The sequence below is a fragment of the Aedoeadaptatus nemausensis genome (genome assembly GCF_903819165.1).
Classification (GTDB): domain Bacteria; phylum Bacillota; class Clostridia; order Tissierellales; family Peptoniphilaceae; genus Aedoeadaptatus; species Aedoeadaptatus nemausensis.
The window spans coordinates 344,559-430,870 of record NZ_CAIJCS010000014.1 but is presented as its reverse complement, the minus strand read 5'-3'; the positions used below and the strand labels follow the sequence as shown (position 1 = coordinate 430,870).

General features: G+C 46.7%; 80 protein-coding genes and 3 tRNA genes (1 of these 83 only partly in view). 49 read left to right on the top strand and 34 right to left on the bottom strand.

Annotated elements, in window-relative coordinates; translation table 11 throughout:
• Nucleotides 1-210: 210 nt before the first annotated feature.
• Together PEPTYR26121_RS03370 and PEPTYR26121_RS03365 are read left to right on the top strand one after the other, a co-directional pair.
• Nucleotides 211-723, top strand: a complete 513-nt coding sequence (locus PEPTYR26121_RS03370; protein WP_180499196.1) for a CarD family transcriptional regulator — start codon at nt 211-213, stop codon at nt 721-723.
• Between the two features lie 9 nt (nt 724-732).
• Nucleotides 733-1,842 (top strand): PIN/TRAM domain-containing protein, encoded by a 1,110-nt coding sequence (locus PEPTYR26121_RS03365; RefSeq protein ID WP_180499194.1) that lies wholly within the window; start codon nt 733-735, stop codon nt 1,840-1,842.
• Nucleotides 1,843-1,905: 63 nt separating this feature from the next.
• On the opposite strand, the gene tyrS is transcribed toward PEPTYR26121_RS03365, so the two are convergent.
• Nucleotides 1,906-3,132: a tyrosine--tRNA ligase gene (tyrS, locus tag PEPTYR26121_RS03360; protein WP_180499193.1), complete on the bottom strand. Its 1,227-nt coding sequence runs from the start codon at nt 3,130-3,132 to the stop codon at nt 1,906-1,908.
• 238 nt (nt 3,133-3,370) lie between these two features.
• Here tyrS and PEPTYR26121_RS03355 point away from each other — a divergent pair, with 238 nt between their 5' ends.
• The 11 genes from PEPTYR26121_RS03355 (at nt 3,371) to PEPTYR26121_RS03305 (ending at nt 13,212) form a co-directional block, all read left to right on the top strand.
• Nucleotides 3,371-4,546: an NAD(P)H-hydrate dehydratase gene (locus PEPTYR26121_RS03355; protein WP_180499191.1), complete on the top strand. Its 1,176-nt coding sequence runs from the start codon at nt 3,371-3,373 to the stop codon at nt 4,544-4,546.
• Nucleotides 4,547-4,591: 45 nt separating this feature from the next.
• Complete coding sequence (locus PEPTYR26121_RS03350) at nt 4,592-4,933, top strand: type II toxin-antitoxin system PemK/MazF family toxin (RefSeq protein WP_180499189.1); 342 nt, start codon at nt 4,592-4,594, stop codon at nt 4,931-4,933.
• A 118-nt stretch (nt 4,934-5,051) separates the two neighbouring features.
• On the top strand, nt 5,052-5,495 hold the full coding sequence (locus PEPTYR26121_RS03345) for a hypothetical protein (RefSeq protein WP_180499187.1): 444 nt from the start codon (nt 5,052-5,054) through the stop codon (nt 5,493-5,495).
• Between the two features lie 11 nt (nt 5,496-5,506).
• On the top strand, nt 5,507-6,622 hold the full coding sequence (locus PEPTYR26121_RS03340; RefSeq protein ID WP_180499185.1) for a glycosyltransferase: 1,116 nt from the start codon (nt 5,507-5,509) through the stop codon (nt 6,620-6,622).
• 1 nt (nt 6,623) lies between these two features.
• The gene (locus PEPTYR26121_RS03335; protein ID WP_180499183.1) at nt 6,624-7,106 is read left to right on the top strand and encodes a DUF4330 domain-containing protein; all 483 of its coding nucleotides are present in this window, start codon (nt 6,624-6,626) and stop codon (nt 7,104-7,106) included.
• Nucleotides 7,107-7,109: 3 nt separating this feature from the next.
• Nucleotides 7,110-7,655: a hypothetical protein gene (locus PEPTYR26121_RS03330; protein WP_180499182.1), complete on the top strand. Its 546-nt coding sequence runs from the start codon at nt 7,110-7,112 to the stop codon at nt 7,653-7,655.
• Entirely contained in the window at nt 7,652-9,025 is a 1,374-nt protein-coding gene (locus PEPTYR26121_RS03325; RefSeq protein ID WP_180499180.1) for an O-antigen ligase family protein, read from the top strand. The genes PEPTYR26121_RS03330 and PEPTYR26121_RS03325 overlap by 4 nt, the downstream gene beginning before the upstream one ends.
• Nucleotides 9,003-10,103 (top strand): polysaccharide pyruvyl transferase CsaB, encoded by a 1,101-nt coding sequence (gene csaB, locus PEPTYR26121_RS03320; protein WP_180499178.1) that lies wholly within the window; start codon nt 9,003-9,005, stop codon nt 10,101-10,103. The genes PEPTYR26121_RS03325 and csaB overlap by 23 nt, the downstream gene beginning before the upstream one ends.
• On the top strand, nt 10,078-10,893 hold the full coding sequence (locus PEPTYR26121_RS03315; protein ID WP_246285882.1) for a WecB/TagA/CpsF family glycosyltransferase: 816 nt from the start codon (nt 10,078-10,080) through the stop codon (nt 10,891-10,893). Before csaB ends, PEPTYR26121_RS03315 begins: the two co-directional genes overlap by 26 nt.
• On the top strand, nt 10,883-12,871 hold the full coding sequence (tkt, locus tag PEPTYR26121_RS03310) for a transketolase (RefSeq protein WP_180499174.1): 1,989 nt from the start codon (nt 10,883-10,885) through the stop codon (nt 12,869-12,871). Before PEPTYR26121_RS03315 ends, tkt begins: the two co-directional genes overlap by 11 nt.
• Nucleotides 12,868-13,212 (top strand): FMN-binding protein, encoded by a 345-nt coding sequence (locus PEPTYR26121_RS03305; protein WP_180499172.1) that lies wholly within the window; start codon nt 12,868-12,870, stop codon nt 13,210-13,212. Before tkt ends, PEPTYR26121_RS03305 begins: the two co-directional genes overlap by 4 nt.
• 55 nt (nt 13,213-13,267) lie before the next feature.
• Here the strand turns inward: PEPTYR26121_RS03305 and PEPTYR26121_RS03300 are convergent, their stop codons facing one another.
• The 14 genes from PEPTYR26121_RS03300 to PEPTYR26121_RS03235 all read right to left on the bottom strand — a co-directional run bounded on the left by PEPTYR26121_RS03300 (nt 13,268) and on the right by PEPTYR26121_RS03235 (nt 26,361).
• Nucleotides 13,268-14,212 (bottom strand): ABC transporter ATP-binding protein, encoded by a 945-nt coding sequence (locus PEPTYR26121_RS03300; protein WP_180499170.1) that lies wholly within the window; start codon nt 14,210-14,212, stop codon nt 13,268-13,270.
• 10 nt (nt 14,213-14,222) lie between these two features.
• Nucleotides 14,223-15,872, bottom strand: a complete 1,650-nt coding sequence (locus PEPTYR26121_RS03295; protein WP_180499168.1) for an ABC transporter permease — start codon at nt 15,870-15,872, stop codon at nt 14,223-14,225.
• A 47-nt stretch (nt 15,873-15,919) separates the two neighbouring features.
• Nucleotides 15,920-16,981, bottom strand: a complete 1,062-nt coding sequence (locus PEPTYR26121_RS03290; protein WP_180499166.1) for an ABC transporter substrate-binding protein — start codon at nt 16,979-16,981, stop codon at nt 15,920-15,922.
• Between the two features lie 8 nt (nt 16,982-16,989).
• A complete protein-coding gene (locus PEPTYR26121_RS03285; RefSeq protein ID WP_180499165.1) occupies nt 16,990-17,610 on the bottom strand; it encodes a PHP-associated domain-containing protein in 621 nt (206 codons plus the stop codon).
• A 78-nt stretch (nt 17,611-17,688) separates the two neighbouring features.
• A complete protein-coding gene (locus PEPTYR26121_RS03280) occupies nt 17,689-18,087 on the bottom strand; it encodes a C-GCAxxG-C-C family protein (protein WP_180499163.1) in 399 nt (132 codons plus the stop codon).
• Nucleotides 18,077-19,021 (bottom strand): heterodisulfide reductase-related iron-sulfur binding cluster, encoded by a 945-nt coding sequence (locus PEPTYR26121_RS03275; RefSeq protein ID WP_180499161.1) that lies wholly within the window; start codon nt 19,019-19,021, stop codon nt 18,077-18,079. Before PEPTYR26121_RS03275 ends, PEPTYR26121_RS03280 begins: the two co-directional genes overlap by 11 nt.
• A gap of 14 nt (nt 19,022-19,035) precedes the next feature.
• Complete coding sequence (locus tag PEPTYR26121_RS03270) at nt 19,036-19,683, bottom strand: TIGR04283 family arsenosugar biosynthesis glycosyltransferase (protein WP_180499159.1); 648 nt, start codon at nt 19,681-19,683, stop codon at nt 19,036-19,038.
• The gene (locus PEPTYR26121_RS03265) at nt 19,676-20,353 is read right to left on the bottom strand and encodes a TVP38/TMEM64 family protein (protein WP_180499158.1); all 678 of its coding nucleotides are present in this window, start codon (nt 20,351-20,353) and stop codon (nt 19,676-19,678) included. The genes PEPTYR26121_RS03270 and PEPTYR26121_RS03265 overlap by 8 nt, the downstream gene beginning before the upstream one ends.
• Nucleotides 20,325-21,014 (bottom strand): TVP38/TMEM64 family protein, encoded by a 690-nt coding sequence (locus tag PEPTYR26121_RS03260; RefSeq protein WP_180499156.1) that lies wholly within the window; start codon nt 21,012-21,014, stop codon nt 20,325-20,327. Before PEPTYR26121_RS03260 ends, PEPTYR26121_RS03265 begins: the two co-directional genes overlap by 29 nt.
• Nucleotides 21,015-21,024: 10 nt before the next feature.
• The gene (locus PEPTYR26121_RS03255) at nt 21,025-21,741 is read right to left on the bottom strand and encodes a TIGR04282 family arsenosugar biosynthesis glycosyltransferase (protein ID WP_180499153.1); all 717 of its coding nucleotides are present in this window, start codon (nt 21,739-21,741) and stop codon (nt 21,025-21,027) included.
• 53 nt (nt 21,742-21,794) lie between these two features.
• Entirely contained in the window at nt 21,795-22,571 is a 777-nt protein-coding gene (locus tag PEPTYR26121_RS03250) for a rhodanese-like domain-containing protein (RefSeq protein WP_180499151.1), read from the bottom strand.
• 140 nt (nt 22,572-22,711) lie between these two features.
• Nucleotides 22,712-24,037, bottom strand: a complete 1,326-nt coding sequence (locus tag PEPTYR26121_RS03245) for an ABC transporter permease (protein ID WP_180499149.1) — start codon at nt 24,035-24,037, stop codon at nt 22,712-22,714.
• On the bottom strand, nt 24,037-25,617 hold the full coding sequence (locus PEPTYR26121_RS03240; protein ID WP_180499148.1) for a COG1361 S-layer family protein: 1,581 nt from the start codon (nt 25,615-25,617) through the stop codon (nt 24,037-24,039). Before PEPTYR26121_RS03240 ends, PEPTYR26121_RS03245 begins: the two co-directional genes overlap by 1 nt.
• 9 nt (nt 25,618-25,626) lie before the next feature.
• On the bottom strand, nt 25,627-26,361 hold the full coding sequence (locus tag PEPTYR26121_RS03235) for an ABC transporter ATP-binding protein (protein WP_218956311.1): 735 nt from the start codon (nt 26,359-26,361) through the stop codon (nt 25,627-25,629).
• Between the two features lie 127 nt (nt 26,362-26,488).
• On the opposite strand from PEPTYR26121_RS03235, the gene larB reads away from it, so the two are divergent.
• Nucleotides 26,489-27,160: a nickel pincer cofactor biosynthesis protein LarB gene (larB, locus tag PEPTYR26121_RS03230; RefSeq protein WP_180499144.1), complete on the top strand. Its 672-nt coding sequence runs from the start codon at nt 26,489-26,491 to the stop codon at nt 27,158-27,160.
• Here larB and PEPTYR26121_RS03225 read toward each other — a convergent pair.
• Nucleotides 27,142-27,699 carry a 5-formyltetrahydrofolate cyclo-ligase gene (locus tag PEPTYR26121_RS03225; protein WP_180499142.1) on the bottom strand — a complete coding sequence of 186 codons (558 nt, stop codon included), beginning with the start codon at nt 27,697-27,699 and terminating at the stop codon, nt 27,142-27,144. The genes larB and PEPTYR26121_RS03225 overlap by 19 nt on opposite strands.
• A gap of 80 nt (nt 27,700-27,779) precedes the next feature.
• Here PEPTYR26121_RS03225 and ftsE point away from each other — a divergent pair, with 80 nt between their 5' ends.
• The 10 genes from ftsE (at nt 27,780) to PEPTYR26121_RS03175 (ending at nt 43,141) form a co-directional block, all read left to right on the top strand.
• Nucleotides 27,780-28,466 (top strand): cell division ATP-binding protein FtsE, encoded by a 687-nt coding sequence (ftsE, locus tag PEPTYR26121_RS03220; protein WP_180499140.1) that lies wholly within the window; start codon nt 27,780-27,782, stop codon nt 28,464-28,466.
• Nucleotides 28,453-29,358, top strand: coding sequence for a permease-like cell division protein FtsX (gene ftsX, locus PEPTYR26121_RS03215; RefSeq protein ID WP_180499138.1), 906 nt, complete (start codon nt 28,453-28,455; stop codon nt 29,356-29,358). The genes ftsE and ftsX overlap by 14 nt, the downstream gene beginning before the upstream one ends.
• Before the next feature lie 27 nt (nt 29,359-29,385).
• Nucleotides 29,386-30,720 carry a murein hydrolase activator EnvC family protein gene (locus PEPTYR26121_RS09135; RefSeq protein WP_246285881.1) on the top strand — a complete coding sequence of 445 codons (1,335 nt, stop codon included), beginning with the start codon at nt 29,386-29,388 and terminating at the stop codon, nt 30,718-30,720.
• A 62-nt stretch (nt 30,721-30,782) separates the two neighbouring features.
• Nucleotides 30,783-31,946 carry a S41 family peptidase gene (locus PEPTYR26121_RS03205; RefSeq protein WP_180499136.1) on the top strand — a complete coding sequence of 388 codons (1,164 nt, stop codon included), beginning with the start codon at nt 30,783-30,785 and terminating at the stop codon, nt 31,944-31,946.
• Nucleotides 31,947-31,973: 27 nt separating this feature from the next.
• Nucleotides 31,974-33,944 carry an excinuclease ABC subunit UvrB gene (gene uvrB, locus PEPTYR26121_RS03200; protein WP_180499134.1) on the top strand — a complete coding sequence of 657 codons (1,971 nt, stop codon included), beginning with the start codon at nt 31,974-31,976 and terminating at the stop codon, nt 33,942-33,944.
• 11 nt (nt 33,945-33,955) lie between these two features.
• Complete coding sequence (uvrA, locus tag PEPTYR26121_RS03195; RefSeq protein WP_180499131.1) at nt 33,956-36,784, top strand: excinuclease ABC subunit UvrA; 2,829 nt, start codon at nt 33,956-33,958, stop codon at nt 36,782-36,784.
• A 233-nt stretch (nt 36,785-37,017) separates the two neighbouring features.
• Nucleotides 37,018-37,929 carry a transporter substrate-binding domain-containing protein gene (locus tag PEPTYR26121_RS03190; protein ID WP_180499130.1) on the top strand — a complete coding sequence of 304 codons (912 nt, stop codon included), beginning with the start codon at nt 37,018-37,020 and terminating at the stop codon, nt 37,927-37,929.
• 63 nt (nt 37,930-37,992) lie between these two features.
• Nucleotides 37,993-38,679 (top strand): amino acid ABC transporter permease, encoded by a 687-nt coding sequence (locus tag PEPTYR26121_RS03185; RefSeq protein WP_180499128.1) that lies wholly within the window; start codon nt 37,993-37,995, stop codon nt 38,677-38,679.
• The gene (locus PEPTYR26121_RS03180) at nt 38,666-39,388 is read left to right on the top strand and encodes an amino acid ABC transporter ATP-binding protein (protein WP_180499126.1); all 723 of its coding nucleotides are present in this window, start codon (nt 38,666-38,668) and stop codon (nt 39,386-39,388) included. The genes PEPTYR26121_RS03185 and PEPTYR26121_RS03180 overlap by 14 nt, the downstream gene beginning before the upstream one ends.
• A 402-nt stretch (nt 39,389-39,790) precedes the next feature.
• Nucleotides 39,791-43,141, top strand: a complete 3,351-nt coding sequence (locus PEPTYR26121_RS03175; protein WP_180499124.1) for an S-layer homology domain-containing protein — start codon at nt 39,791-39,793, stop codon at nt 43,139-43,141.
• A 134-nt stretch (nt 43,142-43,275) separates the two neighbouring features.
• Here PEPTYR26121_RS03175 and PEPTYR26121_RS03170 read toward each other — a convergent pair whose 3' ends face one another.
• From PEPTYR26121_RS03170 to PEPTYR26121_RS03140, 7 genes are all read right to left on the bottom strand, one after another.
• Entirely contained in the window at nt 43,276-45,645 is a 2,370-nt protein-coding gene (locus PEPTYR26121_RS03170; RefSeq protein ID WP_180499122.1) for a homocysteine S-methyltransferase family protein, read from the bottom strand.
• Between the two features lies 1 nt (nt 45,646).
• The gene (locus PEPTYR26121_RS03165; protein WP_180499120.1) at nt 45,647-46,270 is read right to left on the bottom strand and encodes a hypothetical protein; all 624 of its coding nucleotides are present in this window, start codon (nt 46,268-46,270) and stop codon (nt 45,647-45,649) included.
• The gene (locus tag PEPTYR26121_RS03160) at nt 46,267-47,127 is read right to left on the bottom strand and encodes a methylenetetrahydrofolate reductase (protein ID WP_180499118.1); all 861 of its coding nucleotides are present in this window, start codon (nt 47,125-47,127) and stop codon (nt 46,267-46,269) included. The genes PEPTYR26121_RS03165 and PEPTYR26121_RS03160 overlap by 4 nt, the downstream gene beginning before the upstream one ends.
• 36 nt (nt 47,128-47,163) lie before the next feature.
• Nucleotides 47,164-48,261: a bifunctional glycosyltransferase family 2/GtrA family protein gene (locus tag PEPTYR26121_RS03155; protein WP_180499116.1), complete on the bottom strand. Its 1,098-nt coding sequence runs from the start codon at nt 48,259-48,261 to the stop codon at nt 47,164-47,166.
• Complete coding sequence (murI, locus tag PEPTYR26121_RS03150; RefSeq protein WP_180499114.1) at nt 48,254-49,042, bottom strand: glutamate racemase; 789 nt, start codon at nt 49,040-49,042, stop codon at nt 48,254-48,256. The genes PEPTYR26121_RS03155 and murI overlap by 8 nt, the downstream gene beginning before the upstream one ends.
• 101 nt (nt 49,043-49,143) lie before the next feature.
• Nucleotides 49,144-49,219: transfer RNA gene (locus PEPTYR26121_RS03145), tRNA-Ala, on the bottom strand.
• A 48-nt stretch (nt 49,220-49,267) separates the two neighbouring features.
• Nucleotides 49,268-49,993 (bottom strand): purine nucleoside phosphorylase YfiH/LACC1 family protein, encoded by a 726-nt coding sequence (locus PEPTYR26121_RS03140; protein ID WP_180499112.1) that lies wholly within the window; start codon nt 49,991-49,993, stop codon nt 49,268-49,270.
• A 60-nt stretch (nt 49,994-50,053) separates the two neighbouring features.
• Between PEPTYR26121_RS03140 and PEPTYR26121_RS03135 the strand changes: the two genes are divergently transcribed.
• The 9 genes from PEPTYR26121_RS03135 to PEPTYR26121_RS03095 all read left to right on the top strand — a co-directional run bounded on the left by PEPTYR26121_RS03135 (nt 50,054) and on the right by PEPTYR26121_RS03095 (nt 60,610).
• Complete coding sequence (locus PEPTYR26121_RS03135; protein ID WP_180499110.1) at nt 50,054-51,118, top strand: hypothetical protein; 1,065 nt, start codon at nt 50,054-50,056, stop codon at nt 51,116-51,118.
• A gap of 15 nt (nt 51,119-51,133) precedes the next feature.
• A complete protein-coding gene (locus tag PEPTYR26121_RS03130) occupies nt 51,134-52,000 on the top strand; it encodes a mechanosensitive ion channel family protein (protein WP_180499108.1) in 867 nt (288 codons plus the stop codon).
• A complete protein-coding gene (locus PEPTYR26121_RS03125; protein ID WP_180499106.1) occupies nt 51,993-52,244 on the top strand; it encodes a DUF951 domain-containing protein in 252 nt (83 codons plus the stop codon). The genes PEPTYR26121_RS03130 and PEPTYR26121_RS03125 overlap by 8 nt, the downstream gene beginning before the upstream one ends.
• 84 nt (nt 52,245-52,328) lie before the next feature.
• Nucleotides 52,329-55,067: a preprotein translocase subunit SecA gene (gene secA / locus PEPTYR26121_RS03120; RefSeq protein WP_180499104.1), complete on the top strand. Its 2,739-nt coding sequence runs from the start codon at nt 52,329-52,331 to the stop codon at nt 55,065-55,067.
• Between the two features lie 20 nt (nt 55,068-55,087).
• Nucleotides 55,088-56,197: a peptide chain release factor 2 gene (gene prfB, locus PEPTYR26121_RS03115; protein WP_180499102.1), complete on the top strand. Its 1,110-nt coding sequence runs from the start codon at nt 55,088-55,090 to the stop codon at nt 56,195-56,197.
• Between the two features lie 44 nt (nt 56,198-56,241).
• The gene (locus tag PEPTYR26121_RS03110) at nt 56,242-58,314 is read left to right on the top strand and encodes a helix-hairpin-helix domain-containing protein (RefSeq protein WP_180499100.1); all 2,073 of its coding nucleotides are present in this window, start codon (nt 56,242-56,244) and stop codon (nt 58,312-58,314) included.
• 9 nt (nt 58,315-58,323) lie between these two features.
• Nucleotides 58,324-58,572 carry a putative Se/S carrier-like protein gene (locus PEPTYR26121_RS03105; RefSeq protein WP_180499099.1) on the top strand — a complete coding sequence of 83 codons (249 nt, stop codon included), beginning with the start codon at nt 58,324-58,326 and terminating at the stop codon, nt 58,570-58,572.
• The gene (locus tag PEPTYR26121_RS03100; RefSeq protein ID WP_180499097.1) at nt 58,569-59,675 is read left to right on the top strand and encodes an aminotransferase class V-fold PLP-dependent enzyme; all 1,107 of its coding nucleotides are present in this window, start codon (nt 58,569-58,571) and stop codon (nt 59,673-59,675) included. The genes PEPTYR26121_RS03105 and PEPTYR26121_RS03100 overlap by 4 nt, the downstream gene beginning before the upstream one ends.
• Nucleotides 59,676-59,953: 278 nt before the next feature.
• Entirely contained in the window at nt 59,954-60,610 is a 657-nt protein-coding gene (locus tag PEPTYR26121_RS03095; protein ID WP_180499095.1) for a DUF6198 family protein, read from the top strand.
• A gap of 98 nt (nt 60,611-60,708) precedes the next feature.
• Here the strand turns inward: PEPTYR26121_RS03095 and PEPTYR26121_RS03090 are convergent, their stop codons facing one another.
• Entirely contained in the window at nt 60,709-61,317 is a 609-nt protein-coding gene (locus PEPTYR26121_RS03090) for a pentapeptide repeat-containing protein (protein ID WP_180499093.1), read from the bottom strand.
• A gap of 136 nt (nt 61,318-61,453) precedes the next feature.
• Here PEPTYR26121_RS03090 and metG point away from each other — a divergent pair, with 136 nt between their 5' ends.
• The 8 genes from metG to PEPTYR26121_RS03050 all read left to right on the top strand — a co-directional run bounded on the left by metG (nt 61,454) and on the right by PEPTYR26121_RS03050 (nt 69,146).
• Nucleotides 61,454-63,403 carry a methionine--tRNA ligase gene (gene metG / locus PEPTYR26121_RS03085; protein ID WP_180499090.1) on the top strand — a complete coding sequence of 650 codons (1,950 nt, stop codon included), beginning with the start codon at nt 61,454-61,456 and terminating at the stop codon, nt 63,401-63,403.
• An 8-nt stretch (nt 63,404-63,411) separates the two neighbouring features.
• Nucleotides 63,412-64,182 carry a TatD family hydrolase gene (locus tag PEPTYR26121_RS03080; RefSeq protein ID WP_180499089.1) on the top strand — a complete coding sequence of 257 codons (771 nt, stop codon included), beginning with the start codon at nt 63,412-63,414 and terminating at the stop codon, nt 64,180-64,182.
• Entirely contained in the window at nt 64,173-64,718 is a 546-nt protein-coding gene (gene rnmV / locus PEPTYR26121_RS03075) for a ribonuclease M5 (RefSeq protein ID WP_343045211.1), read from the top strand. Before PEPTYR26121_RS03080 ends, rnmV begins: the two co-directional genes overlap by 10 nt.
• Nucleotides 64,711-65,586 (top strand): 16S rRNA (adenine(1518)-N(6)/adenine(1519)-N(6))-dimethyltransferase RsmA, encoded by an 876-nt coding sequence (rsmA, locus tag PEPTYR26121_RS03070; RefSeq protein ID WP_343045210.1) that lies wholly within the window; start codon nt 64,711-64,713, stop codon nt 65,584-65,586. Before rnmV ends, rsmA begins: the two co-directional genes overlap by 8 nt.
• Nucleotides 65,586-65,912, top strand: coding sequence for an ArsR/SmtB family transcription factor (locus PEPTYR26121_RS03065; protein WP_180499085.1), 327 nt, complete (start codon nt 65,586-65,588; stop codon nt 65,910-65,912). Before rsmA ends, PEPTYR26121_RS03065 begins: the two co-directional genes overlap by 1 nt.
• 63 nt (nt 65,913-65,975) lie before the next feature.
• Nucleotides 65,976-66,206, top strand: coding sequence for a glutaredoxin family protein (locus PEPTYR26121_RS03060; RefSeq protein WP_180499083.1), 231 nt, complete (start codon nt 65,976-65,978; stop codon nt 66,204-66,206).
• Between the two features lie 568 nt (nt 66,207-66,774).
• Nucleotides 66,775-67,068 (top strand): DUF6110 family protein, encoded by a 294-nt coding sequence (locus PEPTYR26121_RS03055; protein ID WP_180499081.1) that lies wholly within the window; start codon nt 66,775-66,777, stop codon nt 67,066-67,068.
• A 2-nt stretch (nt 67,069-67,070) separates the two neighbouring features.
• Nucleotides 67,071-69,146, top strand: a complete 2,076-nt coding sequence (locus PEPTYR26121_RS03050) for a heavy metal translocating P-type ATPase (RefSeq protein ID WP_180499079.1) — start codon at nt 67,071-67,073, stop codon at nt 69,144-69,146.
• Nucleotides 69,147-69,397: 251 nt separating this feature from the next.
• On the opposite strand, the gene PEPTYR26121_RS03045 is transcribed toward PEPTYR26121_RS03050, so the two are convergent.
• The 7 genes from PEPTYR26121_RS03045 to PEPTYR26121_RS03015 form a co-directional block, all read right to left on the bottom strand.
• Nucleotides 69,398-70,153 carry an ABC transporter ATP-binding protein gene (locus tag PEPTYR26121_RS03045; protein WP_180499077.1) on the bottom strand — a complete coding sequence of 252 codons (756 nt, stop codon included), beginning with the start codon at nt 70,151-70,153 and terminating at the stop codon, nt 69,398-69,400.
• Entirely contained in the window at nt 70,134-71,123 is a 990-nt protein-coding gene (locus PEPTYR26121_RS03040; RefSeq protein WP_180499076.1) for an ABC transporter substrate-binding protein, read from the bottom strand. Before PEPTYR26121_RS03040 ends, PEPTYR26121_RS03045 begins: the two co-directional genes overlap by 20 nt.
• Before the next feature lie 9 nt (nt 71,124-71,132).
• A complete protein-coding gene (locus tag PEPTYR26121_RS03035) occupies nt 71,133-71,897 on the bottom strand; it encodes an ABC transporter permease (protein ID WP_180499074.1) in 765 nt (254 codons plus the stop codon).
• Nucleotides 71,872-72,168 carry a thiamine-binding protein gene (locus PEPTYR26121_RS03030; protein ID WP_180499072.1) on the bottom strand — a complete coding sequence of 99 codons (297 nt, stop codon included), beginning with the start codon at nt 72,166-72,168 and terminating at the stop codon, nt 71,872-71,874. The genes PEPTYR26121_RS03035 and PEPTYR26121_RS03030 overlap by 26 nt, the downstream gene beginning before the upstream one ends.
• Nucleotides 72,169-72,332: 164 nt before the next feature.
• Entirely contained in the window at nt 72,333-73,646 is a 1,314-nt protein-coding gene (locus tag PEPTYR26121_RS03025) for an aspartate kinase (protein ID WP_180499070.1), read from the bottom strand.
• Nucleotides 73,647-73,738: 92 nt separating this feature from the next.
• Nucleotides 73,739-75,370, bottom strand: coding sequence for a zinc-ribbon domain-containing protein (locus PEPTYR26121_RS03020; protein ID WP_180499068.1), 1,632 nt, complete (start codon nt 75,368-75,370; stop codon nt 73,739-73,741).
• Nucleotides 75,371-75,487: 117 nt separating this feature from the next.
• Complete coding sequence (locus PEPTYR26121_RS03015) at nt 75,488-75,742, bottom strand: hypothetical protein (RefSeq protein ID WP_180499066.1); 255 nt, start codon at nt 75,740-75,742, stop codon at nt 75,488-75,490.
• A 171-nt stretch (nt 75,743-75,913) separates the two neighbouring features.
• Here PEPTYR26121_RS03015 and dnaX point away from each other — a divergent pair, with 171 nt between their 5' ends.
• From dnaX to recR, 3 genes are read left to right on the top strand one after another with little or no spacing between them, the layout of a single operon-like run.
• On the top strand, nt 75,914-77,488 hold the full coding sequence (dnaX, locus tag PEPTYR26121_RS03010; protein WP_180499064.1) for a DNA polymerase III subunit gamma/tau: 1,575 nt from the start codon (nt 75,914-75,916) through the stop codon (nt 77,486-77,488).
• Nucleotides 77,489-77,497: 9 nt separating this feature from the next.
• Complete coding sequence (locus tag PEPTYR26121_RS03005) at nt 77,498-77,836, top strand: YbaB/EbfC family nucleoid-associated protein (RefSeq protein ID WP_180499062.1); 339 nt, start codon at nt 77,498-77,500, stop codon at nt 77,834-77,836.
• A gap of 2 nt (nt 77,837-77,838) precedes the next feature.
• Nucleotides 77,839-78,441 carry a recombination mediator RecR gene (gene recR / locus PEPTYR26121_RS03000; RefSeq protein WP_180499060.1) on the top strand — a complete coding sequence of 201 codons (603 nt, stop codon included), beginning with the start codon at nt 77,839-77,841 and terminating at the stop codon, nt 78,439-78,441.
• A gap of 32 nt (nt 78,442-78,473) precedes the next feature.
• On the opposite strand, the gene PEPTYR26121_RS02995 is transcribed toward recR, so the two are convergent.
• The gene (locus PEPTYR26121_RS02995; RefSeq protein ID WP_180499058.1) at nt 78,474-79,124 is read right to left on the bottom strand and encodes a GerMN domain-containing protein; all 651 of its coding nucleotides are present in this window, start codon (nt 79,122-79,124) and stop codon (nt 78,474-78,476) included.
• Nucleotides 79,125-79,489: 365 nt separating this feature from the next.
• Between PEPTYR26121_RS02995 and ftsH the strand changes: the two genes are divergently transcribed.
• Together ftsH and PEPTYR26121_RS02985 are read left to right on the top strand one after the other, a co-directional pair.
• Nucleotides 79,490-81,457: an ATP-dependent zinc metalloprotease FtsH gene (ftsH, locus tag PEPTYR26121_RS02990; RefSeq protein WP_180499230.1), complete on the top strand. Its 1,968-nt coding sequence runs from the start codon at nt 79,490-79,492 to the stop codon at nt 81,455-81,457.
• 59 nt (nt 81,458-81,516) lie between these two features.
• On the top strand, nt 81,517-81,885 hold the full coding sequence (locus tag PEPTYR26121_RS02985) for a helix-turn-helix domain-containing protein (protein ID WP_180499056.1): 369 nt from the start codon (nt 81,517-81,519) through the stop codon (nt 81,883-81,885).
• 131 nt (nt 81,886-82,016) lie between these two features.
• Here PEPTYR26121_RS02985 and PEPTYR26121_RS02980 read toward each other — a convergent pair.
• Nucleotides 82,017-82,092, bottom strand: a tRNA-Lys gene (locus tag PEPTYR26121_RS02980).
• A gap of 177 nt (nt 82,093-82,269) precedes the next feature.
• On the opposite strand from PEPTYR26121_RS02980, the gene PEPTYR26121_RS02975 reads away from it, so the two are divergent.
• The 3 genes from PEPTYR26121_RS02975 (at nt 82,270) to PEPTYR26121_RS02965 (ending at nt 85,621) form a co-directional block, all read left to right on the top strand.
• Nucleotides 82,270-84,123 carry an acyltransferase family protein gene (locus PEPTYR26121_RS02975; RefSeq protein WP_180499054.1) on the top strand — a complete coding sequence of 618 codons (1,854 nt, stop codon included), beginning with the start codon at nt 82,270-82,272 and terminating at the stop codon, nt 84,121-84,123.
• A 12-nt stretch (nt 84,124-84,135) separates the two neighbouring features.
• The gene (locus PEPTYR26121_RS02970; protein ID WP_180499052.1) at nt 84,136-85,485 is read left to right on the top strand and encodes an aminopeptidase; all 1,350 of its coding nucleotides are present in this window, start codon (nt 84,136-84,138) and stop codon (nt 85,483-85,485) included.
• 49 nt (nt 85,486-85,534) lie between these two features.
• A tRNA-Leu gene (locus tag PEPTYR26121_RS02965) sits at nt 85,535-85,621 on the top strand.
• Between the two features lie 104 nt (nt 85,622-85,725).
• Here PEPTYR26121_RS02965 and PEPTYR26121_RS02960 read toward each other — a convergent pair.
• Nucleotides 85,726-86,312 carry the 3' portion of a membrane lipoprotein lipid attachment site-containing protein gene (locus tag PEPTYR26121_RS02960; protein WP_180499051.1) on the bottom strand. 31 nt of this gene lie beyond the right edge of the window, so the window shows 587 of its 618 coding nt (coding positions 32-618); the start codon falls outside the window, past its right edge; the stop codon is at nt 85,726-85,728.

The window sequence follows — 86,312 nt, the reverse complement described above, 5'->3', positions numbered from 1 at the left end:
TTTGTTGCAAGAGGAAGAAACTCAGAGCACGAGAGTGCTGCCGGTAACAGCCCCTTATAGGGGCATAACAAACCACCGGCTAAGCCGGTGGTTCTGATTACAAATTATAATATTTACTTGAATCTTAGTTTGGATTGTGATACCATGTATAATTTTAAAAAATATGGTATAATTAAAAGGAACGCAATAATCTGTTAAAAGGGGGAGTATATGTTTGAAATAGGAGATAAGATCGTCTACCCGATTCACGGCGCAGGTGTTATCGTCGATATTAAGAATAAAGTGATTTTAGGCGAGAAGAAAGAATATTTCGTCCTAAAAATCCCCGTGAACGAGATGAAAGTATTGGTGCCTATCGGCAGCATGGACAGCGTCGGAATCAGGGAAATCAAGACCCCCGAGGAAATGGACAAGGTCCTTGAAGTGTTAAAGGACACCACGATCGAAAAAATGCCCAATAACTGGAATCGTCGTTACCGTTTCCATCAAGACAAGATTAAAACCGGCGATCTGGAAGAAATCGCGAGAGTGATTAAAAATCTCGAGTGTTTAGATCGGGAGAAGGCACTTTCTACAGGAGAACGCAAGATTTTAAACAACGCTCGCCAAATTATCTTATCGGAAATGGTATTGGTCTATGATAAATCTTACGACGAAGTTGTGGAAATCGTCGACAAGACAATGGAAGACGGTTGCCTGAAAGCGGTTAAAGGGGAAGACTAGGAAAGGAGCATGCGTATCAGATCCGATCGCATAGTCTATGTGATCTTCCGTTTATTATTCACGCTTTTAGGTGTGGCGGTAGGTCGCATGGTTCTCATTTTTTTACCTGATCTCGATGCATTGACTTCCATTCATCGATGGATTCCCGAGCGTTATTTGCCCATTCTCGTACTTATTATATTTGCTATTATTTTCTTTATATTGGGGAAATACGCCTTTGTATCTTTGAAACAGTTGATTTCATTGATCGAGTCAGACATGAAGGATTTACCTGCCGGAGATATTCTCTGGGGATTTGTAGGATTGGTTCTAGGGATTTTTGTGGCGTTTCTCGTGTCCATTCCCGTATACCGCCTGAACATTCCCTATATTAGCAGCTTTATTTCCCTGCTTATTTATGCCGTTCTCGGCATTTTGGGAATTCGCGTCATGCTTACGAAGAGAGAAGAATTTGCCGCGGGTCTTAGAGGATTTTTCGCACAGGGCCGTGGCGAATGGCGAGGCAGACTGGGCGATAAGCGCACCGTACCGGCAAAGATCTTGGATACCTCGGTGATTATCGACGGAAGAATTGTAGATATTATTGAATTAGGTTTTATCGAAGAGCCCATCGTCGTGCCTACTTTCGTCCTCACCGAGCTTCAGGGCATCGCCGATTCGTCCAATGCCATGAGCCGTACCAAGGGACGTAAGGGACTCGACAGTTTGAAATCTTTACAAGATGAAGGAAAGCACAAGATCACCATTGTAGAAAAAGCATACGACGATCTTCATGAAGTGGACGATATGCTTTTGCGCTTTGCGAAAGAAAGCAAGGGTGTGATCGTCACCAACGATTTTAATCTGAACAAGGTGGCGGAAGTACAGGGGATCGAGGTGTTAAATATTAATGCCTTGGCCAATGCCATGAAGCCCGTCTTTGTCAACGGCGAGCGTATCAATGTCTTCGTCGTCAAGCCCGGCAGCCAAGATAAACAGGGCCTGGGGTATTTAGATGACGGCACTATGATCGTCGTGGAAAACGGCATCGACTACTTAGGAGAGGCCATCGACTGTGTCGTAACTTCCATGCTTCAAACCTCAGCGGGAAAAATGATTTTTGCAAAGCCTGTGGAATAAAGTACTGTTATTATTTTGCGCAATGAAAAAGCACCTACTACTTTTGTAGCAGGTGCTTTCTTTCTATTTAAGTTTAAATAAGTGGTGAACTTTCTTTCCTTTTCGAACGTGTACGCCGTTTTCCAATGCTTCTTTCGAAACAATTTGATCGTGTGATGTGGCCTTTTCGTCGTCGATGGAGATGCCTCCTTGTTTAATGAGGCGTCTGCCTTCGCTCGTAGAAGCGATCAGATCCGCTTTTTGCAGGAGATCGACGATGGTAATGCCTTCTGCCACCTCATCGGCTTCCAGTTCCGTCGTGGGCATATTTTCCGTTTCGCCGCTGCCGCCGAAGAGGGCGCGGGAGGCTTCTAATTGTTCGTCGGCAATGTCTTTGCCGTGAACTTCCGCCGTAATTTCCCAAGCCAAGCGTTCTTTGGCCTTATTGAGCTCTTGCCCTTCGAGTTTTGCGTATTCGGCGATTTCTTCGTCGCTTACGTCGGTTAAGAGCTTCATAAACTTAATGACGTCGCGGTCGTCGGTATTGCGCAGGTATTGGAACATTTCGTGTGGCGGGGTCTTATTCGGGTCGAGGAAAATGGCACCCTTCATGGATTTGCCCATTTTTTGACCGTCGGCTGTGGAAAGTAATTTGAAAGTCATGGAGTAGACTTTTCCGTTTTCAAGCTTACGCACTAAATCGTAACCGCCGAGCATATTGCTCCATTGATCGCTTCCGCCTAATTGCAGTTGGCAATCGTATTTCTTGTAGAGCACGAGGAAGTCGTAGGATTGCATGAGCATGTAGCCCATTTCGAAGAAAGTAAGTCCTTGATCCAAACGGTTGGCGTAGGCGTCCAGTTTCAGCATCTGATTGACCGAGAAGTGCACGCCGATATTGCGCATGAAATCCAGGTAACCTAAATCCAAGAGCCAGTCTGCATTATTCGCTGCAATAGCTTTACCGTCGCTGTAATCGATAAAATGAGAAAGTTGTCTTTGGAAACAACCGATATTATGGGCGATGTCTTCTTTCGTCAACATTTTACGCATATCTGTACGGCCCGAGGGGTCGCCGATAAGGGTGGTGCCGCCACCGAAGAGGGTAATGGGTCTGTGGCCCGCTCTTTGGAAATGTTGGAGCACCTTAACCTGTAAGTAATGGCCCAATGTCAGAGAGTCGGCGGTAGCGTCGAATCCGATATAGAACGTAATCGGTCCTTCTGCCAAGCGCTCTTTAAGTTCTTCGGGGAAGGTTACTTGATCGATGTAACCTCTACGTTCCAATAGGTCAAATACGTTTTCAGTCATGATGCCTCCTTTTTAAGCACAAAAAAAGACTTTGCGAAAGGGCGTCGTGGGACGCGGTACCACCTTTCTTCGCATAAAGCCTTGAGAAAATATTATACTCCGGCGTTGTAATTTTGAGGACGCCTTCATCGTATATCTTAAATTTGATCCCCATTCTATACTGCCCGAGAGAACTTGTCAAGAACATTTTCAATGTTCCTAAAAGAGACCTGTGCTATGATAGAAAAAGGAGGAGAATATGATAGGTATCGACATGGTTTACATTCCCCGCATGGCCGATTTATTGGCGAGGCGAGGGGACAGATTTTTAGAAAAAATCTTAAGCGACGAAGAAATAAACACCTTACAAAAAAAGACACCGGAACATATCGCCGGCATTTTTGCCGCAAAAGAGGCCATGGGAAAGGCTCTCGGGGAGGGGATTTTTTCCACGGGACTAAAACAGTTCACGGTTCGAAAAGATGAAAACGGAAGACCCTACGGTTTTTATAAAAATATATATTTTCATCTTTCCATTAGTCACGAAAAGGATTATGCTATAAGTATAGCTCAGAAAGTGGACGTACATAATTTTTGCGGCGATATCACCGTGGATTTCGAAATGGCGCAACTTCTTCCTGAAATTAAAAGCGACGACCACAAGGGGAGTCGAGGAAAGGCCGCGATTATCGGCGGTAGCGAGGGCATGTACGGATCGGTAGATCTGGCAAGTCGCGCTCTTTTAAGAAGTGGAACGGGCCTGGCCTACGCTCTTTTACCGAAAGAATCGGTAGCATCCTTCGCCCTCCGCGCCATGGAAGTGATCGTACGCAATCGAGAAGATCTTTTCCTTTTAGACGATATGGACGCCGCGGCCATCGGTCCGGGTATGGGGCGAGATGAAAAAAGTTCCGCTCTTTTCAAAAAGGTTTATTCTACAGAAAACAAATCTCTCGTCGTCGACGCCGACGGCCTCTTTCATCTATCTCGAGAAAGAAAAAGGAGAGATCGCACGATCTTTACACCTCACGAAGGGGAAATGGCCCGCTTAATCGAACGGGACGTTCAATGGATAAGATCTCATCGCCAGGAAGCGGCAAAAGCCTGTCAGTCTCTTTACAGCGGCGTCGTAGTGCTGAAAGGCAAAAACACCATCGTAACCGACGGGGTGGAAACATATATTAATTCCACGGGGAATGGCGGCATGGCTACGGCGGGAAGCGGAGATGTACTTACGGGCATCATAACGTCTTTTTTAGCCCAAGGGCTGAGTTGTTTTGACGCCGCGTGCCTGGGAGTGTATATTCACGGATTAAGCGGCGATATAGGGGCCTTACATAAGAGTCGCCACGGCCTGATCGCCTCCGATTTAATCGTCTATCTTCCCGAAGCTCTTCTTTTTATAGAGAATTTTGGAGAGCCTGAGCTCATATAAGCGATATGCTTTATTTAAGACAACTAAATAGAAAGGGTGTGATCCATGATTATTAAACGAGGAGACATCTTCTATGCTGATCTTTCGCCGGTTGTCGGTTCGGAGCAGGGAGGCGTGCGCCCGGTGGTTATTTTACAAAATGATGTAGGAAACAAATATTCTCCCACGACCATCGTCGCAGCCATTACCAGTCAGATGAACAAGACAAAGCTCCCGACCCACGTCAAGGTCAAAGCGGCGACCAATGACCTTCCGAAGAATTCTGTAATTTTGCTGGAACAGGTTCGGACCATTGACAAAAAGCGGCTCCGCGAAAAAATCGGAAAGTTCAGCCCGAAAATCATGGACGATGTAAACGAAGCTATAAAAATAAGTTTCGCATTATAGTACATAACGACGATAGGCGCGAGTTTTTCTCGCGCTTATCGTCGTTTTCATTGGTGTCTATCATGGGATGTTGTATAATAGAAATTGTGAATATTTTTAGTTGAGAAAGGATGAGACTGTGAGAAGCAAATGGAAAAAAAGCGGCCCGGTTTTGGCGTTGGCCCTCGTCGTCGGAGCAGCTTTGCCCGCTTTTGCAAATAACGGCGACCCACTGGTTTCTTTAAGTTACCTAAATAAGCGCTTAGAACAAATCGAAAGTAAATTACAAGGGAGTACCCCTTCGACAGGAGGTGCTTCTAATTTGGTAGTGGTTAATTTGGAAGCCGGCGACAAGCTGATCGTGGCACAAGGCACGGAAATGATCCCGAGAACCGGTTCGGTAACGGCTATCGCCGGCACCAGCGGCGGATTGAGCGATATTACAAAGGGCGCCAATCTCGCTCAGGGCAATAAAGCGCCCATAGACCACCTGCTCATCGCTCCGAGAAGTGACGGACGGGGTTTAAAGGCGAACACGAAAGCCATTGTCTTAGTACGCGGCAGCTACAGCGTGGAAAGATAGCGAGAGAAATGATGAAAATTCTTCATCTTATCAGTGGCGGGGACACCGGCGGAGCCAAGACCCATATTTATACTTTGTTGAAAGGCTTAGAAGCCTATGCCGATGTGAGCATGGTGTGCTTTACCTCCGGACCGTTTCTCGACGGAGCGAAAGCCTTGGGAATCGACGCCAGGCTCGTAGAGCAGAAAAACCGCTTCGACATGGCCTCTTTAAAAAAAGTTGTGGATATGATCGAAAGGGAAAAGTTCGACCTCGTGCACTGTCACGGTGCCCGGGCGAATTTTAACGCCCTTTATTTAAGGCGTCGCGTCAATGTTCCCATGGTGACCACTTTACACAGTGATTATCTTTTGGATTTTAAAGACAATTTTATTAAAGATAAGATCTTTACGCCCTTAAATCGCTATGCATTGAAAGGCTTCCCATATTATATCGCTATTACGGAGCGCTTTAAAAAGATGCTCATCGATCGAGGCTTTCCCGCAGACCGTATCTTCGTCGTCTACAACGGCATGGATATGAAAAAAGAGGAGTTCCATGTGGCTCGAGATGCTTTCCTGGCCCGCTACGGCCTGGAAAAATATAGAGATCGCATGCTCTTTGCCACCGCCGCGCGGCTGGATCTGGTAAAAGATCATCGAACGCTTCTCGCGGCTATTTCTGAGGAACGGGAACAATTAGCCGGTGCTCATTTTCTGATTGCGGGCGAAGGAGCCGACGGTGCCTATTTAAAACAATATGTAGCCGATCATCGATTAGAGGATTTGGTTACATTTTTAGGCCAGGTAGACGATCCCTTCAGCCTTTACTATGCATCGGATATCAATGTCCTAACATCTGTTTCCGAAAGCTTCCCTTATGCACTATTGGAAGGGGCCAAGGCGAAGATTCCCTTTATCGCAACCGATGTCGGGGGCATCGAAGAAATGGCGGGGCCCTACGGTATGTTGTTTCAGCCGAAAGATGTGAAGAGCCTCGGCGCGTGGCTTGTTTATGCACTGAATCATCCGGAGGAAATGCAGGAGCGAGGACAGCACCTCTTTGATTATGTAAACGAACACTTCAGCCAAGAGGCCATGGCCGAAAGTCATGGGGAAATATATAAAACAATTCTTCAAAGGAGCTAATATGATTGATAAAAAAGGAAAAATTTTCGGCAAGATCAATGTGATCGACTGCTTGTTCTTGCTGATACTCATCGTCGCCATTGTAGGGGGGATTTCCCGCTTTAAGGATTCCTCTATTACCGTGGAGAGTACCTCTAAGGGTAAAATGACCCTTCTCGTCGATAACGTACGCACACCCTCGGTGGAGAACATTACCGAAGGGCAGGATCTCTATAGCTACGATAAAGGCGTCTTTATGGGTAAGATCGTCGGCAAAACCGTGCGTCCCTACGAAGACGCTGTGGAGTATGAGGGTCGATGGGTCAATGCACCGGTACCCGACAAATACTCTGTGTACTTGGATGTCGATGTGGACATTAAAGAATCGGATAAATCCTATGTGGTCGGCGGAGAGGAAGTACGCGTGGGAAATGAATACCGCGTTAAGACAAAGACTTCCGCATTTACGGGCATATGTATAGGCATTACTAAAGACGGGAAGTAATTTATGATTCAATCCAGTGTATTGATTCAGATCCTGCTTTCCGCAGTCCGGGCATTGGAGAATTGGTATAAATACAGCTTTCTTCACAGGTTTTTTGCCACTATCGGCAGTGCGGTGAAGAATCAGTGGATGGGATCGGCGACTCGAAAGATATTGGAAGGAGCCGAAAGTGTTTTTGCTCGCTCTTTGCTTTTTAGCATTCTTCGATTTTTCTACCGTCTGTTCAACACCATAGCTTACTGGGTACGCATTCGTATTTCCGGAGCGGTGTCGGATTCTGTCGGTTTCAAGATTGTGGACAGCTACAGCGCCTGGGACTCTGCCTTTAAGGTTTCCGGCATGATTTTCGCAGGTTTCGGTCTGAGCATTCTGATTCTCGGCCTTTTACACCGAAGTTTTTGGGGTATTCTCGGCTTGATTTTTCTTTTCGCCGGTCTGCTTATGAATCGCATGGCGGGAAATCTTTATGAGATCGTCGACTCATCCTATGGAATTAAGGGCTTTCGACAATTATGGAGCCTGCTCTTACACGACAAGGAGGTGGAATGATGGAAGCGCGCGTAAAGACCAATCCACTTCTTTTATTTGCCTTGGGCTTCGTTATCGGCGGAGTAGGGCTGAGCATTAAAATTCCCTTCGTCATTCTCCTATTTGCGGGATTAATCGGAATCATGGTATTTTTTGAAAACCCCATGGTCAGTTTGATCGCGACAACCTTCGGCTATATTTTTCTGCCCGATCTGTTAGTTCTCATGCTTCTGTACGGAACCTTCGGTCTGTACCTCTTTAGAAAGTTTATCAAAAAAGACGATCCTCTCGTCGTGGCAAGTCACGAAGTAATCCCTTATGTTTATTTTCTCTTAATGGCAATTCAGACGGCCACATCGGTTTACTTTATGGGCTCCCTGCGAGACTTGGCCATTCATACGGCGGGCTTTATGTATTTAATCTTTTTGATTAACGAGATTAAGACCGAAGAACAGCTTCACGGCATCATCGTCGCCCTGGTGTGCGCGGCCACTCTTCTCGCTCTCGTGGGCATTTATCAGTATGTCATCGGCGTGGATATAAAAAAGGAATGGGTGGATACAAGTTCCAACAGCGCTATTCGGGCCCGTGCCTATTCGGTTTTCGGTAATCCGAATATCTTCGCCGAGTATTTAGTCATGGCCATTCCATTATGTGTGGGACTCTTCTGGTCGACGAAACGAGACAGTGTGCGACTCTTCTTTCTCGCCATGTTCGTCGTGCAGATAGCCTCTCTTTTTATGACCATGTCCCGGGGCGGCTGGCTGGGCCTTGCCGTAGCGGCCTTCGTCTTTATTTGTCTCGTAAGGAAAGAACTTCTGCTTTTGGCCATTCCCTTATTAGGCGCAGCGGTGTTCGTGGTGCCTGAAAGCATCGTCAATCGGTTTATGACTATTTTCAATTTTGCCGATTCGTCCACGTCCTATCGCTTTAAGATCTGGGAAATAACGGAAGCGATCATCCACGATCACTTGATGGTAGGTTTAGGTCTCGGGCACCTGCCCTTTAAAATGGTGTTCGAGCAATATATTCGTACCATGCCCATTTACCACGCGCACAATACCTTTTTACAGATTTTTGCGGAAATGGGCATCGTAGGCTTCGTCTTATTCTTTATTTTTATGGTAAGCATTTTCGTCAATTTGGCGCGCTATCCCTTGAGGAGCGACAATAAATATTTGAAGATTACGGGAGCGGCTCTGTGTGCCTCTTTCTCCGGCATGCTTTTCCACGGCATGTTTGAAAACATCTTCTATATGACCAAGATAACTACTACCTTCTGGTTACTTTTGGCCGTCTCCTTCGCCCTCGTACGCATTACAAAAAAACGTCTCGCCCTCAGTGAAGGGGAGAAAAGGATGGATTGTTATGGCAAAGAAAGTATTATTTAGCGGTTACTACGGCTTCGACAATAGTGGCGACGACGCTATTTTGCATGCCATCGTAAACGATATCCGCGCCATCGACCCGACGATTCAGCTCAATGTTCTTTCTTATGATCCGGCGAGAACGAGAAGGCTCTACAATGTGGGCGCCACCCAGCGGTTTCACTACGCTTCGGTAAAAAAGGCCCTTCAATCGACAGATCTTTTAATCAGCGGAGGCGGTTCACTCCTTCAAGATGAAACATCTTCCCGCTCCCTCTATTATTATCTCGGCGTCATGGCCCTGGCCAAACGTATGAAGAAAAAGATCTATGTTTATGCCAACGGCGTCGGGCCCATTCACAAGCCCGTCAATCGTAAATTGACCGCCAAGGTTTTAAACGGGGTGGATTTCATCACCCTTCGAGACGAAGACTCTCTTGAAGTATTAAGGGATATCGGCGTAACCGAACCTGAGATAGAAGTAACAGCCGATCCGGTTTACGGCATCGAGGGCATCGGCGAAGGCGCAGCTCGCGCCCTCTTAAGAGAGGAGCGCATTCCCGTCGATCGTCCCTTTATGGGCGTCGCCGTTCGCCAGTGGAAAAAGGCTCCGGCCCTGGCGAGTAAAATGGCCTATGTAGCCGATCGCGTATACGAAGAATGCGGCATCGATACGCTTTTCACGCCCCTTCACTATCCGGAAGACAAACATTTCGCCGACAGTATCAGGGCGGCCATGGTATACAAAGATCACGGCCACGTGCTTACGGGAAATTACTCCGTAGAAGAGATGGAAGGCATTATCGGCCTGTGCGATATTATGATCGCCATGCGACTCCACGCCTTGATCTATGCGGTAACCTCCAAGACGCCGGTGGTAGGCGTGGTTTACGACCCGAAGGTAAAATCTCAGCTGGATGCCCTCGGCATTCCGTCGGATATTCAGGCGGAGGGAATGGATGAGAAGAAGCTTCTAAACGCCGTCGTCGCCACCTTTAATGAAAAGGAAGCGGCCAAGAAAAAACTCATCCTGATGCATGACGAATTGCGAGAAAAGAGTAGGAGGAATGTTCGCCATGTCTTCGAACTCTTGGAAAAATAGAGACAAGATTAAAATTTTTAACACGGTAGTGGATAATATCTCCTTCGACGAAGGGAGAGAGATTTTAAAAGAGATGCTCGCCGAGGAGCGATTCCACATCCTGTTTACGCCCAATACGGAAATCGTCATGGCTTGCCGGGACGATAAGAAATTGGCGGAAGCCGTCAATTCCGCCGACCTCGTCGTAGCCGACGGCATCGGCCTCGTTATCGGTTCCAAGATGAAGCATCATCCCTTAAAAGAGCGGGTGACGGGATTCGATCTCTCTATGGCCATGTTGGAACTCGCGAAAGAAGAGAACAAAAAAGTATTTTTTCTCGGGGCGGAACCCGGTGTAGGGGAAAAAGCGAGAGAGGAAGTAGAGGCCGTTTACGGCGATATCGTGGCGGATGTACATCACGGCTACTTCAAAGGAGCCCATCGGGGATTCGAGGACCACGAGGAAGAAAAGTCGGTCATCGATGCTATAAACGCATCGGAAGCGGATATTTTATTCGTAGGTCTGGGCTTCCCCAAACAGGAACAATTTATCCTGAACAATGCCGAAAAATTTTCCCATTTAAAGATCGCCATCGGTAACGGCGGCGTTTTAGATGTCTTGGCGGGAAAAGCGAAGCGCGCGCCGGACATTTTTATTAAGTTAAATTTAGAATGGTTTTATCGTTTAATCAAAAATCCGTCTCGCTTATCGAGGCAGCTCGTAATTCCTAAGTTTTTATGGACAGTTTGGCGCGACAGCCAATCGGTATCCGTCGTGAAGACGACTAAAGGAGGATCTTATGCAAAATAAAAAGCAATTAGCGGTCAATACTTTACGCGCTCTTTCCATCGATCAAATCGATGAAGCCAATTCAGGCCACCCCGGCTTGCCTCTCGGGGCGGCACCCATGGCGTGGGCTCTTTGGTCGGAAGCACTCCAATTCGAAAGAACGGACCGCAACTGGCCCAATCGAGATCGCTTTATTTTAAGCGCCGGCCACGGAAGTGCCTTACTCTACTCCCTCTTCCACGTCTTCGGCCTCGGTCTCGAAGCGGAAGATCTTAAAAACTTCAGACAATTAAACTCCAAAACGCCGGGCCATCCTGAATATGGACATACGGATTGGGTGGAAACGACGACAGGTCCTTTAGGCGCCGGTATTTCCACGGCCGTAGGTTTCGCCATGGCGGAAACCCGACTCGCCGCTCTTTATAACGAAGAGGGGATGGAGCTTATCGACCATCATACTTACGTCCTTTGCGGCGACGGGGATTTAATGGAAGGCATCAGCAATGAAGCTTCTTCTATTGCCGGTACTTTGGAGCTCGGAAAGTTGATCGTGCTTTACGACTCCAATAATATTACCATCGAAGGGGACACCTCCCTTTCCTTTAAAGAAAGCATCGCCGATCGCTACCGCGCACTAGGTTGGCAAGTGCTTACGGTGGAAGACGGCACCGATGTAGACGCCATTTCAAAGGCTATTGAAGAGGCGAAGGCGGAGACGACTAAGCCGACGATTATCGAAATAAAAACCGTCATCGGCTTCGGCTCCCCCCTTGCAGGAGATGCCGGCGTTCACGGCGCCCCCTTAGGGGAAGAAAAGAACCTGGCGACGAAAGAAGCATTAGGCTACGATGTGGCGCCCTTTACGGTTTCCGACGAAGTAAAGGAATATGTAGAGGAACTTCTAGCCGAAAAGAAGAAAAACTACGATGCCTGGAAAGAGCTGGAAGGGCGCTATAAGGAAACATATCCGGAAAAATATAATGACTTCCTCGCTCACTACGACACAAAAGCACAAGATCTTTCCTTTATGGACGAAGAGAGCTTCTGGAAGCCTGTAGAAAAGGATATGGCCACGAGGGCAAGCTCACACGAAATCCTGCAAAGGGTAGCGGAAGGTATGGGCAATTTGTTCGGCGGCAGTGCCGACTTGGCACCCTCTAATAAAAGCGATATGAAAGGCGCCGGTCAATATAGCGTGAACAATCGCGAAGGAGGTAATATTAATTTTGGCGTGCGGGAACATGCCATGGCCGCCATTGTCAACGGCATCTATCTACACGGTGGATTCCGTTCTTACGGTGCCACCTTCCTCGTATTCAGCGATTATATGAAACCGCAAATTCGTCTCGCCGCCTTAATGGGCCTTCCCGTGTCTTATATTCTGACGCATGACAGCATCGGCGTCGGCGAAGACGGCCCCACCCACCAACCCATCGAACACTTAACCATGCTCAGAAGCATACCCAATACCATTACCTTCCGCCCTGCGGACTCTACGGAAGTGGTAGCGGCCTGGTATACGGCCATGCATTCGGAAGAAAAACCCGTCTCATTAATTTTGACGCGTCAATCGGTGCTGGAGCTCGAGGGAAGCTCGAAAGATGCCTTAAAGGGCGGCTATATTCTTAAAAAAGAAACGGCCAAACTGGATCTTATTCTTATGGCATCGGGTAGCGAAGTGCACCTGGCGCTGGAAGCCGCAGAAGCGATCGAGACGGAATCCTTCGGCGTTCGCGTGGTGAGCATGCCGTCTCAAGAACTGTTCGAATCTCAATCCGACGACTATAAAGAAGAAGTCTTACCTAGAGAGGTCTCGAAACGCGTAGCCGTGGAAGCGGGCGCGACCATGAGCTGGTACCGCTATGTGGGCCTCGACGGCATGGCCCTCGGCATCGATACCTTCGGCGCCAGCGGCAATGCAAAAGACGTATTCGAAACCTTCGGTTTGACGACAGAAGGCGTTACGGCATCGGTTAAGGAATACTTGAATCGCCGATGAAAAAATGGGCTTTGCCGACGCTGATCGTTCTCTTACTCGCAGGCTGCAGCGGAAAAAATGCCTATAACGACGGCGTGTTTCGCGGAGAGGCTATGGGCTTTTCGAAAGATGTTCCCATCGAGGTGGAAGTCAGCATCGTAGGTGGAAATATGGTGGCGGTGGAAGTGGTAAACCACGACGAATCCGTGGAACAGGTGCCTCAGGTTCAAGAAGTATTGGACACACTGCCCGGTGCCATGGTAAAGAAAAACATGACCCATATCGATTCCATAGCAGGGGCTACGGAAACTTCGAAAGGCATCGGAAATGCCGTAGAAAAAGCTTTGGAACGTGCAAAATAAAAAGCCCACCTATAAAGGTGAGCATTAGAATAACCTCCGGAAACGGGGGTTATTTTTATACGATTTTTGAACGGCGTAAAATTGTGACACCCACGGACTCGCCGATGGAAAAATCCACTGTGTTGCCGATGACTTTGACATTGAGTTCCCGGCCCTGATAATCCAGAAGGATATCTTTCGTATCGCCTAGGAAAGCGATGGATTTAATCTTGCCTGCGTTTCCATTTTTTTCAATGGCAATATCTTCCGGGCGAACGAGGTAGACTTCATCGTCCTCTTCGATAAAATTGCTTTCGCCGAGAAAGCTTGCCACATAGCGATTCTTCGGGTGGAGGTAGACCTCTGTCGGCGTGCCGATCTGCACGATTTCGCCCTTGTCCATGACGATAATCTTATCGGACATATAGAGAGCCTCTTCCTGATCGTGGGTGACGAAGAGCATGGAGAGATGGTATTTTTCCTGAAGAGTTTTAATTTCTTCCCGCATATCTACCCGGAGCTTCGCATCCAGATTGGAGAGGGGTTCATCGAGAAGCAGCATTTTAGGATTGGTAGCGAGGCCGCGAGCGAGGGCTACACGCTGCTGTTGGCCGCCGGAAAGCTGAGTAATGGGCTTTTCGACGTGTTCCTTCAGGCCTACCATGCTTAAATAATCCATGGCCATTTCCCTGGCTTTCTTCCCCTTGATCTTACGGAAATATTTGATCCCGTACATCACATTATCGATCACATTATAATTGGAGAAGAGTGCGTAGTTTTGAAACACTGTGGAAAAGGGGCGATCTTCAGGATATAAGTGTTCAACATTTTCGCCGTTTAGTAAAATTTCACCGGAATCCTGGCGAATAAAGCCGCCGATTAAATTTAAAATTGTCGTTTTGCCGCAGCCTGAAGGGCCGAGGATGGTGACAAATTCTCCTTCTTCCATGGAAAAGTTAATATCTCTTACGCCATTGTCATTATCAAATAATTTTTGTACATTTTTTAGTTCGAAAAACATAGTCCCTCCTTTATTGGCCCTTTACTTTATTCAGTCGTCTGAAGAGTAGAGTCATGGAAATATTGACTGTCGCCGTGGCGATAATAATTAAAATCGCGAGAATCGATCCGACGGAATTTCCGCCCCCTTTAATTTGTCTGAACATTTCCGTACTGGCCAAAAGTTTGCCCGGAGAAACGAGAAACATGATCGATCCGAAAGCGGTCATGGACGAGGTAAAGATTTGGGCAAAGCTCGATGCAAAAATCGGCGCCGACATGGGGAGGATAATGGTGCGGAGTACGGTAAAGCGGCTCGCGCCCAAATCTTTTGCTGCGGATTCTATTTTTTGATCGATCTTGACATACACTGCATTGGCCGTCTTATTGGAAATGGAAATTTGACGAAAAGCTAGGTTTAAAATAACAATGGCTGCCGTTCCCGTAATGGCGATGGGCGGTTTATTAAAGGCTACGAGATAGCCTAAACCGAAGAAGGTGCCGGGAATAATATAAGGCAGGGAGGCGATAAATTCCAGTGGTTTCAATCGCTTTTTAGCGCGATAAATGTAGTAGCTTAAGGAAGTTCCTACGAGGACGGCGATAGTGGAGGCTATGAAGGAAAATACCAAACTTCGCCTAAAGGCTTTAATGGAAAGTCCGGATAATTTAGAAAAATTATTCAGTGTAAAGGTGAGGGATCCGGTAGCTTGATTGCTGAAAGCGGAAATTATAATGGTGGCGTATTTCGCCAGATTAAAGAGGATAAATAGAAAAGTAACGAGTGCTAAAACAATTTTTAAAATCTTCGGAACAGTGGGCAGATAGTCGCGGCCACTGGCGGATTTTGAACTACTTTCGTTAAATCGGTGCATGGATTTCATATAGAAATAAAAGGCGAAAATACTCGGAATGACCATCACCGTACTCATGGCGGCGCCGCGATTTAAATCTCCCGTGGCCATTACCGCCTTGTAGCTTTCGGTAGCTAGTGTTTGGAAGCGGCCACCGATTATTATAGGTGTGGAAAAATCCGCTAAGTTCATGGTAAAGAAGATAAAAAGCACGGACAAGAAACCCGGGAGAGTGGAAGAAAGAACCACGTTTTTAATCGTCGCCATGGCGCTTGCGCCTAAGTCTAAAGACGCTGCCAGTTCGTCGCCTTCAATGGCCTGAAAACTGTTGTTTAGCATCATAATGCCGATGGAGAGGCGACTTAATACTTGGATGATTAAGATTCCCTGCCAACCGTAAATATCCCATTCCATTTGAAGGAGATCGTGACTGATCAGGCCCCGTCGACCGAGAAGCACGATCATGGCGATAGAGGTGACGAAGGGCGGGGAGATAATCGTCACGAGAAGCACCTTGTCCATCACTTTGCGGACCCAATCCTTTGAAAGATAGAGGCCGAGAGCGATCAGGTACGCAAAAAACGCCGCGATAATCGACGAAGCAAGGGCGAGGACAATACTTTGAGTGGTTATATCAAACATATCCGTATTGATAAGCTCGCGGTAAAACTGTGTCGTGAAGGCTCCGTCTAAACGTACGCTCGTCAAAAGAACGCTCACCACGGGAAAGAGGATAAAAATTAAAATGGCCAGAGAAAGGAGAAAGATAAAGCCATTACTCCAAATAAAAGGAAAAATTGATTGAATAGGATTTGATTTTTTTCTCATAGATAACCTCATGCCCATAGCTTTCGCTATGGGCATTAAGAATAATTTTATTTAGTTTCTTCTTTTACGGGAGCTTTTGCGCCGGCAATTTCCAAGAATTTAGCGAGAACTTTGTCGCGGTTTTCAGCCATTTTCGCCATGTCTACCGGAAGGAAATTATCTTTCTTCAGGTGACTCATATTATCAGGCATGGCCACGTCATCGCGAGACATGATGCGTGCTTCAGCACTTTGTAGTGCATCGCCGCCTTCTTTCGAAGTGAAGTAGTCGGCAAAGACTTGCGCCGCTTCTTTTTGTTCCGAGGATTCAAAGATCGCTACAGGCGAGGGAATCCAGGGGAAGAGATCTTCCGCTTCAATGATGCTGACCGGATACTCATTCGCTAAATCGTAGTAATCGCCGGTAATGGGAGTAAAGCCAATGGCAAATTCGCCGGCGCTTACTTTCTTAGCCGGTTCGCCGCCGCCTTCAGTGTAGTAAGCTACGTTTTCGTTTAAACGTTCCAGGAAATCATAGGTGTACTCTTCGCCCTTGTTTTGATACATGGTTTCGAGAAGAGCATATGCCGTACCGGAGATAGCCGGGTTGGCGAAGATGATTTCGTCTTTATACTTGGGATCGGTTAAATCTTCCCAGGACTTGGGAGCTTCTAAGCCTTTTTCTTCGAGTACTTTATTATTGACGATAATGCCCGCCGCTTGGAAAGAAACGGCCGTCCAGTATCCTTCCGGATCTTTGTACATTTCGTCGATATCTTTTGCACCCTTGGGCTCGTATTTAAAGAGATAGCCTTTGTCTTTTGCCGCAATATAGGAATCGGCGCCGCCGCCAAGCCATACGTCGACGTCGGACTTTCCGCCTTCTGCATTAAGTTTTGCCAGGGCCGCGCCGGTGGACATGGGCGTATATTCTACTTTGATACCCGTGTCTTCGGTGAATTTTTCAAAGGCCGGTTCGATGTCGCCGTAGCTAACGATAGCTTTCAGTGTAACGCCTTCAAATTTCTTGTCTCCCTCTGCGCTGCTCGCGCTATTTTCGCTTCCTCCGCCGCAGGCGACGAGGGTAAGCATCATGAGAAGAGAAAATGCTGCAAGTAGTTTCTTTTTCATAATTCCTCCTAAAATTGAAATTTTTTATATCCACTTAAGATGACAGGATAGCAGGTACAGTTTTTCACAGCGTAGACGAGATCCTCCACAGTCTTACAGTCGTGATCCACGAAAGTAGCGTAGCGTCCTAAGGCGATGAGATTATGGCAATCACTGGCGCCAAAGGATTTCGCATTTATTTTTTCGGCATATTCACGCGCCGTTCGATTGGCGGCGGGGGAAGTACTCCCGTTTAACACCTCCACGCCGTCAAGGCCTTTGACTGTTAAGAGCTTTTCTCCGAGGCCCCTACTATTCGAGCGAAAAGGGTGGGCGGCGACGGTGATGCCGCCGTGTTCCTTCACCCAATTGATAAACCCTTGGGCGCTTCCGTGGCGCACCGGGGGAAGGGTTGGAATGCCGAATGCCAGAATATCTCCTTCCAGTGAAAGGTATTCGATACCGACAAATATGGGAAAATTCATTGTCTTGGATATCTCTTTCGCATATTCCGTCAGGCCGAATTCATCGTGATCGGTGATGCAAATGCCGTCGAGGCCGACGCGCTTCGCCTCCTCAACCATTTCAACTAAATTCATTCGGCTGTCACGAGAAAAAGTACGTTCGTGCATGTGAAAATCTATGATCATACTGTCTCCTATCGTAGATCTTATACTATCATAAGGGATTGCTAGATAATAAGCAAAGCCGCAAGTTATCGTGGTAAACTATTTCGCTTCCTCATAGAGCATCTCTTTTAAAATAGTGATGCTGTCGTAAACGCATTTCGGGCAATTTTCGGCGATGGCGCCGCTTTCGTAAGCTTTTTCCAATTCGCCGGGTTTGGAAAAGTCGTAGCCCAAGATTTCTCTGCACTGAGTAGAGCCGTGTTTATCTTTAAATGCTTCGTCGAAAGCGGCCACCTTTTCCGCCAACAGAGCATCGTCCTCTCCGTATTTCAGCCCGAGAACCATGGTGGCGGCATTGACGCAGCCGCAGGTTTCTCCGCGATATCTTCCGCCGCCGAAGGGGGCGGCCATGCGATCGGTAGTATTTTCGTCGAGACCGAAATCTTTTCCGAAGGCTCCAAGCACTTTTTGAGCACAGTTTTTTTCTTTAGATGTCATGGGGAAGCCTCCTGAAGGCTAAAATATTTTTCATGTAAGAAGTAGACGGTTCTTCATTGACCCCTAAAAAGACGGAGAGGATATTGACGATATGATCCATTCCGTAGTTTTGGAATGCGATGGAGCAACTGGCGCAGTAGGTCCAGATTCCGCCGTAAGTCTCGTGAAGGGACTTGAACTTTTCCTTCACCTCTTCCGCCACTTCCGGCGTATGTTTTCCGCCGCCGCCCAGTCCGCAGCAGTGGATCTTGTTGTATTCCTTGTGATAGCTCTTTAAATAGGGTTCGATATATTTAAAGTACTCCAGGTGCTCACGATCGCCGCAGGGAATGTAGAGAGGAATGTTTTCCTCGGGAAGTTCCTCTAAAAGTCCTTGCTCATCTAAGTACTCAAAGATGGAGATTACCTCGATCTCGCTTCGACCTTTCAGCATATTGTAGCAATTGGGGCAGCAGCAGATGAGGCGTTCGATGCCTCGGTCCTTTACGTGATCGAATATAGAATCTTCCGAAAGAGAATATCCCGTCTGGGCCACCGGCTTTTTGCAGCAATCCACGGAAAAATCAATTCCGTCTTCTCTGCAGATTTCGATGAGCTTTTTGCAGGTTTCAGGGAACTGTCCCGGATAATTACAGCCGAGATAGAGTAAGCTCTTCGTATTTTTCTTCTGTACATTGCGCAGTAGATAGGGAGTTTTCTGAAGACGAACTTTAAAACTGGGGAGGGGATCATTTTTTCTGTGCTCCATGGCGATCTCGCGGCCTGAAATATTTTTCGGGCAGGTGCGCTTGCAATTATCGCAGAGGTAACATTCTCCTTTAAGTTCGGGCCGCGTGGCAAACTCGGAGAGGTCCATATCGTAGTGTGCTAAAAACGGGCAGATTCGCTTACATTTGCCGCAGTGAATGCAGGAATCCAATGCGTATGAGATCATCGTAAGCTCCTTTCTTAATATTTTTTTGCTAAGATCGACGGGTCCACGCCCTTGCGAAAGGCGCGCTGCAATCGTTGCATATGAAAAATCGTCGGCCAAATGCCGTTTTCTTCGAAACGTCTGGCGTCGGTAAAGAGAGTGTCCTTTAAAAGGGCGGGTTTGTAGCCTTTTTCTTTAAGACGAATGGATAGATCGTAATCTTCCATAAGGGGGATGTGGCGAAAACCGCCTATCTTTTCGTATAGCTCGCGGCTTATAAAGATGCCTTGATCGCCGAAGGCGATGTGGCGAAAGCGTACACGATTATCGGAGTTAAAGGCGACGATGCGCATCATGGCTTTTTCAGAGCGAAAGCGAAGTTTGAAACAACCCCATTCCGCGCCGCTTTCTTCGATGGAACGGAGGGCGGAGGGTTTTGGGAAGGTGTCGGCGTGTAGAAACCATAGAATATCCCCTCGGGTGTGTTCTACGGCCACATCCATTTGAGCGCCGCGTCCTTTTGCTTTTTGGATTTTAGGATAGCGAATTTTTTCGTAACTTCCGTCGGCAGAGCCGCCGTCGGTAAAGAGAATTTCTTTTTCTCCCTCCAGATCATCTAAGGCTCTCTGTAGATAGTGAATATTTTCAATTTCATTGTAGCAGGGAATGATGATACTAATCATTGCGATGCCTCTTGTTGTATATCTTTAGGAGAACCAAGGATACAAGCGTTAAAAGCACGAGGAAGAAAATCGCCAATTTAAACTCCGGTGAGCTCGGGTCGTGGATTTGCTCTCCTAAATAAATGAAAGCGAAAATCCCCGGCGTAATGCCTACTAAGCTTAATAAAAAATAGGGGAGGAAGGAAATCTGTAAGATCCCCGCCATATAATTAATGAGATTATATGAAATGAGGGGAATCAGGCGAAAGATAAAAAAGACACCTTGGCTTGTTCCCGAGGGATTGAAGAAAACTTGTTTGATCTTTTCGCTGCTCTTTTTTTCCACCAATTCGCTGATAGGTTTTCTCGCAAGTTTCGCCGCGAGGTAATACATAATGAAAATATTGACCCCACAGCCTATGAGAGTATAGATAACGCCCATGGTCGTGCCGAAAATATAGCCGCTTGGCACGACCAGTAGGGGAACCGGGAAGAGGAAGATGGGAAGAATAGCCCAGAGTAAAATGTAAAGAATCGGCGCCCAGAATCCTGCCTCATTTAAAATAGATTGGATTTTCTCTTCTGTGAAATAGTCCTTAATATACTTAAAGGCGACAAAGAAAATTGCCGCCAAAAGTATGCTTATTACGATTTTAATCCACTTATTCTGCTTTTTTGCCGCGTCTGTCATTGTAAACCTTCTTGCCCACAAAGATGGCGATGGATAGGGCGAACAGAATGAGGAGGCCCATCATTAATTTTTGTGCGCCGCCTGTCAGCGTACCGCCTACATAGGAATAGACGATGGTAGCGGGAAGTTGGCCGACACCTGTAGCTACGAAGAACGATAGGAAGCTCATGCCCGTGAGGCCGGCTGCGTAGCTTACCAGGTCGAAACTCATAAAAGGAAGGAGTCGGGCAATTAATATAGCGTATTTACCGTAATCTTCGAAGAACTTGTCTACGGTTTCGAGCATTCCTTTTCCGGTGAATTTTTCCGCTACGTCGCGACCTAAAACTCTGGAGATAAAGAAGCAAAGGGCAGCTCCCGCCATGGCGGAAGACCAGGATAAGATGGCGCCGTTAACCCAGCCGAAGATGGCGGAGTTTGCCAGGGTAATAAAAAATGCGGGAATCGGAGAAATAATGGATTGAAGAACCATCAGGAGGAAAGAAACGATCACAGCATAGACGCCGAAGCTACGAATATAGGCGGCGATGCCGTCGATACCTTCGCTTGTGAGAACCCGTACCGCACGGTTGATTCCGGCGTTAACGGTTGGCACAAAGAGATAGATGAGCAGACAGGCAATGATCACACCGATCAGTGCGGTTTTTTTATTTAATTTCATAATGTCTCCTTTATCTTTTAGAAATAGAATGGAAGAACGGCATCATAGTTGTGGGAGATAGAAGATTTGATTTATCTTCCGGGTCCGACTTAAACACTTTTAACTTTTCCCTATTGTCTCCGAGAAAAATAAAGCCTTCTTCATCTTCCGTATAAGACGAGATAGGGGAGTTTAAAACTTCGGCCGCCAGATCTCGAATATCGTCGATATCTCGGACAGTTCGTAGAAGAGTAACGGATTTTCCTTGCTCTTTCGCTTTTTCAACGGTCTTCTCCAATACATCGCTTTGGCTGTAGGTAATGCCTGAAAAAATATCCACGAAAGAATTCATGCCCACAAGACCGTAACCTCCGTCGCGAGCGGGACCTAATACCACATCACTAGTTTCCAGCGCCTGAAATGCGGAGGCAATATATTCCTCGTCAATCCCCAGTAAATCTGAACCGATTAAAATGGCAGGTCCTTGAGGTAATTCCCGTTTAAGGGAGAGGGCCATGGTTTCGCCGAGATCCTTTCCTTCTTGGATGAAGGCCGGAATATCTTTTGTCGGCGGCTTCCCGTTATAATGGATGACCGGGCGATAGGGGGTATTCGAAAGGGTATCGTAAAGATTTTCGTATAGGTGAATTAAAATCTTATCGACCTTTTCATCGGGTACATCTTTACGAAGTCTCGTCATACCATGGCCGGGTTCCGGGGTACGGGCAAAAAAGATAACAGTGTTCATAGAAGTCTCCACAAGAAAAAAGGCCTTGTCATTTGACAAGGCACTTCTTTAATTTACTTTAATTCAAAGCCGTCAAATTCTTTAGTACCGTCCAAAGAGTTGGTTGCTTCGTGACCTTTTTCAGATAATTGGGAAGCAATTTTCCAGGAACGGTTGCCGGAGTAGCAGTAAGTTAAGAACGGTTTGTCGGTGGGAAGTTCGCCGTATTTTGCGTCGAATTCATCTTCTTGAACATTGATAGCACCTTCAACGTGACCTGCGTCGTAGTCTTTAGCGTCGCGAGCGTCGATAATGGTGTAGTCGCCGGATTTAGCGAGTTCTACAAATTCGGGACCGCGAACATTGGTTACTTTAGTAATCGTGGTGTAGTCGAAATCTTTTACGCCTTGAGCATTTTTAACGTTTTGGAATCCGTTGTCTACTAAGATCTTAGCAGCTTCGCCGCTCTTCTTGCCAGTATTGCAGATGGTGATGATTTCAGCATCTTTTAAATCTTCGATTTTGGAAAGGTCTTGTTCGAAAGTATCGAGGGGCATGTTAATAGCGTGTTTAACGTGGCCTTCGTTGTATTCTTCGGGGCTGCGAACGTCGATAACGGTGACTTTTTCTTTAGCTTTGTTGTCTTCCATGATCTTGTCGAGTTCTTCGCCGGTGATTTCGCCAACTTCTGCAGCGGGAGCTTGTTCTGTTTCAGCGTTTGCGTTAGCAGTTGCAGCCGCGTTATTTTGTGCAGCATTGTTTGCCGGTGCGTTTTCAGCTTTAGGGCCACATGCAGTAAGACCTGCGGAAAGCACTAGAGCAAGTGCTACAATATTGAGTTTTTTGTTCATTAAAATTTCCTCCTTGAACTTTTAAAATACTATAACACTATCTTATCAAATATCTGAATAAGATAGGAGTAAAAAACCGATCCTTCCATTGTAATTTTAAATACCATGACGGAAAGCATAGAAAAAACCTATGAAACTTTTTAGTCACTTCGAATGGCGTCCAGCGCAGATAGATTCATGGCGCGTTTCGCCGGGAAGTAACCGGCGGCGACGCCGACCATGGTCGAAAAAAGAAGGGCGACGAGAATGAGCCAGAGGGGGATATAAGAAAGCTGAATTGCTTCCTCCGCTCCTTGGGATTGGGCAAAGCGATTGCCGATGGCATTAAAGCCAGCACTCATTATAAGACTGGTAATAACGCCGATCACCCCGCCGATAAAGCCTATAAGGGCGGCCTCCGTTAAAAAGAGCTTTTGAATGTCTTGAATGGATGCGCCGATAACTTTCATGACGCCTATTTCTTTCGTGCGTTCGTAAATGGACATAATCATAGTATTGGCGATGCCGATGGCGGCGACGATAAAGGAGATGGAGCCGATGCCGGCGAAAATGGCGTTGACGATGGCCATGCCACGATTCATGCTCTTTATGGCCTCGAGAAGGCCCGAGGGCTCATAGCCCAAATCTTTTATGGCGTCGGTTACATCTTCCGCATATTCCGTGTCGTCGATACGAACCTGCACCGTGGAATAAGTTCCACGCTCCGGTGCCGGCAGATCCAATGTTTCCGCCAGTTTTTTATAACCGTCGACGGTCATAAAGGCGCCGCTGTCGTATTGGGATTTCTTCGTCTTTTTCAACACGCCCGTCACTTTAAGAGTGGCGGTTTTGTCATTTCCGGAGGGCGTTTCCGCCTGTGGGCCGAAACCGAAGTTCGGCATATCGGTAGAGCTGACGGTCATGGTTTTTCCCGCCGCCTCGAAGAGGGGAGGGGCGTCGTCTTTTTCTTCCATGCCCATATCTGTTGCCGGCGCATTGGGATCGTAAAAATTCTCCACCATATCGTTTCCGAAAATGACCTGACCTTCGCCGTTACCGTGGAAGAGACTGCCCTTTTCGGTGGACCAATCTAAAGTGGCGTAGGTGTCCTTGTTCATAGCGGTAACGGAAAGGTAATCGCCGGTGTATTTTCTATACTTTGCCGACAGATTGGCGGTATATACCGGCGTTACGTCGACGACATGGGGGATTTTTTTGAAATCCTGAATGGAACGGTCGGTGATTTTTTTAGGAGTCTTCTTACTCTTACCTCCGGATTCCATACTGTTTTCCATTACCTGTATATTTTTGACATCGCCGAAACTTTCCATCATGCGACGATTATTTTCCGTAATGCCGTAGCCGAAGCTGATCATTAAAATAATGGAAACGCAACCGATGACCACGCCGAGCAGGGTAAGCCCTGTGCGTAGTTTTCTGGCCAGAAGATTGCGCTTGGCCATATCCAGTAAATCTCTAAAGCTCATCAGACCATCAAATCCTCGTCGTCCGATTCTTTTTGCTTACGCTTCTTGACCACATAAAATGCTACGCCGCCGCCGATGGCCGCCAGGGAGAAGAGCCCCAGAGGGATAGCCCATGCAGGGCGTTTATTTTCGCTTTCGTCCTCGTCTTCAGCGCCGGCCATATCGTCGGTAACGTTTATAACAAAGGGTTTAACAAACTCCTGCCGCTTGCCCGTGGCGTCGTCGTAAGAAATGACGATTTCGCCTTTTTGCTCTCCTTTTTCTGTAGGTATGATGTTGACGTCGTAGGTTTCGGCGCTGGAGGGGGCTACGCTACCTGCAAAATAGGTATTAGTATCGGCGTCGAAATTGCCGCGGAGTTTCACCATTACATTGGAGAGCACGGATTTCCCCGTGTTGAAGAACTCGAAGGAAAGGGGCATTTCTTCTCCTACAAAACCTTCCTTATCTACCTTCAGATCTCCCGGCTCCAATACGGAGCTTTGGACCACGGGAATGCCGATAACTTCTGTAGAAGTATAGGGGTTGCCGTCGCCGTCTTCGTATTCGAAGGTGGCGGTAATAGAATATGTTTTAGCCGCCGTATCCGGCGCCGTCGTAAGGGTAATTTCTTTTTCGGCGCTGCGGCGCGGCTTAATGGATTCGATATGGAATGTATTGCTGCTGCCCACGGGGATGAAGGCGCTTCCGCCCTCGCTTCCTCCGGCGGCAGCCGCCATGGCCTGTGCTCCTTCGCTTCCCGAAGATCCCGAGGGAAGGCTCACCGGCTCGGCGGCATCGGCGGAAAGGGCGACGCGAATATTCTTCACTTGTTTTTTTCGATTGGTATTAAAAATTCTGAAGTAGAGAGTAAAAGGTTCGCCGGCCTTTGCTGTTACGGGATCCATAGTGTAACTGTCGATGACGACCTTCGGCGTATTGGCGCCGGTAGGCGTCTGACCCGAGGGGGCGCTTCCTGTGCCCGTAACGGGAAGGGGAGCGCCGAGATCGCCTATATCGCCGCCGGAAAAACCGCCTCCTAATGAAGAACCGCCCGACGGTGATCCTCCTAAATCACCGAGATCCGGCATAGCGGAGGAACCGCCTCCACTTAAGGAGCTCCCTCTCGAGGAAACAGTTAGCATTTGGGTGGTTTCATGGACCTCGCCATTGGTTCCGTCCACATAACTGACGCTTAGTTTAATGGGATAGTTTTTCGCCTCGGCATTAGAGGTGAGGCGGAAAGTAAAGCAGTAGGTTTCCTTTTGTTTCGGGGCAAAGAATTTAGCATTGACATTGCTGGTGGATTTTGGAACGAGGGCCCCGAGGTCTTGAGATTCGGCTCGAATTAAAATATTTTTCGCAGGTCCTGTACCATTGTTTACGATGGAGAAGCGAACGGGAATATCCTTCCCGGGCTCCGACGGGGCGGGCCAGGTGACGTCTGTGAAATCCAAAATGGAAATGGGAACATGGCTTCCCTGTTCGACTTTCGGCGGGGGAATGCTGCCCATATTTTGTGCCGCTTCCACGATTCCGCTTCCTTGGGATAAACACATGGCAGCGGCCGTTAAAAGTATCAGTTTATTTCTCGTTTTCATACATCACTCCTAAAGGTTTTGAGAACCGTTCATTATCTTTTCAACTCGTTCTTTTACGCTGCGGGTTTCGTCCCGTATAATGACGCCGTCACGAAGTTCCACGATGCGGTCGGCATAAACCGCCGTCTCCAAATCGTGGGTGACGATAATCAGCGTCTGCTTATGTTCCTTGGCGAGATCGCACATCATCTCCATAATTTCAACGGACGTGGCGGAATCTAAATTCCCCGTGGGCTCGTCGGCAAAAAGAATGGGCGGCGCGTCCACAAAGGCTCTGGCAATGGAGACGCGCTGCTGTTGACCGCCGCTCATTTCCATAGGCTTGTGTTCCAATCGCTCGCCCAGCCCGACGCGGGTTAAAATATCCCGTGCTTTTTCTTCTCTCTCTTCCTTGCCGACGCCTTTAAAAATTAGGCCTAAGCTTACATTTTCCGTAGCCGTAAGGGTAGGAATTAAATTGTAAGATTGAAAGACGAAGCCCACATTTAATTGACGAAACTTCGTAAGACGTTCTTCGGAAAGTTTTTCCATATGTACTTTTCCGTTAATGACGATCTCGCCCTTGGTGGGTTTGTCGAGACCGGCCATTAAATTAAGTAAAGTAGATTTTCCGCTACCCGATGTGCCGAGAAGACAGATAATTTCTTCCCGCTCGATATCCAAATTGACGCCGCGGAGGGCGTAAACTTTTTCATTTCCCATACGGTAGACGCGGTACAAATCTCGTATACTGATAAATGACACGAAATCATCACATCCTTTCCACCATAATATCATAGAATATTCTTGAGAAAGTTTAAGATTTATTCCAAAGAAAGATAACAAAACAATGTCATCCTGCAAATGGACTGTGCCATAAAGAAGGAAAATAATGAATAAGAGTCAAAAAGATTTTGTAACGATTGATTTTGAACGCAAAAAACGACGCCTCTTCGGCGAAACGATCTTCGGCGAAGGCAAGACGGCGGGGCATTTAAAAATAGCTGTGGAAAAAATATTGGAATATGACGGGGAAGTATTGGTGACGCGCCTAAGCCGCGACCAATATGAGGAGATGGGAGAGCTTAAAAAAACTTTAGACTACGATCCCATGTCTAAAACGGCCATGGCGAAAAGAGAAAAGGAAGCTATGGGTAAAGTGGCCGTGGTAACGGCGGGCACCTCGGACGTTTCCGTAGCGGAAGAATGTGTGCGAACCTTAGATTTCTTCGGCATCAGCAGTGAATCGGTTTACGACGTAGGTGTGGCGGGTATCCATCGTCTCTTCAGTCAGCTGGATCGCTTGAGAGAAGCGGATGTCATCGTCGTATGCGCCGGCATGGACGGCGCCCTTCCCTCGGTAGTGGCGGGGCTCGTATCCTCTCCCGTGGTTGCCGTGCCTACTTCGGTAGGGTACGGTGCCGCCTTTGAAGGGGTGGCGCCTTTGCTCGGCATGCTCAATTCCTGCGCCGAAGGGGTAGCGGTGGTGAATATCGATAACGGTTACGGCGCCGCTTATATGGCGGGGCAAATCGTGATGAAGATTTACGAAAAGGACAAATAGTCTTTTTCCGATAAAAAAGCATCTACAGGCAAATCATATTCGTCCCGGGGAAGTTCTTCTACGAGCTGATCGTGAAAGCCTACGCCTAAGCGATGGCCATCGTGGGTGGCGAAGAAGCGATCGTAGTAGCCGCCCCCATAGCCCATGCGATAACCCTCGCCGTCGAAGGCGAGGCCCGGCGTAATAATGAGATCGACACTTTTCCGGCGTCGATCTTTTATTTTGTCCTCGGGCAATTCCAAGATCCCCAATGGATTAGGCTCAAGTTCGTCCAAACTCTTTATCTCCGTCATAATCATGGCCCCGCCTTTCGTCGCCAGGGGAACGTACACTTTTTTCTCCTTCAGTATTTCCGGAATCCATTGAATGGTCTCCACCTCACTTCCCATGGATACAAAGATAAAAACAGAGTCGCTGTTTTTATAGACGGGAAGAGATTTCAGTCTTTTAAAAATGGTTTCCGATGCTTTTTTCCGAATACCGGGATTCATTTCATTACGAGCGGTCTTTAGATTATTACGAATTGAAGTCTTTTTCACTCTTGATACCCTCCAAGGTTTCATAAATTTGTAACTTATACTATAATAAATGAGATATTTATAAGGAATGAGGTGGACCGTTGATTACATTTCGCAACGTCTTTAAAGAGTACGGCAACGGCGTACAAGCGTTGAAAGACGTTAATCTTGAAATACCCTATGGCGAATTTGTCTTTATTGTCGGCGCATCGGGCGCGGGAAAAAGTTCGCTGATCAAATTGTTAATATGTGAAGAAAAAGTAACCCGTGGTCACATCTTCGTCAACGAAAAAGATATTACGGAGCTGGCTCCATGGTATATACCCAAGTTACGCCGCAAAGTAGGCGTCGTCTTTCAAGACTTCCGTCTTTTGCAAAAAAAGACGGCCTACGAAAACGTGGCCTATGCTCTTGAAATTGTAGGAGAGAGCGGTCGCACGATTAAAAAGCGTGTACCGGAAGTTTTAGATCTCGTAGGCTTAAGCGACAAACAAAACAGTTACCCCGGGGAACTTTCCGGCGGGGAAGGGCAGAGGCTCGCCATCGCAAGAGCCATCGTCAACCGTCCGCCGGTTCTCGTATGCGACGAGCCCACGGGTAATCTCGACTTTGAAACGGCGATGACCATTATGCAAACCTTAAAGCGCATCAATGAAGACGGCGCTACGGTCATTATGGCGACCCATGCTCGCAATATCGTCAACCACATGAACCGCCGCGTCATCACCTTGGACGACGGTCGCATTATAAGCGATGTCAATGTGGGAGGTTACGATGCGATTCATTAGACAATTTACCAATAATATAAAGGAAGCCTTTCAGGGAATCGCCCGCAACAAGGGTATGAGTTTACTCTCGATTATTTCCACTATGGCGGTCCTCGTTCTCTTCGGCGTGGTTCTCCTTTTGGTCTTAAACATGACGGGCCTCGTCAATGAAACGGAAAAGAAAGTAGATAAGGTAGTAGTTTATCTTACGGATACGGCTACGGAAGAAAATGTACAGGCAATTATTTCCAAAGCGGAAGCCACGGGCTATGTAAAGGATGCATCCTTTACCTCGAAAGAACAAGCCTGGGAGGAATTTGCCAAAAATCTCGAGCTTTCGAATGACTCTTATTTTTTAGACGGCATGGATGAAAATCCTCTGCCGGCGTCTATTACCCTTCAGCTTTCCAGTATCGAAGAGGCCAAGACGGTAGCCCAATCGGTACAAAGTATGGAAGGGGTTTATCAGGTAGATTACTTAAATGAGCTTATAGGAAAAATCGTGCAATTAAACGACTGGGTTCGCGTCTTAGGCGTTATCGTCGTGACGATTTTAATTATTATCGCCGTCGTGCTGATTTACAACACGGTGAAATCTACGATTTCCAATCGCAGCCACGAAATTCAAATTATGAAATACATCGGCGCCAGCAATGGATATATTCGCAGGCCGCTTCTTATTGAAGGCTTGGTCTTTGGTCTGGTAGCAGGGGCCATCGCCTTGGCCTTGGTTTATTTCGGTTATAAGGGAATTTACGGCCTCTTCGACGAGCGTCTTAATATTCTCATGGGTATGAAACTGATTCAGCCCCGCTTAATTTTAAAAGATATGGCGATTATTTTTGTATGCATCGGCGTAGGTGTCGGATTACTCGGTAGCTCCCTTTCGTTGGGTCGCTACCTCGATGTGTAGTTGATTATCAAGAGGAGGTAGTTTTAGATGAACCACAAAAAGCAGCTATCGGCGGCATTGGCGATTCTAATGTTAAGTTCACAGCCGGTTCTCGCGGCGAATTTACAGTCGGAAAGGGCAAAGGCGGTTGAACGTCGCAACGCCGTCCACTCGGAAATGAGCGGTACCCAATCTAAAATTTCGTCTGCGCGGAATCAGGCGGCCGGCGTGGAAGCGGAAATTCGCGCGTTGGATGAGAAGATCATGGCCGTGAACGTAACCTTGGATCGCTTAAATGGCGAGATGCAACAGTTGCAAGTGGAAATTCAAAAGACAAAGGCGGAACTTGAAGCGGCGAAAGAGGAGCTGGCGGAAAAGAAAGATTTCTACGCCAAACGTCTTCGCGCCATGTACATAGCCAACGATCGAGGCTATTTAGATATTCTCCTGGACTCTGCCGATGCCGAATCTTTAATCGGAAATGTGCGCATGATTCGCTCCATCGCCATCAGCGATAGGGAATTAGTTGAAGAAATCGCACAAAAAGTCGAAGAAATCGAAACGAAAAAAGCTCAGTTGGACCAACAGGAAAAAGAACTGGCGGCTAAACAAGCTCAAGTTCGCCAAGAGCGTGCCAATTTAGAAGCGGCCAATGCGAAGAAGACCGCTTATATGAACACGCTAATGAGCAATATCAGTGCTTACGAGGCACAATATGACGAAATGTTAAGAGAATCCAGCGCCATCGAATCTCAAATTCAAAACCTGGACATCTCTATTCAAAAGGCCAAAGAGGAAGAGGCGGCGCGAATCGCTCGTCAAAAAGAAGCGGCACGTCAGGCACAGCTCGAAAAAGAAAGAGCGGCCGCTCGCGCCGAGCAATCCGGTCGTATGGAAAAGCGGGCTTCGAGCAGCAAAAAGGCGTCGACTGCATCGACTTCCTCTCGTTCCGACGATATTATGGTCAACAGCGCTCAGGCCACACCGGAAGCTAAAAAAGGTGAATTTTATTGGCCGGTACCCGGTCATCACCGCATTACATCGCCCTTTGGCTACCGCGTGCACCCGATCCTAGGCTATAGAAAGCTGCACACGGGCATCGACATTAGTGCGCCGAGCGGAACGCCGGTTATCGCCGCAGGTTCCGGTACGGTTATCGCCTCTCGCTTTATGGGAGGTTACGGTAATTGCATTATGGTAGACCACGGTTCGAAAGTGACGGTTTACGCTCACCTTTCCGGCCGCGCCGTCAGCGTAGGCCAAAGCGTAAGCGCAGGACAGACCATCGGCTATGTCGGCAGCACGGGTATGAGTACCGGTCCCCACTTGCACTTTGAAGTGCGAGTCAACGGATCTCTGCAAAATCCTGTAAACTATTTATAATTTAATCGAGGACATCATAAGGAATCTTCTATGGAAGGTTCCTTATTTCCATAGGAGACAAAATGAAGAAAAAACATATCGCCATCATTGTGGCCCTTTTGATCGTTACAAATCTTGTATCGGCGACCCTTGCCGTTCAGTATGTAACGGGCGATGCAAAGGAAGCGGCGGCCACGAAAACCCTCGAATATTTCTTAAAGAAAAATTACCTTCGTTCGAAAGATATTACGGATGAAGACTTTAAAATCGGTCGCCGCAAGGGCACGGTGGAGGCTCTTGACGATCCTTACAGCCAATATTTTACCCCCGAGGAATACAAGCGCTTTGTAGAATCCACTACCGGTGAATTTTTCGGCATCGGCGTGCAGATCGGCGCCGTATCCGATTCGAAACTTATAACGGTAATCGCCCCCATCAAGGGAAGTCCGGCGGAAAAGGCCGGGATCGAATCGGGGGATAAGATCGTCTCCGTCGACGGGGAAGAGTATACCATCGAGGAGATGGAAGAGGCCGTTAAGCACATTAAAGGCGACAAGGGTACGAAGGTTACCTTGGGCATTATGAAAAAAGACGGCGGCGAGGTAAAAGATGTGGAAGTGGTACGGGATGAGATCCATATGGAATCTGTCGTCACGGGTACCATCGGCGATATCGCCTACATCGGCCTTACCCAATTTGAAGACGACACAGTAGAGGAATTTGAAAAAGCGTTAAACGATGCGAAGGACAAAAAGGGATTAATTTTAGATCTTCGGGGCAATCCCGGAGGCATTTTAGAAGCGGCGGTAGGCGTAAGCGATCTGCTCCTTCCGGATGCTGACATTGTAAGCGCCAAGGATAATAAGGGGAAAGAAGTGTTCCATTACACCTCCGACGAGGAGGGATGGACGAAACCTGTAGTGGTTTTAATCAACAGAGGCAGCGCCTCGGCGTCGGAAATCGTCGCCGGCGCTATAAAAGACAATAAGCGTGGCGAACTTATCGGCGAAAAGACCTATGGAAAAGGTGTAGTGCAAACCCTCGTGCCCTTGCCCGGCGGAGGCGGTATTAAGCTTACTACCAGTGAATATTTCACGCCGTCGGGGGTAAGTATACATGAGAAAGGGATCGAGCCTACGATTCCGGTCGAGCTGCCCGAGAATATTAAGGGCATCGGTTTAGAATATCAAAATCAAGATACACAACTGAAAAAAGCAGTTGAAGTCATAGAAAAGAGCGATCGTTAAGATCGCTCTTTTCGTGCAGGAGGCAGTATGGATTTTAAAATACATTCGGATTATAAGCCTACGGGCGATCAACCTAAAGCCATCGACGCCTTGGCGGAGGGCATTCGCTCGGGCATGCATCATCAAACTCTTCTAGGCGTAACGGGAAGCGGAAAGACTTTCACCATGGCTAATCTCATCGAGAAGGTACAGAAACCGACCCTGGTCATCGCCCACAACAAGACGCTGGCATATCAATTGGCGTCGGAATTTCGCGAATTTTTTCCGGAAAATGCCGTGGAATACTTCGTGTCCTATTACGATTATTATCAACCGGAAGCCTATGTTCCGGGGACGGACACCTTTATTGCAAAAGACGCGAGCATTAACGACGAAATCGACAAGCTTCGCCACTCCGCCACCATGGCGCTTTTTGAGCGGAGGGATGTCATTATCGTGGCGTCTGTTAGTTGTATTTACGGCTTAGGGGACCCCATCGATTACAAAAACCTCGTGGTCAGTTTGCGTCCAGGCATGGTTTGGGATCGCAACGAGCTTATGAGCAAGCTTGTGGACATTCAATACGTGCGAAACGACATCGACTTTTCTCGAGGAACCTTCCGCGTGCGGGGAGATGTGCTTGAGATTTTTCCGGCGGGGAATTCCGAGAAGACCATTCGCGTGGAATTTTTCGGCGACGAAATCGATCAAATCGCGGAAGTGGACGCCGTTACCGGCAGAGTAGAAAGTTACAGAAACCACGTTTCTATTTTTCCGGCCTCTCACTTCGCGACGAAGCCGGAGAAGGTGGAGCGCGGGGTAAAGGCCATTCGCGAGGAGCTTGAGGAACGTCTCTTTACATTGCGAGATCAGGAAAAATTATTGGAAGCTCAGCGTTTGGAGCAGCGCACCAATTACGATGTGGAGATGCTCGAGGAAATGGGCTTTTGCTCCGGCATTGAAAACTACACGCAGCCTTTAAGTGGTAGACCGAGAGGAAGCAGACCCTATACTCTAATCGACTATTTTCCCGAAGATTTTATGACGATCATCGACGAATCCCACGCTACGGTGCCCCAAATTCGCGGCATGTTCAACGGGGACAGGGCGCGGAAACAGACTCTCGTAGACTACGGCTTCCGCTTACCCTCCGCTCTCGACAATCGTCCTCTGCGTTTCGAGGAATTTGAAGGACTTCAAAATCAAGTCGTTTACGTATCGGCGACTCCGGGCCCTTACGAAGATGAACACGAAGAGCAGCGAGTGGAACAGATTATTCGCCCTACGGGACTGGTAGACCCGAAGATTACCGTGGTGCCGACGAAAAATCAGATCGACCATTTAACCGAGCAGATCAACGGCGTAAAAGAAAAGGGAATGCGTACTTTGGTGACTACGCTGACGAAGCGTATGGCGGAAGACTTAACGAAGTATTTCAAAGACATCGGATACAAAGTGGCCTATCTTCACTCCGACGTCCAGACCATCGAGCGCATGGAAATTATTCGAGATCTTCGCTTGGGGAAATACGATGTTCTCGTAGGTATCAACCTTCTGCGAGAAGGTCTGGATATTCCCGAAGTGGGCCTTGTGGCAATTCTAGATGCGGATAAAGAAGGTTTTCTCCGCTCGGAGACATCCCTTATACAAACGGCAGGGCGCGCCGCCCGAAATGCGGAGGGCTACGTCATCATGTATGCCGACACCATTACGGGATCCATGCAGCGGACTATCGACGAAACCGAGCGCCGACGAAGAATTCAAATGGCCTACAATAAAGAGCATAATATTACGCCGAAATCCATCATTAAAGGCATTCGCGACGTCATCGAAAACACGGTGGCCGCCGAGGAAGAGACAGAGTTCGGAGAGGAATTTTCCACCGACGAAATCGTCGCCATGTTACAAAATCTGGAGACGGAAATGTTCAAATCGGCGGAGAAATTGGACTTCGAGCGAGCCGCCAATATTCGCGATCAGATAACGGAATTAAAAGAGCAATATAAAATTAAAGACTAGAAAGGAACCGGATGAATCAAACATTAGAACACGCTATTCATATTCACGGTGCCCGTCAACATAATTTAAAAAACCTAGACGTGTATATTCCGAGAAATAAAATGACCGTCATCACCGGTCTTTCGGGATCGGGCAAGAGTTCCCTGGCCTTCGACACGATTTATGCCGAAGGGCAGCGACGCTATGTAGAGAGTCTATCGTCCTATGCCCGACAGTTTTTAGGACAAATGGACAAGCCCGACGTGGACTACATCGAGGGTATGAGTCCGGCCATCGCCATCGATCAAAAGACCACGTCGAAGAACCCCCGGTCCACTGTGGGGACGGTGACTGAAGTTTACGATTATATTCGCCTGCTTTACGCTCGCGTGGCCAAGCCCTATTGTCCCGTATGCGGACGTCAAATCGAAGCCTATGCGGAAGATCAGATCGTGGACAAAATTCTCGAAATGGAGGAAGGCACCCGCTTCCAACTCTTGGCGCCGGTGGTGCGTCAACGGAAGGGGCAGCATAAAAAACTTCTGGAACGCATCCGCAAAGAAGGCTATTTGCGCATGATCATCGACGGAGAAATGCGCCATGCCGACGGAGAGATCGAGCTGGATAAAAACAAAGTTCACGATATTCTGATCGTCGTGGATCGGATCATCATTCGCGAGGGCATCGAGACCCGTTTGACGGACAGTATCGAGACCGCATTAGAAATTTCAGGCTCCACAGTGATCGTGGATACATTGGACGGCGAATATAAGCTTTATTCTACGAGCTATGCCTGTCCGGAACACGATATATCCATCGAGCCCGCCACGCCTCGCTCCTTCTCCTTCAACACGCCCATGGGCGCCTGTCCTACCTGCAAGGGGCTGGGAAGCAGTCGCCGTGCGGATCCCGATCTCATCATTCCCAATAAGGAACTTTCCATCGACGAGGGCGCCATTTCCTGTTACGGCACCTCTGACGGAACCTATTATAAGGAAATCATCAATCAAATCGCGGCCCGTCACGACTTTTCCACGAAAGAGCCCATAAAAAATGCGCCGAAAGATATGATCGACGAGCTCATGAACGGAACGAAGAAGCCGCTGAAGTTCACCTTTCAATCTCATTTTAGAGGCAAGAAAGAATATAACGGTCATTTCGAAGGAATTTTGGAGAATCTGAATCGTCGCTATACGGAAAGCGCCAGCGATCGCACCATGGAACGGATCGAGCCCTTCATGGCGGATATTCCATGCCCTGAATGTCACGGCGCCCGATTAAAAATGGAATCTCTCGTATTTAAACTGGGCGGGAAGAATATTTATGAATCCACTCAATTGGCCGTGCGTGATGCCATCGATTTCTTCGACGGGCTGGAGCTCAGCGAAATGGATCAAAACATCGCACGCCAGATCTTAAAAGAAATTCACGAACGACTATCTTTCTTAATTCAAGTAGGCCTCGGCTATCTGACACTGGCGCGCATGGCGGGAACCCTTTCCGGCGGCGAGGCCCAGCGCATTCGCTTGGCCACGCAAATCGGAAGCGCCCTCGTCGGGGTAACCTATGTGTTGGACGAGCCTTCCATCGGACTCCATCAAAAAGACAATGCCATGCTTTTAAAATCCCTCCGAAATTTGACGGAAATCGGCAATACCCTTATCGTCGTAGAACACGACGAAGAGACCATGCGGGAAGCAGATGAAATTTTAGACATCGGGCCCGGCGCCGGCGTTCACGGCGGTCACATCGTCGCCCAAGGACCTTATGATGACATTATAAAAATTGAAGACTCCATTACGGGGCAGTATCTTTCCGGGAAAAAGAAAATCGAGGTTCCCGAAGAGCGTCGTCCTTATTCAGGGGATTCCCTCGTCATAAAGGGAGCGGCGCAAAACAATTTGAAAGATGTGGATGTCGAATTTCCCCTACGACAATTTATTTGCGTTACCGGCGTATCGGGATCGGGGAAAAGCTCTCTCGTAAACGAAATACTGAAAAAGGCTGTGGAGCAGAAGGTAAACCGCAGCAAAGTTCGCCCGGGGAAATACAAATCCATCGAGGGACTCGAGCATGTGGACAAGATCGTTTCCATCGATCAAAGCCCTATCGGCCGCACACCCCGCTCCAACCCGGCGACCTACACCGGCACTTTCGATTTAATTCGCGACGTGTTCGCCCAAACCAACGAAGCGAAGATCAGAGGCTACGAAAAAGGCCGCTTCTCTTTCAATGTAAAGGGCGGACGTTGCGAAGCCTGTAAGGGGGACGGGATTTTAAAGGTAGAGATGCACTTTCTTCCCGACGTCTACGTTCCCTGCGAAGTGTGTAACGGCAAGCGCTATAACCGGGAGACCCTTCAGGTAAAATTTAAGGGTAAAAACATTTCCGATGTTCTGGATATGACAGTGGATCAGGCGGCGGAATTTTTCGAGAACCATCCGCGGATCTTGAGAAAAATTACCACCCTACAACACGTGGGCCTCGGCTATATTAAGCTCGGTCAGCCCTCCACTCAACTTTCCGGCGGAGAGGCTCAGCGGATCAAACTGGCCACAGAACTCTCAAAGCGGGGCACCGGGAACACGCTCTATATTTTAGATGAACCTACAACGGGACTTCATACGGAAGACATTCGAAAACTTATTCACGTCCTTCAGGAGCTCGTTGATCGCGAAAATACCGTCGTCGTCATCGAACACAATCTGGATGTTATCAAGGTAGCGGATCATATTATCGACTTAGGTCCCGACGGTGGTGACGGCGGAGGTACCATCGTCGCCGCCGGTCGACCTGAAGAAGTGGCGAAGGTAAAGGGGAGCTATACGGGAGATTATTTGAAGGATATCTTAAAGGTATAGAGAAACGGCGTTTCTCATTTTCCCTCTCATTTTCTTGTAGATTTTAGTACGGTATAGTATAATTCAAAAAAGCCAAAAATAAGAGAGAGGAGGACTTCAACTTGAATACCATAACATTCAGCCGCCGTCGGATAACCGAGGCTACAGACATAAAAAGTCTCGGCGCCGACATCATGAGACAAAGATAAGAATCAGATCGTTTGCGTATTCAAGTTGAGGAGGAATAAAATAAAATGAAAAAATGGACAATCGTAAGTTTAATCGTCGCCGTATTCGCCTTCGCCCTCGTCGGTTGCGGCGGAAATCAGGAAGCCAATAACGGCGGTAATGCCGAGGCTGGCATCAACGGCAACAAATCGGATTTCGTAGCGGAAGAAGTTACGGCAGATCAAGCAACTATCGATGCTGCAACACAAGAAATCAAGGACAAGGGCAAACTCGTCCTCGCAACCTCTGCCGACTATCCGCCCTATGAATGGCACTTAATGAAAGACGGAAAAGATGAAATCGTCGGTTTCGACATCGAAATCGCAAAGGCCCTCGCCGACTCTTTAGGCGTGGAACTTGAAATCAAAGACTTGGATTTCGACGGTATCATCCCGAGTATTACCTCCGGCCAAGCGGACATCGGTATTGCCGGTATATCGGCAACCCCCGAACGTTTAAACGCCGTCAATATGACCTCTCCCTACTACGAAAATGAACAAGTGATCATTGTTCCCAAAGATAAGGCGGAAAGCTATAAAACCATGGAAGATTTTGCCGGCCTCACCGTAGGCGCTCAAACGGGCTCCATGCAAGAAGCGACCGTTCAAGAAAACTTTCCCAAAGATGTTAACCTTAAGAGCCTTCCGAAGTTAAACAATCTGGTACTTGAAGTTAAAAATGGCACTGCCGATGCCCTCGTTATCTCCAAGAGTGCAGGACAACAATACGCCAAACAATTCCCCGAACTCGTCGCCCTTGAAGTTGGAATTCCCGATGAACCGGGTGTTTGTGTGGCACTTAAAAAAGGAAACGACGGCTTAACCGCTTATATCGATCAAGAACTTAAAAAAATGATCGAAGAAGGTAAAGTGGACGAGTGGATCGCACAGTACGAAAAACTGAACGATGAAACTGCAGGTGCTGAAGACGCCCAATAATTTTCACTGTCAATAAGAAAAACTGTTTCCTCGGGAAACAGTTTTTTCAATCGAGGAGGAGTTATGAACTTATTGAAATCTTGGTTCGCCTTTTTAGGAAAGTGGGGACCAATGTATGCCGAAGGCACGCTGGTAACCTTAAAGGTTTCCTTCTTCGGCGTGCTTATCGGTTTTGCCTTGGGGATTATCGTCGCCCTCATGCGCAATTCAAAAATTAAGCCCCTGGAAATACTATCTAAAATCTACGTACAGGTTCTTCGGGGCACGCCATTGCTCGTGCAAGTGACCATTGCCTATTACGGCTTCGCCACCGTGGTGCCCGATCAGTTTAATTACTTAAAACAGCCCCTTATACTGTCAATGATTGCCGTGTGCATGAACTCTTCGGCCTATGTGTCGGAAATCATTCGCGGCGGTATTAACGCCGTCGACCGTGGGCAGAGCGAAGCGGCGGCATCGTTGGGCATGAAGAAGAGCCAAATCATGCGCCACATCATTCTGCCCCAGGCCATCAAAACCGTATTGCCCGCCCTCGGGAATGAATTTGTCACCTTGATCAAAGAGTCGGCCATTCTTTCCGTCGTCGGCGTCGGCGATATTATGTACCAAGCGAAAGTTGCAGGCGGGGCGACCTATCTGCCCTTTATGCCCTATATAACATCGGCATTGATTTATCTGGTTCTCGTAACCGTGCTTTCTAAAGTTGTCGATACATTCGAAAGGAGGATGGCGACCGGTGATACTCATTAATAATCTTACAAAAAGCTTCGGAGACAATCACGTTTTAAAAGGTATTTCTACGGAAATCAAAGACGGAGAAGTTGCTGTCGTCATCGGCCCCTCAGGCTCAGGGAAATCTACCTTCTTACGTTGCTTAAACCGCTTAGAAGAAGCGGACGGCGGCGAAATTATTTTCGAAGGTGTGGATATCAATAAAAAAGACACGAATATAGAAAAAGTGCGGGAAGATATGGGCATGGTATTCCAATCCTTTAATCTTTTCCCCCATAAAACCGTCTTGGAAAACATCACCATGGCTCCCATCCTCGTCAAAGGAGAGGACAAGAGCCAGGCGGAAGCTCGGGCTGTGAAACTTTTAGAACGAGTGGGCCTTGCCGACAAAAAAGACGCCTATCCCAATCAACTTTCCGGAGGCCAAAAACAACGGATCGCCATTGTGCGCGCCCTGGCCATGAACCCCTCGGTGATGCTCTTCGACGAACCTACATCCGCCCTCGACCCGGAAATGGTCGGCGAAGTACTGGACGTTATGCAACAACTCGCCAAAGAGGGAATGACCATGGTGGTCGTTACCCACGAAATGGGTTTTGCGAGAGAAGTGGGCGACCGCATCCTCTTCCTCGATGAGGGACTCCTCGTAGAAGAGGGAACCCCCGATGAAGTATTCAACCATCCGAAAGAAGAGCGAACACAATCGTTCCTCAATAAAGTATTATAGACACTATCAAACCACGAGAATAGACTCGTGGTTTTTTATTGTAAAAAATTGAGAGGAATAAAAAGTAGTCATTATAAATAAGAAGAAAAGAGGAAAAATTCGATTTTTATTTCGTGAAATTTCGGTGAAAGCAGTTTGTGAGAAATCAGAAAATTCAATCGAGAGTATACAAGAATAATATATACAGATTGCTGAAAATGACGATGAATATTATTCGCTGCGATCGAAGAAATAAATATATAGGGAAAAAATAATACTTTTTCTTATAATAGTGGGAATCGTAATCAGATAAATAGAAATAAAGTGTGTGCTCAATGGAAAAAGTATGAAAAAAGTGTGAAACGGCGGAAGGATGACAAGGAAATATAGGCTCCTTTAAAATAAAAACATGAAGGAGGACTTATGAAAACACATAATAAAGTAAATCAGACACTGGCTTTGGCCTTGAGCATTGCGACCCTATCTTCATCTTTTTCAGGGACCATGGCATATGCCCAAGGGGAAAAGCCGGAAAATGGAACTGTACAGAGCCAAGCGCAAGAAATGAGAATATATTTCCAAAAACCACCTGTTATCGGCGATACGAAACTACACGTAAACACGAAGAAATTAAAGGATGACAAAAACCTTGTGATCGGTGACAGGCTGCAAATGAAGCTCATAACCGGCGGTGAAACTTATAAAAAAATCCTGGTGGATTCTGTAAAAGAAGAACACATTAAAGAAGATTATATTACCGAGCAAGTAATGGGTTCGGGCGGTCGGCCACTGATTCCATATAGAGAATTCAGTGCCGGGGACAGAATAGAACTTTATGTCGTAAAAGGTAATCGAGAAACACAAGTCGGTAATCTTACGGTTAAGGGTGAAAAAAGCCTGGAGCCTATTGTGGAACAAACAAAAGATAAGATTATGATGTCGCCTAAAATGACGGGATCTATAAAAATGTTCCTCCATACGAAGAAAGATAATACATGGAAGATCTTTGACTTTGAAATAGACAAAAAGGATGCAGCCGGTGTTATTTCTTATGATTTTCCTATGGAAAAATTGAGAGAAAAGTATGGTGCAAGTGCAGGTGATGAGTTTGTCGTCGTCCATCAAGAATCGGGCAAAGGAAAAACCATTAGCAAGAAAATGGTTCTTAAAGATACCTACGAAGAACCGAGTGTAGAATTTAAAGAGCGTAAAAATGCGAAAGACAGGGCGGGTTATACTATATCTTTGCCCGACAATTCGAATCTCGATCCGACCGCGATCCATAAACATTTACCGAAACTAAAGGTCGTAAAAGGAAATGAGGCTAAAACTTTTACGCTAAATAAAACATCCATGCCCGGGGAGCTTCAACCGGTAAAGGAAGGTGTATTTTATGCCGTGCCGAAGAATACGCCGAACAACACGAAATTTGAATTTTCCCAAGAAGGGGAGAACTTTAATTCCTCTAAGCCTGTTACCATGACCTATCAAGTGGATATGTCGAAAGCGACGCCGCTTTACGATGAATTAAAAAGCTATCCGGCGGAAGAACAAGAAAAATTTAACAACATACTTCCTACTATAAAAAGTAACTTAGAAAAGCAAGATAGAACACAGGAACAAGTTGACAATGCGGCACAAGCACTGGAATCGATCATTCTTCCGAAGCTGCGAGACTCTCTGGGACCCAAACGACAAGAAGCTAATAAAGCCATCGAAGATTTAAAACATCTCGATAGAAATAAGAAGACGGCTTATCAAGCTAAAGTTACAGGCGCAAAATCAGAACAGGAAATTAACGGTATTGTAGAACAGGCAAAAGCTGAGAATAAACAAGTGGAAGATGATAAGAATCTTAAGCAAGTGAAGGCTGAAGCCGGAGAAAAAATTAATAAGCTGACTGATCTCACAGAGGGTGAGAGAAAAGGCTTTATCGATGAAGTCGAGCGTGCCGATTCAGCTCATGATGTAGAAACCATTTACCAAAAAGCTCAAGATAAGAGCATAGAAAATCAAAAAGCAAAGGCTCAAGAAGCTGAAGAAGCGGCGAAGGTGCTCGAAGAGCAGAGAAAAGTTGCACTCACACAGATTAAAGCGCTACCGGGCTTAACAGACGAGCAGTTCGCTCAAGCTGAAAAAGAGCTACAAGCTGCAGCCGACAAGACGAAAATTGACGAGATCGTCAATAATTACAAAATGTTAAGTGAAGCTGCTATGAAGAGGAAAGATCTCGACGATGCCAAGCAAGAGTATATAAGCAAGTTGGAGACTCTTAGTTTATTAAGCGCCAATGACAAAGAGCGGTTTACGAAAGAGATTCAAGAAGCCGATACTCTCGATCGCGTAAAAGAATCATTTGATGGTGCGGTTCAGTTTAATTTAAGTAAAGCCCAAGCCGCTGCACTTGATAAAGTTACAGAATTCAAAAATTTAAGCGAGAGTGAAATTAACTGGGCGATAAACGAAATTAAGGCGACAAAAGAGATCGCCCAGATCGAACCTATTGTAGAAAAATACAAAAAACTCGATCAAGAAAAAGTAAAGGCAAAAACAGAACTTGAAACTGCGCGCAAAGATGCGATCGCCGTTGTAAAACAACTTTCTCACTTGACGCCGGAGGAGATGGCGAGATTTGAAGGGCGAATTAACGGAGCCGGAAGTGCTAATGAAATTAAAGATATTCGGGAAGAGGCAGTTCGTAAAAATGAAGAGAATTTAGCTGAAAAGAACAAGGCGCAAACCTTAGAAGCGGCAAAAAAAGAGCTGGAAGCACTCATTCAGGAAGCAAAGGCTATTAAACTCTCCAAAGATTCAAAACTGAAAGAGAAATTCGAGAACACCTTAGAAACAGCTGAAGAGGCACTTAAAGGGCATTCATTTGATGCTATGAATGCAGCGACTCAAGATCTGAAAAGGCTTATGGAAGATGTGAAGAAAGAGCAAGAGCAAGCTCCGACACCGAAAGATCCGAATCAACCGAGCCCCTCGGAACCGGCTCCCAGCCCGAAGGATCCGAATCCCTCGAATCCTGTGCCGACACCGAAGGATCCGAAGAAGCCGACACCTGCTCCCAATAATCCGAAGCAACCGAACCCCTCAAGACCGAAACCGTCGATAGAGTCCAAACGGAAGGAAAAGCCCGGCCAAAGAAGCGGATGGATCAATTTAACATTCGAAAGAAAAACACCGCCAAAAGGATCGACAGAACAGAGAGAAAGTAATCGTAAATCGACACAAAACTATATAGATATTGAAAATCACTGGGCAAAAGAAGCCATTAATTACAGCTTGGAGCATAAACTTTTCGACGATATTGCCATGGGCAATCGGTTTGAACCGAATAAACCCATGACACGAGCCGAATTTATTACCGTTCTCGGTAGATTCGAAGGAGCAAATGAATTCCCCGCCAATATCAGCTTCCAAGACATCGATATGAACGCATATTATGCGAAATACGTCAATTGGGCAAAAGCAAAAGGCCTTATTTACGGTATGGATGCCACAAATTTCGCACCGAACAAGACGATTTCGAGAGAAGAAATGGCGACCATTCTGTACCGCTACAAGCAGATGAAGAAGATAAACTTCGACGGTCAGGCCAAACAATTTAAAGACGAAGATAAAATTCCCAAGTGGGCGAGAGAAGCTGTAAAAGAGCTTTCCAAATCCAATATCATTAACGGTATGGAAGATGGAACTTTCCAAGGCAAGAAGCAACTTTCGAGAGCTGAAATCGCTCAGATCGTCTTTAATATCAATAAAATCAGATAAATATTTACTCCCGGACACGCCGGGAGTTTTTAAGAACCTTTTTATCTGAATCTAATTTGAAAGTGTTGAAAATAAAAAAGCCTCAAGCTTCGGATATTGTAAACCGAAGCTTGGGGCTTTTAATTGTTTGGATTTTATTGATTAAATAATTCTTCCGCATAACGCACCGACGCCATGGCGTCTTTGCAGTAGCGGTCGGCTTTTATTTCATCAGCGTATTCTTTTGTGAGCACGGCGCCGCCTACCATAATCTTTGTATCGGGAGATTGTTCGTGAATGAGCCGGATGGTGGCCTCCATAAAGGGCACCGTCGTCGTCATGAGGGCGGAAAGGCCTACGAGTTTAACATCGTGCTCTAATACATTTTCCGCCACCGTATCCGGTCGAACATCTTTCCCGAGGTCGATTATATCGAAGCCGTAGTTTTCCAGGAGCGCCTTCACAATGTTTTTGCCGATATCGTGAATATCTCCCTTTACCGTGGCGACGATAATGCGTCCCTTGTTTTCCGCGGCAGTCCCCATCTCATCCATTCGCTTGCGAATAATGGTGAAAGCCGCGGCGGCCGCATCGGCAGCTCGCAATAGTTGGGGAAGGAAGAGTGTCTTCGCTTCAAATTCTCTCCCCACTTTATCCAGAGAGGGGACGAGGTAATCGTTAATAATTTCGATGGGCTCCCTTTCTTCGAGAAGGCGTGCGGTAAGATCCTTTGCTTCTTTAGAAAGGCCTTTTTCGATGGCGTAGGAAAGATCGTGTTCTCCATCGCCTGCCTTTATTTCCGATTCTTCCTCGGCAAATGCTTCTATAAAATCATTAAAATCCGGATCCTGCTCGAGGAGTGCCATGGAAGACCTATAGGCTTTCTGCATGGCCGGGGAGGACGGGTTTACGATGCCCGCGCTGAGCCCTTCGGCAAGACACATGGCGTAGAAGTGGCCGTTAATAGCGTCGCGATTCGGGAGGCCGAAGGAAATATTGGAGACGCCGAGAGTGGAGCGTAAGCCACGGGCTTTTAAGCGTCTCAAGGTTTCGAGGACCACTGTAGCCCCGTCTTTTTGGCTGGAGATGGTCATGGCCAGGGGATCGAAGAGAAAATGCTCCTCACTTAGCCCATAGCGAGCCCCTTCTTTTAGAATAGCATCCACGATTTCCATTCGTTTTTCTACGGTCTTCGGGATGCCCTCGTCGTCGAGTAATAATGCGACACAAAGGGCGCCGTATTTTTGAGCGATGGGGAAAATGGCGTCCATTACCTCCCGCTTCCCGCTGACGGAATTTAGGAGAGGTCTGCCGTTATAAATGCGGGCGGCTTTTTCCATGGCACCTACATTGGTGGTGTCGATTTGAAGGGGAAGGGAAGTAACGCCCTGTAATTCCCGAATGAGATCGGGAAGGACCCCTTCCTCGTTCAGTCCGGGTACGCCTACATTGACGTCGAGAATATGGGCGCCGTCTTCTTCCTCTTCCAAGGCGATGGCGAGAACGGCGGAAGTATGGTGATCTTTAAGGGCTTGCTGTAAGTATTTTTTCCCCGTAGGGTTCAGTCGCTCTCCGATCATGCAGGGTTTAGCACCTATATCCACAATATGGGTGTAGGAAGAAGCCGCCGTGCGCAAGTGACCGCGAGGTGGCGTGACAGGTGTATTTTTTGTCCGTTCCACGGTTTTTTCGATATAAGAGGGGAAGGTGCCGCAGCAGCCGCCTATGATCTGCACGCCCATCTCGGCAAACTCCATCATATAATCGGCGTAGGTGTCGTCGTCGATATCGTAAAAAGTTTCGCCGCCGCGAACCACGGGAAGGCCGGCGTTGGGGTTTGCAATAAGGGGAATGGTGGCGACTTCGGCGAGTTCTTTCATTAAGGGCAAGGTTTCCACCGGGCCGAAGCTGCAATTCATGCCCATGGCGTCGGCCCCCAGAGAAGTGACGAGCTCCGCAAAGGCATCGATGGAAGAGCCTGTGAGCATGCGACCGTCTTCTTGAAATGCTCCTGTTACGAAGAGGGGAAGGTCGGCATGTTCCTTACATGCAAGCATGGCCGCCTTGATTTCGTAAGTATCGGACATGGTTTCGATGGTGATGAGATCGCAGCCGGCGTCCCTTCCGGCGATGACGATTTCTTTAAAGCAATCGTAGGCTTCTTCAAAAGCCAAATCGCCGAGGGGCGCCAAAATTTTGCCGAGAGGGCCGATATCCAGGGACACATAGCCGTGGCCTTCGAGCTCGACGGCGCGCTTGGCATTTTTTACGGCGGCGGCAACGACCTCCTCGACGGTAATCTTTTCATCTTTAAACTTTAAAGCGTTGGCACCGAAGGTATTAGTAAGGATAATATCCGCTCCCGATTGTAAGTAAGCGCGGTGCATGTCCACAATAAGTTCCGGGGAGCTGAGGTTTAAGAGTTCCGGAATATCGCCTGCTGCGAGCCCTCTATCTTGCAAATAAGTGCCGCAGCTGCCGTCGAAATAAAGACGTTTTGATTTTAATTCTTCGCGTAATGTCATCTTATCTCCTTTGGTCCAGGCCCATTACCGCCGTAATGGTCTTCGTGGGAATCAGCATATTACCGTCGGTCAAGGCGATGTGAATCTTTTTGTCCGCTTTCAGCGTTCGAATCAGCGGCCATTGATGCTCGAGACCGAAATCCGCAAAGCCAGGCGAAAAGCGGGGGTGTGTGGTTAGATTGTAAAGAGCGGCAGCCTCCTTTACCTCTCGGCAGTAGCTGTTGGCGTAAGTTTCAAGTACTTCCGTGGCGCAAGCATCGGTAATAAAGGCGTCGGTCTTCGACACAATGGTGAGCCGGTTAATGAGTCTGTCCACGGCGGCTCCGAGGGTAATGGCGAAGAGCACGACATAATCGCTGGTCTTTAAGTTCTCGGCCAGTACGCGGCTTTCCGTTTGAAAAGTACCGAAGCGAAGAAGATTTTCCTCGCGGCTTACGGGGCGAAGCTCCGCAGTTTTTGTAATTTGTGCGGTCTCCAGGAGACGCTTTAAATTTCGCTCCACATCCCTTTTGGTTTCCTCGTCGGGTTCGTTGCCTTCGAGTCTCATATAGCGGTAAATCTCTCGGCGTCTGAAATCTTCATATTTAATTTCCGGAAGGTGGTGAATGGCGGGGAGTTCGATCATCTGAAAAGGCTCCCGATATCATTTACAATGCGCTCGGCAATGGCGGGCTTGTTCATGGTGTACACGTGGACGCCGTCAATGCCGCGAGCGGCGAGATCCGCCATTTGATGCTCGGCGAAAGTAAGGCCCGCATCGAACATGGCCTCTTTATTGTCGCCGAAACGCGCCACCATATCCGTCAAAGTGCGGGGAAGTTTGGCGCCGCTTAAATCGGCGATGCGGCGGATTTGACCGGCGGCGGTAATGGGCATAATGCCTGCGATGACGGGAATGTCGATGCCCTTTGCCCGCACGGCGTCTAAGAAGCGGTAGAAGACCTCGTTGTCGAAAAACATTTGAGTGGTTAAAAAATCGGCTCCGGCGTCGACTTTTTCCTTTAAGTATTCGATCTCCTCTTCCATCGTAAGGGCGGGATTATTGCCCTCGGGGAAACAGGCGCAGCCGATGGTAAAATCGCCTCGTTCTTTAAAATATCGGACCATGTCCTTTGCGTAGGGAAAGTAGGCGTCTTCGCCCAGCTCCCTTTTGGAATCCCCGCCTAAAACCAAGAGATTGTGAATATTCGCCTCCCGAAGTTCTTTTAGCCGATCTTCCAGTTCCGTTTTCGGAATGCCCGAGCAGGTCAAGTGGGCGATAGAAGGCACGCCCATAATATCGGATACCGCCTTTGCAATTTCTACCGTCTGATCGCCGCCGCTTCCGTCGGCTTTAAAGGTAACGGACATAAAATCCGGCTCGTAACCTACCATTCGCGAAGCTGCCGCCATCACGGACTTTAAAGTCATTCGCTCGTTAGGCGGAAAGATCTCGAAGGATAATTTAGTAGTCGAGTCGTCGAAATAATTTCTAATATGCATAGTTACCTCCAATGGGAAAAATAAATTTTTTCTATTCTACCACTTTTTTCGGGACAAGTGTAGATTAGAAAAAATATACACGCGTTGGACAATGTAACTGATGACAAAAAGTGTGAGCTCCACAAAGAGTTTTGCGATACTCGGGTTGAAATTGAGGGTTTTTCCGTAAAGATAAAGGAGAAGATTGTTCGTCGTGAGAAGGACTATGACGAGTAAACCGTACTGTAGGGCGTCTCTCGCCAAATTGTCTCTCGATTCGAAGACATATTTACGATTCAAGTAAAAATTAAAACAGCAACTGATGATTCGCGCCGCCACATTGGAAAAGAATAAGGGCGAGTAGGATGTTAGGCCCCTTATGGAGTAAAAGAATAAGTTGAAAAGGCCGTAATCTAATAGGAAACTTAAAAAGCCGCTGACGGCAAATAAAATAGCTTGGCCCTTGTCGAGAAGCGTGCGAAATATTCGAACGGAATCCAGGATCGTGTTGTAGTGGGAGGTGGAGTTCTCTTCGTCTCTATAAATAGTTTCGATAGGCACCTGAATGATTTTTTTATTTGTTTTTGCCCATAGAAGAAGTTGTTTCATTTCGTACTCGTAGCGTTCTCCGTCCACTTCCAGCATAAATGGAAGGAATTCTCGTGAGAAAGCACGGAGCCCGGTTTGCGTATCTTCCAGATTTTCCACTCCCGTAAGGAGAGCGAAGAACTTTGCCGTCATGCGATTGCCGATTCTGGAACGTAGAGGCGTGTTTTCGGGGAAAGAACGCACGCCCAAAATCAGAGCATGGGGATCCCGGTCCAAGGCATTTAAAGTGGCTAAGGTATCGGCGACGGCGTGTTGGCCGTCGGCATCGGCAGTAACGATCCGCTCGATATCTTCCATAGAATGGCGGATATAGTCCATGGCAAATTTCATGGCGTAACCTTTTCCGTGATTTTCTCCGTAAGATAGAAGCGTAATGCGTTGATCTAAAGAGTCGAAAATCTTACGGCAGGAAGGAGAAGAGCCGTCGTCGACGACGAGGACCTGAAGCCCTTCATTTAGAAGTGCATTTGTAAAGTCCAATAAAGTTTCATCAGGCTCAAAAGCGGGAATCATAACGAGATTATTCTGTTGCGTTTGTTTATCCATGGTGTCCTTTCGGGATTTCAGAAAAATTCACGGGAAGAACCTCTTCTAAAAAATTCATAACATCCTCCCGACGTTTGCCTGTGAGATGAATGGCCAGGCTTCCTTCGCCGTCGTCGCAAATATTGCCATTTAATTTACGCATGAGTTGGCGAACCGTAGCGGCATTTCCGTCCAAAACCTCGACGCCGCCCGGGAGGAGCTCTGAAAATAAATCCCTATACCAGATGAAATGGGTACATCCCAAAACTACGGCGCTGTAATCGGCGAGATCGAAGGAAGATAAAATAGATTCCAAATCGGCGCGCACATCGGTGGTATCAAATTCCAATCGTTCGGCGAAGTCTACGAGATTGGGAAGAGGAAGAATATCCACGAGATGATCGTTGTCGAAACGTTCCACGAGAGACTGAAGTCTCTCCGAACGGCTCGTGCCTTCGGTAGAGAGTACGAGAATTCGCTTATTTGATCCGTCTCGTTCGATGGCGGGTTTGACTGCAGGCTCCATTCCTACAATGGGAAGACGGTAGCGCTTCCGCAAATAGTCCGCCGCCGTGACTGTCGCCGTATTGCAGGCGAGCAACACGGCCTTGGGATTGTACGGCGCCACGAAGTTCATCATATCGTCTAAATAGCTCTTTATAGTTTCGGGATCCTTCGGGCCGTAGGGTACGTGCAAGGTATCGCCGTAATAAATAAAATGTTCGCAGGGCATGGCGTGAATCGCTTCAATAAGTGCCGTAATGCCGCCGAGCCCGGAGTCGAAAACAACAATGCTTTCCATGAAACACTTCCTTTCTGCCTTATTATATCAAATTAAAATCAGGGAACTTTCGCTGAAAAGTAAAAAAGGGTACAAAAAAAGCCGCCTTACGGCGGCCGGTTTGGTGGAGATGAGGAGGATCGAACTCCTTACCTCTTGAATGCCATTCAAGCGCTCTCCCAAGTGAGCTACACCCCCACGAGCTACTTTTATAGTATATGGAAGTGTAAAGAGAATGTCAAGCCATTATTTTAGAATCGAAATCAGGGCGTTACTTCCGAAATCCGGCTTGTCTCTTCGATAAGAATGGTAGCGAGGATCGGTAAAGGTGTCGGCCGAATTGACGGTAATGTGATCGTCGGGAATGCCCATTTGCTGAAGCATGCGAATGTGAGTAAGCTTCAAGTCGATGTAATCGCGGTCTTTATCAAAATAGCGAATCACTTCCCGGTGGAAGGGGAAGGCGTCGCGCCAAGCCGCGCTTACTTCTTTTCCCACCTCAAAACTCTCTCTGCCGATGCAAGGGCCGATATAGGCATAAATATTTTTCGGTGAAGAACCGTAGCGATTCCTCATAGTATCGATGGCGATTTGGGGAAGTTTTTTTACCGTCGGTCGCCACCCGGAATGGATGCACGCTTGTACACCCTTTATAGGATCGTATAGGAGCACCGGCGTGCAGTCGGAGATACGGGAGACGAGAGCGATCCCTTTTTTTGCGGTAATGAGGGCGTCGGTATCGGGGACGATGCGGAAGCCGAAATAATCTTCCTCATCGTGGGCATCGTCTAATACCACGCAGTGATCGGAATGGGTTTGGTTCATAAAATAAACGCGATCACTCTCTACATTTAAATGATTTAAGAAAGATCTGACATTATCGCCGAGCCCCTTTTCTCCGAGGGAGGCGCTAAAATCGTAAGGTCTTTTAGAAATATCGAATCGCAAGGCTTTAAAATCTCTTATTTTCATGGTATTTACCGCCTTTCCAACTCCATAGCCATTCGTTATAATATGACGTGGAGGAATCGAATGAATAAACGCATGAGGAGACTGCTCCTCTTTTTATGTATTATAATCGCTCTGGCTTTTGGAATCAAAAAACTTTCCATTATAAGCTATCGACCTGTTTCCGTGTTCACTGAAAAGACGAAACATGATATTACGGATATGACCATTTTAAAAGGCGGAAAGCTGGCCACTTTCGACGGCGATGCCCTGGTTTTTTACAGAGGAAGCGATAAAAAAATCGTGGACCGTATGGGCGAGGGACAGAAGGCTTTTTTCGGAGAAGACGACGCAATGCTCTACGACGAGAGTATAAAAAAGCTTACGGTCTTCAGCCCCGAGGGGAAAGAGCGTCAGTCCTACTATTTAGAGGGAGAACTGTTCCATGCCGATGTACAAAACGGCGTGCGGCTTTTCCATTGTCGCTACGACGACGGAGAAAAGCTCTTTATCGCCTCAGACAGCGGCAGTTTAAATTCCGTTTTCGAGACGAAAAATTATATTTTAGATTTTCAATTTAAAGACGAAAAGCATTTTACCATTACGGAGCTTTCCAACACGGCCAACGGCTATAAGACCACAGTCTATATCGAAAACGGAAAGCGGGACAAAGCCCGAATGGAAAATACGGAATTCCCTATGGAAGTGGCCATGCGCATAGTGGAAGGTCGCTATCCTGTCATCGTCACGGAAAAGCATCTTTACGGACTGGATAAAGAGCTGATTACGGAGACGACCCCCATCCTATCGGATATTATCTATCATCGAAATAAACTTTACACACTCCATAGCGGCATTTTAAGTCGCCACGGAAAAGATTTAAAAGAAATCGAGCGTCATGTAATGGAGGGAAATGTAGATCGTCTGGCGACTGTAGGAGAGGAGCTTTTCGCCTACGGCAATCGGGAAATATTAGGACGGGCAAACTCCGAGCATCCTTACCACATCCGATTTAGTGACACACAGGAAAAAGTAGAACTGAAAGACGGCTACATCGCCACCTACGGCCATAAGACAATCGCTCTTTACCGGTTAAAACCCAGTCTCTTCAGATCTAAAGAAATTCAAACTTTATCAAGTGAAGACTAAAAATGAGGTGAAAACTTGAAAGAAATAAGGCAGCTTATGGAAGCTGTTCACGATATTTTTTACAAATCGAACGGCAGACTGAATATATTCGGAATGATCGTAGCAGGCGTGGTTTTATTTATTATTGCCCACGTTATTGTGCGTTCGGTCAGTCAGTTTGTGGCGTCCTATGTGGAACGTCATGAAATCAAAAACCCTAAAAATACGAATAAACAAAGAGTAAAAACCCTAACGAATATTTTAGGAAATCTCGCGAAATACGGAGTCTATCTAATCGCCCTCATGATCTTTTTAGATCTTTGCAGAGTGAACACTTCGACTCTCCTCGCCACGGCGGGCGTGGGTTCCATTGCCATCGCCATGGGGGCGCAGGTCATGATTCGAGATCTGATCACGGGGTTTTTCATCATCTTCGACGATCAATATCGAGTGGGGGAATACGTTGAGTTTGCGGGAAAGGCCGGTTATGTAGAGGCTTTAAATATTCGAACGACGATTATTAAAGATTTCGACGGTGCCAGACACATTATCCCGAACTCGGAAATTCGCATCGTAACCAATCGTGCCCGCGGCGCCAAGAGAGCGAAAGTCGTGGTGCCGGTACACAAAAAGGAAGACCCCGATCGCGTCATTGCCGCTTTTAGAGAATCGATTAAAAAGATCAAGAGCATTTACCCGGATGCTCGAGCGGAAGTATGGGGTACCACGGATTTTATTTCCGGAGGTTATGAAATTACCGTCGTCGCTTGGGACGACCCGGCCCTGCAATTCGATCTCGAGTTCGATTTGAGAAAGTGCTTGATTCAGGCGATGAACGATTACAATATTCAAATACCTTCGGTTCGCTACGAAAAGACAAGAGAGGAGGTGGCCAATGGCTAGATTATTTTACGAAAAAGGCGACGTGGTCAGTCTTAAAAAAGGCCACCCCTGTGGAGAAAATCTATGGGAAATTTTAAGAACAGGCGTGGATATTAAATTGGAATGCACAGGTTGCAATCGCACGATTTGGATGACGCGCATGGAATTTGAAAAGCGGGTGCGTAAAATTCGGGAAGGGGACAAAATGGTATCCATCGTCCACCACCGACCTGATGAATCGAAAGATGCCGAAACTCGAGAATAGTTTTGTGAAATAATGGCGATTTATTGCGATTACAGGAACTATTTGTTAAAATAGTAAGTTAGTGAAAGGAACGTGTATACATTTATGTCTCTATTAGATAAAGTGTTCGGCACCTATTCGGATCGCGAAATTAAAAAGATCCGTCCGACCATGGAAAAAGTCCTGGCCTTGGATGCCGACATGCAAAAATTAACCGATGAACAATTAAAAAATAAAACGAAAGAATTTCAAGATCGCGTCGCCGGGGGCGAATCCCTGGACGATATCTTGCCCGAGGCTTTTGCCGTCGTAAGAGAAGCGGCTTTCCGCGTCCTCGGCATGAAACACTTCCCTGTGCAAATTCTGGGGGGTATTATTCTCCACCAAGGTCGTATCGCCGAGATGAAAACCGGTGAAGGTAAGACCCTTGTGGCAACTTTACCTGCTTATTTAAACGCATTGGCAGGAAAGGGAACCCACGTCGTAACCGTCAACGATTACTTGGCGGAACGGGATAAATCCTGGATGGGAAAAGTTTACTCCTTCTTAGGTCTGAGCGTAGGGTGTATTCTCCACGACATGAGCCCGGAAGAACGAAAAGAAGCCTACAACGCGGACATTACCTACGGTACTAATAATGAATTCGGCTTCGATTACCTGCGGGATAACATGGTCGTGTATCAGGAAAACCAAGTTCAACGCGAACTTTATTTCTGTATCGTCGACGAAGTGGACTCCATCTTAATCGACGAAGCCCGTACTCCGCTTATTATCTCCGGTCAAGGGGATGAATCCACCGAACTCTATACTCAAGCTAAAAACTTCGTGGATACATTAAGCTTCAGAGTGAAAGATCAGTCGGAAGAAGCGGAAGATCGCTTTAACCGCGAATTCCGTAATGAAACCGTGGATTACGTCATCGACGAAAAGCAAAAGACCGCGACTCTCACGGAAATCGGTACGAACAAGGCGCAACAATATTTCGGCATCGATAATTTAACCGATACAGATAATACGGAATTGCTCCACCATATTCACCAAGCCCTTAAAGCCAAGGGCACCATGCACAAAGATATCGACTATGTTATCGAGGACGGCGAAATCATTATCGTCGACGAATTTACCGGTCGTTTAATGTACGGTCGCCGTTATTCCGACGGCCTGCACCAAGCCATCGAGGCGAAGGAAGGCATCGAAGTACGCGCCGAGTCCAAGACTCTCGCGACTGTAACTTTCCAAAACTTCTTCCGTATGTACAAAAAGCTCGCCGGTATGACCGGTACCGCTATGACGGAGGAATCTGAATTCCGCGAAATCTACAATATCGACGTAGTGGAAATCCCCACGAACAAACCGGTTATTCGTGACGACCAAAACGACGCTATCTACCGTTCGGAAGATGCCAAGTTTAAGGCCGTAGCCAATGAGATTGCCGAGCGCCACGAAAAGGGACAACCTGTCCTGGTAGGTACGGTATCCATCGAAAAATCGGAAAAACTTTCTTCTTATTTAAAGAAACGCGGCATTCCTCATAAAGTATTGAATGCGAAGCGCCATAGACAAGAGTCTGAAATCGTCGCTCAAGCCGGTCGTTTCGGATCGGTAACCATCGCAACCAATATGGCCGGTCGTGGTACGGACATCGTCTTAGGCGGCAATCCCGAACACATGGCCAAGGAAAAGATGGAACGTGAAGGCTTTGAGCCGGACATGATCGAAGCGGCGGACAGCTACTACGAAACCGACGATCAGGAAATTTTAAATGCGAGAGCGCGCTTTGCCGAGCTTCGCGACGAAATTAAAAAAGAAACCGACGAAGAAAAAGTTAAGGTAATCGGCGCAGGCGGCCTCCATATTATCGGTACGGAACGTCACGAATCCCGTCGGATCGACAACCAATTGCGCGGCCGTTCCGGTCGTCAAGGGGACGAAGGTTCTACGAAGTTCTATATCTCCGCCGACGACGATCTGATCCGTCTCTTTGCCGGCGATCGCTTTAAAAATGTTATGGAAGGCATCGACGCTCCGGAAGACGAGCCCATCGAAGCACGTATGTTGACGCGACTCATTGAATCCGCTCAACGCAAGGTAGAAGGCAACAACTTCAGTATTCGTAAAAACGTCCTTCAATACGACGACGTTATGAACAAGCAACGTGAGGTTATTTACACCGAACGTGAAAAAGTTCTAAAGGGCGGCGATCTTCGCGACGATATTATGTCCATGATGTTGGATCTTATCGACGACACGATAAACTTCAATGTAAAAGTCAATGAGAAACACAATAAATACATCGACTACGAGGGGATCTATCACTTTGGTAGAGATACTTTCGACTTCGATGAAGATTTCTTAGACGGCCACACATCAGCCGACGCCGAGGAATTAAAACGCTTCATGAAAGAAGAAGCCAAGGCGAAATACGCGGAAAAAGAAGGAGAATTCGGCGACGACGCCTTCCGCGAAGTGGAACGTGTCGTACTCTTGAGAGTTGTGGACCAAAAATGGATGGACCACATCGACGCCATGGATCAATTGCGTCAAGGTATCGGTCTTCGCGCCGTCGGTCAAATCGACCCGGTTCGCGCCTATGCCGAAGAAGGTTTCGATATGTTCGAAGCCATGAACGAAAGCATTCGCGAAGAAACGGTCCGCCTCTTATTCCACGTTCAAAACCCCGAACGTATGGAACGTAAACAAGTGGCGCAAGAAGTAAAAACCGTGAATCCGGACTCCGGCGTACAAGAGCCGGTTCGTCGCACGAGTAAAAAAGTGGGACGAAACGACCCCTGTCCCTGCGGCAGCGGTAAAAAATACAAACACTGCCACGGAAAAAATGCCTAAGTGTTGAGAAAGGATCCCTTATGGAACAAAATTTATATTTGGATCGAGGGAGACTTGAAGAGATCAAGGAACTCGTCCATCGTCTGGCGGACAGCCTGGACGTCGAAAGTTTAAGGGCGGAATACGAAAAGCTCACGGAAAAAACTATGGAACCCGGATTCTGGGATGACTCGGAAGCGGCGCAAAAGATTATTCGCGAGCAAAATAATATAAAATCCAAAACCGACGTCTACGACGAATTGATGGAAGCCATCGAGGAGTCGGAAGTGGCGTTGGAACTTATGGAGGAAGAAGAGGACGACGGCCTATACGAGAATCTGAAGAAAGATTTAAACGCCATCGACAAAAAGGCCCGGGAATTTAAGATCCAAACCCTTTTAAACGGCGAGTACGACATGAACAACGCCATCCTCTCACTTCACGCCGGGGCCGGCGGAACGGAAGCTCAAGATTGGGCGAGTATGCTCCTTCGCATGTACACGCGTTATGCCGAGAGCAAGGGCTATTCCGTAGAGATTATGGACATGTTAAATGAAGACGAGGCGGGGATTAAATCGGCGACTATTCGCGTCACCGGTCCCCACGCCTACGGTTATTTAAAATCGGAAAAAGGCGTCCATCGATTGGTACGCATTTCACCTTTCGATGCGGCGAAAAAACGGCATACTTCCTTCACATCTCTGGACGTCTATCCCGAACTGGACGACGATATGGAAGTGGAGATCAATTCCGAAGATATTAAGGTAGACACTTACCGGGCATCCGGTGCAGGCGGCCAGCACGTCAACACGACGGATTCCGCCGTAAGAATCACCCATATTCCCACGGGCATCGTCGTACAGTGCCAAAACGAGCGCAGCCAAATTCAAAACCGCGAACAGGCGATGAAAATGCTGCAGGCGAAACTCGTGGCCCTCAAAGAGGAAGAGCAGAAAGAAAAAATAGAAGACCTGGCGGGCAACTATTCTCAAATCGCCTGGGGTTCTCAAATACGTTCCTACGTCTTCCACCCTTACACCATGGTGAAAGATCACAGAACCGGCGCGGAAGTCGGCGATGTAAGTCGCGTTATGGACGGCGACTTGGATCCCTTTATCAACGCGTATCTGGAAGACAATGCAGAGGCATAATGTAAAAGGAGAGGGAGACCTCTCCTTTTTCGAATGGAGGCTTTATGAATATAGCGCAAATCTTATCCCAAGAATTCAATACACCGGTGGATAAAATCGAGGCCACTCTGAAACTCTTGGAAGAAGGTAATACGGTACCCTTTATTGCGCGGTACCGAAAAGAAGTGACGGGCAATTTACAAGACGAAGTCTTGCGTAAAATGGAAAGCAGAAAAGCAGATCTGGAAAAAGTCGACGAGCGTCGCCAAACGGTTTTAAACACCATCGAGGGTCAGGGCAAATTAACCGACGAATTAAAAAAAGAAATCGACGGCGCCCTCGACCTGCAAACTCTCGAAGACCTTTACCGCCCCTATAAGCCCAAGCGCCGCACCCGCGCCACCATTGCCGAAGAAAAAGGCCTTCGCCCCTTGGCGGAGAATTTTATGGGCGAGGGAACCATGGAAGAATTTCTACAATCCGTCGAATCATTTGAAGGATTGCCGAAAGAAGAGATTTTGGAAGGCGTTTCGGATATTGTGGCGGAGGAAATGGCCAACGATGCCGGTGTCAGAAGGCTTTTAAAAAGTTACATTCGTCGCCGTGGAAAATTAATTTCCGAAGTGGGGAAAGAACCCAATCCCGATTACGCCATGTACGAAACTTTTTCCGCTCCCTTCAAGGATGTAAAAAATCACAATATCCTCGCCATCAATCGGGGAGAGAATGAGGGAGCCTTAAGAGTAAAGATCGAATGTGACGAAGATACCCTGGTCTCCATGATGTGCCAAATTTTAAAACCGGTGAAAGATAAGCGGGAAATGATGGAAACTATCGCAAGAGACGCCTTAAGTCGCCTTCTGTTCCCTTCCTTGGAACGAGAACTTCGGAGAGATTTAAAAGAACAGGCGGAAGAATCGGCCATCGAAGTATTTGCGGCGAACTTAAAGCCTCTCCTTCTCCTGCCGCCTCTGGGGCACAAAGTCGTGCTCGGTATCGACCCGGGGTATCGCACGGGTTGTAAGGTGGCAGTAGTGGATGAGAACGGAAAGTTCCTCGATAACAGTGTCATCTATCCGGTACCGCCTATGCAAAAAATAGCAGAAGCGAAAAAGATCATTATGGATCTCGCAAAAAAATACGGAGTGGAAGTTATCGCCATCGGGAGCGGCACGGCCAGCTACGAAACCGAGCAATTCGTAGCGGAACTTATCGCAGAAAAGAACTTAGATATATCCTACGCCATCGTGAATGAAGACGGCGCCAGTGTCTATTCCGCATCGGAGCTGGGTATCGAGGAATTCCCCGATCTCGACGTTACCGTAAGAGGCGCTATTTCTATTGCACGCCGCTTGCAGGATCCCTTAGCGGAGCTTGTAAAAATCGAACCACGCCATATTGGCGTCGGCCAATATCAACACGATCTCAATAAAAAAGCTCTGGACGATCGTTTGGAAGGAGTAGTGGAAAGTGCTGTAAACGAAGTGGGAGTGGATATCAACCTCGCTTCCGTACCATTACTTTCTTTCGTATCCGGTATCGCCAGCAATGTAGCGAAAAATATCGTAAGTTACCGAGAAGAAAACGGCGCCTTTACCGATCGCAAGCAATTTAAAAAAGTAAAAGGTCTCGGAGAAAAGGCCTTTAAACAATCGGCGGGCTTTTTGCGCATTGCAAGCGGTGATAATGTACTGGATCAAACCGGCGTTCATCCGGAATCCTATCCCATCGCCGAACTTATTATGCGGGAAGGCGAGCTCAACGAGGAAGAGCGAAAGCAATTGGAAGAAGCGGGAAACTACACGGTGGAAGACATTCGCAACGAGCTCAAAAAACCGGGCAGGGATATACGCGGCGGCAGCGACGATGTCGGTCTTCGCCGCACGGCCCTCACCATGGAAGAATTGACCCCGGGATTGGAGCTGGACGGCGTAGTCACCAATGTTGTGGACTTCGGCGCCTTCGTAGATATCGGCGTAAAAAAAGAGGGACTACTTCATGTTTCAAGAATATTAAAGCGCGGACAGGGTAGTATTTATAATAAGCTGAAAGTAGGCGATCGCCTAAAAGTACAGATTCTTGAGGTGGATAAAGAACGGGGACGTATCTCCATCGATTATGCGCCGAAACATTCTTAAGGAGGAGCGATGAAACGTTTTGTAATTGCCTTTGACAATCAGGATCAGGTTTACGACGCTTTGGATGCCACGGAGGATTTGGGTACGCGTGTCATCCCGCTTTTGCCCGAAATCCGCGAATCTTGCGGTCTGGCCCTTATGGGAGATATAGACGATGTGGAAGAGGCCGTGAAGCGCTTGGACGATGGCGGCCATCCCTATAACGGCGTCTTTTCCTACGAAAGAGAAGGCGGAAAACGAAAGGTGGAAGCACTATGATCTATTTAGATAACGGCGCCACGACGGCCATTAAACCGAAGTCAGTAGCCGATGCCGTATACCGCGCCATGACAGAAGGTTACGGCAATCCCGGCAGGGGAAGCCACGCTTGGGCCCAAAACTCTTACCGGGCACTGCGAAAGACCAGAAAAAACATGGCGAAACTTTTGGGAACGGATGATTCCATCGCCTTGACCAGTGGCGTAACGGAAAGTTTAAATGTGGCGATTCACGGACTTATTAAGAAAGGCGATCACGTCATTACATCCGTCGCCGAACATAATTCCGTTTTAAGACCCCTTTATGCCACCGGGTGCGAGCTGGATTTTCTACCTCTGGATGAGAATCTCGCGCCGGATGTAAGTTTGCTCGATAAAACATTGAAGCCCAACACGAAGGCCGTCGTCATTACTCACGCATCCAATGTAGTGGGAAGCGTCACCGATATCGACGCCGTTTTGGATTTTGCGTCGGCCCACGATCTCTATGTCATTATCGACGGCGCTCAAGGACTCGGGCAAGTACCCGTCGACCTCTCCGAGAGCCCTACGGATAAATTAATCTATTGCTTTGCCGGCCATAAATCCCTTTACGGCCCTATGGGTACCGGCGGATTTTTCTACGGTAAAGATGTGCACCCGGCGCCCATTAAAGTGGGGGGAAGCGGTATCGAAAGTTTCAATCATAAAATGCCCGATGAAAAACCCGTCCTTTGGGAGGCGGGAACTGCCAATGTTCACGGCTTTGCAGGACTCGCCGCCGGTGCGGAATTTGTCATGGGGGAAGATTACTTCGAAAAGAAAAACCATATTTTCGAACGGCTCCTAAAAGGCTTGAGAGAGCTTGAGGAATATAAAATTTTTTATCCCAAGGAAAAGGGAACGAGCTGCGTCGGTATTTTAAAAGAAGGCATGAGCTCTCAGGAACTTTCCCTTTTATTAGAAGAGGAAGGCATTGCCAGTCGCCCGGGATACCACTGTGCGCCCTTGCTACACGAATTCCTCCACACAAAAGAAACGGGCATCTGCCGTTTGTCCACCTCTTACTTCAACACGGAAGACGAAATAAAAACTGTGCTTGAAGTCTTAAAAACAATTGAATAAATAAACAAACTGTGATATAGTATTCGTGTTAGAACTGTTTTATACGGTGGTTACCGTTCATCGGTAGTTTTTATCTGATGCAGAGTATGCGATGAGTGTTCGAGGAGTGCCTGATGTGGGACATCTCGAGCCGTTAAGCATATTTGTTGGCTCAGAGTTTTTATAAGAAAAAATCATCTAAACAAAAAGCATCGACACCATCCGAAGATTGCGAAGTTAGGAGAACCTAAGACGGCAGTCTTTTTTTGGTTCCCTAATCGCCGATTAGGAGTGAAATCATGCTCAGTCATATGCTGAGACGTTTAGAGATGACAAAAGAAGAGTTTTTCAAGATTGTATTGGGTTGTGCCATTATGGCCTTCGGCGTGATCAATATTCACGAACCCTCGAGAATCACGGAGGGCGGCGTATTGGGTCTAGGCCTTTTACTTAAAAAAGTATTCGGCGTAAACCTCGCCTACGCATCTCCCGTACTCGACGGCTTGTGTTACGCTCTCGGATTTTCTATGCTCGGGAAGCGATTCCTGAAAAAATCCGGCGTTGCGACCATATCCTTTGCCGTACTCTACTGGGTTTTCAATCGCATGGGTCCGGTCTTGCCGAACTTTTACGATGCACCCTTTTTAGCGGCCATTGCAGGCGGTATTTTTATCGGCTGCGGCTGCGGAATTGCCGTAACGGCAGGGGGATGCGCCGGGGGAGACGATGCCCTCGCCATGGTTATTTCGAAAAAATTGAAATGGCCCATATCCCGCGCCTATCTGTTTACGGATTTTGTCGTTCTCGGGCTTTCATTAACTTATATTGCGCCGAGCCGTCTGATCTTTTCCTTTATGACGACCATCGTATCGTCTTATTTGATCGGACAATTCGAGCTTAAGATGAAGAAGCCCGCATGGCAAGTGAGCCAAGGCACCATAGAAAAAAGTGCATAACAATCTTAACTAAGAATAGCGACATGAAAGCACAAACTTTTATGTCGCTATTCTTAGTTTATTGAGAAAAGTTCCGCTATCAGCGGAATTTTTTAATGTTAATAGGCGAAGGCCTCTTCCTTTGTCATCCAGAAATGAATGCCGCCGGTGGAATCTCGCCAGCGATCGGGATTGAAATTGCCTGCATACATCATGGTGTGTGGCTTGTAGATGAAATCCTCGTCGATGAGGCTCACCGCATCGCTGAAATGTTCCTTGCCTTCGAAATCTGTAATGGATACTACATAAGCTTTGTCGCAGCGGCAGGAGTTCATCGTGGCGGAGGTGCGGACCGCATCTTCCGGGATGTAGAGGGTGACGAGCCTGTGATTATAACATCTCTTATAGCCGATAAAGGCCCCTTCTTCCGGGCAGTGGAGTCTGAAAAATTTCGTGTCCTCGTCGGTGATCACATCGTCTAAAATAGATTCCTCCATCACCGCGCCGAAGAGATAGGCGCCGGAAAGATCGGCTCCCGTTAAATCGGCGTTTCTGAAATTCGCCTCCTGTAAAGTGGCCCCTTTAAAATTCGCTCCTCGAAGAATGGCGTGATCGAACCAAGCGTGGGAAAGATCGCTTCCGGAAAAGTCGGCGCCGGAAAGATCCATATTGCAAAAATCCGCTCCCTTTAAATTTTGATCGATATAAATTTTTTCTTGAGTTGCCATTATGATTCCCCCTTAAACTAAGTATACCACGGGCCATTCATTGCGTCAGGGAGAGGGTGATAGTATAATATACAGAAGTAATGACAATGGTCATCCTATATGACCGGGCATATCATCTATATGCGAGGAGGCATACATGTCAAAAAATTTTTACATCACAACGCCGATTTATTACCCGAGCGGTAATCTCCATATCGGCCACACCTATTGCACCGTAGCCGTAGACGCCGTTAAGCGTTATAAAACATTGCAAGGATACAATGTTTTATTTACCACCGGCACCGATGAACACGGCCAAAAAATCCAAGACAAGGCCGCCGAGGAAGGCAAAAAGCCGCTGGAATACATCGACAAAATCGTAGACGATACGAAAGCTCTTTGGGAAACCATGGATATTCGTTACGATTCCTTTGTGCGCTCTACGGATAAAGTTCACGAAAAAAATGTTAAGGAACTTTTCCAAAAGCTTTACGATAAAGGCGAAATCTATAAAGGCGAATACGAAGGCTACTACTGCACACCCTGCGAATCTTTCTGGGCGGAATCTCAATTAGACGAAGGACATCTCTGTCCCGACTGCGGTAGGGAAACCCACTTGCAACATGAAGAAAGTTATTTCTTCCGCCTTTCCAAATATCGGGATAAACTCCTTCAATATTATGAAGATCATCCGGAATTTATTCAACCGGCTTATCGCAAGAGTGAAATGATTAACTCCTTCTTAAAAGACGGTTTGGACGATCTTTCAGTTACCCGATCATCCTTCGATTGGGGCGTTCCCGTGCCCTTCGACCCGGAACACGTCATATACGTTTGGATCGACGCCCTTTCTTGCTACTTAACCGGCGCCGGTTACGGCACGGATATGGATAAATTCAACAGCTATTGGCCTGCCGACGTTCATTTCGTAGGCAAGGAAATTATGCGCTTCCACACCATTATCTGGCCCGCCATGCTCATGGCCCTGGATATGCCCCTGCCGAAACAAATCTTCGGTCACGGCTGGATTTTATTCGACAATGATAAAATGAGCAAATCCAAAGGCAATGTGATCTATCCCGAGCCCATTATCGAGCTCTACGGCGTCGATGCCTTAAAATACTTCTTACTCAGAGAATTTTCCTTCGGCCACGACGGAAGTTTCAATGTTACGAGCTTTATGAAACGTTTAAACTCGGATCTCGCAAACGACCTGGGAAATCTCGTTTCCCGTACCGTCTCCATGATCGAAAAGTACAATGACGGGATTATTCCCGAAGCCAAGACGGAAACTGCCATCGACAAAGAGTTAATGGCATTGGCGACGAGCATTTGGGACGATGTGGAAAAAGAAATGGAAGGCTACCAATTCTCCACGGCCCTTCAAGCTATTTGGACGCTCATCCGCCGTTCCAATAAATACGTAGACGAAAACGAACCTTGGGTTCTCGCCAAAGGGGGAGAGGAAGACAAAGAACGCCTTAACACCGTACTTTACAATCTCGCCGAATCCCTTCGCATCGTCTCCATTTTACTTTCCTTCTTTATGGAAAATACCGCCCTTTCCATCGCTGAGCAAATCGGTGCATCGAAAGAATTTAAAGCGGAAGACGCTAAAAAATGGGGTCTATTAGGATCGGGCCACCACGTAGGGGAAAAACAAATTATCTTCCCCCGTCTGGACATCGAAAAAGAAACCGAACGCCTTTGGGAAGCCACCGAAGCCTTGATTGCAAGCCGCAGCTCGGAAGCTCAAGAAGAGGAAAAGCTCGAGCTTAAACCGGAAATTACCATCGATGATTTCGACAAGCTGGACATTCGCCTCGCTACCATCGAATCGGTAGAAGATCATCCCAATGCCGATCGACTCTATGTGCTGAACATAAAAATGGGAACGGAAAAGCGTGTCATCTGCTCGAGTATTAAAGAAAATTACACGAAAGAAGATTTGGAAGGAAAGCAAATTCTCGTCCTCGCCAATTTGAAGCCCACTAAACTTCGCGGCGTCCTTTCCGAAGGGATGCTCCTTGCGGCGGAAGACGAGAACGGTAAACTTTCCCTTGCGACCACCATGGAAGAATTAGCTTCCGGCGCAAGCATTAGCTAGGAGGATATATGATAGACGCTCACTCTCATTTGGAAAATGAAGCATTCGATGAGGATCGTGAAGCGATAATAGCCCGCATGAAAGACGACGGCCTCGATGCTGTCGTCAATGTGGGCAGCGATATAGAGACGAGTCGCAAGGTCGTGGATCTTGCCGAAAAGAACGAAGGTCTTTTTGCCGTTGTCGGCGTGCATCCTCAGGAAGCGGACGGCTACAATGAGGAAGTGGAAAAAGAGCTTGTCGACCTTTCTAAAAAGGAAAAAGTCGTGGCTCTGGGCGAAATCGGATTAGATTATTACTACGAAAATTCCCCGCGAGAAGTACAGAGGGAGGTCTTTTTAAAACAAATGGACCTCGCCGTAAAAGTCGATCTTCCCATCGTGATTCACTCCAGAGATGCGGCGGAAGAAACCTACGACATTGTGGCGAACTTTCTGGAGCAACATCCGAATTATCCCATTTTAATTCACTGTTTTTCCTATTCTTACGAAATGATGGAGCGCTTTGTGGCCCTCGGGTGCATCATCTCACTAGGCGGCGTCACTACCTTTAAAAACGCCAAGACGCCGAAGCGCGTGGCGGCAGGGGTACCTATCGATCATCTGCTTCTGGAAACCGACTGCCCCTACATGACGCCGACGCCCTACCGCGGAAAGCGCAACGAGCCGAAATACGTAAAGTATGTAGCGGAAAATATCGCCGATCTTAGGGAGATGGATGTAGAGGAATTAATCCGTCATACCGACGAAAACACGAAACGGTTTTACCGATGGAAATGATTAAAGAAGTCATCGTCGTCGAGGGAAAAGACGATATTGCAAGGGTGAAGGCCGCAGTAAATTGCGATGTCATCGCGACGGGAGGCTTCGCCTTCGGGAAAAAACTCCTGGACGAATTAAAAGCCGTCGAAAAACGGCGAGGTATTATTATCTTTACAGATCCGGATTATATGGGAAAGCAAATTCGTCGCCGTCTGACCGAGGCGCTGGACAGCCCGAAGCAGGCCTATCTTCCTCAGGAGAAAGCTACCCTCAAAGATAATATCGGCATCGAAAACGCACTCCCCGAAGATATTCAAAAAGCACTGGCCAAAGCGAAGCCTATGCGCCAAAGCATGGCCATTACCTTTACGAAAGCGGATTTGATTCGTTACGGCTTAATGGGCACGACGGAAGCAGGGGAGAAGCGCGCTAAAATGGGGGAAGCCCTGGGTATCGGCCACGGCAACGGCAAACAATTTTTGCGTCGCCTCAACAGCTTTAATATTACGGAAGAAGAATTCGAGGAAACCTACCGGGAGGTCTTTGGTGAATAAACGATTGTATAGCCCCGCCGTCATACGGGAAATTCAGAAAAAATGGGGATTTCAATTTCAAAAATCACTGGGACAAAATTTTCTGATCGACGGGAATATTGTGCGGGGAATCGGCGATGCCGCCGACGTAAAAGAGGGAGACGTCGTACTTGAAATCGGAGCCGGAATCGGTACCCTCACAGAAGAACTGGCCCTTCGAGGCGCCCACGTCTTTTGTGTTGAAATCGACGAAAATCTGAGGCCCATTTTAGAAGAGACTCTGGCGCCTTACGACAAAGTGGAAATCTTTTATCGAGACGTACTAAAGACCGATCTGAAAAAAGAACTGGATGCTCGTTTTCCGGGGGAATCCGTAAAAGTCGTGGCGAACTTACCCTATTACGTGACCACTCCAATCCTTGTGCATCTCTTAGACGGGGAACTTCCCATCGAATCCATGCATATTATGGTTCAAAAAGAAATGGCGACTCGCATGGCGGCGCCGGCGGGCAACAAAATGTATGGCTCCATTTCTGTATATTTGCAAATGCGCGGCGATGTCAAGACCGCTCTCCACGTACCTCGTACCTGCTTTATGCCTCAGCCGAAGGTGGATAGCGCCGTCCTCGCCGTAACAAACTTTAACGAGGATCACCCGGAAACACTGCGCCAGGCGGAAGCCGTCGTACGAGCGGCCTTTTCTAAAAGGCGAAAGACCGTATTAAACGCTCTCTCCACTTACGGATTCGAACTAGAAAAGAACGATATTCAAAAAGCCCTCGTCGATTCGGGCATCGAGCCCGGTCGCCGAGCGGAGACCATTACCGTGGCTGAATACAGAGTGCTCGCCAAAAACTTTCCGAAAGTCACAAAGGAGCTGAAAGAGTAATGAAGGAAAATTTCAAGGCATTTGTAGAAAACGAAGCACTGATCGACAATTTAAGTGGCATTTTTAAAGTCATGGCCGATCCGACACGGCTTAAAATTCTCTACGCCCTCATGCTGGATACCTGTAATGTTTCAAAACTTGTAGAGCTCCTGGGCATGAGCCAATCCTCCATCTCTCATCAACTCATATTACTGAAAGAAGAAGGCTTGATCCGCTCCAAAAAAGAAGGACGCAAAGTTTATTATTCACTGGACGACGAACACGTGCGCACCCTCTTTTACATGGGCTACACCCACGCGGAACATAAAATTAACGAAAATGATTAATCCGGAAAACATCGGGTATTATTAGAAAAAGCGAAAAACAAAAATCATTTGGGAGGAATTACAATGTCCAAAGTACAAGTTTATACAAGCAACACATGCCCCTATTGCACCATGGCAGTCGACTATTTAAAAGATAAGGGCGTGGAATTCGAAGAGAGAAATGTTCAAGAAGATCCCCAAGCAAGGGACGAACTTATTTCCAAAGGCTATACCGGCGTACCGGTACTCGTTATTAACGAAGAAGAAATTGTCGGCTTCGATCAAGCGAAAATCGACGCGGCATTAGCGAAATAGATCGAGAGAACAGGAAAAGAGGCGAGAGCCTCTTTTTTTATTCTAAAAGTCCATTGTGGAGCATTACCTCAATGGATTTTTTTAAAAAAGTTTCCATGGGATAAGCTTCATGGAATCACATTTTCATGTTAAGTTTTCGATTTTTCTACATTAAGATACAGCGTATGTTTTTTATCCCGTATGATTTTGCCAATATCTTTATTATTCCTTCGTAGAATTTAATTAAAAAGATATTGATTCTCAGGACGGAAAGTGTGATAATTGTTATCGATGGAGAGTGACTTATACTTTACCCGCATTTTCTTTTCCGATTTCATTTTCATTTAGTCAGTACAGTGGCGTGGCATTATCAATTAAAAGAGTGGAGAGTAATTCCGTTATTTTTAGATTCTCTACATAAAATAGTAGCATAACGCTGTTATTACAAGGGTTTTATAAATATAACCTTGTTTCAAAATAAAACAAAGTTATATCTTTCGAATCTTATTGATAATGAAAAGAGAAAAGTGTAATATAGAAATGGTTAAAGTTTACATTGTTTTATAAAACGTTTTGAAGAGGTGTTTTTATGAAGAAGAAATTATTAGGTGTTGCAGGCGGTATGTTATTGGGCGTTGTAGGTGAAAAGATTTTAAAATCCGATACCACTAAAAAACTAGTTGTCGATACGGTCTCCGGCGGTTTGAAAATCAAAGACACCGTCGATAGAACCATCGAAAAGGCAAAGGAAAATGCGGAAGATATTGTAGTTGAAGCAAAGGTTAAGAATGCCGAGGAGCAAAAGGCAAAAGAAGAAGCTGAAGCCGAGGCCGAGGCAGAAGTTGAAACTATAGAAGTTTTGGCTGAAGAAGCAACGAATTAAGTATGAAGTTTCAAATTAGCCATAGAGTACTCGGACGGACGCGGTTTTCGTCCGAGTATCGTTTTAATTACGAACGCGCCAATAATTTAAAGTATCTTATCGAATCGATCGACGGCGTGTATTACGCAAAAGTATCCACTTGCTCCGGCAGTGTAATTGTGGAATATGAAGAGTATGCCCTTCCTTCAGTGTGCAAATTGTTACTGGAAACTTCCCTGGTTGATCTCGACAGGGTAGAGATAGAAGATACTTCTTACATTCCCTTGGAAGAAAAGGAACTTTTCCATATTATTCGAGATGCCTTTGAAGTGCGTTTTGTTATGAAGAATTTCTTACCCGCACCATTAGGCATGGCTGTCATCCTTATTCGTGCAAGTCGCTTTATGAAGGCGGGAATATCGGCGCTTTACAATCGCAAGTTGAATGTTGAAGTTCTCGATGCCTCGGCCATCGGAATTTCTCTCGCCACCAATGACTTTGCGGCGGCATCGTCCATTATGTTCTTATTGAACTTAGGCGAAAAGCTGGAAGACTGGACTCTAAAAAAATCACAGAGCGATCTGGCCCGTACCTTGGAGCTCAATATCGACAAAGTTTTTGTAGTCGAAGGAAAAGAAAAGATTCTTAAAGATTTAAGTGATGTGGCTATCGGCGATGTAGTGGAAGTTGCCATGGGTACGACAATTCCCGTAGACGGCACCGTCGTGAAGGGCATGGGTATGGTAAATCAATCTTCTTTTACCGGTGAAAGTGTGCCTGTAAAGAAGGCGGAAGGGAAATCCGTCTTTGCCGGAACGGTGCTTGAAGAAGGAATGATTCTTGTAAGAACCGAAAAGTTATACAATGAATCTCGCTTGAGTCATATTATCGAGCTTATCGGCGAGAGTGAAAAGAACAAATCCATGGCACAAAAGAAAGCGGAAAATATGGCGGATTCTCTTGTGAAGTATTCGTTCCTAGGCGCGATCACCAGTTATGCAATGACGCGGAATATCCACAAGGCTAAAGCTTTTTTAATGGTTGACTTTTCCTGCGCACTCAAGCTTACCATTCCCATTGCGGTAATGAAGGCAATGAGCCAAGCCGGTCAAGAAGACGTGCTTGTAAAGGGCGGTAAATACTTGGAAAACTTAGCACAAGCCGATACCATCGTTTTCGACAAAACGGGTACGCTTACGAAATCGACACCGACAGTAGAACGGGTTATTTCATTCGACGGCCATACGGAAGACGGCTGCTTGCGCATTGCCGCTTGTTTGGAAGAGCACTTCCCCCATTCAATCGCCAATGCCGTTGTGGAAGCCGCTATCCAAAAAGGCTTGCATCATGAAGAAATGCATTCGGAAACGGAATATATCGTAGCCCACGGCATTAAATCGAAAATAGATGGTAAGGAAGCGCTTATCGGCTCCGCTCACTTTATTTTTGAAGATGAGGGAGTTCGCATTACGCCCGAAAAAGAGACGCTTATCGAGGAATTAAAGGATCATTATTCCCTTCTCTATCTGGCTTACGACCGTGAGCTTATTGCCGTACTCTGTATCAATGACCCTATTCGTGAAGATGCGAAGGAAACTGTGGAAGCTCTTCGTGCCCTCGGCTTTACAAATATCGCCATGCTCACCGGCGATGCGGAAAACTCCGCTCGCTATGTTGCCGAGCAACTTGACTTAGATTACTATCAATCGCAAGTTCTGCCGGAAGATAAGGCGAATTATATTAAATCCCAAAAAGAACTTGGACGTAAAGTCGTTATGATCGGCGACGGAATCAACGATTCCGTTGCGCTTTCGGGCGCCGATGTAGGTATTGCCATGCATAAAGGAGCCGATGTAGCTAGAGAAATAGCTGATATCGCCATCGGCAGCGACGATTTGCATTCTATCGTAAAAGTTGTAAAAATTGCGAAAGAATTGGAAGACAGGGTAAAGGTGGATTATCGAAAGATTATATCTTTCAACTCTCTTTTAATCGCCCTGGGTTATTTCGAAGTCATTACCAACACCACCTCCAGTTTCTTGCACAACGGCTCCACCGTTGCCATTGCACTGGACAATATGAAAGAATATGCCGTATAAATGAATTATCTTTAAATTAAGCCCCTCCATTTCCGTTCGGATGGAGGGGCTGTTTATGTGGGTGTCCGTCGCATGAAAAGATATTTGATAATTCCACAATAAAGTGAGGAACATAAGTGTAGTAATGAAGGGAAATAATGGGAAAATTAAACGGAATGTCTCCTATTGATCTATAGGCTACATTCCACTTAATTGATTATTAAATTGATTCTGTACTTTCCGTTAAGGTTCGTACAATAGTTGATCTTATCTTAGGATTGCAAGATCGCTTCTTGAATGGATTTTTTAGCTTCCAAGTATTCTTTTGAAGCTAAGAAATCGTTGCGTTCACCTTCGGGAACGTGATAGCTGAAGCCGATGGATTTAAGTGAAGGCGAGAGCACATGAATGTGATCGCTCATGCGCAGGGCTTCGTCGATATCGTGGGTGATGAAGATCGTGGTGAGATGGTATTTTTCTTTAATTTCCAAATACCAATCCTGCAATTTCATTTTCGTAATGGCATCCAATCGGGAAAAAGGTTCGTCCAGCAGGACGAGTTCTTTTGAAAACAATATGGTCCTCAAAAAAGCCGCCCGTTGGGCCATGCCGCCGCTCAATGCGGAGGGGAACTTCATCTGTGTGCCTTCGAGGCCGAATTCTTGAAAGTATTGATCAGCTTCTTTCCGTGCTTCTTCTTTACTCGCTCTCTTTAATCGAAGAGGCAGGGACACATTGTCGATAATCTTCAAGTGCTTTAAGAGCAAATCTTTTTGCAACATATAGGCCACGTGTCCCGGTTTAGCGGTAATATCCTCATCGAGCAAGGTAACCGTACCACTATCCGGATGATCGAGCCCGGCCAAAATATTAAAGAGGGTGGTTTTTCCGCTGCCGCTTTGTCCTAAGAGGGTGACGATTTTCGAGCGCTCCACTTCGAGGTTCAAATCTTTTAGAATAACCTGGTCTCCGAAGGATCGCGTAATACCGTCGGCCTTTAAAAGCACATTACTCGGGGAGGTAGTCATTGCTGTAACCGAAATCTTCGGGGATCGGTTGATCGACTAATTTGTTGTCGGCGAGCCACTTGTAGAATTTATTCCAACGTGCGCCGTCGAATACGCCGAAACGATCGGCATCGGCGATGTATTGCGTGGAAAGGTATTCTTGGCTCTTTTGAACGAATTCTTTTTTGCCTTCGAGCTCGGGAGCGGCCTTTAACAGAATGTCGGCGGCTTCTTCCGGATGCTCTGCTGCATAGGTGTAGCCTTTACTGATGGCTTCCAAAGCTTTTTTAGCTGTTTCGCTATTGTTCTTTAAAAAGTCGTTGTTGGCTACTAATATCGGGCTATAGTAATCGAATTCCGGGTGAGAATCGATAAAGGGAATGTAGTTGGTTTCGAGGCCGGCCGTTTCGGCGGCGATGCCGTCCCATCCGTAGTAGACCCAAACGGAATCCACATTGCTCTTTAATCCGGCGACGATATCGGTAACATTGGAGGGGATAAGTTCCACCTTGTCGAAATCACCGCCGTCGTCGTTGACGAGGGTTTTCATCATATTGAGCTCGATGGGCATATTCCATGTGGCGTAACTGTGGCCGGTTAATTTACCCATACTGTCGATGCCTTTTTCCTTTAAGCTTAAAAGGCCGGAGGTGTTGTGCTGTACGAGAGCCGCCACGGCAGTAACGGGGAGGGGCTCATCTTTTGCCCAAGATGCGGCGATGGTATCTTGGAAGGTTACGGCGAATTCGCCTCCGCCACTGGCGACGAGACCTTCTGCGCCACCTTCCGGCGGTTGAAGGATTTCGAGGTCGATTCCTGCCTCGTCAAAGTAGCCTTTTTCTTGAGCTACATAGATTCCCGTATGATTAGTGTTGGGTGTCCAGTCCAAGACAAGGCGGACTTTTTCCTTGTCTCCGCTTGCGGATTGTTTCGGTGCGCCGCAGGCGGTCAGCATGAAGAGCGCCAATAAAATGGGTAGTATTTTTTTCATAATAAACTCCTATCGCTCAGTTTGTTTCCAGGGCATGGCTTTGTATTGTAAGAAATTGACAAAGGCCATAAGGAGCAAACTGAGTAGTGAAATTAAGAAGATAACGGCGAACATGCGATCGTAACTGTAGGCATTTTTCACGCGGGTCATGTAGACGCCGAGCCCTTGAAAGCCCCCGAGCCATTCTGCGATGACGGCACCCACTACCGAGTAGGAAGCGGATATTTTAAGGGCGGAGAAAAAACCTTCCAGTGCGTTAGGAAGCTTTACGTAAAAGAAAAGCTCCATGTCGCGGGCCCCCATGGCTTTCATAAGGCGAATCTCATCGGGATCGGCAGATGCGAATCCCTGAAAAAGGTTTACCGCCATGGGGAAGAACGTAACGATGACGATCAGAACGATTTTTGGCGCCATTCCGTAGCCCATCCAGAGGACGAGCAAGGGCGCAATGGCCACAGTGGGTACGGTCTGGGTCAAAATTAAAATCGGGTAGAGAGCATCGCGAATAAGGGGGCTGCGTTCCATTAAAAAGGCGCAGATAAAACCCGAAATAATACCGAATAAAAGTCCTAAGGCCGCCTCGACAAGGGTTACGCGGGAATGCATCATAAGCTGAGGAAAGTCAGCTACAAAAGCCCGCACAACGTCTATGGGCGAAGGCAGCAAGTAGGAGGGAAGCAGGCCCGATGTGGACAAGATCTGCCACAAGAGCAGCAATAAAACAATAAAGAGGCTTCCCCGAAATACTTTATTGATATTTACCGATTTTTTCATCGATACCTAAAATAGATTCTTTGCCATGGTTGAGTTTGATATAACAGAGCACGGAGTCGGCGCCCTCTTCCATAACTTTGGCTTCACATTTCTTTAAAAGATCGAGGATCTCATCCATGGAATCGCCTTCAACTGTCGTTTCAAAAGGTGCTACCACGTAATTTAGGCCGCTATCTTGAATGACTTTAATAACTTCGTCGACGATGCGAACGACTTCTTTCGTTCCGCCTTCACATGTAGGTAATACTTGAATAGCCATGCTTGCTTTCATAATGTTCTCCTTTCACAAAAAAAGCCGATGCGTGTACACGCATCGGCTTATTCCTTTTACAGCATTATCTGTACAAGTTCACAGGGTTGAGTAGTACTCTCTCAGCAATGCGCACCCCTATACAAGAACATTATACCCTATAGAAAGGAGATATAAAAGCTCTTCTATACACAGGCATTGTAAATGGCGCGAATAGCTTTTTCCGCCTCGTCATCGATAACGCCCACGATAATATTCATCTCGCTGGCCCCTTGAACGATAACGCGGATGTTCACATTGGCATCGGCGAGGGCCTTAAAAATAAGGGCGCTCATGCCGATTTTATTCTTCATATTGCGGCCGACTACGGTAATCAACGTAATATTGTGATCCACCGTAATGCGATCGGCGTCGGTAAAGGTTTGAAGTTCGGCGATCAATTGATCGGTTTTATTTTTCAAATATTTGCTTCCGATGACGAGGGATATGGAGTCGATGGAAGAGGGCATGTGTTCGAGGTAAATATCGTTGGCTTCCAAGACAGAAAAGACTTTTCGGTGGAATCCCATATCTCTATTCATGCGGAGTTTTTCCAAGTTGATGACGTCAAAGCCCTTACGGCAGGCGATGCCCGTAATCGAGCTTTCGCTATCGTCCACAGGCACATCGGCCATAATGCAGGAACCTTCTTCATCTTTTGCATTGGTGTTACGAATGACGACGGGGATGTTTTTTTCGATGACGGGGAACATGGCCTCGTCGTGCATGACCTTGGCGCCACTATAAGAAAGTTCGCGAAGCTCTTCATAGGAGATGCTGCGAATTTTTTTCGGATGGGGAACGATACCCGGGTCTACGGCCAAAAGACCGGAGACATCTGTCCAGTTTTCGTAAAGATCGGCGTGTACGCCTCGGGCCACGATGGAACCGGAAAGGTCGCTGCCGCCACGGCTGAAAGTGACGATTTTACCGGAAGGCGCGGCGCCGTAAAAGCCGGGGATGACGGCACGTTCGTGTTCCTTCGCCATAGCTTCGAGAGCTTTGTAGCTGGCTTTCTCGTTCCAAAGGCCGCTCTCATCGAAGCGGATGACTTCTGTCGCATCGACGAAGTCGTAATCTAAATAGGTAGCGAGAATCTTGCCGTTTAAGTACTCTCCTCTCGAGAGAACATAGCTTTTGCTGACCTTTTCCGATGTAATGGTCTTTAAGATTTCGTCCAATTCCTCTTTCAAATCGAACTCGATGCCGATCCCCTCGATAATTTCGAGATAGCGTGATTCGATCATTTTCATTACTTCCACGGGGGAGAGGTGATGGACGGCCATATTATATAAAAGAATAAGCAAATCCGTAACTTTTTGGTCGCCGCTTTTATTTTTACCGGGCGCCGAAGGGATTATGTACTGTCTGTTCGGATCGCTTTCGATAATATCTTTAACTTTAAAAAATTGTTCACTGCTTGCCAGGGACGAACCCCCGAATTTACACACGATGGACATAGCTTCCTCCTTATAAATTGTCTTACCCTATTGTAATTTTTTTTAAGGAAAAGTACAAGGAACAAAAAAAGAACCGCCGGAGCGGTTCTCGTTTACGCAAATGTAGACGTTAGGATATTCATGATGATCCAGAAGAGCTTTGCGAGTAAATCGAAGCTTATAAAGATAATCCCGTACCACGCCATAAACTCAAATGTGCTCTTCTTAGGCAAAATTTCTCGTGCAGCCGAGAGGGCGAGGAAGATAACCCAGGCGTACATAAAGATACTTAAGAGGATATGAGGCGTTACCGATCCCAAAACCGTTCGACCCATGGCGAAGGAAGAGGGAAGGATAAAGAAGATGACGGTAACGGGGATCAAGTACAATACCCACATGAGGAGATTGTCCACGGTGCGCGCCTTCAGATTGTCTTGGCGACAGGTATTGCGTCTCGCCACATTATTGGCGAAGTAGAAAGTAAACAGCGTTATAAATATTTTTAGGAGAACGAATAAAACAGGCAAGATGCCGATTCGACGGAATGCGAAAAAGACGGGAAGGGCACTGAGTAAAATGCCGATACCGAAAAGTCCGCGTAGCCCTTGCTCTCCTTTGGAAAGCACTCTTTTACGCGCCATTTCGAATTTGGAAGCGGCATCGGTTTTTTCGAGAAGTTCGTCCAGGCTATGTGCACGGTGTTTCTCGCTATGCTTCGGCGACTCTTCTTTTGTTGTCGTTTTCTTTTTTTCGGGCTTCGCTTTCTTTAAATTTTCGGATTTACGTTTGAAATTCTCGAAAAACGAAGAGCGAGAAGCTTTAGGCTTTTCCTCAAGTTCGGATGTGGTTTCCATACTTTGAAGGGCAGACTCGTGGGCGTCTTGGGGAACGATGACATCATCCCCTTCAGAAGAGCGTGTAAAGTCGATGACCATATAATCGGAGTCGTTGGATTTGGAGTGAAGTTCTTCGTCTTCGGTTTCCGGTGTTTCTTTTTCCGTGGAAGCGATAAAAGCTTCGTGGGCTATAGTATCGTCTTCTTTTTTATCGCGAGAGAAGAAGGAGGAGAGAACGCCTTTCGGTGTGATTTTTTCCTTGCCTTCATTTTCTTCCTGGGCATCTAAAATCTCATTGACCTTTTTATTGAGGGTACTTACATCGCCGGTTTGAGCGAAACGATCATCTTCCACATCTTGAGAAATGCGAAGATTATCTTCCTCGTCGGAAGAAAGGGCTGCTTCTTCGTGCTCCAGGCGATCGGCCATTTCGCCGAAGACCGAGTAGGGATTATCCTCTTCGTCGATAAAGTTCTTCCAAATCGAAGAGAAGCTTTTTTTCTTCGGTTCCTTCACCGGCTTCGGTTCAAATGCATCCCGAGGTTCGATGGTCTCTTTATTTTTAAGCGATTTTTTCTGTTTTTTCGCTTCAATTTTTTCTTCGTTTTTTTTGTCTTTTGCTTCTTGTTTTTTGATTCCCGTTAGGGTTTCATGTTTTTTAATACTCTCTCCGACCTGAGTGTCTACCTTGTTCATATAGGATTTTAAGTATTCACCATCCTCAGGATCGGAAGAATAGGCAACCTTTGTGTCGCCGCTTGATCCCTTAGAGCTTTCGAAACTTAGATCGGGGGAGGAATTTTTAAAATTTTTCTCGAAAAGCTTTTTAGCCTCTTCTTGATTGGCGCCGCATACGTGACAAAATTTAGCACCTTTTACCAGCTCTTCGCCACATTGAAAACAATACAATACAAATCCTCCTTCGTCGTCTATTAACTCCGATTATACCATAGAATGGGGACATTGCAGAACGAGCTCATAAAAAAAGCCCCGGTAAAACCGGAGCTCTTTAAATCGAATGAACGATTAGTTAGCAGCTTCTTCTGCGTTGTTAGCAGCTTCTTGAGCGTTTTCAGCAGCAGCTTCAGCGTTTGCAGCGTTTTCTTGTTTGTTAGCAGCTTCGTTAGCAGCTTGGTTAGCTTCGTTTTGAGCTTCAGCAGCAGCTTGGTTAGCGTTGTTTGCAGCGTTTTGAGCTTCTTCAGCTTTGGGTTGGCAAGCAACAAGACCGAACATAAGGGTACCTACTGCCATAGCGCTAGCGATTTTCTTTAAGTTTTTCATTTCAAATCCTCCTAAAAGATTCATAACATTGATTTAATTGCATTATAGGACTCGAATGTGAAAAAACGGTGATTATCCTGTTAAAGTTTTCTGGTGAAAAGGGAAGAAACTATCGCATAATCATCGTGAAAAGAATAAGGGGAATAGGTTATACTAATGATGGAGGCGATTATGCAAGCTTTATATAGACGATATCGGCCGAGGACATTTGACGAGGTCGTCGGCCAGGAAACCACCATTACCGCTTTAAAAAATCAATTATTAGAAGAGCGTGTTCACCACGCTTATTTATTTTCAGGTACTCGAGGCACGGGAAAGACATCCGTTGCTAAAATTTTTGCCCGCGCCGTCAATTGTTTGGATCCGAAAGAGGGGAATCCATGCAATGAATGTGAAGTGTGCCGCGGAATATTAGACGAAACATTATTCGATGTTATGGAAATCGATGCGGCGAGCAATAACTCAGTCGACGATATTCGCGAGATTAAAGAAAATGTAACCTATCCGCCGACTCTTGCGCGGAAAAAAGTTTATATTATCGACGAGGTCCATATGTTAAGTAAGGGCGCCTTTAACGCCCTTCTGAAAATGTTGGAAGAACCGCCTTCCCACGCTCTCTTTATTTTAGCGACGACGGAACCGGAAAAAATTCCCGCAACGATTTTGTCACGCTCCCAGCGCTTTACTTTTTTACGTTTAAGAGATGAAGAGATCGTAGGTGAGTTGGAGCGGATCTTAAATGAAGAAAAACGGGAATACACGGAGGACGCCCTGAAAATTATCGCCGCTCACAGCGACGGCTCCATGCGCGACAGTCTCTCTATCCTGGATCAGATTCTTTCGATTTCAGGTGAGATCGTCGACGGGGAAAAGGTACGAAAAAGTTTGGGGCTTACGGAACACGAAGGCATCTTTAGAATCGTCGACGGCATTTTGACACGAGATGCGAAGCTCGTTATGGATGCCATCGATCGAAGCTACCGTAACGGTCGAAATTTTCAGCTGCTTTTAGACGGTCTCATTACTTACTTCAGAGATCTTTTATTTTATCGCTATGCCGAGGAAGTTCCGGGACAGCTTACAGAAGAGGAAGCCCGAACCTTTATCGAGCAAGCGCGAGCGGTGGAGGAAACTTCAGCTTTTTCTATAATCGAACTTTTGCAAAAAGGAAGAGAGAGTTTTAAATATACTGCCAATAAAAAAGTAGTGATGGAGCTGTTACTCTTGAAGGCCGTACGATGGGGTGAGGCGGATTCTTATGAAGAAAGACCGCAAAAGACGATAAAAAAAGTGCCTACCGTAACGAAAGAAGCGGTTTCTTCGGAGAAGACGGAAAAACAAGTGACGGATCCGGAGCCCAAAGTTGAAGAATCTGCTGAAGCCTCTCCCACTTTGAGAGGGAAAGAAGAACATGCTATAATGAAGGGCGATCCGATCGACGACAAAACTTGGCAGAACTTTATTCAGTCGGTGCAGGCTAAAAGTGTCGCATGCGGCGCGTTATTAAAGGACGTAGCCGGCATCGCCACTGAAAACAACGCCTTATTTATTCGCTATGCCCCATCTTTCGCATTTCACTTAAAAATGCTCAAGACGGAAGCGAATCACAAAATACTGGAAGAAGCGGCTCGCGAAGTATTAGGCGAAGAGTGGTCGGTAATTGTAGAGGACATGAAAGCGGAAGACGATCCCGTATTGGAATCGATGAAGCGGGTGTTTAAAGATACACCTATTGAAATGGAATAAGGAGGCATTATGGCTAAAGGTTTCCCGAACATGGGCGGAAAAAATATGAACAATATGATGAAACAAGTCCAAAAGCTGCAAAAGGACATGGAAAAGATGCAGGCGGATTTGGACCAACAGGAGTTTGAATCTTCGGCAGGGGGAGGCGTCGTTACGGCGAAAGTAAACGGCAAGCAAGAGCTCTTAAGCCTTTCCATCGATCCCGACGTAGTAGATCCCGACGATGTGGAAACTCTCGAAGATTTAATCCTCGTGGCCATTCAAGGGGCTATGAATGCAGCCAAAGAAAAGACTGAAGGCGAAATGTCTCGCTTAACGGGCGGCTTAAATATTCCGGGGATGTTTTAATTATGGATCGACCTCTGGAAGAGCTTATTTATCGCCTTTCCAGACTTCCGGGCATCGGCACGAAAACGGCGCGGCGCTTGAGTTACTTTATCCTGGAATCGGATGAAGACGAGGTGCAAAAGCTTGCCCACGCCATATTAGATGCACGGGAGCATATTTCGGAGTGCAGTGTCTGCCACGATTATACAGACCGGGATCCCTGTCCTATTTGTAGAAGCGAAAGGCGGGATCACTCCGTGGTCTGTGTGGTGCAGCGTCCTCAGGATGTGCAGGTTATGGAGCAGACCGGGAAATACAACGGCCTTTACCACGTGCTCCACGGCGTTATCGTGCCTGAGCGGGGAATTCTTCCTACGGATCTTAGAATCAAGGAGCTGTTGGAGCGCCTGAAGAAAGAAAATATCGAGGAGGTTATCCTCGCTACAAATCCCACGAAAGACGGAGATACCACGGCGCGCTATATTGCGAAGATGCTTTCCGAGGTAGAAGGTATACGAGTGTCGCGCATCGCCCACGGTATCCCGGTCGGCGGCGATTTGGAATACTACGATAATTTAACCGTAGCCACGGCCCTTCAACACCGCACGGATTTTAAAGAGCAATAAAAAAACTCGACGCTCGCCGTCGAGTTTTTTGTTTATTTAACGAAGTTTGTAAAGTCTTGAGTAATGTCCACGTGGCCCATTAAAGTTTCGGCGGATTGACCGTTGACGGTAAAGGATACGGATTTAATGCCGTCGACGGAAAGTAAACTGTTGACGATAGAAGAGACGAGGACATCTTCTTCTAAAGAACCGCCACTTACATCTCCGGAGAGATCGACAATAGCCTTGGAACCGTCCAAAGTGGATTTTGAGTAATCAAATTTATCCAGACCGGTAGATTCGGCGCCTTCAGCGGAAGGTGCTGCGGCGAGAGCATCCAAAACCTTTGTTACGATAGTTTTACTGTCGGCGGTAATTTCGGTTTTTTGTGTAACGGTTTTGTTTTCTTCATTGCCGTTAACGATATAATCTTCCGAGGGGAATATGAGTTTTACGCTGTAAGCTTTGGCTTCATTATCCTTGGCATCTTCTTTATCCGACTCTTCTTCAGTCGCATCTTTTTCCTGTTCCTCGCTTGCATTTTCAGCTTCCTTATCCAATTCTTCGGATGTTTTTTGAGTTTCGACCACCTCAACAGGTGCGCCTTTTGCATTTTCAGCTTCGGCATTATTGGTGCAGGCGACGGCGAACATAGATAAGGAAAGAGATAGGGCGATCAAAGTAATTTTTTTAATTGTCTTCATGAATTCCTCCTATTAGTATTCGAGATATATCTTATTTTATCATAGCTTGAGTCGATTAAAATGACGACTCCATGACATTAAGAGAATCTTTAATTTGTGAAGCCGCGGGTCCTTAAAGTTTAAGAACCATATAAAAATAATATAAAAGGCGGAGAATACTCTTGATTGCTGAAACCAGAAGCCATACATTAAAATAAGTTTTGTTACTTTAAGAAGGAAGTTCGTAAGCTTACGAAACTTTCTCATAAATACTTACCTTGAATACAAAATTCTTTAAAGCTATATGGGTGAAAAAGAAAGGGAATGGATATACATAGAAGTACAATGAATGGAGGAGAAGAGTGAAAAAAGATTTTAACAAACCGATGTTTTTATATTATGCCATCGGTATTATTTTCGTTTTCTTGATTTCTTTTATGCTTATGCCGAAGATGCGGCAGAGTCCGGTAACCATAAAAAAAGTGAGCTACAACGAATTTTTGGCTCAAGTGGATCAAAAGAAAGTTAAGGAAGCTCATATTGCCGATAAACAAGTAGCCTTCACCATTAAGGGCGAGGAGGATACACGCTACGAAACCGCACGTTTCCCCGACGAAAGCCTGGTCAATCGGCTCTATGAAAACGGCGTGGATTTCGATCGGGAATATCCGAGCGAGATGAACCCGATTATTCAAAGTTTGGTAAGTTTCGCCTTAATGGTCGTCGTCATGGTGGTTGTCGGTCAATTGTTTATACGCAGTATGACGAAATCCATGGGTAAAGGCGGCGTCGGGCCTATGAGCTTCGGAAAGAGTAATGCAAAGATCTACGACCAGAGCGTCGACGGCATTACCTTTGCCAATGTAGCGGGGCAGGACGAAGCGAAAGACGATTTGACAGAAATCGTAGATTTTCTTCACGATCCGAAAAAATACACAGAAATCGGCGCCAAACTACCAAAAGGAGCGCTCCTCGTCGGTCCTCCGGGAACGGGTAAAACTCTTCTCGCGAAGGCCGTGGCAGGGGAAGCGAAGGTTCCCTTTTTCTCCATATCCGGTTCGGAATTTGTGGAAATGTTTGTAGGTCTCGGGGCGGCAAAAGTCCGCGATCTCTTCGAGCAGGCAAAGGAAAAGGCGCCTTGTATCGTCTTTATCGACGAAATCGACACCATCGGTAAAAAACGGGATGGCGCCGGTTTTTCCGGAAACGACGAGCGGGAACAGACGCTCAATCAATTACTGGCGGAAATGGACGGCTTTGAAGGTAATGGCGGTGTCGTTATTTTAGCGGCTACAAACCGTCCGGAATCTTTAGACCCGGCGCTCTTGCGTCCCGGTCGTTTCGACCGTCGCATTCCCGTAGAGCTTCCGGACCTCGCCGGTCGGGAGGCTATCTTAAAAGTTCACGCAAAAGGTGTTAAGGCGGAAGATGACATCGATTACAACGCCGTCGCCCGTGCTACGGCCGGAGCCAGCGGTGCCGATCTCGCCAATATGATCAACGAGGCGGCCCTTCGTGCCGTCCGTCACAGACGTCGTCGCATGAGCGAGGAAGACTTGATGGAAAGCGTGGAAGTGGTCATCGCCGGTCATCAAAAGAAAAACACGGTAATAAGCACTCGGGAAAAAGAAATTATCGCCTACCACGAAGTAGGACACGCCCTGGTGGCGGCCCTGCAAAAAGAGTCGGCGCCGGTGCATAAGATTACAATTATTCCCCGTACAAGTGGCGCCTTGGGCTACACCATGCAGGTGGATGAGGAAGAGAAATTCCTTATGAGTCAGGAAGAGGCCTTTAATAAAATCGTCACCTTTACAGGCGGCCGTGCGGCGGAAGAATTAATCTTCAACACCCGAACCACGGGAGCGTCCAACGATATCGAGCAAGCCACAAAAATCGCCCGCGCCATGATCACGCGCTACGGCATGAGCGATGAATTCGGATTCGTCTCCATGGAGACGCTGAACAATCGCTACTTGGGTGGCGACACCAGCCTCTCTGTTTCCGATCGTCGAGCTTTCGACATCGACCTTGCTGTCAATGAGATCATTACGAAGGCCCAGGAAAAGAGCCACGAGATCTTGTCGGAAAATATCGACAGTCTCCACGCCATATCCCATTATCTCTTAAAACGAGAAACTATTACGGGCGTGGAATTTATGGACATCCTCAATAAAAACAGCGATCGTCATTTCGAAGGAGGCAGTGATTCCTTAGACAAGGAAAACCCCGAAGAAAAGGACGAGGCAATAGAAGAATCTTCAAAATCAACGGAAGAGTCGGATGAAGATATCGCGCTCTATCCTAAAGGCGAGGGGAAAGATATTGACGACGATCCTTTTGAGAAAGAATAAAAAAGTTCGGCTGCGGCCGGCTTTTTTATTAGCGTTTGATCTTTAAGAAAAGAGGGCCTATGACCTTTGGAGAGAAAATAAGAATTCTGCGCACGGAAAAAGGTTGGATACAACAGGAACTGGCCGACGCTCTCGGTGTCAGCGTGCGAACCATAAAAAACTATGAATTAGGCGACAGCTATCCCAAAAATCGCTTGATTTATAAAAAGCTGGCGGAGATTTTCAATGTAGATGTCAACGATCTGCTCATCGAAAATGAAGAATTTATAATGCCGGAAAAGACCGACGGGTCTTATGCCGATTACCACGCCCTTAAAAGTTCCCTTAACCAAATGAAGCAGGTTTTCCGTTCGGAAAAAGTTCGACAGGACGATAAGGATGTTTTGATTCGGAAATTATGGGACTTATATTGGGACAATAAAAAATAAAAAGCGGTTGCCAAAAGGGCAGCCGCTTTTAAAATGAAATAAAAAAGGCGGCAGCCTTAAAAAAAGACTTCCGCCAGTTGCACCACCGTAGCACCACAATTCATAAGGTGATCGCTACAAGTGGCTATCTTTGGTACACCTTCAGGGACTCGAACCCTGGGCCCACTGATTAAGAGTCAGTTGCTCTACCAACTGAGCTAAAGGTGCAAACCTCAATAACAGAACTTATTATAACGCTGTAAGAGAATATTGTCCAGTGTTTATTTGCATTTTTATATGAAAATGTTCAGAAGATATTAAGAAGCGCAAAGCTAAGGAGGCTTACCATGAAAGTGAACTTAACTTTATGATAGAATAGAATAATCGAATAAAAGGAGATTATCTATGACCATTAAACAAAAGCGAACCATTGCCGGCATCAAAGGTTTCGCGTTGTGCCTTATATTATTTTACATGGCGTTCAGCCAGGTTTTTTTAGGAGGACATTTAGGTTATCAATTGATCTTTGTCCTCTTCGGCTACTTGAGCTTTGATTTATATGTTAAGACGAAAGTGCATCCGGGACCCTTTTTTGTGGAAAAAGTGCGTAGGCTTTGGCCCGAACTCATAGCTATGTTAACGATTACGATCGCAATCTACGCCATCTTTTTTACAAAAGATCTTCCCTTAGTTCGCGGGCAGGCTCTTTCCGCGGCCTTTTTCGTCAATAATATTTTTCAAGGTATACAGGGACATCCTCTGAGCATTCATCAACCGTCGCCCTTTGGCCATCTTTGGTTTATATCCCTTTTAGTGCAGTGTTATTTTATTTTTGCGCTGGCTATTACGGGGAAGAAAACCAAACAAAAGATTATGTCCGTCACATTTCTGTTATCGATCTTATCCATTATATCGGCCTTGTTACTCGGGCTATATGGTGGGCTGAACTTGGCGGAATCGCGTATTTTCTACATGCCCGACAGCAGATTATTCAGTTTTTTTATAGCTGTTCCTGTAGCGGCCTACACTTTGTTTTCTAAAAAGAACCCCCGCGTTGAAAGCCGAGAGTTCGGTATGCTGGGGATTATGATATTGTTTGTTATTTTCGTTTTGTTCATGTCGGAAGAAAACCTTGCTTACTTCGGCGGATTATTGCTTTCAAGTATTTTACTGAGTATCTTTCTCTCATTACTCTTTCGAGGAGAGACGACTTTTGAAAGTGTCTTTCACTTTCCGCTCTTTACTTTTCTTGGTGATCGAGCCTATTCCTTTTATCTTTACAGTATGCCCGTATTTTTCTTTATGCGGAAAATATCGGAACGTACAGGCCTCAATTCCACATTGGCTTCCTGGTTAGCTCTCATTTTACTTCTTTTCGTAGCTCAGGCATCTTATTATTTCTTTAATAAGCGGCGGAGAGTTGGAAAGAAGGGCATTATTGCCATAAGCGCCGCCTTTGGGATTATACTGGCTTTGAGTTTCTTCAAGCAATCCCCTGAAGTAATGAAGTCGCTGAAGAAAGAGAAGCAAATAGTAAAAACTGTAGAAAGTGAAACGACGAAGCAAAAGGAAGAGGCATCTATTACCGAGAAATTTAAACCCTCCGGCGAACTGGCCGCCGCCATCGAGCAGGTGAACGCACAGCAGCCCGAGTATAAACTTACAAACGAGGATCTCGGAAAGCTCCAAAATATTGAGGCCATGGTCTTAGGCGACAGTGCCGCTCGAGCTGCAAGAGAAGCCTATCTCAAGCTCATGCCCTCCCTTCGTATTCACGGAGACATTAACTTAACGCCGGCGTGGTATGTGGAGCGTGTTCAGGAATATCAAGGCGACGGGCCTATCGTCTTACAGTTGGGGAACGATTTGAAATTAGAGTATAATGATGTTAAGTCAATTATCGATGCAGCGGAAGGTAAACCGATCTATTTGCTTACTGTCGTGACATCCGATGATTTTGAAGATCAAAACAACGATATATTCTATCGAATCGCCGACAGCTACGAGAATGTTAAGATCGTGGACTGGCACAAAGAGGCAAAAGTCCAGTCAGATTTCTTTGACGAAGACGGAAAGATGAATCAGCCGGCTACACGGCTTATGGCGCATATGTTGGGTCACAGCCTGCTTTACGATAAGCCAACGGCCACAAATGTAGATGAAGAGGATTCCGAGGAATCCAAAAGCAAGACGACGACCGAATCGAATCTCCGCTCCGGAGAAGACGATCGTGGAAGTAATATAGAGAAACCGAGATAGAAAGGATTGAAAATGGAAAAAGTAAAAAGTTACTGGAATCGTCCGGAAGTTCAAGAAGATATGATGACCTTTGCAGAAGATTATAAGCTATTTCTCGATCGCTCCAAAACGGAGCGTATGGCCGTTACGGAAATCGAACGTATCGCAAAAGATGCGGGATACAAAGATTTAGATGATGCGGAAAAACTCCAAAAAGGCGACCGAGTGTATGTAAACAATAAGGGTAAATCTATTATGCTCTTTGACATCGGGGAAGATCCGGAAAAGGGCATGGCCATTATTGCGAGCCATATCGATTCTCCGCGATTGGATGTAAAGCCCAATCCTCTCTATGAAGAGGAGAACGTGGCTCTCTTTAAGACCCACTATTACGGCGGCATTAAAAAATACCAATGGACCGCCATCCCTCTGGCTATTCACGGCGTTATGTTCAAAAAAGACGGTACGAAAGTGGATGTGCATATCGGAAGCGATCCTGAAGATCCCATCTTCACGATTACCGATCTTTTACCTCACTTGGGCAAATCACAAAACAAGAAATCTTTGGCAGAAGGCATTATCGGAGAAAAGTTAAATGTTCTAGTAGGTCACAAGCCTGGAGAAGAGGATGTAAAAGAAGCTTTACTGGCCCTTTTGAAGGAAAAATACGGCGTCGAAGAAGATGACTTTACCGTTTCTGAATTGGAAGTAGTTCCCGCTTTTTCCGCTCGGGACTTAGGATTTGATCGCAGTATGATTGCGGGCTACGGTCAAGACGACAGAGTTTGCTCTTATGCGTCTCTGCGCGCCTTTATCGATGGAAAAGATCGCGAAAAAACTTGTGTCGCCATTTTCGCCGACAAAGAAGAAATCGGATCCGTAGGCAATACCTCCATGAGTGCCAACTACTTTAAAAATGCACTCGGGGAAGTGCTCCACGCCATGGGGAACGATCACTATCTGGCGGTAAATCGTGCCCTCGCCAACAGCTATGTTCTATCTGCCGACGTTACGGCGGCCCTGGACCCGAACTATCCGGAGGTCATGGATAAACTAAACGCCGCACGTCTTGGCGAAGGGGTTTGTATGATGAAATATACCGGTGCCAGAGGAAAGAGCGGTACAAGCGATGCCAATGCGGAATTTCTCGCCGAACTTCGCAAAAAATTCGAAGAAGACGGCATTATCTGGCAAGTGGGAGAAATGGGTAAAGTCGACGAAGGCGGCGGCGGCACCGTTGCTTATATTCTGGCCGAAACGGGAGCGGAAGTCGTAGACCTCGGCACTGCACTGTTTTCCATGCACGCGCCCTACGAAGTGGCTTCCAAAGCCGATATTTATTCCACTTATAAAGCTTACGCGAGCTTTCTTACGATGAAATAAAGGTTTACAATCCTGTGAAGATTATGTTATACTTACGTAGTCTTCACGAGCCGGAGTGATGGAATTGGCAGACGTACTGGACTCAAAATCCAGCGGTGGCAACACCGTGCGGGTTCAAGTCCCGCCTCCGGCACCAAAGATAAGAAAAGCCTGATTGCATTTGCAATCAGGCTTTTTTAATAGATTAATTTAAACTTATAGAGATTCACCGGAATGTGATTTCAGAGGGGCTACACGTTCCTACTTATAGCTATAATCAATCAGAATATCTTCACCCAGCGGATTTAAATTTTCGTCATGTGCGGCGTCAACTTTTAATTTAAAACTCTTAATCTCTTTAGCGGGAGTTTTAGAATAAAATACGACTACTCCTTCTTTTTCAACGGTGCCTATAAACTCTCCTCCCAGTTCTTCGCTGGAGAGAAGGTCAGCGTTTATCTGTTCTTTTTCATTCACCACGAGAACCCCTTGATCGGGATAGAATGAGTTAGTTTCTTTCTCGGCATTAGAAGTTTTCATTTCAACAAAAATTGCCGATTTAATATCTTCTCCAAATAATTCTTTAGCTTGTTTGGTGGGTTCAAATCCCATAACGGAGATGCTCTTTAGAAAAAGCTTCAGGGGGCCAGAAGAGTATTCTTCGTTAATAGGTCCAGACTGATTGACAACAGTAAATGTTCCTATATTAGGATCATTTACTTTTTTTCCGATATTTGATTCCTCTTGTTTGTCAGATGAGGGTTCTTGTTCGGTTTGAGAAACTGCGGTATTTTCATTTGAATTGCTTTTTACTGAGGTTTCTTTGTTGCATGCTGTAAGTGCTAACA

What these genes read in the sequence shown, in the direction of transcription:
- PEPTYR26121_RS03170 (WP_180499122.1), bottom strand. Translation starts at nt 45,645, where the DNA reads ATGACATTACGCGAAGAATTAAAATCAAAACGTCTTTATTTCGACGGC.
- tyrS (WP_180499193.1), bottom strand. Translation starts at nt 3,132, where the DNA reads ATGACTGAAAACGTATTTGACCTATTGGAACGTAGAGGTTACATCGAT.
- PEPTYR26121_RS03015 (WP_180499066.1), bottom strand. Translation starts at nt 75,742, where the DNA reads ATGAAAAACTTAAAGAAAATCGCTAGCGCTATGGCAGTAGGTACCCTT.
- PEPTYR26121_RS03285 (WP_180499165.1), bottom strand. Translation starts at nt 17,610, where the DNA reads ATGATCATAGATTTTCACATGCACGAACGTACTTTTTCTCGTGACAGC.
- PEPTYR26121_RS03165 (WP_180499120.1), bottom strand. Translation starts at nt 46,270, where the DNA reads ATGATCGAACTCCCCGCCATTCACCACCTTCCGGAAATTAAATATGAA.
- prfB (WP_180499102.1), top strand. Translation starts at nt 55,088, where the DNA reads ATGGAACAAAATTTATATTTGGATCGAGGGAGACTTGAAGAGATCAAG.
- PEPTYR26121_RS03135 (WP_180499110.1), top strand. Translation starts at nt 50,054, where the DNA reads ATGAATAAACGCATGAGGAGACTGCTCCTCTTTTTATGTATTATAATC.
- PEPTYR26121_RS03255 (WP_180499153.1), bottom strand. Translation starts at nt 21,741, where the DNA reads ATGAACACTGTTATCTTTTTTGCCCGTACCCCGGAACCCGGCCATGGT.
- PEPTYR26121_RS03185 (WP_180499128.1), top strand. Translation starts at nt 37,993, where the DNA reads ATGAACTTATTGAAATCTTGGTTCGCCTTTTTAGGAAAGTGGGGACCA.
- ftsX (WP_180499138.1), top strand. Translation starts at nt 28,453, where the DNA reads ATGCGATTCATTAGACAATTTACCAATAATATAAAGGAAGCCTTTCAG.
- PEPTYR26121_RS03245 (WP_180499149.1), bottom strand. Translation starts at nt 24,037, where the DNA reads ATGAGCTTTAGAGATTTACTGGATATGGCCAAGCGCAATCTTCTGGCC.
- PEPTYR26121_RS02995 (WP_180499058.1), bottom strand. Translation starts at nt 79,124, where the DNA reads ATGAAGACAATTAAAAAAATTACTTTGATCGCCCTATCTCTTTCCTTA.
- PEPTYR26121_RS03025 (WP_180499070.1), bottom strand. Translation starts at nt 73,646, where the DNA reads ATGTCCATCGTGTGTAAATTCGGGGGTTCGTCCCTGGCAAGCAGTGAA.
- uvrB (WP_180499134.1), top strand. Translation starts at nt 31,974, where the DNA reads ATGGATTTTAAAATACATTCGGATTATAAGCCTACGGGCGATCAACCT.
- tkt (WP_180499174.1), top strand. Translation starts at nt 10,883, where the DNA reads ATGCAAAATAAAAAGCAATTAGCGGTCAATACTTTACGCGCTCTTTCC.
- PEPTYR26121_RS03175 (WP_180499124.1), top strand. Translation starts at nt 39,791, where the DNA reads ATGAAAACACATAATAAAGTAAATCAGACACTGGCTTTGGCCTTGAGC.
- PEPTYR26121_RS03370 (WP_180499196.1), top strand. Translation starts at nt 211, where the DNA reads ATGTTTGAAATAGGAGATAAGATCGTCTACCCGATTCACGGCGCAGGT.
- PEPTYR26121_RS03350 (WP_180499189.1), top strand. Translation starts at nt 4,592, where the DNA reads ATGATTATTAAACGAGGAGACATCTTCTATGCTGATCTTTCGCCGGTT.
- murI (WP_180499114.1), bottom strand. Translation starts at nt 49,042, where the DNA reads ATGGAAAGCATTGTTGTTTTCGACTCCGGGCTCGGCGGCATTACGGCA.
- PEPTYR26121_RS03365 (WP_180499194.1), top strand. Translation starts at nt 733, where the DNA reads ATGCGTATCAGATCCGATCGCATAGTCTATGTGATCTTCCGTTTATTA.
- PEPTYR26121_RS03325 (WP_180499180.1), top strand. Translation starts at nt 7,652, where the DNA reads ATGATGGAAGCGCGCGTAAAGACCAATCCACTTCTTTTATTTGCCTTG.
- PEPTYR26121_RS03290 (WP_180499166.1), bottom strand. Translation starts at nt 16,981, where the DNA reads ATGAAAAAGAAACTACTTGCAGCATTTTCTCTTCTCATGATGCTTACC.
- PEPTYR26121_RS03315 (WP_246285882.1), top strand. Translation starts at nt 10,078, where the DNA reads ATGTCTTCGAACTCTTGGAAAAATAGAGACAAGATTAAAATTTTTAAC.
- PEPTYR26121_RS03260 (WP_180499156.1), bottom strand. Translation starts at nt 21,014, where the DNA reads ATGAAATTAAATAAAAAAACCGCACTGATCGGTGTGATCATTGCCTGT.
- PEPTYR26121_RS03030 (WP_180499072.1), bottom strand. Translation starts at nt 72,168, where the DNA reads ATGAAAGCAAGCATGGCTATTCAAGTATTACCTACATGTGAAGGCGGA.
- PEPTYR26121_RS03080 (WP_180499089.1), top strand. Translation starts at nt 63,412, where the DNA reads ATGATAGACGCTCACTCTCATTTGGAAAATGAAGCATTCGATGAGGAT.
- PEPTYR26121_RS03060 (WP_180499083.1), top strand. Translation starts at nt 65,976, where the DNA reads ATGTCCAAAGTACAAGTTTATACAAGCAACACATGCCCCTATTGCACC.
- PEPTYR26121_RS03300 (WP_180499170.1), bottom strand. Translation starts at nt 14,212, where the DNA reads ATGTTTTTCGAACTAAAAAATGTACAAAAATTATTTGATAATGACAAT.
- PEPTYR26121_RS03090 (WP_180499093.1), bottom strand. Translation starts at nt 61,317, where the DNA reads ATGGCAACTCAAGAAAAAATTTATATCGATCAAAATTTAAAGGGAGCG.
- PEPTYR26121_RS03065 (WP_180499085.1), top strand. Translation starts at nt 65,586, where the DNA reads ATGAAGGAAAATTTCAAGGCATTTGTAGAAAACGAAGCACTGATCGAC.
- PEPTYR26121_RS03250 (WP_180499151.1), bottom strand. Translation starts at nt 22,571, where the DNA reads ATGAACAAAAAACTCAATATTGTAGCACTTGCTCTAGTGCTTTCCGCA.
- PEPTYR26121_RS02970 (WP_180499052.1), top strand. Translation starts at nt 84,136, where the DNA reads ATGGAAAAAGTAAAAAGTTACTGGAATCGTCCGGAAGTTCAAGAAGAT.
- secA (WP_180499104.1), top strand. Translation starts at nt 52,329, where the DNA reads ATGTCTCTATTAGATAAAGTGTTCGGCACCTATTCGGATCGCGAAATT.
- PEPTYR26121_RS03265 (WP_180499158.1), bottom strand. Translation starts at nt 20,353, where the DNA reads ATGACAGACGCGGCAAAAAAGCAGAATAAGTGGATTAAAATCGTAATA.
- PEPTYR26121_RS02975 (WP_180499054.1), top strand. Translation starts at nt 82,270, where the DNA reads ATGACCATTAAACAAAAGCGAACCATTGCCGGCATCAAAGGTTTCGCG.
- PEPTYR26121_RS03100 (WP_180499097.1), top strand. Translation starts at nt 58,569, where the DNA reads ATGATCTATTTAGATAACGGCGCCACGACGGCCATTAAACCGAAGTCA.
- rnmV (WP_343045211.1), top strand. Translation starts at nt 64,173, where the DNA reads ATGGAAATGATTAAAGAAGTCATCGTCGTCGAGGGAAAAGACGATATT.
- PEPTYR26121_RS03035 (WP_180499074.1), bottom strand. Translation starts at nt 71,897, where the DNA reads ATGAAAAAATCGGTAAATATCAATAAAGTATTTCGGGGAAGCCTCTTT.
- larB (WP_180499144.1), top strand. Translation starts at nt 26,489, where the DNA reads ATGAATAAGAGTCAAAAAGATTTTGTAACGATTGATTTTGAACGCAAA.
- PEPTYR26121_RS03330 (WP_180499182.1), top strand. Translation starts at nt 7,110, where the DNA reads ATGATTCAATCCAGTGTATTGATTCAGATCCTGCTTTCCGCAGTCCGG.
- recR (WP_180499060.1), top strand. Translation starts at nt 77,839, where the DNA reads ATGGATCGACCTCTGGAAGAGCTTATTTATCGCCTTTCCAGACTTCCG.
- PEPTYR26121_RS03055 (WP_180499081.1), top strand. Translation starts at nt 66,775, where the DNA reads ATGAAGAAGAAATTATTAGGTGTTGCAGGCGGTATGTTATTGGGCGTT.
- dnaX (WP_180499064.1), top strand. Translation starts at nt 75,914, where the DNA reads ATGCAAGCTTTATATAGACGATATCGGCCGAGGACATTTGACGAGGTC.
- PEPTYR26121_RS03275 (WP_180499161.1), bottom strand. Translation starts at nt 19,021, where the DNA reads ATGATCTCATACGCATTGGATTCCTGCATTCACTGCGGCAAATGTAAG.
- PEPTYR26121_RS03190 (WP_180499130.1), top strand. Translation starts at nt 37,018, where the DNA reads ATGAAAAAATGGACAATCGTAAGTTTAATCGTCGCCGTATTCGCCTTC.
- PEPTYR26121_RS03050 (WP_180499079.1), top strand. Translation starts at nt 67,071, where the DNA reads ATGAAGTTTCAAATTAGCCATAGAGTACTCGGACGGACGCGGTTTTCG.
- PEPTYR26121_RS03295 (WP_180499168.1), bottom strand. Translation starts at nt 15,872, where the DNA reads ATGAGAAAAAAATCAAATCCTATTCAATCAATTTTTCCTTTTATTTGG.
- PEPTYR26121_RS03040 (WP_180499076.1), bottom strand. Translation starts at nt 71,123, where the DNA reads ATGAAAAAAATACTACCCATTTTATTGGCGCTCTTCATGCTGACCGCC.
- PEPTYR26121_RS09135 (WP_246285881.1), top strand. Translation starts at nt 29,386, where the DNA reads ATGAACCACAAAAAGCAGCTATCGGCGGCATTGGCGATTCTAATGTTA.
- PEPTYR26121_RS03280 (WP_180499163.1), bottom strand. Translation starts at nt 18,087, where the DNA reads ATGACATCTAAAGAAAAAAACTGTGCTCAAAAAGTGCTTGGAGCCTTC.
- PEPTYR26121_RS03005 (WP_180499062.1), top strand. Translation starts at nt 77,498, where the DNA reads ATGGCTAAAGGTTTCCCGAACATGGGCGGAAAAAATATGAACAATATG.
- PEPTYR26121_RS03105 (WP_180499099.1), top strand. Translation starts at nt 58,324, where the DNA reads ATGAAACGTTTTGTAATTGCCTTTGACAATCAGGATCAGGTTTACGAC.
- PEPTYR26121_RS03335 (WP_180499183.1), top strand. Translation starts at nt 6,624, where the DNA reads ATGATTGATAAAAAAGGAAAAATTTTCGGCAAGATCAATGTGATCGAC.
- PEPTYR26121_RS03340 (WP_180499185.1), top strand. Translation starts at nt 5,507, where the DNA reads ATGAAAATTCTTCATCTTATCAGTGGCGGGGACACCGGCGGAGCCAAG.
- csaB (WP_180499178.1), top strand. Translation starts at nt 9,003, where the DNA reads ATGGCAAAGAAAGTATTATTTAGCGGTTACTACGGCTTCGACAATAGT.
- PEPTYR26121_RS03110 (WP_180499100.1), top strand. Translation starts at nt 56,242, where the DNA reads ATGAATATAGCGCAAATCTTATCCCAAGAATTCAATACACCGGTGGAT.
- metG (WP_180499090.1), top strand. Translation starts at nt 61,454, where the DNA reads ATGTCAAAAAATTTTTACATCACAACGCCGATTTATTACCCGAGCGGT.
- ftsH (WP_180499230.1), top strand. Translation starts at nt 79,490, where the DNA reads ATGTTTTTATATTATGCCATCGGTATTATTTTCGTTTTCTTGATTTCT.
- PEPTYR26121_RS03160 (WP_180499118.1), bottom strand. Translation starts at nt 47,127, where the DNA reads ATGCATATTAGAAATTATTTCGACGACTCGACTACTAAATTATCCTTC.
- PEPTYR26121_RS02985 (WP_180499056.1), top strand. Translation starts at nt 81,517, where the DNA reads ATGACCTTTGGAGAGAAAATAAGAATTCTGCGCACGGAAAAAGGTTGG.
- PEPTYR26121_RS03125 (WP_180499106.1), top strand. Translation starts at nt 51,993, where the DNA reads ATGGCTAGATTATTTTACGAAAAAGGCGACGTGGTCAGTCTTAAAAAA.
- PEPTYR26121_RS03355 (WP_180499191.1), top strand. Translation starts at nt 3,371, where the DNA reads ATGATAGGTATCGACATGGTTTACATTCCCCGCATGGCCGATTTATTG.
- PEPTYR26121_RS03155 (WP_180499116.1), bottom strand. Translation starts at nt 48,261, where the DNA reads ATGGATAAACAAACGCAACAGAATAATCTCGTTATGATTCCCGCTTTT.
- PEPTYR26121_RS03240 (WP_180499148.1), bottom strand. Translation starts at nt 25,617, where the DNA reads ATGAAAACGAGAAATAAACTGATACTTTTAACGGCCGCTGCCATGTGT.
- PEPTYR26121_RS03140 (WP_180499112.1), bottom strand. Translation starts at nt 49,993, where the DNA reads ATGAAAATAAGAGATTTTAAAGCCTTGCGATTCGATATTTCTAAAAGA.
- PEPTYR26121_RS03305 (WP_180499172.1), top strand. Translation starts at nt 12,868, where the DNA reads ATGAAAAAATGGGCTTTGCCGACGCTGATCGTTCTCTTACTCGCAGGC.
- PEPTYR26121_RS03270 (WP_180499159.1), bottom strand. Translation starts at nt 19,683, where the DNA reads ATGATTAGTATCATCATTCCCTGCTACAATGAAATTGAAAATATTCAC.
- PEPTYR26121_RS03205 (WP_180499136.1), top strand. Translation starts at nt 30,783, where the DNA reads ATGAAGAAAAAACATATCGCCATCATTGTGGCCCTTTTGATCGTTACA.
- PEPTYR26121_RS03095 (WP_180499095.1), top strand. Translation starts at nt 59,954, where the DNA reads ATGCTCAGTCATATGCTGAGACGTTTAGAGATGACAAAAGAAGAGTTT.
- uvrA (WP_180499131.1), top strand. Translation starts at nt 33,956, where the DNA reads ATGAATCAAACATTAGAACACGCTATTCATATTCACGGTGCCCGTCAA.
- PEPTYR26121_RS03045 (WP_180499077.1), bottom strand. Translation starts at nt 70,153, where the DNA reads ATGACTACCTCCCCGAGTAATGTGCTTTTAAAGGCCGACGGTATTACG.